The 115343-nt window shown below is 54.3% G+C and carries 98 protein-coding genes, 1 pseudogene and 1 riboswitch (1 of these 100 cut by a window edge); of the genes and pseudogenes, 16 read left to right on the forward strand and 83 right to left on the reverse strand.

What is annotated here, in order from left to right:
• The first annotated feature begins 139 nt into the window (after positions 1-139).
• Positions 140-937 (forward strand): DUF3298 and DUF4163 domain-containing protein, encoded by a 798-nt coding sequence (locus tag Q3F21_RS02680; protein WP_340249888.1) that lies wholly within the window; start codon positions 140-142, stop codon positions 935-937.
• 104 nt (positions 938-1041) lie between these two features.
• On the opposite strand, the gene spoIIR is transcribed toward Q3F21_RS02680, so the two are convergent.
• The 14 genes from spoIIR to Q3F21_RS02750 form a co-directional block, all read right to left on the reverse strand.
• Positions 1042-1764, reverse strand: a complete 723-nt coding sequence (gene spoIIR / locus Q3F21_RS02685; protein WP_340249890.1) for a stage II sporulation protein R — start codon at positions 1762-1764, stop codon at positions 1042-1044.
• Between the two features lie 297 nt (positions 1765-2061).
• A complete protein-coding gene (gene prmC, locus Q3F21_RS02690) occupies positions 2062-2961 on the reverse strand; it encodes a peptide chain release factor N(5)-glutamine methyltransferase (protein ID WP_340249892.1) in 900 nt (299 codons plus the stop codon).
• Complete coding sequence (prfA, locus tag Q3F21_RS02695) at positions 2945-4021, reverse strand: peptide chain release factor 1 (RefSeq protein WP_340249895.1); 1077 nt, start codon at positions 4019-4021, stop codon at positions 2945-2947. Before prfA ends, prmC begins: the two co-directional genes overlap by 17 nt.
• A 232-nt stretch (positions 4022-4253) precedes the next feature.
• Positions 4254-4751, reverse strand: a complete 498-nt coding sequence (locus Q3F21_RS02700; protein WP_340249897.1) for a sporulation protein — start codon at positions 4749-4751, stop codon at positions 4254-4256.
• Between the two features lie 84 nt (positions 4752-4835).
• Complete coding sequence (locus Q3F21_RS02705; protein ID WP_340249899.1) at positions 4836-5408, reverse strand: thymidine kinase; 573 nt, start codon at positions 5406-5408, stop codon at positions 4836-4838.
• A gap of 144 nt (positions 5409-5552) precedes the next feature.
• Entirely contained in the window at positions 5553-5753 is a 201-nt protein-coding gene (gene rpmE, locus Q3F21_RS02710) for a 50S ribosomal protein L31 (protein WP_204517947.1), read from the reverse strand.
• Between the two features lie 105 nt (positions 5754-5858).
• Entirely contained in the window at positions 5859-7130 is a 1272-nt protein-coding gene (locus tag Q3F21_RS02715; RefSeq protein ID WP_340249905.1) for a radical SAM protein, read from the reverse strand.
• 70 nt (positions 7131-7200) lie between these two features.
• Positions 7201-8097, reverse strand: coding sequence for a peptidoglycan DD-metalloendopeptidase family protein (locus tag Q3F21_RS02720; RefSeq protein WP_340249906.1), 897 nt, complete (start codon positions 8095-8097; stop codon positions 7201-7203).
• A gap of 104 nt (positions 8098-8201) precedes the next feature.
• Positions 8202-9479 carry a transcription termination factor Rho gene (rho, locus tag Q3F21_RS02725; protein WP_340249907.1) on the reverse strand — a complete coding sequence of 426 codons (1278 nt, stop codon included), beginning with the start codon at positions 9477-9479 and terminating at the stop codon, positions 8202-8204.
• Between the two features lie 51 nt (positions 9480-9530).
• Entirely contained in the window at positions 9531-10493 is a 963-nt protein-coding gene (glpX, locus tag Q3F21_RS02730; protein ID WP_340249909.1) for a class II fructose-bisphosphatase, read from the reverse strand.
• A 28-nt stretch (positions 10494-10521) separates the two neighbouring features.
• Positions 10522-11805, reverse strand: a complete 1284-nt coding sequence (locus tag Q3F21_RS02735; protein ID WP_340249910.1) for a UDP-N-acetylglucosamine 1-carboxyvinyltransferase — start codon at positions 11803-11805, stop codon at positions 10522-10524.
• A gap of 94 nt (positions 11806-11899) precedes the next feature.
• Positions 11900-12544 (reverse strand): fructose-6-phosphate aldolase, encoded by a 645-nt coding sequence (fsa, locus tag Q3F21_RS02740; RefSeq protein WP_340249911.1) that lies wholly within the window; start codon positions 12542-12544, stop codon positions 11900-11902.
• Between the two features lie 15 nt (positions 12545-12559).
• A complete protein-coding gene (gene fba / locus Q3F21_RS02745) occupies positions 12560-13414 on the reverse strand; it encodes a class II fructose-1,6-bisphosphate aldolase (RefSeq protein WP_340249913.1) in 855 nt (284 codons plus the stop codon).
• 101 nt (positions 13415-13515) lie between these two features.
• Complete coding sequence (locus tag Q3F21_RS02750; RefSeq protein WP_003388454.1) at positions 13516-13890, reverse strand: response regulator; 375 nt, start codon at positions 13888-13890, stop codon at positions 13516-13518.
• A gap of 159 nt (positions 13891-14049) precedes the next feature.
• Here Q3F21_RS02750 and Q3F21_RS02755 point away from each other — a divergent pair, with 159 nt between their 5' ends.
• Complete coding sequence (locus Q3F21_RS02755) at positions 14050-14847, forward strand: lipid II flippase Amj family protein (protein WP_340249916.1); 798 nt, start codon at positions 14050-14052, stop codon at positions 14845-14847.
• A gap of 110 nt (positions 14848-14957) precedes the next feature.
• On the opposite strand, the gene Q3F21_RS02760 is transcribed toward Q3F21_RS02755, so the two are convergent.
• The 19 genes from Q3F21_RS02760 to speE all read right to left on the reverse strand — a co-directional run bounded on the left by Q3F21_RS02760 (position 14958) and on the right by speE (position 39368).
• Positions 14958-16559, reverse strand: a complete 1602-nt coding sequence (locus tag Q3F21_RS02760) for a CTP synthase (RefSeq protein WP_340249918.1) — start codon at positions 16557-16559, stop codon at positions 14958-14960.
• A 213-nt stretch (positions 16560-16772) separates the two neighbouring features.
• Positions 16773-17327 carry a DNA-directed RNA polymerase subunit delta gene (rpoE, locus tag Q3F21_RS02765; protein ID WP_340249920.1) on the reverse strand — a complete coding sequence of 185 codons (555 nt, stop codon included), beginning with the start codon at positions 17325-17327 and terminating at the stop codon, positions 16773-16775.
• A gap of 313 nt (positions 17328-17640) precedes the next feature.
• Positions 17641-20892: a fused isobutyryl-CoA mutase/GTPase IcmF gene (gene icmF, locus Q3F21_RS02770; RefSeq protein ID WP_340249922.1), complete on the reverse strand. Its 3252-nt coding sequence runs from the start codon at positions 20890-20892 to the stop codon at positions 17641-17643.
• Between the two features lie 55 nt (positions 20893-20947).
• Positions 20948-21577: a TetR/AcrR family transcriptional regulator gene (locus tag Q3F21_RS02775; protein WP_340249924.1), complete on the reverse strand. Its 630-nt coding sequence runs from the start codon at positions 21575-21577 to the stop codon at positions 20948-20950.
• Positions 21578-21737: 160 nt separating this feature from the next.
• Positions 21738-22685: a methylmalonyl Co-A mutase-associated GTPase MeaB gene (meaB, locus tag Q3F21_RS02780; RefSeq protein ID WP_340249926.1), complete on the reverse strand. Its 948-nt coding sequence runs from the start codon at positions 22683-22685 to the stop codon at positions 21738-21740.
• A gap of 33 nt (positions 22686-22718) precedes the next feature.
• Entirely contained in the window at positions 22719-23861 is a 1143-nt protein-coding gene (locus Q3F21_RS02785; protein WP_340249928.1) for an acyl-CoA dehydrogenase, read from the reverse strand.
• A 28-nt stretch (positions 23862-23889) separates the two neighbouring features.
• The gene (locus Q3F21_RS02790; RefSeq protein ID WP_340249930.1) at positions 23890-25032 is read right to left on the reverse strand and encodes an acyl-CoA dehydrogenase; all 1143 of its coding nucleotides are present in this window, start codon (positions 25030-25032) and stop codon (positions 23890-23892) included.
• A gap of 32 nt (positions 25033-25064) precedes the next feature.
• Positions 25065-25916: a 3-hydroxybutyryl-CoA dehydrogenase gene (locus tag Q3F21_RS02795; protein WP_340249932.1), complete on the reverse strand. Its 852-nt coding sequence runs from the start codon at positions 25914-25916 to the stop codon at positions 25065-25067.
• Positions 25917-25934: 18 nt separating this feature from the next.
• Complete coding sequence (locus tag Q3F21_RS02800; RefSeq protein ID WP_340249934.1) at positions 25935-27113, reverse strand: acetyl-CoA C-acetyltransferase; 1179 nt, start codon at positions 27111-27113, stop codon at positions 25935-25937.
• 229 nt (positions 27114-27342) lie between these two features.
• Positions 27343-28551, reverse strand: coding sequence for a hypothetical protein (locus Q3F21_RS02805; RefSeq protein WP_340249937.1), 1209 nt, complete (start codon positions 28549-28551; stop codon positions 27343-27345).
• On the reverse strand, positions 28542-29087 hold the full coding sequence (locus tag Q3F21_RS02810) for a sigma-70 family RNA polymerase sigma factor (protein WP_340249939.1): 546 nt from the start codon (positions 29085-29087) through the stop codon (positions 28542-28544). Before Q3F21_RS02810 ends, Q3F21_RS02805 begins: the two co-directional genes overlap by 10 nt.
• A 122-nt stretch (positions 29088-29209) precedes the next feature.
• Positions 29210-31282 carry a heterodisulfide reductase-related iron-sulfur binding cluster gene (locus Q3F21_RS02815; protein WP_340249941.1) on the reverse strand — a complete coding sequence of 691 codons (2073 nt, stop codon included), beginning with the start codon at positions 31280-31282 and terminating at the stop codon, positions 29210-29212.
• A 495-nt stretch (positions 31283-31777) separates the two neighbouring features.
• Complete coding sequence (ablA, locus tag Q3F21_RS02820) at positions 31778-33130, reverse strand: lysine 2,3-aminomutase (protein WP_340249943.1); 1353 nt, start codon at positions 33128-33130, stop codon at positions 31778-31780.
• Positions 33131-33392: 262 nt separating this feature from the next.
• Positions 33393-34838: a sigma-54 interaction domain-containing protein gene (locus Q3F21_RS02825; protein ID WP_340249944.1), complete on the reverse strand. Its 1446-nt coding sequence runs from the start codon at positions 34836-34838 to the stop codon at positions 33393-33395.
• Positions 34839-34902: 64 nt separating this feature from the next.
• Positions 34903-35295 (reverse strand): hypothetical protein, encoded by a 393-nt coding sequence (locus Q3F21_RS02830; RefSeq protein ID WP_340249945.1) that lies wholly within the window; start codon positions 35293-35295, stop codon positions 34903-34905.
• A 107-nt stretch (positions 35296-35402) separates the two neighbouring features.
• Positions 35403-35816: a DUF1934 domain-containing protein gene (locus tag Q3F21_RS02835; protein ID WP_340249946.1), complete on the reverse strand. Its 414-nt coding sequence runs from the start codon at positions 35814-35816 to the stop codon at positions 35403-35405.
• 47 nt (positions 35817-35863) lie between these two features.
• Complete coding sequence (locus Q3F21_RS02840; protein WP_340249947.1) at positions 35864-37114, reverse strand: MFS transporter; 1251 nt, start codon at positions 37112-37114, stop codon at positions 35864-35866.
• A gap of 530 nt (positions 37115-37644) precedes the next feature.
• Positions 37645-38517: an agmatinase gene (gene speB / locus Q3F21_RS02845; protein WP_340249949.1), complete on the reverse strand. Its 873-nt coding sequence runs from the start codon at positions 38515-38517 to the stop codon at positions 37645-37647.
• A 17-nt stretch (positions 38518-38534) separates the two neighbouring features.
• Positions 38535-39368 carry a polyamine aminopropyltransferase gene (gene speE, locus Q3F21_RS02850; protein WP_340250088.1) on the reverse strand — a complete coding sequence of 278 codons (834 nt, stop codon included), beginning with the start codon at positions 39366-39368 and terminating at the stop codon, positions 38535-38537.
• A 303-nt stretch (positions 39369-39671) separates the two neighbouring features.
• Between speE and Q3F21_RS02855 the strand changes: the two genes are divergently transcribed.
• The gene (locus Q3F21_RS02855; protein ID WP_340249951.1) at positions 39672-41723 is read left to right on the forward strand and encodes a PBP1A family penicillin-binding protein; all 2052 of its coding nucleotides are present in this window, start codon (positions 39672-39674) and stop codon (positions 41721-41723) included.
• Between the two features lie 176 nt (positions 41724-41899).
• Here Q3F21_RS02855 and Q3F21_RS02860 read toward each other — a convergent pair whose 3' ends face one another.
• Positions 41900-42178, reverse strand: coding sequence for a hypothetical protein (locus Q3F21_RS02860; protein ID WP_340249953.1), 279 nt, complete (start codon positions 42176-42178; stop codon positions 41900-41902).
• 246 nt (positions 42179-42424) lie between these two features.
• Positions 42425-42922: a YwhD family protein gene (locus Q3F21_RS02865; protein ID WP_340249954.1), complete on the reverse strand. Its 498-nt coding sequence runs from the start codon at positions 42920-42922 to the stop codon at positions 42425-42427.
• Positions 42923-43106: 184 nt separating this feature from the next.
• Between Q3F21_RS02865 and Q3F21_RS02870 the strand changes: the two genes are divergently transcribed.
• Positions 43107-43406, forward strand: coding sequence for a hypothetical protein (locus Q3F21_RS02870; protein ID WP_340249955.1), 300 nt, complete (start codon positions 43107-43109; stop codon positions 43404-43406).
• A 98-nt stretch (positions 43407-43504) separates the two neighbouring features.
• Here the strand turns inward: Q3F21_RS02870 and Q3F21_RS02875 are convergent, their stop codons facing one another.
• The 14 genes from Q3F21_RS02875 to mnmH all read right to left on the reverse strand — a co-directional run bounded on the left by Q3F21_RS02875 (position 43505) and on the right by mnmH (position 63491).
• On the reverse strand, positions 43505-43819 hold the full coding sequence (locus Q3F21_RS02875; RefSeq protein ID WP_340249956.1) for a hypothetical protein: 315 nt from the start codon (positions 43817-43819) through the stop codon (positions 43505-43507).
• 33 nt (positions 43820-43852) lie between these two features.
• On the reverse strand, positions 43853-46465 hold the full coding sequence (locus tag Q3F21_RS02880; protein WP_340249957.1) for a lipase/acyltransferase domain-containing protein: 2613 nt from the start codon (positions 46463-46465) through the stop codon (positions 43853-43855).
• A gap of 76 nt (positions 46466-46541) precedes the next feature.
• Positions 46542-50360: an ABC transporter permease gene (locus Q3F21_RS02885; protein WP_340249958.1), complete on the reverse strand. Its 3819-nt coding sequence runs from the start codon at positions 50358-50360 to the stop codon at positions 46542-46544.
• Positions 50361-50565: 205 nt separating this feature from the next.
• Positions 50566-51459 carry an S-layer homology domain-containing protein gene (locus tag Q3F21_RS02890; RefSeq protein ID WP_340249959.1) on the reverse strand — a complete coding sequence of 298 codons (894 nt, stop codon included), beginning with the start codon at positions 51457-51459 and terminating at the stop codon, positions 50566-50568.
• A gap of 213 nt (positions 51460-51672) precedes the next feature.
• Complete coding sequence (locus tag Q3F21_RS02895) at positions 51673-52071, reverse strand: thioredoxin family protein (RefSeq protein WP_340249960.1); 399 nt, start codon at positions 52069-52071, stop codon at positions 51673-51675.
• A 234-nt stretch (positions 52072-52305) separates the two neighbouring features.
• Positions 52306-52830 carry a YwgA family protein gene (locus tag Q3F21_RS02900; RefSeq protein WP_340249961.1) on the reverse strand — a complete coding sequence of 175 codons (525 nt, stop codon included), beginning with the start codon at positions 52828-52830 and terminating at the stop codon, positions 52306-52308.
• On the reverse strand, positions 52823-54118 hold the full coding sequence (locus Q3F21_RS02905) for an HD domain-containing protein (RefSeq protein WP_340249962.1): 1296 nt from the start codon (positions 54116-54118) through the stop codon (positions 52823-52825). Before Q3F21_RS02905 ends, Q3F21_RS02900 begins: the two co-directional genes overlap by 8 nt.
• A 398-nt stretch (positions 54119-54516) precedes the next feature.
• Entirely contained in the window at positions 54517-57630 is a 3114-nt protein-coding gene (locus Q3F21_RS02910; RefSeq protein WP_340249963.1) for an efflux RND transporter permease subunit, read from the reverse strand.
• The gene (locus tag Q3F21_RS02915; RefSeq protein ID WP_340249964.1) at positions 57627-58859 is read right to left on the reverse strand and encodes an efflux RND transporter periplasmic adaptor subunit; all 1233 of its coding nucleotides are present in this window, start codon (positions 58857-58859) and stop codon (positions 57627-57629) included. The genes Q3F21_RS02910 and Q3F21_RS02915 overlap by 4 nt, the downstream gene beginning before the upstream one ends.
• 83 nt (positions 58860-58942) lie before the next feature.
• Positions 58943-59563, reverse strand: coding sequence for a TetR/AcrR family transcriptional regulator (locus Q3F21_RS02920; protein ID WP_340249965.1), 621 nt, complete (start codon positions 59561-59563; stop codon positions 58943-58945).
• 233 nt (positions 59564-59796) lie between these two features.
• Positions 59797-60753 carry an RluA family pseudouridine synthase gene (locus Q3F21_RS02925; RefSeq protein ID WP_340249966.1) on the reverse strand — a complete coding sequence of 319 codons (957 nt, stop codon included), beginning with the start codon at positions 60751-60753 and terminating at the stop codon, positions 59797-59799.
• 71 nt (positions 60754-60824) lie between these two features.
• A complete protein-coding gene (locus Q3F21_RS02930; RefSeq protein WP_340249967.1) occupies positions 60825-60995 on the reverse strand; it encodes a hypothetical protein in 171 nt (56 codons plus the stop codon).
• Between the two features lie 277 nt (positions 60996-61272).
• Positions 61273-62385: an aminopeptidase gene (locus tag Q3F21_RS02935; protein WP_340249968.1), complete on the reverse strand. Its 1113-nt coding sequence runs from the start codon at positions 62383-62385 to the stop codon at positions 61273-61275.
• A 38-nt stretch (positions 62386-62423) separates the two neighbouring features.
• A complete protein-coding gene (gene mnmH / locus Q3F21_RS02940; protein ID WP_340249969.1) occupies positions 62424-63491 on the reverse strand; it encodes a tRNA 2-selenouridine(34) synthase MnmH in 1068 nt (355 codons plus the stop codon).
• 88 nt (positions 63492-63579) lie between these two features.
• Here mnmH and selD point away from each other — a divergent pair.
• Positions 63580-64631: pseudogene (gene selD / locus Q3F21_RS02945) on the forward strand (selenide, water dikinase SelD).
• A 479-nt stretch (positions 64632-65110) separates the two neighbouring features.
• Positions 65111-66400 (forward strand): MDR family MFS transporter, encoded by a 1290-nt coding sequence (locus tag Q3F21_RS02950; RefSeq protein WP_340249970.1) that lies wholly within the window; start codon positions 65111-65113, stop codon positions 66398-66400.
• A gap of 368 nt (positions 66401-66768) precedes the next feature.
• Here the strand turns inward: Q3F21_RS02950 and Q3F21_RS02955 are convergent, their stop codons facing one another.
• From Q3F21_RS02955 to Q3F21_RS02970, 4 genes are all read right to left on the reverse strand, one after another.
• On the reverse strand, positions 66769-69810 hold the full coding sequence (locus tag Q3F21_RS02955; RefSeq protein WP_340249971.1) for a DUF4855 domain-containing protein: 3042 nt from the start codon (positions 69808-69810) through the stop codon (positions 66769-66771).
• Positions 69811-69912: 102 nt separating this feature from the next.
• Positions 69913-71073 (reverse strand): THUMP domain-containing class I SAM-dependent RNA methyltransferase, encoded by a 1161-nt coding sequence (locus Q3F21_RS02960; protein ID WP_340249972.1) that lies wholly within the window; start codon positions 71071-71073, stop codon positions 69913-69915.
• Positions 71074-71287: 214 nt separating this feature from the next.
• Positions 71288-72580 (reverse strand): (Fe-S)-binding protein, encoded by a 1293-nt coding sequence (locus Q3F21_RS02965; protein ID WP_340249973.1) that lies wholly within the window; start codon positions 72578-72580, stop codon positions 71288-71290.
• Positions 72577-73989, reverse strand: coding sequence for an FAD-binding oxidoreductase (locus Q3F21_RS02970; RefSeq protein ID WP_340249974.1), 1413 nt, complete (start codon positions 73987-73989; stop codon positions 72577-72579). The genes Q3F21_RS02965 and Q3F21_RS02970 overlap by 4 nt, the downstream gene beginning before the upstream one ends.
• Positions 73990-74347: 358 nt before the next feature.
• Between Q3F21_RS02970 and Q3F21_RS02975 the strand changes: the two genes are divergently transcribed.
• Together Q3F21_RS02975 and Q3F21_RS02980 are read left to right on the forward strand one after the other, a co-directional pair.
• A complete protein-coding gene (locus tag Q3F21_RS02975; RefSeq protein ID WP_340249975.1) occupies positions 74348-75067 on the forward strand; it encodes a FadR/GntR family transcriptional regulator in 720 nt (239 codons plus the stop codon).
• A 47-nt stretch (positions 75068-75114) separates the two neighbouring features.
• On the forward strand, positions 75115-75924 hold the full coding sequence (locus Q3F21_RS02980) for an Fpg/Nei family DNA glycosylase (protein WP_340249976.1): 810 nt from the start codon (positions 75115-75117) through the stop codon (positions 75922-75924).
• A gap of 8 nt (positions 75925-75932) precedes the next feature.
• On the opposite strand, the gene Q3F21_RS02985 is transcribed toward Q3F21_RS02980, so the two are convergent.
• Both Q3F21_RS02985 and Q3F21_RS02990 read right to left on the reverse strand, forming a co-directional pair.
• Positions 75933-76838: a GNAT family N-acetyltransferase gene (locus tag Q3F21_RS02985; protein WP_340249977.1), complete on the reverse strand. Its 906-nt coding sequence runs from the start codon at positions 76836-76838 to the stop codon at positions 75933-75935.
• 206 nt (positions 76839-77044) lie between these two features.
• Entirely contained in the window at positions 77045-77440 is a 396-nt protein-coding gene (locus Q3F21_RS02990) for a YkvA family protein (RefSeq protein ID WP_340249978.1), read from the reverse strand.
• Positions 77441-77649: 209 nt separating this feature from the next.
• Here Q3F21_RS02990 and Q3F21_RS02995 point away from each other — a divergent pair, with 209 nt between their 5' ends.
• Positions 77650-78294 (forward strand): thiamine diphosphokinase, encoded by a 645-nt coding sequence (locus tag Q3F21_RS02995; protein ID WP_340249979.1) that lies wholly within the window; start codon positions 77650-77652, stop codon positions 78292-78294.
• A gap of 524 nt (positions 78295-78818) precedes the next feature.
• Here Q3F21_RS02995 and Q3F21_RS03000 read toward each other — a convergent pair.
• The 6 genes from Q3F21_RS03000 to Q3F21_RS03025 all read right to left on the reverse strand — a co-directional run bounded on the left by Q3F21_RS03000 (position 78819) and on the right by Q3F21_RS03025 (position 86734).
• Positions 78819-79121, reverse strand: a complete 303-nt coding sequence (locus Q3F21_RS03000) for a hypothetical protein (protein WP_340249980.1) — start codon at positions 79119-79121, stop codon at positions 78819-78821.
• Between the two features lie 594 nt (positions 79122-79715).
• On the reverse strand, positions 79716-80429 hold the full coding sequence (locus tag Q3F21_RS03005) for a uracil-DNA glycosylase (protein ID WP_340249981.1): 714 nt from the start codon (positions 80427-80429) through the stop codon (positions 79716-79718).
• Between the two features lie 253 nt (positions 80430-80682).
• Positions 80683-82149, reverse strand: coding sequence for a sigma-54 interaction domain-containing protein (locus tag Q3F21_RS03010; RefSeq protein WP_340249982.1), 1467 nt, complete (start codon positions 82147-82149; stop codon positions 80683-80685).
• Between the two features lie 32 nt (positions 82150-82181).
• Positions 82182-83390, reverse strand: coding sequence for a trans-sulfuration enzyme family protein (locus Q3F21_RS03015; RefSeq protein ID WP_340249984.1), 1209 nt, complete (start codon positions 83388-83390; stop codon positions 82182-82184).
• An 870-nt stretch (positions 83391-84260) separates the two neighbouring features.
• Entirely contained in the window at positions 84261-85979 is a 1719-nt protein-coding gene (locus Q3F21_RS03020) for a GMC family oxidoreductase (protein WP_340249986.1), read from the reverse strand.
• Between the two features lie 14 nt (positions 85980-85993).
• Complete coding sequence (locus Q3F21_RS03025) at positions 85994-86734, reverse strand: gluconate 2-dehydrogenase subunit 3 family protein (protein ID WP_340249988.1); 741 nt, start codon at positions 86732-86734, stop codon at positions 85994-85996.
• Positions 86735-86891: 157 nt separating this feature from the next.
• Between Q3F21_RS03025 and Q3F21_RS03030 the strand changes: the two genes are divergently transcribed.
• On the forward strand, positions 86892-87599 hold the full coding sequence (locus tag Q3F21_RS03030; protein ID WP_340249990.1) for a hypothetical protein: 708 nt from the start codon (positions 86892-86894) through the stop codon (positions 87597-87599).
• A 190-nt stretch (positions 87600-87789) separates the two neighbouring features.
• Here the strand turns inward: Q3F21_RS03030 and Q3F21_RS03035 are convergent, their stop codons facing one another.
• From Q3F21_RS03035 to Q3F21_RS03055, 5 genes are all read right to left on the reverse strand, one after another.
• Positions 87790-88629, reverse strand: a complete 840-nt coding sequence (locus Q3F21_RS03035; protein WP_340249991.1) for an alpha/beta fold hydrolase — start codon at positions 88627-88629, stop codon at positions 87790-87792.
• A gap of 62 nt (positions 88630-88691) precedes the next feature.
• Entirely contained in the window at positions 88692-89480 is a 789-nt protein-coding gene (locus Q3F21_RS03040) for an energy-coupling factor transporter transmembrane component T family protein (RefSeq protein WP_340249992.1), read from the reverse strand.
• Positions 89461-90297 carry an energy-coupling factor ABC transporter ATP-binding protein gene (locus Q3F21_RS03045; RefSeq protein ID WP_340249993.1) on the reverse strand — a complete coding sequence of 279 codons (837 nt, stop codon included), beginning with the start codon at positions 90295-90297 and terminating at the stop codon, positions 89461-89463. The genes Q3F21_RS03040 and Q3F21_RS03045 overlap by 20 nt, the downstream gene beginning before the upstream one ends.
• Positions 90294-91142, reverse strand: coding sequence for an energy-coupling factor ABC transporter ATP-binding protein (locus Q3F21_RS03050; protein ID WP_340249994.1), 849 nt, complete (start codon positions 91140-91142; stop codon positions 90294-90296). Before Q3F21_RS03050 ends, Q3F21_RS03045 begins: the two co-directional genes overlap by 4 nt.
• Positions 91139-91744, reverse strand: a complete 606-nt coding sequence (locus tag Q3F21_RS03055) for a QueT transporter family protein (RefSeq protein ID WP_340249995.1) — start codon at positions 91742-91744, stop codon at positions 91139-91141. Before Q3F21_RS03055 ends, Q3F21_RS03050 begins: the two co-directional genes overlap by 4 nt.
• A gap of 222 nt (positions 91745-91966) precedes the next feature.
• Between Q3F21_RS03055 and Q3F21_RS03060 the strand changes: the two genes are divergently transcribed.
• Positions 91967-92098 (forward strand): hypothetical protein, encoded by a 132-nt coding sequence (locus Q3F21_RS03060; RefSeq protein ID WP_340249996.1) that lies wholly within the window; start codon positions 91967-91969, stop codon positions 92096-92098.
• A 527-nt stretch (positions 92099-92625) separates the two neighbouring features.
• On the opposite strand, the gene Q3F21_RS03065 is transcribed toward Q3F21_RS03060, so the two are convergent.
• Positions 92626-94293: a glutamine--tRNA ligase/YqeY domain fusion protein gene (locus Q3F21_RS03065; RefSeq protein WP_340249997.1), complete on the reverse strand. Its 1668-nt coding sequence runs from the start codon at positions 94291-94293 to the stop codon at positions 92626-92628.
• Positions 94294-94624: 331 nt separating this feature from the next.
• On the opposite strand from Q3F21_RS03065, the gene Q3F21_RS03070 reads away from it, so the two are divergent.
• The 3 genes from Q3F21_RS03070 (at position 94625) to Q3F21_RS03080 (ending at position 99357) form a co-directional block, all read left to right on the forward strand.
• A complete protein-coding gene (locus Q3F21_RS03070; RefSeq protein ID WP_340249998.1) occupies positions 94625-95074 on the forward strand; it encodes a hypothetical protein in 450 nt (149 codons plus the stop codon).
• A gap of 218 nt (positions 95075-95292) precedes the next feature.
• Positions 95293-95380, forward strand: a riboswitch (cyclic di-GMP riboswitch).
• A 142-nt stretch (positions 95381-95522) separates the two neighbouring features.
• Complete coding sequence (gene ggt / locus Q3F21_RS03075; protein WP_340249999.1) at positions 95523-97256, forward strand: gamma-glutamyltransferase; 1734 nt, start codon at positions 95523-95525, stop codon at positions 97254-97256.
• A gap of 106 nt (positions 97257-97362) precedes the next feature.
• Entirely contained in the window at positions 97363-99357 is a 1995-nt protein-coding gene (locus Q3F21_RS03080; RefSeq protein WP_340250000.1) for a methyl-accepting chemotaxis protein, read from the forward strand.
• 139 nt (positions 99358-99496) lie between these two features.
• Here Q3F21_RS03080 and Q3F21_RS03085 read toward each other — a convergent pair whose 3' ends face one another.
• The 14 genes from Q3F21_RS03085 to Q3F21_RS03150 form a co-directional block, all read right to left on the reverse strand.
• On the reverse strand, positions 99497-100654 hold the full coding sequence (locus tag Q3F21_RS03085) for a GNAT family N-acetyltransferase (RefSeq protein ID WP_340250001.1): 1158 nt from the start codon (positions 100652-100654) through the stop codon (positions 99497-99499).
• Entirely contained in the window at positions 100644-101996 is a 1353-nt protein-coding gene (locus Q3F21_RS03090) for a F390 synthetase-related protein (protein ID WP_340250002.1), read from the reverse strand. Before Q3F21_RS03090 ends, Q3F21_RS03085 begins: the two co-directional genes overlap by 11 nt.
• Positions 101987-102835 (reverse strand): MBL fold metallo-hydrolase, encoded by an 849-nt coding sequence (locus Q3F21_RS03095; RefSeq protein ID WP_340250003.1) that lies wholly within the window; start codon positions 102833-102835, stop codon positions 101987-101989. Before Q3F21_RS03095 ends, Q3F21_RS03090 begins: the two co-directional genes overlap by 10 nt.
• Positions 102810-103829: an NAD-dependent epimerase/dehydratase family protein gene (locus Q3F21_RS03100; protein WP_340250004.1), complete on the reverse strand. Its 1020-nt coding sequence runs from the start codon at positions 103827-103829 to the stop codon at positions 102810-102812. The genes Q3F21_RS03095 and Q3F21_RS03100 overlap by 26 nt, the downstream gene beginning before the upstream one ends.
• The gene (locus Q3F21_RS03105; protein ID WP_340250005.1) at positions 103826-105079 is read right to left on the reverse strand and encodes an ATP-grasp domain-containing protein; all 1254 of its coding nucleotides are present in this window, start codon (positions 105077-105079) and stop codon (positions 103826-103828) included. The genes Q3F21_RS03100 and Q3F21_RS03105 overlap by 4 nt, the downstream gene beginning before the upstream one ends.
• Entirely contained in the window at positions 105069-106064 is a 996-nt protein-coding gene (locus Q3F21_RS03110) for a beta-ketoacyl-ACP synthase III (protein ID WP_340250089.1), read from the reverse strand. The genes Q3F21_RS03105 and Q3F21_RS03110 overlap by 11 nt, the downstream gene beginning before the upstream one ends.
• Before the next feature lie 127 nt (positions 106065-106191).
• Positions 106192-106686 carry a hypothetical protein gene (locus Q3F21_RS03115; RefSeq protein WP_340250006.1) on the reverse strand — a complete coding sequence of 165 codons (495 nt, stop codon included), beginning with the start codon at positions 106684-106686 and terminating at the stop codon, positions 106192-106194.
• A 207-nt stretch (positions 106687-106893) separates the two neighbouring features.
• A complete protein-coding gene (locus Q3F21_RS03120) occupies positions 106894-107613 on the reverse strand; it encodes a glycerophosphodiester phosphodiesterase (RefSeq protein WP_340250007.1) in 720 nt (239 codons plus the stop codon).
• 106 nt (positions 107614-107719) lie between these two features.
• Complete coding sequence (locus Q3F21_RS03125; RefSeq protein WP_340250008.1) at positions 107720-109063, reverse strand: ABC transporter substrate-binding protein; 1344 nt, start codon at positions 109061-109063, stop codon at positions 107720-107722.
• A 168-nt stretch (positions 109064-109231) separates the two neighbouring features.
• Positions 109232-110059 carry a carbohydrate ABC transporter permease gene (locus Q3F21_RS03130; protein WP_340250009.1) on the reverse strand — a complete coding sequence of 276 codons (828 nt, stop codon included), beginning with the start codon at positions 110057-110059 and terminating at the stop codon, positions 109232-109234.
• 43 nt (positions 110060-110102) lie between these two features.
• On the reverse strand, positions 110103-111056 hold the full coding sequence (locus Q3F21_RS03135) for a carbohydrate ABC transporter permease (RefSeq protein ID WP_340250010.1): 954 nt from the start codon (positions 111054-111056) through the stop codon (positions 110103-110105).
• Positions 111056-112123, reverse strand: a complete 1068-nt coding sequence (locus tag Q3F21_RS03140; RefSeq protein WP_340250011.1) for an ABC transporter ATP-binding protein — start codon at positions 112121-112123, stop codon at positions 111056-111058. The genes Q3F21_RS03135 and Q3F21_RS03140 overlap by 1 nt, the downstream gene beginning before the upstream one ends.
• 3 nt (positions 112124-112126) lie before the next feature.
• Positions 112127-112783: an HAD-IA family hydrolase gene (locus Q3F21_RS03145; RefSeq protein WP_340250012.1), complete on the reverse strand. Its 657-nt coding sequence runs from the start codon at positions 112781-112783 to the stop codon at positions 112127-112129.
• The gene (locus tag Q3F21_RS03150) at positions 112761-113363 is read right to left on the reverse strand and encodes a glycerol-3-phosphate responsive antiterminator (RefSeq protein ID WP_340250013.1); all 603 of its coding nucleotides are present in this window, start codon (positions 113361-113363) and stop codon (positions 112761-112763) included. Before Q3F21_RS03150 ends, Q3F21_RS03145 begins: the two co-directional genes overlap by 23 nt.
• Before the next feature lie 237 nt (positions 113364-113600).
• Between Q3F21_RS03150 and Q3F21_RS03155 the strand changes: the two genes are divergently transcribed.
• Positions 113601-113732 (forward strand): hypothetical protein, encoded by a 132-nt coding sequence (locus Q3F21_RS03155; protein WP_340250014.1) that lies wholly within the window; start codon positions 113601-113603, stop codon positions 113730-113732.
• A 256-nt stretch (positions 113733-113988) separates the two neighbouring features.
• Positions 113989-114072 (forward strand): putative holin-like toxin, encoded by an 84-nt coding sequence (locus Q3F21_RS27380; protein WP_425341205.1) that lies wholly within the window; start codon positions 113989-113991, stop codon positions 114070-114072.
• Positions 114073-114363: 291 nt separating this feature from the next.
• Here the strand turns inward: Q3F21_RS27380 and Q3F21_RS03160 are convergent, their stop codons facing one another.
• Both Q3F21_RS03160 and Q3F21_RS03165 read right to left on the reverse strand, forming a co-directional pair.
• A complete protein-coding gene (locus Q3F21_RS03160; protein ID WP_340250015.1) occupies positions 114364-115086 on the reverse strand; it encodes a nucleoside phosphorylase in 723 nt (240 codons plus the stop codon).
• Between the two features lies 1 nt (position 115087).
• Positions 115088-115343: the end of a sulfite oxidase-like oxidoreductase gene (locus Q3F21_RS03165; protein ID WP_340250016.1), read on the reverse strand. Its footprint extends 407 nt past the window's final position; only the last 256 of its 663 coding nucleotides appear in the window; its start codon lies off the right edge, out of view; it ends in the stop codon at positions 115088-115090.

Consider the following 115343-nt stretch of genomic DNA (forward strand, 5'->3'; position numbering starts at 1 on the left):
GTGAATAACTTGTGAATAACTTGTGGAAACCAGCGGAAAACAATCCTGTTACTTTTTTTAACCTTGCCCTTGTTTCGTTGTAGTAGTATTAATTTAGCAAACAACCTCAATTGTTTTTCAGCGAAAGGATTGTGAGAGCATGAAGACCCCGTCCAAGTCCATCGTCACCAGCCTTGTTGGCGCAGCGTTACTGTTTGGCGCCGCTTCCGTCCCCGCATCGGCTGCCGCCGCTCCGGCAACAGCGCCTGCCAAAGCCACCCCAACGGCCGCGCCTGTGCAGAAAGCTCAGGCACAAGGAGTCGTTTTCACCTCGAAAACGATTCAAGCCAAAACGGCCGAATACGAAGCCAACATCTCCATTCCTGTCATCAGCGGACTGAAAGACAAGGCGTACGAGGCGAAGCTCAATGCAGAGCTGCAACAACTTGCCCGGAACTCTCTCAAAGAAACGCAAGACATGTCCAAGGAAGACGCCGCAAGCGCCAAAAAATACGGATACGAGCTGCGGCCACATGCTCTGGACATTACTTACAAAGTGCACACGAACGGCAAGCTCGTATCGTTCGCCGTACAAACTTACCGCTACACAGGAGGCGCTCACGGCATGACGGACGTTGCCTACTACAACATCGCCAATGTAGAAAAGACAAACGACCTTCAGCTATCCGATCTGTTCCACGCTGGATATGACTATCGCTATGTCCTGAACCACCTGATTGCCCAACAAATCAAGGCAGACCCGGATGTAAACGGGATCGCGGACCAATTTCCCGGCATTTCCGAGAACCAGTCGTTTTCCTTTGAAAATGGCAAGCTCGTCATTCATTTCGGCCAATACGAAATTGGACCCTATGCCATAGGGATGCCCGCTTTCACCATTCCTACCGGCAATGTCTTTCACTTGTACAAACCGGAGATTGCCGAATTGTTGAAATAAGTACTTGTCCTCGCGCAAAGCCGGATAGGTATTGCATGAGGAAGGAACTAGGCTTCCTATTAAAAAAGCCTGCTCCAAAAGGAACAGGCAGGAGAGGGGCATGGTTAAAAGAGGGAAGCCAGCTTGTCCCAGAGGTAAAAACGGACTTCCACTTTGGGCTGTTCAGGCCCAGTCTCCACGCTTTGCCCAGCGTCTTCCCGAGACCGCTCCTGTAAAGAGACACTTCCTGAAAAAGCTTGAACAGATGTGTTGTCGTCATCCTGACGATCTTCGACTTCGGCAGCCGCTTTTATTTGGACGGAATCGCTTGCTGTTTCGACTTGAGCGGAGGCGACGGCATCGCCGTTGGACATGTCGATAAAGCAGAGCGGCGGAAACAGCACACACCACCAATTTTGTCCCTGTGCGTCTCCGATGCGGACGCGCAGCGTTTCGTAGTCGCCAGCGGGGTACACGTACGTTCCGTACAGCTTGGTAGGAAACGGAACTTGTCCAAAGTCGACTTCCGCTTGATACGAAAATCCTCGTTCACGGATGGTGTTGTCCACCAGCGCCTGAAGCTGCGGCAATTTGCTTGCGACAGCCACTTTGGCCTCATCGTACGAGCGAATGTCTTTCACCCATACATTCATTTGCTCAACGACGGCATCGCGCACTTCCCGCTTTAGCCATTGGTCTTGTATGGAATCGCTGTTGGCGATAATACGCAGTCGGATAGACTCCTGAGGGATCGGTCCATTGTCCAGCACATTGGCGGATGTAAGCTGTCCCTCCCAGCTCATCATCAATGTCACAAAACTACACGCTACGAAAAAGAACCGTTTCATCTTTTTCCCCTTCTCCCTCTCATTTTTAACTGACATCTCTGCGTCTCTCTTTAGAAATCAGTATGGACAGGGAAGATGGAGAATATACGTATCGATTTGAAAGATTCAGACGCAAGGCAACCGATCGTTGCTTCCGGCCGAAGCCCCCCCTCATCTTGCGCCGGGGATAGCGTAGGGGCATTATTGGCGGAGCGGCCATCAAGCTCTTTTTCCATAAAAAAAGCAGCCGCAAGAGCCGCTTTCCCGATTTTTCTCCTATATCGTCCCTTGTTCACCGTTCCTTGTTCATCGTCCCTTTTACTTTTGCCCCGTTCTCATCCCGATGACGACGCGGTCGATTCCAGCCAAATCAGCGACGATCTCTACCTGATCAATGCCCCCTGAACCCTTCATCAGCGCTGCGATATCATGGGCCTGGTGTATCCCCACTTCAAACCCGACCAAAGCCTTCTGCTTCAGGAGGCTTGGCAGGGCAGCGCAAAGGCGGCGGTAGCAGTCCAGACCGTCATCTCCTCCATCAAGCGCAAGACGCGGCTCATACGCCTTCACTTCATCGTCAAGCTCATCTACGTCGCGGCTGGGGATATAAGGCGGGTTGGACACGAGAATGTCTACCTGCTCGCGGGCTTCCAGAAGAGGCTCTACCAAATCCCCTTGCAAAAAGCGAACCTTGGCGCCAAGCTGTTCCGCATTTTCGCGGGCGATAGCCGTGGCATCGGGGGAAAGATCCACCGTGCTTACCTGCCAATGCGGGCGTTCGCAAGCAATGGTGATACAGATCGCGCCGCTGCCCGTACCGATATCGGCTACGTGCAGCGACTGATTTGCCGGCCACGCCTGATCCGCCCGTTGCAGCAGCTGCTCCACGAGTATCTCCGTCTCCGGACGCGGGATCAACACACCAGGCCGTACATGAAAGGGGCGGCCGTAAAATTCCTGCGTCCCAAACATGTATTGAAGCGGCTCGCGGCGACTCCGCCGCTGGCAAAGGGCAGCAAGCCGCTCGCGCACTTTTGCGGGAATCGGCTCTCCCATGGAAATCAAAAATCTCGTCCGGTCCCATCCAAGGCAGTGCCGCACCAACAGTTCCGCCTCAAACGCCGGATCAGCCACGCCCTGCTCGCGCAAAAAGGAAGAAGCCCGCGAAAGGGCTTCTCGTATCGTCACAACATTAGACCAATCAAGCTGTGTGTGCATGGCTTTTCAACTGCTCCGTCTGTTCGTGCAGCATCAGGTTTTCGATCACTTCGTCGATCTCGCCTTCCAGGATCGCCTCCAGACGATGCAGGGTCAGGCCGATACGGTGATCGGTCACGCGGCTTTGCGGAAAGTTGTAGGTGCGAATCCGCTCGCTCCGGTCACCTGTTCCCACAAGGCTTTTGCGTGTGGCATCCTGCTCCGCCATCTGCTGCTGCATATGGTAGTCGTACAGGCGGGCCCGCAGCACGCGCAAAGCTTTATCCTTGTTGGAATGCTGCGATTTTTCGTCCTGACAGGACACCACGATGCCTGTCGGGATATGTGTAACACGAACAGCAGACTTGGTCGTATTGACGCTCTGTCCGCCCGCGCCGCTGGAACAGAAAGTATCGATGCGGATATCCTTTTCGTTGATTTCCACTTCGACGTCTTCCGCTTCCGGCAGAACCAGCACTGTGGACGTAGACGTATGAATCCGTCCGCCAGACTCGGTTGCCGGAATACGCTGCACGCGATGTGCGCCGCTTTCAAATTTCAGCTTGCTGTAGGCCCCACGGCCGCTGACGGAAAAGACGATTTCCTTGTAGCCGCCGATGTCAGTCGCGTTGGCTTCCAGAACTTCCACCTTGAAACCGTGACGCTCCGCATAACGTGTGTACATGCGGAACAGATCAGATGCGAACAGCGCCGCTTCGTCGCCGCCGGCCGCTCCGCGAATCTCCATAATGACGTTTTTGTCGTCATTCGGATCTTTTGGCAGCAACAGGATTTTCAGCCGCTGTTCCAGCTGTTCCTTGCGTTTGGCGAGTTCCGCGATTTCCATTTTCACCATCTCGCGCATCTCGTCATCCAGCTTTTCTTCCTGCATAGCCTTCGCGTCCTCATACTGAGTCACTACCGATTTGTATTCACGATAAACAGCCACAGTCTCCTCCAGTGAAGACTGTTCCTTGGACAGTTCCCGCAGCCGTTTGGTGTCACTGATGACATCGGGGTCGCATAGTAGATTGGTTACTTCTTCATAACGCTCTTCAACCGCAGACAAGCGCTCGAACACTGTCATTCACCCCATTACAAAAAAGTTAAGGAATCAATAAAATCATATGAAGTGGCATCCCGTCATTGTGTCGCAAGTCCCAACGCAGGAAGCGAGTCCAGTCGGTAAAAAAATAGAAAGGAACAGAATAATTATAGGGGGAAACCCCGAAAAAGTCAAAGCGGCACGTGAACTGGCGGCGTTTTTCCTGCTCATGAAAAAACAGCCCGGACAAGGCCGAGCCGTCAGACGATTATCGGTGATACCCGTCATTTGAAGTGACATGGAAATCGTAACGGGGTACTTTCTGCCGCAAGGCCGCAATCACTTCTTGTTCGATCGTTCGCGCCTGGTTGGCGGTCACATTCGGAACCAAATCCAGTGTCACATAGGCATTCCCGCCAACAAGGGTAATTCTGGCATCCTCAACGCCGGATACCGATCTGGCCATCGCCTCCATGTTGTCCATATCAACTTGTGTATTGCGAACATTCGGGTGGCCGACAATCAGATTGGGGTTTTGGTTGCGTCCCATCAGGGGATCGCGGTCCTCGATCGGCGGAGCCCCTCTGTCAATGATATCTCCGCTTCGGTCGCGTTTGATCGTCGCGTGCTGTTGCGGGTCGTAACTATTGGTCCCATAGCTGCTTTCTTGCGGCATCGTCCGGCCGCAGCCCGTCGCCAGAGCGAGCAACAAAGCCGCAGCTCCCAATGCGGCTGCCGCGCTTTTTCCATAGGGCAGGCGTCGCATAAAAAAGCCACCTCCTGTTTGTCATAGTGTGCGCAGCAGATTGACTCTCCATGCACAGACAACAGGAAGCGGCATCGCGCCTGTCTATTCCTTCGGCGGGTGGTAGTAATGACGGCGGCAGACGCTGCTGTAGGTCTCGTTTCCGCCGATCTCGATCGTCTCCCCGGTGTAAACCGGTTTGCCGTTTTTGTATTTCAGGATGTGCGTCGCTTTTTTATTGCAGTAGACACAGACCGTTTTAATTTCCTCGATCTTGTCCGCTTCGCTCAATAATTCGGCGCTGCCCGGGAATAGTTCGTTTTTAAAATTCTTCAATAAGCCATACACGATTACCGGGATATCCAGCTCATCCACGATTTTCACCAGCTGTTGAACATGCGCCGCGTGCAAAAACTGCCCTTCATCGACCAGAACACAGTCGGGATGGAGTTCTTCGCCAGCCACAACCGCGTAAATGTCGGTGTGGTCTCCAATCGAAATCGCTTCACGGCTAATGCCGACACGGGAAGCGACCTTTCCCACGCCGTAGCGGTCGTCGATGGCGGGCGTAAACACGAGCACTTTTTTCCCGGACTGCTCGTAATTATGTGCAACGGTCAATAATTGGATCGATTTGGATGCATTCATCGCTCCATAACGAAAATATAGTTGCGCCACGTCTTCTGTCTCCCTCTGCTATTCGTTAAACATTTCCGCTTCTATTGTACGGGGACATTCCGCCAAACGGGAAAAAATTTTTGATCATCGGAATGAAAAAACAAAACCAGGCAGATTGCTCTACCTGGTCGCTCCAATCTCCGATTAGGAAAGATTGTATTTGCGTTTGAAACGGTCCACACGGCCGCCAGCATCGACGAATTTTTGTTTGCCGGTGAAGAACGGGTGGCAGTTGGAGCAGATCTCCACGCGCAGCGCTTGCTTCACGGAACCGGATTCGAATTCGTTGCCGCATGCACATGTTACTTTCACTACATTGTAGTTAGGATGAATGCCTTGTTTCATCTCACATACACCTCTTTTCCGCCCTGGATCGTTTGCCGAAACAGAGTTATATAGAAAATACACATAGAAAATAGTAGCATGGCCAGCATCGAAAAGCAACTGGAATTACTTCCAACCCAGTCTTTTCCGCTTCTGCAAATCTTCCGGCGGAACATGCGTAAACGATCCGATGACGACATCCGGCAATTCCTCTTGATAAATCTCGATCGCTTGTTTCATCCCGAACACTTCGCCCTTGGCAGGCGGGATCATCTCCAGATAGCTCTCGGGGTCGATGTTCAGGTTGCGAAGCTGGATCAGCTTGATGCCTGTCCGGCGAATAAACTCGATCATCGCTTCCATTTCTTCTTCGCGGTCGAATACGCCGGGAAAGCAAAGGTAATTGATGGACGTATACACTCCTTTTGAAGAAGCGTACTCCGCAGAACGGGCTACATTTTCCAGCGTGTAGTTGCGCGGACGGTAATACGCGTTGTAATGCTCGTCAATCGCGCTGATGATGCTCACACGCATCAGGTCCAGCCCGGCGTCGACAATCCCCTTGATATGATCGGTCAAGCCCGCATTGGTGTTGATGTTGATGAAGCCCATGTCCGTTTTCTCCCGCACCCGGTGCATCGCCGGAACGATGATGGAAGCCATCGTGGAAGGCTCGCCTTCGCAGCCCTGTCCAAAGCTGATGATGCTCTCCGGCGTCTGCAAATGGTGCAGCATCACCTCGACCAGCTCGTCCTCTGTCGGCTTGAAGTTCATCCGTGTCTGCGGCGACGGAAATCCGCTGTCCTCGGGCTGCTCGGAGATACAGCCGTAGCAGCCGGCATTGCACGTATACGAGACCGGCAGACTGCCTTCCCAACGGTGAAAGAAGTTGTTGGAGGCTGTCAGGCATTCGTATTCCAGCGCACAATGCGACAGGTGGTGGAGAATCCGGTTGTGCGGAAACATCTCCAGCGTCTTTTCCACGCGCTGACGGAGCTCGTCCATCGGAAAATGCAGCGGATTCCACTGGTGCGGATCATCGCTCTGACGGCCGGCTACCCAGAAACGATCGTCTTTCCATACTACAGCCGTGTAGCCAAACAGCGGAAACTTGCTCGTTTTGTCAGTCTTCACGTATCCGGGCAGCAGCAGCCGTGTATAGCCTTGAGGGATCAGGGCTCCTACCGCCGTGTAGCCGTCGAGCTTCACCATCTCGCCTGTGTCCGGGTCCATCCCGACCGGAACGGTATCAGGCAGGCTGACGAGCGTAGCCCCCTCCGGAAGCGGGATCAATTCCTCTTCCAACACTTCCGTCAATATATCTCCATTGCGCGCCACCGCGAACATCTCCGGGTGGTCGAATACATTGCCTTTTTCATCTGCGTACACTAAAAACATGGTACAATCGCCTCGCTTTTTTCGCTCAGCCCATTGTAACGCAACGCTCAGACAATGTAAATGTGAACGGTTACCTGCTGAGGTATCGAAGCGGATTCATGGGGACGTCATCCTCCCTGACCTCAAAATGGAGGTGGTAGCCCGTCGAATCTCCCGTCCGCCCCATGTACCCGAGCATTTCTCCCCGCTCAACGCGCTGTCCTGGCTGCACAATGATTTTGCGCATGTGGGCGTAGTAAGTCTGCAAGCCTTCTCCGTGATCCAGAATGACGATGAAGCCGTAGCCGCCCCGATTTCCCCCCGCCTCGACCACGATTCCTTCTTTTGCCGCATAGATCGGCGTCTGGCCTTCACTCTCGTTCCACATGTCCAATCCTTTGTGCATCCTTCCCCAGCGCGTACCGAAACCGCTTGTTACAGTCGCATCCTTTACCGGCCAATCCATGGCCTGCGACCGGTTCCCCAGGCGGCTGGCAGTCGTAACGGCATTGCGCTTGCGCTTCCACTCTTTGGCAGTCAGCGAATTCTTGTCAGAGATCGGAACATAAATGGTTTGACCTATGTAGAGGTTGTCCGCCATCAACCGGAGCAGCGGATTTCGCTCCTGCAGCATTTGCTTGCTCACACTGTAGCGTTTGGCAATGCTGTCCAATGTCTCCCCTTTCCTGACGGAATGGGGAATCTCGTCTTCATTTAACATCAGCTTCATCCCAATCCCCATCAGATTCGGCTTGACCATCCTGTTTAGCTCCAACAGCTGTTTGAGCGTCAACCCGTAGCGTTCCGCTATTTCTGACATCGTGTCCCCGTATTTGACAGTGTAAGTCATCACTTCATTCCTGTTCGTAGAAGTCGGTTTGTTCAGGGAATCATAAGGGTTAAATGCTTGAAACAGGACCTGTTCGACTACTGCTTGCTTTACTTCGTCCCGACTCCCCCACCCGGCTGGCATCTGCTCGAAATCCATTGACATTCCTCCTCACGTCCATATTTCTGGCAGATTTTACCTCCGACCTCCACAGGCCATCTTTTATATGGTATGTCTCGTCCGAACAAAAAATGACGGCGAGTTTAGGAACCCGCCGTCACTGTGTTTTGCTTGCCACGCGTCTGTTTCGTTTCGATGCTTTGCAAAAACTCTTCGTTTGTTTTGGAGTCTGCCAGCTTCTTCAGGAAAGACTCTACATATTCCGATGTCTCGTTCATGCTCTTGCGAATCGCCCACAGCTTTTCCAATTCTTCCTTGGACAGCAGCAGCTCCTCGCGCCGCGTACCGGAACGGCGAATATCGATCGCCGGGAAAATGCGGCGTTCGGACAGCTTTCGGTCCAGATGCAGCTCCATATTGCCGGTTCCTTTGAACTCTTCGTAAATGACATCGTCCATGCGCGAGCCTGTCTCCACGAGCGCTGTCGCCAAAATCGTCAGGCTGCCGCCTTCCTCGATGTTGCGGGCCGAGCCGAAAAACCGCTTTGGACGGTGGAATGCTGCGGGATCAATCCCTCCCGAAAGCGTGCGTCCGCTTGGCGGAATGACCAGATTGTAGGCACGCGCAAGACGGGTGATCGAATCGAGCAAGATCACAACGTCTTTCTTGTGCTCGACAAGCCGCTTGGCTCTTTCCAGCACGAGCTCCGCTACCTTGATATGGTTTTCGGGAACTTCATCGAAGGTGGAAGCGATTACTTCTCCCTGTACAGAGCGCTGCATGTCGGTTACTTCCTCCGGGCGTTCATCGATCAAGAGAACGAACAGGTGGATGTCCGGACGATTTGCAGTGATGCTGTTCGCGATTTCCTTGAGAAGTATGGTTTTGCCGGCCTTGGGGGGCGCTACAATCAAACCGCGCTGGCCGAGACCAACAGGGGCGATGAGATCCATCAGGCGGGCGGAAACGCGTTCCGGCGACGTTTCCAATACGAGTTTGTTTTGAGGATATAACGGTGTCAAGGCGGGGAAATGAAGTCGTTCGGCTGCCAATTCGGGGTCCTCTCCGTTTACAGCCTCTACTTGCAATAGTCCGAAATAACGTTCATTTTCCTTGGGAGGTCGTACCTTACCAGATACCAGATCGCCCATCCTCAGATCGAATCTGCGAATCTGCGATTGGGAGATGTAAATGTCCTCCGAGCTCGGGAGATAGTTGATAGGGCGCAGGAATCCGTAGCCTTCCGGCAGGATTTCCAGCACCCCTTCCATAAACATCAGACCGTCTCTTTCCGCTCTGGCCCGAAGGATGGCAAAAATCAATTCCTTTTTCTTCAGCTGGGAATAATACGGGATTTGATATTCCTTGGCCAGCTTGTAGAGATCGGTCAGCTTCTTTTCTTCTAGTTCTGAAAGTAACATAATTCCACCACTCTTTATTTACTCTTCATCTATCTTCGTCCATTTGCTGCATTACAATACCAGACGAGGCTTGCGTTCCAAGCGGTGGGTTCCTTCGATGAAACGAATTGTTCCTGTCTTGGCCCGCATAACGACGGAATGAGTCGTAGCGCGAGTCCCCTGGATCCTGACCCCCTGCAGCAGTTCACCGTCGGTAACGCCTGTGGCAGCAAAGATGGCATCGTCTCCCTTTACCAGATCATCCATGTGCAGCACCTGATAAGGGTTGGCCAATCCCATCCGCTTGCAGCGTTCTACTTCCTCTGCGTTTTGCGGCAGCAGCTTGCCCTGGATTTCGCCGCCCATGCACTTGAGTGCGACAGCAGCCAGAACGCCCTCGGGAGCCCCTCCGGACCCGAACAGGATGTCCACGCCCGTGTCCTCAAAAGCCGTATTGATCGCGGCGGCCACGTCTCCGTCGGAAATCAGCCGGATGCGGGCACCTGCTTCGCGAATTTCATGGATGATTTTCTGGTGGCGATCGCGATCCAGCACAATTGCAACCAAGTCGCTGATGTCCTTGCCTTGCGCCTGGGCTACCGCCTTCAGGTTATCCCGGATCGGCGCGTTAATATCCACCTTGCCCACCGCTTTCGGGCCAACGGCGATTTTTTCCATGTACATGTCAGGAGCGTGAAGCAGGTTTCCTTTATCTGCAACGGCGATCACCGAAATGGCGCCCCACGTTCCTTTGGCGACGATATTGGTGCCTTCCAGCGGGTCAACGGCTACATCGACTGCCGGAGCGACTCCCTGGCCCAGCTTTTCACCGATATACAGCATCGGGGCTTCATCCATTTCGCCCTCTCCGATGACTACCGTTCCGTCCATCGGCACATTTTCAAATTCTTTGCGCATCGCGGTCGTGGCCGCATCGTCAGCCTCATCCTTTTTACCGAGGCCCATCCAACGCGCAGAGGCAAGCGCTGCCGCCTCCGTAACACGTACCAGTTCAAGCGTTAAACTACGTTCCATTCTGGAAGACTCCTCTCCTGGCAGTGAGTTACTGCTGTTGACGTTCCTTTTTTCCCAAATCAACTCGTTGAACATTGGCTCCCAGGCTTTGCAGCTTGCAGACAAGATTCTCATACCCGCGGTCGATATGCTCCAAACCTTCCACTTCTGTCGAGCCTTTCGTCGCCAAACCGGCGATGACTAAAGCCGCTCCTGCCCGCAGATCAGAAGCAACTACCTTGGCGCCGTTCAATTGACTGCCTCCCTCGATAATCGCCGATCGGCCCTCTATCTTCAGGTTGGCCCCCATGCGGCGCAGCTCGTCTACATGACGGAAGCGGGCGCTGTAGATATTGTCGGTCACAATGCTGGAGCCCGAAGCCAGGGTGAGCAGCGTCGTGATCGGCTGCTGCAAATCCGTCGGAAAACCGGGATACGGACTGGTTTTTACATCAATGGCGCGATATTGCCCGTTGCCGTTTACCTGGATACAATCGTCCATTTCCAGCACTTCCACGCCGATTTCACGCAGTTTGGCTGTGACAGACTCGATATGCTTCGGGATCACATTTTCCAGCGTGACGCTGCCGTTGGTCGCTGCAGCCGCTATCATATACGTTCCCGCCTCTATCCTGTCGGGGATGATCGTATGCCGGCAGCCGCGAAGTCGGTCGACACCCCGAATCCGGATGATATCAGTCCCGGCCCCCTTGATGTTGGCTCCCATGTTGTTGAGCAAGGTGGCCACGTCCACGATCTCCGGCTCCCGGGCTGCATTCTCGATAATCGTGACGCCCTCAGCCTTGGAGGCGGCCAGCATGATGTTGATCGTCGCTCCCACACTGACCAGGTCGAGGTAAATGCGGGCGCCCTTCAATCTGCCGTTCGGTGCCTGAATCGTCATGACCCCATTCTGGTTGGTCACTTTGGCTCCGAGTGCCTCAAACCCTTTTATGTGCAGGTCGACAGGACGCGGCCCCAGATCACAGCCTCCTGGCAATCCGACGCGGGCTTCCCCGAATTTGGCCAGCAGCGCTCCCCATAAATAGTAAGAAGCGCGCAATTTTTTCACGCGTCCGTTGGGCATCAGCATGGATCTCATCGGACGGCCGTCCACTTCCATCCAATCATCTTCGAACAACACATCGGCTCCCATTTCGCGCAGAAGCTCGTGATAGATTTCCACATCCTGAATATGCGGCAAGTTCTCAATCACAACCGGCCCGTCTGCCAGCAGCGCTGCAGGAACCAATGCAACGGCACTGTTTTTGGCCCCGCTAATGGTGACCGAGCCCTGAAGCGGGGTCCCCCCGTTGATGATCAGCTTTTCCATGTTTTGCTCTCCTCAGGCTTAATCGGGAAATGAGCACCTTCCCCGACGGAAAAGGTGCTCTTGTATTTATACGTAATACAACTGCAGTTGGGACTTACTTTTGCATTTTTGCCCAATCAGTCAAAAATTTCTCCAGACCGCTGTCAGTCAACGGATGCGAGATCAGCTGCTGGAATACCTTGTGCGGAATCGTCGCAAAATGGGCTCCGCGACGAGCGGCTTCCGTCACATGGACCGGATGGCGTACAGATGCGGCGATAATTTCTGTCTCGATACCGTGAACAGAGAAAATTTCCGCAATATCTTCAATCAGCTGCATGCCGTCATGACCGATATCGTCGAGACGTCCCAGGAACGGAGAAACATAGGTCGCCCCTGCACGTGCCGCGAGAAGCGCCTGATTGGCGGAAAAGACCAAAGTCACATTGGTGCGAATCTTCCGCTTGGCGAAATACTTGACTGCTTTTAAACCTTCCGCCGTCATCGGAACCTTGACGACGATGTTTTTGGACAAGGAAGCCAGCTTTTCGCCTTCCTCGATCATGCCTTTGGCATCAGTGCTGATGACCTCTGCACTGATAGGGCCGTCTACGATGTCGATAATCTCTTTTAAGGTTTCGATAAAGTCGCGGCCTTCCTTGGCTACGAGAGAAGGGTTGGTCGTGACGCCCGCCACAACGCCCCACTCGTGAATCTCGCGAATTTCACCGACGTTTGCCGTATCAATCAAAAAGCGCATGATGGACCTCCTTAGTTACGCGCGATTGCTGCTGCCGAACAGGCGCATTTTGCCTTTGACGACTTCCTTGATCGCTTCGCGAGCCGGACCGAGATATTTGCGCGGATCGATCTCGTTTGGCTTGGCTGCCAGCACCTTGCGTACTGTTTCCGTGCATGCGACTTGACTTTCTGTATTTACATTGATTTTTCCGACGCCGAGAGAAATCGATTTGACAATCGCTTCATCCGGAACACCGGAACCGCCGTGGAGAACGATCGGGGAACCGATGCTGTTTGCCACCCTTTCGATGATGTCAAAACGGATTTTCGGCTCGCCTTTGTACATGCCGTGGGCTGTTCCGACAGCAATAGCCAGATAGTCTACTTTGGTTTCTTCCCAGAAGCGGATCGCTTCCTCAGGATTTGCAAGAGTAGCGTCTTCTTCGTCAACAGACAAATCGTCTTCTACTCCGCCAATGGTACCGAGCTCGCCTTCAACAGAGACGCCAACCGCACGGGCAGCCTCCACAACCTGTTTCGTCAGGCGAATGTTGTCCTCGAACGAATGGTGAGATCCGTCGAACATCACGGAAGAAAAGCCGGCACGGATACATTTCATGACGATGTCAAAGTTGCTGCCGTGATCGAGGTGCAGCGCAACAGGAACGCCTGAGCGCTCTGCCGCTACTTTGGCGATCGCGACCGTGTAATCCAGTCCCATGTACTTGAGTGCGCCTTCAGACACGCCGAAAATGACCGGGGATTTCTCTTCCATAGCAGCTTCCGTAATCGCTTGCGTAAATTCCAGGTTATTGAGGTTGAACTGACCGACAGCATACTTATGCTTCTTGACGTCTTCGGTAAAAGCGGTCATAGGTACTAGTGGCATATGATAATCCTCCTTAGCAGACTCTGTAACGTGGCTTATTATACCACAGACATCTGCTTGTTAACAGGTACGCTTGTCTTGATACTATTATCCAGTCGGACTTAACAGGCCAACTGCTGATGAACAGCGAGACGAAGCTCGTCAATATCGAACGGCTTGGTGAAGTGTGTCAACGCCCCCAGCTGTGTCGCTTCTTTGATCATGTCCAGCTCGCCGTAGGCAGTCATCATAATGACCTTGATATCCTGATTGATTTTTTTGATGTGCTTTAAAATCTCGATGCCGTCCATCCCCGGGATTTTCATATCGAGAATGACCAGGTCCGGAGACTCCTTTTCGACGATTTCCAGCGCCATTTTTCCGTTGGCCGCCTGGAATGTTTTATAGCCTTCCTTGCCAAGAACCTCGTACAGCAGGATGCGTATGCCGTACTGATCATCGACAACCAACACTTTTTTATCCCGTTTATCCTGCATGTTTCGTCCATCCCCCTGCTTATAAGGCCGTAAACTTTACTAACCTTGATTCGCCTAAATTCAGGAAAATCCTGCTCCTGTCCTCGAAATTTTCCCGCTTGCCCGTATTCGAGTATAATAATTTTCAACCATTCGTATATGTGAGGAGACCCCGCTGTCATGAACATGGTCTGGATCATTTGCCTGTTTACCTTCGTTATCCATACATCCGAGACGCTCTCCTACGCGCTGCGGTACGCTGGCGTACAGACCGGGAGACTGGCCGTTGCGCTCTCCCTGACCGGAATTATCGTCCTCGTCTCGCGAACCTCCAACATGATTCAGGCCCCCTTCACCGGAGGGCTGATCGACCATGCCTCTGCCCAGAATGCGGATGTTCTTCCCTTTCTTCACATGATCATCGGCACCGCTTCATTGGGGACTTTGGCGGCTATTTTGCTGTTTCCGACACTTGTACAGCTTTCCAAACGGCTGATTGCCCATCTGGAGCTGTCAGGCTCGCTGCCCCAAATGCTGCGGACGACTGTTTCCATCCATAGTATCCGTCAGGTCAAGCATCACATACGCTTGCCGCGCCTGCCCGACCTCGCCCGCTTTCGGATCAGGGGCATTCCGTATCGGCTGCTTCTGTTAAACTGCGTCGTCACTGGCATTTACACCATCGGGGTGCTTGCCACTCTCTACGCATCGCTGCTTGTCCCCGAGTTCAAGGCGACCGTCATGTCGGCCTCCGGGACGATCAACGGCATCGCAACGATCATCCTGACCATTTTCATCGACCCTCAGGTGGGACTCTTGACAGACAAGGCGATGCAAGGGCAGGGCGAGATGTCCCATATCCGCGACATCTATTTGGGACTGATGATCTCCCGCTTTTTCGGCACTTTGCTGGCGCAGCTCCTGCTCGTTCCCGCCGCACACTGGGTCGCCTGGATCGCTCCCATGTTTCAGACGTAGTTGGCGGGTGAAACGGGTGCAGCCAAAATTTTCTCGGAACGTGCCGGGCTGCTTGAAGCACGCAAAAACGCACCAGCAAAAATCCGCCGGTGCGTTTTTCTTGTTTCTTCCTATCGCTTGTTGGTCAGAGACGCGTGGACAAAATCGCGGAACAACGGCTGCGGACGGTTCGGACGGGACGTGAACTCCGGATGGAATTGGGTCGCCAGGAACCAAGGGTGATCCGCTATTTCTACGATTTCCACCAAACGGCCGTCCGGAGTCGTACCGGAGAAGCGCATGCCGAGCTGTGCCAGCTGCTCGCGGTAATCGTTGTTTACCTCGTAGCGGTGGCGATGGCGCTCGTACACCATCGTGCTGTTGTACGCACGCTCGGCCAGGCTTCCTTCGAGGACTTTCGTCGGTCCTCGGCCCAGCCGCATGGTACCGCCTTTGTCTTCGATATTTTTTTGCTCCGGCAGCAGGTCGATAACCGGATATTTCGTGTCCGGATTGATTTCGGAGCTGTTGGCTCCGTCCATGCCAGCCACGTGGCGGGCAAATTCGATCACTGAGATTTGCATGCCCAGGCAAATTCCGAGGAACGGGACCTTGTTCTCGCGAGCGTAGCGGGTAGCGGTAATCTTCCCTTCGATACCGCGATCTCCGAAACCGCCCGGTACCAGAATGCCGTCTACATCGCCGAGCAATTCGTGCACGTTTTCCGGAGTGACTTCTTCCGCGCTGACCCATTTGATCTTGATCGCCGAGTCGTTGGCGAAGCCGGCATGGTGCAGAGCCTCTGCTACAGACAGGTAAGCGTCCGGCAATTCGACGTATTTGCCGACAATGGCAATACGGGTTGTCTTGGACAGGTTTTTAATCTTGGCCACGAGTGCTTTCCACTCGGTCATATCCGCCTCCTGGCAGGTGAGCCCGAGGTGACGGCAGACGTAGTCGTCAAGTCCTTGCGCTTGCAGCTGGAGCGGCACATCGTACAACGTTTCCGCGTCCACACACTCGATGACAGCGTTTTTGTCGATGTCGCAGAACAGCGCCAGCTTGTCTTTCATGTCCTGGGACAGCGGCTGCTCTGTACGGGTCACGATGACATTTGGCTGAATGCCCAGGCTGCGCAGTTCTTTTACGCTGTGCTGGGTCGGCTTTGTTTTCATTTCGCCAGCGGCCTTGATAAACGGAACCAGCGTCACGTGAACGTACATCACGTTTTCGCGTCCAATATCGCTCTTGATCTGGCGGATCGCTTCAAGGAACGGGAGGCTCTCGATATCGCCGACGGTTCCGCCGATCTCGGTAATGACTACGTCAGCCCCTGTTTCTTCTCCCGAGCGGAAAATGCGGTCCTTGATTTCGTTGGTGATGTGCGGAATGACCTGTACCGTTCCGCCCAAGTAATCGCCCCGGCGCTCCTTCGCGATTACCGTAGAGTAGATTTTTCCGGTAGTCATGTTGGAGTTGGCGCTCAGGTTGATGTCGATAAAGCGCTCGTAGTGGCCCAGATCGAGGTCCGTCTCCGCCCCGTCATCGGTCACAAATACCTCACCGTGCTGATACGGGCTCATTGTTCCTGGATCGACGTTGATGTATGGGTCACATTTTTGAATCGCAACCTTTAACCCTCTGTTTTTCAGGAGTCTGCCCAGAGAAGCCGCAGTAATCCCTTTTCCCAACGAGGATACGACCCCGCCTGTCACAAAAATGTACTTCGTCATCGTTTTACGTCCCCTCTTTCCCCTGTGTCCTGGATTAGTTGATATTGAGAATGCACGAATGAAGACGGCTCCCAAAAAAGAAAAAACAAAAGCGAGTCCTATCCCGAACAGATCGGGTAGGGGCACTTTTGTTTTGTAGTTTCCCATATAATATCCTTCTTCATGTGAAGCCCAAGGAGTATTTTATCTTGTCTTCCAAGCGTAAGTCAAGAATTATAAATCTTCATTTTCCTCGTCGAAGGTGTCGACAGGATCTTCGTCTGCCAATTCGTCGTCCTCTTCAAAAAGCTCTTCTTCCTCAATCTCCTCATCTTCGTCGAGCTCGGGATCAAGCTCTTCGTCGAGATCGTCCGCATCCTCTTCCACGAACTCTTCTTCTTCTTCGAAAATCGCAATCTCGTCCTCTTCGTATTCCTCGACCAGCTCTTCCTCCGCCTCGTAATCGTCGAAGTCGTCGTCGAGGATAACCTTTTTCTTTTTGCCGCCTTCCTGGGTCTCTTCGACAGTATCCGTCGGGTACCAGCGCTTCAGTCCCCAGTTGTTGTCGCCCAGGCAGACAAAACGGCCGTCAATATTCACTTCGGTATATACTTGAGCGATGATAGCCATTTTTTGCTCTTCGTTCATTCCGCGCAGCTCGGCCAGTTGATCCATCAAATCGCGAAAGTTGTGGGTTTGATTGGTTTCACGCAAAATTTCGTATGCGATATCGACCAAGGCCATTTCGTTTAGTTTTTCACGTTCCAGATGTGCAAGTATTTGACTCACCCAAGGCACGTCCTTTCATTTAGAAAACTTGGGCCACTGTCAAGCTTTCGTGAAGCCGACCGAGCCTTCATGATAACCGGTGCTAACTGATAACCAATTTCATGTCACAGTTAGCCAACAATAAATTGGCTATGATACAGTATTCCTTATTTTAGACGAAAATGCAAGGGATTCAAACGCCGGTTTTGGGCAAATCTCCCGTTGCACGGCAAATACTTGGAAAATGCGGGCAAAACCAAGGGGAAAGCACAGGAAGCGGCTGCCGCCTCGCGAGGGGACAACCGCTTCCACTATGTGTGAAAACCTTTGTCTTTTACATGTTGCGACGGTACTGCCCGCCCACTTCGTACAAAGCGGCGCTGATCTGTCCGAGCGATGCCACCTTCACGGTCTCCATCAGCTCGGCGAAAATATTTCCTCCGTTCATCGCCACTTCCTGCAATTTTTTCAAGGCGGCGGGAGCAACGTCGCGATTGCGCTCCTGGAAGGCACGCAGGTTTTGAATCTGCTGCTCCTTCTCCTCTTCCGTCGCCCGGGCCAGCTCGATTTCGTAGTCATCCTCCGAGGCATTCGGATTGAGGAAGGTGTTGACCCCGATAATCGGCAGCTCCCCGCTGTGCTTTTTCATTTCGTAGTACATCGACTCATCCTGGATTTTGCCGCGCTGATACTGCGTTTCCATCGCACCGAGAACGCCCCCGCGCGAATTCAGCCGCTCAAACTCCTGCAGCACCGCTTCTTCGACCAGATCGGTGAGCTCTTCGATGATGAACGAGCCCTGCAGCGGATTCTCGTTTTTCGCCAGCCCCATTTCCTTGTTGATGATCATCTGGATCGCCATCGCCCGTCGGACGGAATTTTCCGTCGGCGTCGTGATCGCTTCATCGTAGGCATTCGTGTGCAAGGAATTGCAGTTGTCGTAAATGGCGATCAGCGCCTGCAAGGTCGTGCGAATGTCGTTGAAGTCCATCTCCTGGGCGTGCAGGGAGCGGCCCGATGTCTGAATGTGGTACTTTAGCTTTTGGCTGCGCTCGTTGCCGCCGTAGCGGTTTTTCATCACCGTCGCCCAGATGCGGCGGGCGACCCGGCCGATCACCGTATACTCGGGATCGAGGCCGTTTGAGAAGAAAAACGACAGGTTCGGCGCAAAATCGTCGATATGCATACCGCGGCTGAGATAGTATTCCACATACGTAAAGCCGTTCGCCAGCGTAAATGCCAGCTGTGTGATCGGGTTGGCCCCCGCTTCGGCGATATGGTAGCCGGAAATGGAGACAGAGTAGTAATTGCGGACCCTATGATCGATGAAGTACTGCTGGATATCGCCCATCATCCGCAGGGCAAACTCGGTGGAAAAGATGCACGTGTTTTGCCCCTGATCCTCTTTCAAAATGTCGGCCTGGACTGTCCCGCGCACAGTGGAAAGGGTGTATGCCTTGATCTGTTCGAACTCCTCCTGCGTAGGCTGCCGCCCCTCGCGCTGAACGAACTTCTCCACCTGCTGGTCGATCGCCGTATTTATGAATTTGGCCAAAATCATCGGAGCCGGCCCGTTGATCGTCATCGACACAGACGTCGTCGGCGCGCACAAGTCAAAGCCCGCGTACAGCTTTTTCATGTCGTCCAGCGTACAGATGCTGACGCCGCTTGTGCCGATTTTCCCGTAGATGTCCGGCCGGTAATCGGGGTCTTCCCCGTAAAGCGTCACCGAGTCAAATGCGGTGCTGAGCCGCTTGGCCTCGTCATTTTGCGACAGGAAGTGGAAGCGGCGATTGGTCCGCTCCGGAGTTCCCTCGCCCGCAAACTGGCGCTTCGGGTCCTCCCCTTCCCGCTTGAACGGAAACACGCCTGCCGTATACGGATATTCGCCTGGCACGTTTTCCTTGAGCGACCATTTCAAAATTTCGCCCCAATCCTGGAAGTCCGGCAAGCTCACCTTGGATATGCGGGTACCGGACAGCGATTCCGTAAACAGCTTGGTCACGATCTCCTTGTCGCGCACTTTAGTGACGAACTGATCCTGTTTGTACATCTCTTTCAGCTTGGGCCATCTGTCGAGAATCTGCTTGCACTCGGGGTGCAGCTTGCTTTCAAAGTGGGCGATTTGTCTGTCCAGAACTTCAGCCACCTGCCGGGCATCCTCATCTCCGGAGGCGAGCAGCGTCTCCTTGGCCCCGCGAAGCTGGTACAGCTTGCGGGCGATGGCAGACTGCTCCTCGGTGAATTTCCGGTGGCCGCGAACCGTGTTGGCAATTTCCTGCAGGTAGTTGTTCCGCTCTGCCGGAATCAGCGACGGCTTGTGGGTTTTGACCGGAGTCGGATCGAGCTCGGAAACCTCCCAATCCACGCCCGTCTTCTCCACGATTTTGTGCATCAGGGCTGCAAACAGCACATTGGTGCCCGGATCGTTGAACTGGCTGGCGATCGTTCCGTATACGGGAATTTTTTCATCCGGCACTTCAAACAGCTGATGGTTTCGGCGGTATTGCTTGCGCACCTCGCGCAATGCGTCTTCAGAGCCTTTCCGCTCGAATTTGTTGATCGCGATCAGATCGGCAAAGTCGAGCATGTCGATTTTCTCCAGCTGAGATGGTGCACCGAACTCGCTGGTCATGACGTACATCGAGACATCGCACACGTCAGTTACCTGTGCGTCCCCTTGGCCGATTCCGCTCGTTTCCACGATGACGAGATCGAACCCTGCGCTGCGGACTACTCGGATTGCGTCCTTTACTGCAGCAGAGAGCTCGGAGCCGGATTGCCTCGTCGCCAGGCTGCGCATGTAGACGCGAGGTGTGTTGTTCGCGTTCATACGGATACGGTCGCCGAGCAAGGCCCCCCCTGTCTTTTGCTTGGAGGGGTCGACAGAGAGGATTGCCACTGTTTTATCTGCATACGTCCGCAGAAAACGGCGAACCAGCTCATCGGTCAGAGAGCTTTTGCCGGCACCGCCCGTACCGGTTATCCCGAGAACCGGCACTACTCGTTCTGGCTCGGTGAGACGCTCCTCGACAGGCGCGAACAGCTTCGGGTCTTGCACGGCGTACTCCGCCAACGAGATGAGGCGAGCGACAGCCTGATGATTTTGCCGCTGAAGCCCTTCCACTTCATTGGCAAGCTGCTTGACCGTAGGGAAATCGCACTCGCGGATCATGGCGTTGATCATCCCCTGCAGGCCGAGTTTGCGACCGTCATCGGGAGAAAAAATCTTGCACACACCGTACTCTTCCAGCTCCCGTATCTCGCGAGGGACGATGACGCCGCCCCCGCCGCCAAAGAGCCGAATATGCCCAGCGCCGCGTTCTTTTAAAGAATCGACAATATATTTAAAAAATTCAACGTGGCCGCCTTGATAGGAGCTGATGGCAATTCCCTGCACATCCTCCTGGATCGCGGCGGTCACAATATCATTCACGGATCGGTTATGCCCGAGGTGGATTACTTCCACCCCGGACGACTGCAAAATACGGCGCATAATATTAATCGATGCGTCGTGACCGTCATACAGGCTGGCTGCGGTGACAAAACGAACCTTGTTTTGCGGGCGATACACTTCTGTTTCCATCGCTTCACTCTCCCCGGAAAATCAAGTGACGCGCTCACCGAGCAGGTGCGAAAGACTACTCGGAAACGCTGATCTCGCGCAGAAGCAATGCCGTCTGTTTCTCCGTGTACTCCTCCAGCGTATAGTGGCGCTTTAGCGCCCAGCGGCGGAATACCCACATCTCTCCGAGCACCATGATGTTGTCTGCCATCAGTTTCACGTGTTTTTCATCGATGCCGATGGAGCCGTCGGCAATGCCTTTGCGCAGTATCTCTTCAAAGATTTGCGAGATTTCTTCCTCCCGCCTCAGCACGTAGCGAAGCGTTTCTTTCGGCAATGACTTGGACTCTTGATAAATCAAGAGGACGCGGTCGCTCATCTGATCCATCACGCGGAAAAAGCTGCGCAAGGCCAGCTTCAGGTTTTTCAGGCCCGTTCCGTTGAAGGTGATGGCCTCCCGCAGACGGCTTTCCACCTCTCCGTGGATCGCGTCGCATACCAGATACAGCACGTCTTCCTTTGATTCGATATATTCATACAGGGTGCCGATGCTGAAACCGGACGCCCGGGCGATTTCACGCGTCGTTGTTTTGTGGAACCCCTTGTTGATGAACAGGTCGACGGCAGCCTCAATAATCTGCTCGCGCCTTTTCTCGATCAGCTTGGGGTCCTTCACTAGCGACGGTATGTTTTTCTTCTTCTCCACGACATATCCACCTTTCCAACCGACTGAGCGTTTGGTCAGACAACATTTGGAAAAAGAAAGACCAAACGCGCTCTCTCTATGTTGATATCCACGTTATTATACGCCTGGAGAGCGCGGAAAGCCAATCTTTCTTTTTCCTGTCCGCAAGGTCCTTGTCTTTTCAGGATTTTTGCCCCCACCATTGAAGGATGATTCGTTCGGCGGCGCTGTACGGGTCGTCCGCGCGGGCAGCCACCCGCTCCAGCGCTTCAGCGTGCTGACCGCTCCGAATTCCGGCTTGCAGCCGTTGAAAGAGACGATCCCGGACGATATCCAGCACCTCGTCTCGGAGATGGCGCGAACGGCGGGTATCCGCCTCGCCGGACTGGCGCAGGAACTGCTGGTGGCGGTCTATCTCCTGCCACAAGTCAGCCATCCCCTGCCCGCTGGTGGAAACCGTCTTTACGATCGGCGGGCGCCAGGGAGCGTCGTGCTTGGCAAGGTCGAGCATTTGCTCCACTTCAATTTGCAGCTTTTCTGTACCCGGCAGATCCGCCTTGTTGATGACAAACAAGTCTGCAATCTCCATGATGCCTGCCTTGAACGCCTGCACAGAGTCTCCTCCGCCGGGATTGAGCACCACCGCTGTCGTATCGGCAATGCTCATCACGTCCAGCTCGGATTGGCCTACTCCGACCGTTTCGATCAGAACTACGTCACAGCCGTAGGCGTCGAGCACCCGCACAGCGTCCCGGGTATTGGCCGAAAGACCGCCGAGGCTGCCGCGCGTTCCCATGCTGCGGATGAAAACCCCTTTGTCCAACGCGTGATTTTGCATCCGCACGCGGTCGCCCAGCAGCGCCCCTCCGGTAAACGGACTGGTTGGATCGACGGCGACCACGCCGATCGTCATCTTCATCGAGCGCAGATAACCGATCAGGCAGTCGACCAGCGAGCTTTTGCCGGCCCCCGGAGAACCCGTGATGCCGATCAGCCTTGCTCTGCCGGTATGGGGAAAGAGCTCCTTCAAAATTTGGTTGCGCTCCGGATAGTCGTTTTCGATGCAGGTGATGGCCCGAGCTGCCCCGCGCACATCTCCCGCGAGAATCCGTCTAGTGATTTCGTGCATGAAACGCCCTCATCTCACCTGAGTACTGTCGCCCTACTCTTTCAGCAGGTAGTTGCTGATTACGACGCGCTGAATTTCGTTGGTTCCTTCGTAGATTTGCGTGATTTTCGCATCGCGCATGAAGCGTTCGACCGGGTACTCGCGGGTGTAGCCGTAGCCGCCAAATACTTGAACAGCCTCGGTTGTGACCTCCATGGCGATATCGCCGGCGAACAGTTTGGACATGGCCGACGCTTTTCCGTAAGGCAGGCCTTGATCCTCCAGCCAGGCAGCCTGATAGGTCAACAGGCGGGCCGCTTCGATCTTGGTCGCCATATCCGCCAGCTTGAACTGAATCGCCTGCAAAGCCGCGATCGGCTTGCCGAACTGGTTGCGCTCCCTGGCGTAGTCGCGGGCGTGTTCAAAGGCGCCCTGGGCGATTCCCAACGCCTGGGCAGCGATGCCGTTGCGTCCGCCGTCCAGCGTCATCATCGCGATCTTGAAGCCCTGCCCCTCTTCGCCCAGCCTGTTTTCAAGCGGCACCCGCACATCTTCGAAGTTGACAGCGAGCGTCGGCGAGGAACGAATCCCCAGTTTTTTTTCCTTTTTGCCCATCGTGAAGCCTTCCATACCTTTTTCGACGATAAAGGCGGTAATCCCTTTGTGCTTCAGCTCCGGCTGGGTCACGGCGAAGACGATGTAGATTTCCGCTTCCCCGGCGTTCGTAATGAAAATCTTGCTGCCGTTCAGCACGTAGTGATCGCCGTCACGAACGGCAGTGGTCCGCATTCCCGCGGAGTCGGAGCCGGACCCGGGTTCAGTCAGACAGTACGCGCCCATCTTCTTGCCTTCCGCCAGCGGACGCAAAAACCGCTGCTTTTGCTCCTCTGTGCCAAATTTGAAAAGCGGCCAGCTCGCCAGCGAAACGTGTGCCGACAGCGTAACGCCGATGGAAGCGTCTACCCGTGACAGCTCCTCTACGGCAATCACATAGCTGAGGTAATCGGCTCCGGCGCCGCCGTACTGCTCCGGCCACGGAATGCCGGCGAGTCCAAGCTCGGCCATTTGCTCAAAAATCGCCCGGTCAAACCGCTCTTCCTCATCCCGCTCTGCCGCTGTGGGAGCTACCTGCGTCTCGGCAAAATCGCGAATCATCTTGCGCAGCATCTCTTGTTCTTCGGTCAATTGAAAGTTCATGGATTCCACTCCCTCGCGTCTCATTGTACTAGTCGCACAGCAAATGCTTGGCGATCACGATGCGCTGAATCTCGTTGGTTCCCTCGTAAATTTGCGACACCTTGGCGTCGCGGAACAGCCTTTCAACCGGATACTCGCGGGTGTAGCCGTACCCGCCGAAAATCTGGACGGCCTCCACAGCGAGCTTCATGGCCGCATCGGAGGCAAATTTTTTCGCCATCGACGCCTCCATGCCGCAGAGAAGTCCCTTGCTGCGCAAATCGGCGGCTCGATACACGAGCAGTCTGGCCGCTTCGGCCGTCGTCGCCATATCGGCCAGCTTGAAGGCGATCGCTTGCTGCTGGATGATCGGCCGTCCGAATTGCTGGCGCTCCCTGGCGTACTGCGTGGCGTACTCCAGGGCAGCCTCGGCGACCCCCAAAGCCTGGGCGGCAATGCCGATCCGGCCCACATCGAGATTCGCCATCGCGATAGTGAAACCGTCTCCTTCTTTGCCCAGCAAGTTCTCCGCCGGAACGCGGGCGTTGTCAAATATCAGCTCGGTCGTACTCGATCCGTGCAGCCCCATTTTCTTTTCCTTTTTCCCGACCGCAAAGCCGGGAGTGTTTTTATCCACGATAAAGGCGGAGATTCCCCTCGTGCCCACGGAAGGGTCGGTGACGGCAAAGGCGATGTAGACATCGGCTTCTCCGCCGTTGGTGATAAATACCTTGTTGCCATTTAAAACAAAGGCGTCACCGTCCCGGACTGCCGAGGTTCGAATGCGGCCGGCGTCCGATCCCGCATGCGGCTCGGTCAGGGCAAATGCCCCGAGCATTTTGCCCGTTGCGAGCTGCGGCACGTACTTGCGCTTTTGCTCGTCAGTGCCGAAGTACAGGATCGGGTTCGTGCACACTGACGTATGCACGGACAAAATGACCCCGACTGTTGCGCTCACTTTGGAAATCTCATGAATCGCCAGAATATACGACTGAAAATCAGCCCCTGCACCGCCCCATTCTTCCGGAATGGGGATGCCCATCAACCCGATCTCCCCCATCTTTTTCACGATGTCGCGGGGGAACTTTTCCGTCTCTTCCATAACGGGAACGAATGGAGCAATTTCCTTCTGGGCAAAATCGCGTACCATGCGGCGCATCATGTCCTGTTCTTCGTTGAATCGAAAATCCATGTCAGTCCTGCCTTTCCCTCTTATGAGTACGCTCAGTTGTAAACGTAGAAGCCCCGACCGGATTTTTTGCCCAGCCAGCCTGCTTTCACATACTTGCGAAGCAGCGGGCATGGGCGGTATTTCGAGTCGCCGAAGCCTTCGTACAGTACCTCCATGATGTACAGACACGTATCAAGCCCGATAAAATCGGCAAGGGTGAGCGGCCCCATCGGGTGGTTCATCCCCAGCTTCATCACTTCATCGACAGCTTCAGGCGTCGCCACGCCCTCGTACACGCAATAGATCGCTTCATTGATCATCGGCATCAAGACGCGGTTGGAAACAAAGCCGGGAAAGTCGTTGACGCTCACAGGCACCTTGTCCATCTGTTTGGACAAATCCTCCGTCAGCTGGTACACCTCGTCCGCCGTCTGAAGTCCGCGAATAATCTCCACCAGCTTCATGACCGGCACGGGATTCATGAAGTGCATGCCAATCACTTTTTCGGGACGCTTGGTCACAGCCGCAATTTCCGTAATCGGCAGCGAAGAGGTGTTGGAGGCGAGAACCGTATGCGCCGGGCATACCTCATCCAGCTTTTTGAAGATTTCCGACTTCACAGCCATGTTTTCCGTCACGGCTTCCACCACAAAGTCCGCTTCCCGGCCGTCAGCCAGGTTGGCAGAAAGCTTGATACGGCTGAGAATCGCTGCTTTTTCCGCTTCGTCCATCCGTCCCTTTTCCACATTGCGGGACAGGTTTTTATTGATCGTCGAAAGGCCGCGCTCCACAAACTCCTGTTTGACGTCACTCAGAATCACCTGGAAGCCGGCCTGCGCCGATACCTGGGCGATTCCGCTGCCCATCTGTCCTGCTCCCACGACCATGATCGTTTGTACGTTCATATCCACGCCTCCGTTCGCCTATTCCACTTTTATCAAAATCGCGTCTCCCTGGGCTGCCCCGCTGCAGATCGCCGCGATTCCGAGTCCGCCGCCCCGCCGCCTGAGCTCGTAGGCAAGATGAAGGACAATTCTCGCGCCGCTGGCTCCGATCGGATGGCCGAAGGCGATGGCTCCACCGTTTACGTTTACCTTTTCCTCATCCCAGCCGACGATCTTTCCGCTGATCAACGTGACAGCGGCAAATGCTTCGTTGACTTCAAACAATTCAATCTCTTCCAGGCGGGTTCCCGTCTTTTCCAGCAGCTTCTGGATCGCCAGCCCCGGCGTCGTGGCGATGTAAGGGGCTTCGGCTCCCACCTGCGCGTGTCCGAGAATGGTCGCAAGCGGCTTGATCCCCGCCTCGGCTGCCCTCTCCTCAGACATCAGCACCATCGCCGCCGCGCCGTCGTTGATTCCCGGAGCGTTGCCCGCCGTGATGGTTCCGTCCTTTTTGTAAACGGGAGGCAGCTTCGCAAGACCTTCCAGCGTCGTATCGGGCCTCGGGGCCTCGTCACGGGTGACCGGGAGCGGCTCGCCCTTTCGCTGGGGAACGGGTACCGAAACGATCTCTTCGTCGAACAATCCGGCGCTCATCGCCTGCGCGGCCCGCTGCTGGCTGCGGTACGCCCAGCGGTCCTGCTCCTCGCGCGTAATACCGTACTCTTCCGCGACATTGCTGCCGTGAATCGCCATCGGCACCTGATCGAACGGACAGGTAAGGCCGTCGTGCATCATCAAATCCTGCACAGCGGCGTCCCCCATCCGCAGCCCGTATCTCGCTCCAGCCAGCGCGTAAGGGGCGTTGCTCATGCTTTCCATGCCGCCCGCCACGATCATCTGTCCGTCGCCTGCGCGGATAATCTGGTCGCCCATCGCAATCGCCCGCATGCCCGACGCGCATACCTTGTTGATCGTCTGGCTGGCTACGCTCCACGGCACACCGGCCTTGCGCGCAGCCTGGCGGGAAGGGACTTGCCCTGCTCCAGCCTGCACGACCATCCCCATAATCACCTCATCGGCCTGCTCCCCGGATACGCCGGATCGCTCCAGCGCTTCCTTGATCACGATCGCGCCCAGGTCTACTGCGGATACATCCTTCAGTGAACCGCCAAGCCTTCCAAACGGGGTACGCGCTCCACTCACAATCACCGTTTTCATCATCCGGTTCCTCCCTGTATGGTGACATCCAGAAAAACAAACTGAACGAGCGGTCGCTCATTTTCTTCTCTCTTCATTTTGCCCCCTTCACTCCGAATAGTCAATGAATATGCAACAGAAAAACTCGATTTTCGTCGAGCCCAAATTACGGAATCAGACGCGTTCCGGAAATTCATGTGGAGAGCGCAAAAAACAAGCCTGACCTATTCGCCGGCCAGGCCTGCTTTCGTCACTGGATCGGCATCCAGCTCACCTTCCAAATCCCCCGCTGGTTTTTGACCAACCGAAAAGGCTGCGCTTCCCGGCCGTCCGAAAACTGCATGTAGACAATCGCTTCTGCCAGGTACACGGGCTTTTGCCCGGGCGGGCTTTCCGGTCTCTGCTCCTTTGTCTCAAAGCCGGTCACGTGCGCCTTCAGATCGGCCAGCCGTTTTTGCATGTTATCCGCTCCGACCGGATCGTTTTTGACATCCTCCAAAAGCTGCTCCAAGGATGGTTTCGCGTCCTCTTCATGATCGGTGTAAAAGGCGTATTGCATTTGGAGATCCCCTTCTCCCTCGGCGAAGAAGTACAGCTTGAGGATGTCGACAGGCCCCAGTCCGTTCAATACTTCATCCTTCTTTGTTTCCATGAATTCAAAATACGTATCCTTCAGTTCGTGGCTGAGGTCAAAAGTTGACGGCGCCTGCTTCTCACTAATATTCTCGCTGCTGATTGTGCCGTTCGGCCGCATCATGTAAAAATGGATGTCGTTTTTCTCTCCCTGTACGTACTGGATCGAGTACAGATAGAGCTTTTTCTCTTTCCACCCGATGAATAAATTGAGGCCGACCTTTCTCGCTTTCAATCCTTGTTCATCCACTACGTATTCCGGTTCTTCCGGTACATATCCGTCTTGTTTAAAAAAACTGATGTTCCAAAATTCATCGGCGCCGCTTTCCAGATCGCCATTGTCATCGACGACGCTGTGGGTAGAATTGATACGCTTCCGTACCTCTTCCTGAGTCAGTCCAATGCGCAAAGCCTCTTTGATCTCCTGCACCTTTTGCCGTATTTCCTCGTCGCTGGGACCGCTCTGCTGTTGAGTGCCCGGCTGTCCGCTGCCTGGGGAAGGTTCCGGACCTGGTGTTTGTGTCGTCCCGGGCGGGAGTGTCGATGGAGAGGGCCCGGCCGGTACTGGCTCAGGAGCCGTCGTCGCCTGTCCGCCTGGAGACAGGCCGGCCGGTTGCCAGGATGAGGCTGCGAATAGCAGGATGGCGGCCAACACTGCTGCTCCAGCTGTATACAGGTAGCGTTCGCCGAACTTTCGTCTGGTTTTTTGGCTGCTGCGCACCTCGCCTAAAATGCGTTCCTCCAGTTCGGAGGTATCGTCTATCTTCCGCAGGATCGTTTGCTCAGCTGTCTGCTTGAATTCCCGCAGTCGTTTTTCTAGCTCCATTCCAATCCCTCCTTTTCCAGCTGTTCCCTCAGCTTTTGACGCGCCCGGTGCAAACGGGTATGGATCGCGCCCGCGGAAATATCGAGGATTTCGGCTATCTCCTCAATCGTCAGCTCTTCATAGTAGTGGAGCACAATCATCTGCCGATGGGTGTACGGCAAGCTCATCACCAGCTTGGCGAAGCGAATGCGCATGTCGCTTTGCAGCACGGCCGATTCCGCATCCCCGACCACCTCCGCATCTACCTCCGGGCAATAGAACAGATGGCGAAAAGACCAGGACCGCAAATATTTTTTTGATTCATTGACAGCGATTTTGTACACCCACGTCTGCATGGAGCTTTCCTCGCGAAAGGAAGAGAGGTTCTTGTACGCTTTGAGAAAGACCTCCTGGGTAATGTCTTCCGCCAGATTTCGGTCTTTGACAATTAAGTAAACCAGCCGCATCACCTTTTTTACATAGCCGCGAATCAAACTTTCAAATACAGCTTCTTTCGTTTTTTCCAACCGAATGTCGGACTGTTCCAGCTTTCTCACTCCCCTCTCCCTTATTGATCCGGCTGCCGATGATTTCTTACATCGAACATACAGGTTTTCGAAAAAAAATCTCCTTGGCCCCTGTTTGAAGGGACAAGGAGATTGCAGGCCTCGCCGATCCGCTAGATGGCATCCGCGAGAATTTCCGCGACATCGCGTGTCTTTACTTGCTCTTCCAGCTCTTTCATTTTGACGCCGTCGTTCATCATCGTCAGGCAGTATGGACAAGCGCTGGCGATGGCTGTCGGCTTGACCTCGAGGGCCTGCTCGGTGCGGGCTACGTTTACCCGCGTTCCTTCGTGCTCCTCCATCCACATCAGGCCGCCGCCGGCGCCGCAGCACATGCTGTCGCAGCCGCTGCGCTTCATCTCGGCGATTTCCACGCCCGGAATGGCCTCCAGTATTTGGCGGGGCCTGTCGTAAATCTCGTTGTAGCGGCCCAGATAACAGGAGTCGTGGTAGGTAATCCGCTCCTTGACTTCCTTCGTCGGCTTGAGGCGGCCTTCGCGCACCCATTCGGCCAGCAGCTCGGAATGATGGTACACCTCGGCGTTTAGGCCAAATTCCGGATACTCGTTTTTAAACGTGTTGAACGCATGCGGATCGCAGGTGACGATCTTTTTCACGCCGTACACCTCAAACAGCGCGATGTTTTCCTGCGCCAGCTGCTGGAACAAAAACTCATTTCCGATGCGGCGAGCCGTATCGCCGGAGTTTTTCTCCTCATTGCCGAGGATGGCAAACTTTACGCCTGCCTCATGCATCAGCTTCACGAACGCCTGGGAAATTTTTTGGCTGCGAATGTCGAAAGAGCCCATCGAGCCTACCCAGAACAGGTATTCAAAGTCTTCCGTGTTTTGCACGGTCGGGACTTCATACTGCCCGTTCAGGCCTTCGATCCACTTCATCCGGTCCTTGCGGTTGATTCCCCACGGATTGCCCTGGCGCTCGATGTTGTTCAAGGCGCGCTGAGCCTCTTGCGGCATGCTGCCCTCGGTCATGACCAGGTAGCGCCGCATGTCGATGATTTTATCCACGTGCTCGTTCATCACCGGGCATTGGTCCTCGCAGTTGCGGCAGGTGGTACAAGCCCACAGCTCCTGCTCGGTAATGACGTCGCCGATCAAATTTTTGTCGTAAATCGCGGCAGCTGTCCCCTCCGCGGCTGCTGCTGTTTCGTTGGCCTGGAACGCCAGCTGGTTTGCCGCCGTACCCGCAAACGCGAAGCTGGGCATCCACGGTGTGCGGGAGGTTACGGCTGCCCCTTTTTCCGTCAGGTGGTCGCGCATCTTGGTGATCAGGTCCATCGGGGAGAGCATTTTGCCCGTGCCGGAGGCGGGACACATATTGGTGCAGCGGCCGCACTCCACACAGGCGTACAAATCGATCAGCTGCGTCTGGGTAAAGTCTTCGATTTTGCCGACGCCGAATACTTCCTGCGTTTCGTCCTCGAAGTCGATGCTCGACAGCTTGCCCGCCGGCCCCAGCTTTTTAAACCAGACGTTGATCGGGGCAAAAATCAGGTGGGCGTGCTTGGACTGCGGCACGTAAACGGCAAAGGCGAGCAGGATCAGCAGGTGCATCCACCAGAAGACGTAGAACAGGGCGGCAGCGGCCGTCTTCGGGATGCCCGCAAATATCACCGCAATGGCGGATGAGATTGGAGCAAAGCCGGACGCTTCATGGCCGAGCCACAGCTGCTCAAAGGCGAGCGACAGCAAAACGGTAGCCATCAGCGTGGAGATGAACAGAAGCACCAGACCCGACTTGAAGCCGCGTTTCAAGCGCTTCAATTTTTCGATATAGCGGCGGTAGAAGGCGTAGCCGACCGCTGCCAGAATCAAAAACGCCGTGATTTCCTGCATTAGGGAAAAGTACTTGTGAGCGCTGCCAAACGGAAGCTCAAAGCCTTTGACCAGCCCTTTGACGATCAGCTCGATCGCCCCGAACTGCAGGATAATAAAGCCGTAAAACATGACGACGTGCATCACGCCGCTCTTCTTGTCCTTGAGCAGCTTCTTGTGAAAGACGACGTTCTCCAGCATCAGGTTGATGCGTGCGCCAAAGTCGTCCTTCACATCCGGCTTTTTCCCCAGCTTGATAAAGAGATACCGGCTGTACACCACATGGCATGCGAGGTACAAACCGTATGCGAGCACCAGAAAAAACGCGATGAGATTGATTAGAGCCAGCACGGTTCTCAGCTCCCCCTTTTTCGTGTTCGACTGTTGTTTTCTATCTTATCAGAACTGACAGAAAAAATGAATGACCATTCACTCATTATTTTTGTCTTTCCTGAAACTTGTCCAGACTGAGCGTTCGTTCAGGATAGCGTATGCACTGATCTTAACACATATGCTCCTGTCTCGTCACCTCCCTTTCTTCTGACGAGACGTTCCAGATGATGGGCGGGGGCAAAGAAAAATAGCCTCGGAGCAAGCGTGCTTGACGGCTTCGCTTTTCCGAGGCGATCTTTGGGGCAAGAGCGGGTCGGTCACTCCCTTTCCGCTCTCAGCTTTGTTTCATCAGTGTCCTGCTTTCGGCTCCCATACTTGTTTCGTCGTCGCGCTTGGCTTCAGTCTCCCGGCGCTTGTTTCTCTGCTGCGGCCCGCTTTAGTCTCCCGACGGTTGTTTCTCCGTCACGGCCGGGTTTTAGTCTCCCGACGCTTGCTTCTCCGTCACGGCTCGCTTTAGTCTCCCGACGCTTGTTTCTCTGCCCCGGCCTGTTTTTTCTCGCGCTGCTCCTGCCGCACGTCGGCCAGCGACTTGACCTTGGTCGCCTTGATCCGCTTGTTGCGAGCCAGACCCGTCGGCTCCAGATTGTCGGCTTCGTCCTTCATCAGCGCCGCAATGCCGACTGCCTTTCCTTTGGCGGCCGCGCAATATTCGCAGTTCGCCTCGTCGTGGGCGTGATACGTCTTCGGCTCCGGATAGGAGGTGATCACACCTTCAAAGTTGCGGAGCACGACTTTGTCAGCCGACTGCGAAACGATGTAGTTCGGCATGACCGGAATTTTGCCGCCGCCGTGCGGAGCGTCCACGACAAAGGTCGGAACGGCATAGCCGGACGTATGGCCGCGCAGATGCTCGATGATCTCGATCCCTTTGCTGACCGGCGCGCGGAAGTGGCCGATCCCCTCAGACAGGTCGCACTGATAGATGTAGTAGGGACGAACACGGATTTTGACCAGATCGTGCACGAGCTTTTTCATCGTGTTCGGACAGTCGTTGATTCCGGCCAGGATAACCGCCTGATTGCCCAGCGGCACGCCCGCGTTCGCCAGCATTTCACAGGCCTGCTTGGCTTCCGGGGTAATCTCCTTGGGGTGGTTGAAGTGCGTATTCAGCCACACCGGATGGTATTTTTTCAAGATGTTGCACAGGTTTTCCGTGATGCGCTGCGGGAATACGACCGGAGCGCGCGTACCGATGCGAATGATCTCCACATGCGGGATTGCCCGCAAATTGCTGATGATGTATTCCAGGATGCGGTCGTTGATCAAGAGGCCGTCTCCGCCGGAGAGCAGCACGTCCCGCACTTCCGGTGTGTTGCGGATGTAGTCGATACAGGCGTCGAGCTGCTTCTTGGGAACACCCATGCCGATCTGGCCGGAGAACCGGCGGCGCGTACAGTAGCGGCAGTACATGGAGCACTGGTTGGTTACGAGAAACAGCACCCGGTCGGGGTAGCGGTGAGTCAGCCCCGGCACCGGCGAATCAGTGTCCTCGTGAAGCGGGTCTTCCATGTCGTATTTCGTCCGGACCATCTCGGAGGAAAGCGGAACGGACTGCATCCGTACCGGATCCTTTGGATCGTCGGGGTCCATCAGCATGGCGTAGTAAGGGGTAATGTTGAGCGGAATGGTCTGGCTGGAGATGCGAACCCCTTCTTCTTCCTCCGGTGTCAGATTAATCACTTGCTTCAATTCGTCCACGGTGCGAATGGTGTGCGTCAATTGCCACATCCAGTCGTTCCATTGTTCCTCCGCAACATCCTTCCACAATTCAATCTGGCGCCAGTCGCGCTTGGTGGCTACCGTCATGTCTGTCATCCCCTCTCATCGCGTGTCGATCACACGTGTTTCGCTCGACAGGAAAGAGATGCAACACTCGTGCCAATCAAATCAAAAGATTCGGAAAATATGAAATACGCCCTGGTATTGGACAAGAAACATGCGCTAGCCAATGCATTGCTGACGCTAATCAGACCTTTTCTTTGATATCCAAACGGCATGTACAGGTCAGCAGCCATTTTCAAGCCATTTTATTGATTTCAACTGCCGAAAATTCGGCACAAAGACCATTCTACTGATTCGTCCCGCTTCGTTGGGACAGTTTGTACTGCAGCGTTTGACGCGGAATCCCGAGCAGCTTGGCTGCCCGCAGAACGTTCCCCTCCGTCTCCCGCATCGCCTGCCCGATCATTTGCTCTTCCACGTCGCGGAGCACCTCTGGCAGGGAAAGTTGGCCGTTTATAGGCACTAGGCCCATGCTTCCGGTACTTTTTTCGCCGTGGAGAAGTGCGGCCCCGGACATCCTTTCGAGAAGATGGGGCGGCAGATGCTCCGCTTCGATCACGTAACCTTCCACCATGTTCATCGCCGCTTCGATCACATGCTCCAGCTCGCGCACATTCCCGGGCCAGTCGTATCCGGAAAACAGGGTGGATACTTCTTCGCTTATTCCCTGCACCCGCATCTGAAACTTCTGATTGTATTTCGCCAGAAAATGACGGACGAGAAGGGGGACATCCTCTCTACGCTCACGGAGCGGCGGCAGTTCGAATGACACGACATTGATCCGGTAATACAGGTCCGTCCGCATCGCTCCCTTGCCAACGAGCGCCAGCGGAGGCTCATTCACTGCCGCAATGACTCTCGCATCTACCCGGGTTGAATGGCTGCTGCCGATCCTGCGAATCTCCCCGTCCTGCAACGCGCGCAGCAGCTTCGCCTGCAAATCGAGCGGCATGCTGTTCAGCTCATCCAGAAACAGCGTTCCTCCGTCAGCCAGCTCAAACAGTCCCGGTCTGTCGTCTGCCCCGGTAAAGCTGCCTTTCGTCGTCCCGAAGAGGAGGCTCTCCAGCAGCGTGGCTGGCAGCGCGGCACAGTTTTGGGCGATAAACGGCTTGCCGCTCCGTGCAGACGCCTGATGAATCGACTGCACGAACAGCTCCTTCCCTGTCCCTGTCTCGCCATAGATCAGCACGGGGGACGAGGTTCTCGCCGCGCGCCTGGCCCGGTCGATCAGCTGCTTCATCCGCTCGTTGCAGGTGAGAATGTCGGCGAAATGAAAGGAGAGCCCGTCTCCAGTGCCATTTTGAACCCGCTTTGCCTTTTTCGACTTGTTGATTTTTGCCTGGAGGTCGAGCAATTTTTCCGAAAGCTCCTTGAGCTTCCCGATATCCTTGGCAACCTCCACCGCCCCCACCAGACGCTTTCCTACCCGGACCGGGAGCGTTGTGTTGATCGTCTCCACTCTCACGCCCCGCCAGTTGGTGTACGCCTGAGGCTTGTTGAAAATCGGCTCCCCGTTTGCAATCACCGTCAGCAGCGTGCTGGAGTGCCGGTCGAGGGACGGAAAGACCTCAAGCAGCGGCTTGCCTAGCACCTCGTCTGGCGTCAGCCCGTCCAGCTTTGCGGCGACGTGGTTGTAAAAAATCGAGATGCCATTGGCATCGACGACATGAATGCCTTCATCAATGGCGCCCAAAATGGCCTGGAGCATTTCTACCGTTTCCGACATTGGCATCCGTGCACATGCCTCCTTTCACACAAGTGCCAAAAAATCATCACTATGCCGAATATTCAGCACTTTATCGCTGTCGTTCGATCTGGGCGGCAACAAAAATCGTATAGAGCACATGTCCAATCGTCCAGATGATAAACGCGGCAAATGACATCGGTGTGCCGCTGAACAGACTGAAGGGCAGGTAGGCCACCGTAAACGCAAGTGCCCAGTACAGCAGAAATTTAATTGTAGCGCTCCGATCGCGGGGATAGAAATACGCCATGAAAAACACGACGACCACGCTGATCAAAAGGTGTATCAATAACTCCACGACGGATGGAAGACCGGCCATTCCCGGCACATAGCCGACATCGATCAACACGGCAAACGTGGATGTCCCGAACAATCCGTCGCACAAAGCCAGAAATGCTGCAAGAATCAGGCCGCCGATGAATCCGTTGACCAAGACAAAGGTCATTGCTGTTTCCTCCTCTGGCGCAAGCTATCCTTATTGTACAGGAAGAAAGACCGCTCATGAAAGGGCGGTCTTCGTCATCTGCGGCTGCCGATCAGGCGTCTTTTCCGTTACCAGCCTATTTGCAGGGCAATTTCGTGGTCCCCCGCATACTGCTCGTTCAACCAGAGCTGGTAGGAGATTTGGATGAGGGACGGTCGTCCATTCACATCGTTTCGCTTCAGCTTGTGCACATTTACTTCCATCGAGAATATCCCGTGCGGACTGCGGTACGTCGTGCGGTCCGTTACTCCCTTTTGAAACCGCTGCTTCGTCTGTATCGCTCCCTGCCTCAAGAGGGAGATGCTTTCCTGTGAAAATTTCCAGACGGTGCTGACTTCTCCGGCACCCTCCAGCTGTTCTTTATAGGTAAGGTACCAGTCGCTTCCTTTTTGCGTGCAGCGACCAGAATATTGATGGGTATCTTCTTGCCATTCGTCGTACAGTTTATGTCTGGATGTCAGTTCAACGCTCACTTCTTGCATGTGCAGACAAATCCTCGCTTTCCGGACAGCTTTTCCCTCGTCCCATTCTACGCTCCGCGCTCTTTTGTTGCAACCATCGCTTCCTCCTGCGGCAGCTTCAGCAGGTGGGGCATGGATGCGCCTACTCCAACCGCCGCCAGCAGCAGAAGTCCCGCGAGCACGAGGTAGCCGACGCCAGCTCCCGTACTGTCGATTATGAAGGTGAACAGCCCGATCAAGATTAGACGCATCGCCATCCCCGCGGAGTTGAAGAAGCTCATGACTCTGCCCATCACCTGTTTGGGCACTACATTCATGTAAAGCGTCTGGCGCACGAGCCGCACCGAGGCATTGCACCAGCCGAAGAATACGGAGGCGGCCACAAAACCCCACCCCTGATCAACGACCACCATCGCGACCGTTGCAATCGCAAACAGCAGGGTGTTCCCTACCATGGCTGACAGCTGACCCGCTTTTTTGACCATGACGGCGACAAGGAAGCCTGCCGCCACAGCGCCTATCGCATACGTCACTTCGCCCAGCGAAAAAATGTTCACTTCCGCCTTCAAGGACTGATTCACGTAGACAGGAGCAAGCAGGTTGCTGGCCATGACCGCAATAAACGGCATCATGGCAGAAAGGCCGAAGACGAGAAAGCCCCGGTTTGAGCGGATGTACTCCCAGCTTTGGTACAGCTGGCCGGCCCAGGAAACGCCGCTGTTCTTCTTCGCCTCTGACTCCAGGGTGAAGGTATAGGACATCGTCGACATCAGCAGGTAGGCGATCAAATAGGTGAGTGCGTTAATCAGCAGGACGATGTGAAGGCCGAACAGGTTCAGCAAAAACCCGGCGAAGGCGCCAGCCAGGACGGTAGCCGTCTGCCCCTCCACCTCCAGCAGGCTGTTGATGTCGTTGTAGTGTCTGGGCGGAAAGCTTTCCTGCACGAGCGCCGCCTGCGCGGGATAGTGAATTTGATACATCAGGGTTGTCACCAGATAGACGGTGATCAGCATCCACTCTGCATAGGGGCCGAAAAATCCCCAAAGTGCGAGGATGCCCAGGACGGCAAAACCGATGGCGTGCTCTGCCAGCATCATCCGTTTTCGGGACAGCCGATCGATCAACGTGCCGATATACGGGCCGACAAAGAACATGAGTACAGCGGATGTGAACATGGTCGTGCCCAGCAGCTCGGCGGAACCGGTGGATTCGACCAGGTACCAGGCGATTCCGATCATGGTCATTCCTTGGCCAAATCCGGAAAACAGATTGGAAAAGAACAGTTTTTTGAATTCCCGGTTGCTGAATACCTCTTTCATGGCTGAACAGCCCCTTTTTTTCTTCGATCCTCTTTTTTATCATAATAGCTAGAATATTCTATTTTGTAAATAAAAATGTTTATTATGTGGACTGGTTTTGCTGAAAAGATTCTTTATTCCGGCTTTGGGGGAGGAGATGAAAGAGGAGAAAAACGCTACAGGTTCGGTGGGACACCTGCTGGGGGTTTGACTGGACGACTTCATTCCAAAAGTGGAACCGCGTCCAAAAGCAGCTTTTTCAGGGAGCATCTCAGAGTTGGACGCTAAAGGCGTGTTCCACTTTTGGAACGAAGTCTTGGTTGGCGTCCCAAAGACCCTCGCGTTTTTCTCCTCTTTCATCTCTACAGCTGCTTCGTTTATTAGGACTATTTTTCGCAAAACCACAGAAGAAGGGCATTGGTTCCTTACGTTTTATAATCAAACTGATAATCGAAAACGCCTCCGGCAAAAAACCGAAGGCGTCTCTTTGTTGACATCATGGATGAACCACATCCATATGTTGTGGCTTTGTTGTGATTCGTAGCAAAACTTTATTTTACGAAGCCCAGAATCAATTCACGCACGATTTTGGATGCGACGATTTGGGTCATTTCGCTGTGGTCGTAGACCGGTGCTACCTCGACCAGGTCGCAGCCGATGACGTTGGCTCCGTTTTTGGCCATGTAGTGGATGGTGTCGAGCAGCTCGCGGGAGGTGATGCCGCCTGCTTCTGTCGTTCCGGTGCCCGGCGCATGGGCAGGGTCCAGCACGTCGATGTCGATGGTCAGGTAAATCGGGCGGTTGCCGATAGTTGGCAGCGCTTGTTTCACCGGCTCCAGGACATCGTATTTGTACAGGTGCATGTTTTCCTTGGCCCACTCGAATTCTTCCTTCATGCCGCTGCGGATGCCGAAGGAATAAACGTTTTTCCCGCCGATGAGGTCGCACGCCTTTTTGATCGGCGTGGAGTGGGAATACGGATAGCCCTCGTAGTGATCGCGCAGGTCGGTATGGGCGTCGAAATGGAAAATGACCAGATCGGACTTGTACTTTTCGTAAACGGCTTGAATCACCGGCCAGGAGACCAGGTGCTCGCCGCCGAGTCCAATCGGCATTTTGCCGTCTGCCAGCACTTTGCCGACAAACTCGCGAATCGCGTCGAGGCTTCCCTCTACATTTCCGAAAGGCAGCGGAATATCGCCCGCATCAAAGTACTTTACGTCTTCCAGCAGCCTGTCCAGGTACGGGCTGTACTCTTCGAGGCCGATGGAGACCTCGCGAATCCGGCCTGGGCCAAAACGGGAGCCCGGACGGAAGCTTACCGTCCAGTCCATCGGCATCCCGTAGATGACTGCCTGGCTTTCCTCGTAATTGGCGTGGCTGCGGATAAACACATTGCCCGAGTATGCTTCGTCAAAACGCATAAATTCCGCCTCCATCCTTAGTCGCGAGTCAGCTCAGCCACGAAGTTGGGCAGCTTGAAAACAGCGTGGTGAATCTCCGCATTGTAGTATTTGGTGCCCAGATCCTTGATCTTGCTTGCGTCCACTTCCAGCGGATCATGCTGTTTGGAGCCGATCGTAAAGCTCCACAGACCGGATGGATAAGTCGGGATGCTGCACGTATACAGACGGGTCACAGGGAAAATGGAGCTGATATCTTTAAATACACGCTTGATCAGGTCGCGGTTGAACCATGGGGACTCTGTCTGGGCCACCATGATGCCGTCCGGTTTCAACGCGTCGTAAATGCCTTGGTAAAAGCCTTTTTCAAACAAGCCTACTGCAGGGCCAACCGGTTCGGTCGAGTCGACCATAATGACGTCATATTCGCCCTTGTGGTCGTGAATGTGCTTGATCCCGTCAATTACTTGCACGTCGACACGCGGATTTCCGCTCAGTTCGCTGGCGATTTGCGGGAAATACTTTTTGCTTGATTCAATCACGCCGCCGTCGATTTCAGCCAACACGGCTTTTTCCACGGAAGGATGCTTGACGATTTCACGGATTGCTCCGCCGTCTCCTCCGCCTACGACCAGAACCTTTTTCGGGTTCGGGTGAGTATTGAGGGCAACATGAGAGATCATCTCGTGATAGACGAACTCATCCACGTCAGTAGTCATGACCATGCCGTCGAGGACCAGCATACGTCCGAATTGCTTCGTGTTAATGATATCCAGCTGTTGAAAATCGGTTTTTTCGCTGTATAAGGTCTCGGAAATTTTTGTCGTAATACCGTGATTTTCCGTTTGTTTTTCGGTGTACCACAGTTCCATGTTCATGATTATGTACCCTCCTTCTAATAACCGCATTGGTTGAAAAAAGCGACCAAAGCCGGGCCAGAGGCCGTTCCTGCCGTGATGGTCTGCGACAGAAGCGAATGTTTCATAATTCGTATCTGCCAAGAAAATTATAGTAGCTGGCCCCCAAAATGCAAGATATTTTTCAAAAACGTGATACGCAGGCCGAAAGCCAAGTTTATCCAGGTCTGTTTTTTCCCATACTAGACAGGAAAAACGATTCGTTCGTTTAGTATGCCCCGAAGAGCAAAATATTTTGGGAGGAAAGGACGAGATGTCATGGAAGTGACGCGGGAAGCTCCGCTGATACGATACCTTCGCTTGGCAAAGAAATTCGTAAAATTTCTCATACTCAGCCTATTGTGCTGCTCGTTTGCCGCCTTGATGCTCATTCTCTACCTCCGTTCGCAGCCGCTGCCGGAGGTGTTTATCAATCAGACCACCACGATTTACGCGGAAAACGGCGAAGTCCTCGATACGCTTCACCGCGGGCAGAACAGGATCGTCGTCCCGCTCAAGGAAATGGCCCCCTCGCTCGTCCAGGCTACGGTAGCCATCGAAGACCGCTCTTTTCACGATCATTACGGAATCGACTGGAAACGTCTGGCACGCGCTGCCTACGTGGATGTCATCCACATGGAAAAGGTGCAGGGGGCAAGCACGATCACACAGCAGCTGGCGCGAAACCTGTACTTGACGCTGGACAAGACCTGGGAAAGAAAAATCAAGGAGGCGCTCCTCGCCATCCAGCTCGAGCTCAATTACAGCAAAGACGAGATTCTGGAAATGTACATGAACCAGATTTACTACGGCCATTCCGCTTACGGCGCCCAGGCGGCGGCCCAGACGTATTTTGGCAAAAACGCCAAGGACCTGACGTTAGCCGAAAGCTCCATGCTGGCCGGGATTCCGAAAGGTCCTTCCTACTACTCGCCTTTTGTCGACTTTGAAAAGGCCAAGGCCCGGCAAAAACTGATCCTGCAGGCGATGCAGCGTTCCGGTTACATCACGGCGGAGCAGGCGGAGAAAGCTTACGCCGAACCGATCAGGCTGAAGGACCGGACCCGGGAAAAAGCCGTCGAACAAGCCCCTTACTTCCTCGATTACCTGGGAAGTCTCGTCAAAAACAGGTACGGAATCGATGAGGAAACCTTTAATCACGGAGGCTTAAAAATTTACACCACGCTTGATCCCGCCATGCAGAAAAAAGCGGAGGAAATCATCGCCGCCACCTTGCCCAAGGACAACCCGGACTTGCAGGTAGGCCTTGTGGCCATGGATCCGAAAAACGGCCATGTGAAAGCAATGGTCGGCGGAAGAGATTATCAAAAAAGCCAGTACAATCGTGTGCTTGGGCAGCGTCAGCCAGGCTCTTCCTTTAAACCGATCCTCTATCTGGCTGCCCTGCAAAACGGGTTCACGCCGCTGACGATGATGAAAAGCGAACCGACCGTTTTCACCTACGACCGGGTCAAGCAGTATATCCCCCGCAATTTCGGGGAGCGCTACGCCCATGACTTTATCAGCATGAGGGAAGCCATCAAAACGTCTGACAATATTTACGCCGTCAAAACGATTGACCATCTGACAGCGCAAAAGGTGGTCGAGCAGGCAAAAAGCCTGGGTATTACCAGCCCCCTTCAGGCTGTTCCCTCGCTCGCTTTAGGCACCTCACTGGTGTCGCCTTTCGAGCTGAACGCGGCATACGCGACATTTGCCAACAGAGGGGAATATGTAAAGCCGATTGCGATTACACGCATCGAAGACAGTCAAGGAAACATCATCGCGGAAGAAAAAACGGAGAAAACCCAGGTTGCTGATCCAGTAGCCTCCGCCCTGCTTGCCAACATGATGCAAAGCGTTTTTGAACGGGGCGGTACCGGTTACCGCGTCGCCACTATTCTCAATCGGCCGGTAGCGGGAAAGACAGGCTCGACCGATTATGACGCGTGGTTGAGCGGATTTACTCCGCAGCTGGTCAGCACAGTCTGGGTAGGGTACGACCAGAATCGCAAGGTAGATGATGTGAAGGAAGGCTACCTCTCCAAAAAGATCTGGGCCGAATTTATGGAAAAAGCGCTGCAGGACCAACCGCCGGCACTGTTCGAAATGCCGGCCGGGGTCGTCTCCGTCTACATTGATCCGGGGTCAGGCAAATTGGCTACAGAGCATTGTCCCGACCCGCAGCTTTATTACTTTGCCAAAGGGACGGAGCCGCAAGAGTTTTGTACGGACCACCTTCCGCCAAACGAGTCGCCTACCCCGCTCCCCCCTCCCGATTCCCCTTCCTTCTGGCAGCGAATGGGGAGTTGGTGGAGTCCGTCGCAATGACGACGCACAAAACCGTTTTTCAGGGAAAAGGGCCAAGCCTCATGCAGAATATATCTGCGAGGGTTTGGCCCTTTTTGTACAGATGTTTCTTGTACAACTGTTTCTTGTACAACTAACTGTTTCTTGCACAACTGCTTTTTTTAGAGCTTGCTGGACCGTTGGCTTTGTATAGATGCTTACTGCATCGTTGGCCGGTCGGCTTCGCCTGGTCGGGTCGTCTGTTCGCCGCCACCTACCACGCCGTTTCCATCCGTAAACAGATGGTCGTTGTAAATGGTGATCATTCCGGCTTTTTCGAGTTGATCCAGTACCTCAAACAGGCTCTCCCGTTTACCGGCCGGCAATCGACCGATAAAGGTATTGATCTGCTGAGGAGAAACATGCGAGCGAAAATGGACGCCGCCATGTCGTACAAAGTGATCGTGCTCACCTTGTGTCCGGGTATGATCGGTCAACCGAAACGCCCCCTTGCTTCGACAATTTGGCCGTGCGTCATTAGTCTGTTACAATTGTCCCACGCAAATGCCCTGTAAATATTGTGTGGGCGCTTTCAAAAAGACAAACAGGGAAAGAGTGACGGCTCTCTCCCTGTTTGCTAACCTAGTGTACATGTATACAGCTATGAAATTAAGTTTACCTGACTTCAATATTACTAACAATTGATTTCCTCATTTGTTCACATACCGTTCAAGATTTCCAACTCAGGCCAATCCTTCCTGCAATTCAGCGGAAGAATTTTTCCACATTTGTTCATTGTTCTCGATCAGCAGCTTTTTCAATGCCGCTTTTTCCTTCTCGTTCAATTCCGATACCATAATCCGCCGTTTCATGGAATAGTCCATCCGGTTCACGTGGTCAGCCAGGATTTTGTAGCCGCGGCGAGCTTCCCGATCAATTTCCATATAGCATGCCGTTACACCAGCGTAATACGGACCTGCTTCGTTGCGGTCCACCGTCACCCATACGACCCAATAAGGCTTTCCGTTCGGAACCTCTTCCTTGTTGGCAGTCCATTTGATGCCTTTTTCAACGACGCTTTTGGCATGGAGCGCTCCCATGTCGATGTAAGCTTCATCCCCGTCGATAATTACTGACGATACCGCTGACAAATCAAGTACGCCCTGGCCGTAGCCGCCGTGCACATCGGTCTTGCCGCTGACGATCGTGAATCCGCCCTTTTTGCTGTCAAAAACATCCATTGCGTAACACCTCTTTTGCTCTCAGACTCTTGAGGATATTCTACCCTGAAACCACGCTGCGCGCAATTTGTCCGCTTGCCCTGCTTTGCTGCCAGCACGTGCCGAGGATGAATGAGGTGTTCATACATAGTACTCGTGAGGGACACAATAAGCTTATTCATCTTGCTCGAAGGAGAATGCCGCGATGACGGATGTAAACCATACTCATTCCCACGATAGCCCGAGAGAACGCGACATTGAATTGAATAGACAGCGCCAGCTTCAGGAGCCTTATCCTGCTGCGGCAAAGGCAGTAGATCAGATTGTTGCCGAAAAACGCGCTGAATCTCCTCCTGTTTCAGGCACTTCAGGAGCTTCGGAAGAACTTAGGGGAGAGGGCGACGGGCTGGAAACGGACATTCCCTCCAATTACCAAGCGAGCTTTGGCCGACTGCCAAAAAGCCTTTCCAGTTTTTCCATGAAAAGAGATCCGGGGAGGCTGTAACCTCGCGGATGGGAATTCCGAACAACAGGCTGCCGGAAAGGCGGCCTGGCTTGTCCTTTTCTTGCTTGTCCTTCTCTGGTTATGCCTCTTTTGTTCTCTTATTTATTAGCTTCTGGGTGATTGCGGAGCGACTTCACTATTTTTTGGACCAGCCAAATCAACAGCTGTACGTTCCAGGCGGTGTTGAGAGCCATCAGAAGGCTAAATTCCCATCCAAAAACAATCAACCCTGTTTCGGGAAGAACCATTTCGTAAAGCAAAAACGAAAGCGGTACGGTCACCAACATGTTCATATACGCTCTCGTTTTGAAAATCATCGTCAAAAAAACGCAAATGGCGAGCAATAACAGCGGTATTCCCGTTGACCAGGCCATAATAATCGGCATCAAGACGAGGTACATCATCAAGCTCATTTCCATTCTCTCCTTAAGCTTTGCCCCATGTTTTTATGTTCCACGCTTAAAGGCATCCTCGTCGTTTTTCGCGTCTTCTTCCTGTTCAAACTCTTCATTCTCTTTTTTATCAGGAAAATGTCCATCCTCTTCTGACGAGTATTTGTCTATCAAGAAGGGAGAAATGTGCTCGCCGTTGCTCAATTGCACACGATCTGCGAAAACAAGCGGTTCCAGATCAAGCACATCAATCACAACGACATTTCCGTGATACTCTACGCGAAGGTTCTCCCAGTCTTCTTTTTTATCCGCAGAGATTGTCATGGTCTGTCCCGACTTCGTAAAGGCAATCTCCGGAAACTGTCCATCCTCGCGAGAGATAATATAATACAAATATTCCGGCTTCTGAGGCGTTTTTCTCAGACCGTTCTGAATTTTATCTACTCCTTTTAACAACTGGATGACTTGTTCGATCACGAACGGGTTTTTCGGCAGAGCGGCATGTGCCGCTGCTGCGTAATACTTTTTTGTGATATCGCTCTGGCTATATTCGGCGCTTGCATATGGCACGGTCCCATCTCCTTTCCCACTGTCAAAAAAAGGCGTTAACATATCTCTGCCTGTATGGTATTCATAGCCGAGCAAAGTCTTTTGTCCGGTTCCGATAATCGAGTACTGCTGAACCCTCAAGGTCTTTTTGTCCCATTTATTGTGAAGTGCCTCCGCCTGGCGAACCAATGGGGTATAGGCAATCCTGACCCGGCTGTCAGTCACCATATCTTGGTATTGAAAGCTATAGACAGGGTCTCTTTTTAAAACGGTCGCCTTGTCAAAGTAAGTCGGCGACGGCAGCAGCTCATAAACGGCAGGAGCGTATTCCGCAATCACCTTCCCAGTCCCTTCATGGAGCAATGGCACCCCAAAGTCATATCCAAATTGAATGGCTTGATACGCACGAGGCGAGCCCAAAAAAGGCGTGCCCATGTAAATGATTCGTTTTACCTTGGGCTGGTAGGATACATTCGAAAGCAGGGTTTCTCTTGTCAACAGGCCTCCCATGCTGTGGGCGACCAATTGAACCTGTCTCGCCCCCGTTGTATTCAAAGCCTCGTCGATTTTTTCTTTCAAATACTTGGCATTGTCCTTGTTGCTGTAGCGCCAATCATAGGGCATGGCAAACATGGTGGAGTTTTTTTCGTATCCTTCCGATTCCAGTCGCTTGACCATGCTTGCGTACTGCTCAGCCTCATGCTTCACTTTATCGAGAGGCAAGTAGGACAAATATTCGATAGCGCGAAAGCCCCCGTCTTCTTTCTCCGGGTAAATCGCAAATCCTCGGTTTAGAGACTCTACCTCCACGCTGTTTTTCGCCACTGGCTTCAAGGCAAGAAATCGGCGGTGGCGCGGATCGCGAATTCCAAGTGCGATATTGCTCAAGTCGAGCCAAGCTTCAGAGGTTACTCTCTTTTCTTCTGCTTGCAGCCTTGATCCGCCGATCCCGGGAATCAGAATGACGGGAATCGTACTGCTGGTCACTTGCAACCGGTAGGAGTGATTCTTGAAACCGGAAGTGCGGCTCGCAGAGACCTTTACATAGTACGTGCCGGGGTCGCCGTTATAGACGATTTCCTCGTCCTTGTTCTTCGGTCTGTCTGAAAATGCGACCTGCTTGTTATCGCTGTCATACAGGTACAAGTCGAGATCCATACCCTCGGGGATATCCCAAAGCTTAGCCACAATGGTTGAAGCCAGGCCTACCGTAATCTTGTAATAGTCAACGTCACTGGGATCATGAAGATTGGCGATAATCTCGCCCTCATCTACAGGATGGGCCTCTTTTATGGTGTTATTTGGCTCGTACTCGTCCGGCTTGCCTTCCCGGCCGTTGTGAAAATCGGCCCGCAGCAGGTAGTAATTCGATCGGTCAAAGGAATCATTATTCCCCTTAATTTGCACGTAATACCATTTGTTTTTCTCCACAGCGATCTCTTCGACCTTTTGATCGGCCTGACCCGGTTTGGTGGAGCTTCCGATCTCTCTTTTCTCATCATCAAAGACGTACAAATGATAGTTGGCCTGATCTGGCACCTGACCCAATGAAAACGTAAGCGTTCCGTCACTGGCAGGCCTGATCTTCCACGTGTCTATGTCTCCGCTCTTCTGGATTCGCCCATGGGCGTTTTTGCCCGCAAACATCCAGTCCGCTTTGGCAAAAGTATCGTTTGGTTCCACCTCAAAGGTAGCGGGCATTTTCCGCAATGCGGATTCACCCGGTTTTTTCTTTCCCGCAAAACGGCGTTGGAAGTCTCGATCCGCCTTCTCCAATTCCGACTGATCATGCGGTTCCTCCCCGTCCCCTTCTCCCTCTTCCGGATTTGCCGGCTCTACAGGCATGTCAGCTTCCTCAGGTTCATCCGTCTTGTCCGTTTCAACAGCCTCTTCCGGCAGTTCCGCTGTTTGGGGCGTCCCGTATCCGGCTTGCCCCGGCCCTGACTCAACGCTGTCGCTCTCCCGCGGCGGATAAGCCAGGGCAGAACCTTTGGCTGTCCCGGTCTCTTCCTTTCGGTCAGCGGCTTGCTTTTCATAGGCTATTCCCGCTGGAACAATGCCGAAAAGCAAAAGGACAAACACGACCAAAACGCTGGTGATCCTGATTCGCTTCTTCACATAAAAACCCCCTAGCTTGTTCTTCTTCCACCGTAGAAAAAGACAGATAGGGGGTGCAAATATATTTAACTTGCCGCTATCTGGTAGTGTGATTGCGGATTCCCTGGCGCTCCCAGGCATTTGCTGTCACGGCAAACGGCACACGGTAATCAGCCGGCTCATGGCCTTGACCATTCTGCTTGCTTGGGAACGCAAACCCCTTCGCGACACCGAAGCGGAACTGCACGGAGAAATAAACGGCATAAGCGGCATCCTTTTTGAATCCCTTTTGCTTGTCTCCCATCAAGGGAGTATCCACGCCCATTTCCCGCACTCCCAATTTGGGCACGGAATAGGAGGGCCCTTGCCATAAAATCGGCGTTGTCTTGTTCAGCGAAAGGGTCGATTGAAGTGTCGTGTTCCTAAGCCCTGTCTCGGAGATCCAGGATTTCGCCGCCGTGATGTCGGGATACAGTCCGCTGACTGGATGGCGATGGCGAGGCTCCAGGATGACATGGGTCAGCATTCGTTCGCCGGCGTAAAAGTCATCCGGTTTATTCGCTGGATAGCGGTCGCGCGCGGTGTATTCCTGCCAATCGCTTGTGTGACGGAGCACTCCTTTGGCGTTCGGTTCAAACACGCCAAATTGACGCTCGCCGCCTTTTACCGTTATGGTGTAGCGTCCTGTCATGGCTTGATTTACGGTGCTGGACCTGCAGGTTTCCTCACCTTCCGCTCCCTTGCTTTTTGAACAAATGTCGTATGAGAGAATAAACTGGACATTGTAATCCATCGTGATCACGAAGCTGTTGATTTCCGCTTTGTACTTCATCGCGTTCAGCACCTGTCTCCAGGTCGTTTCTGTCGAAACGATCGTGCCCGCGTACGTATAGTCCCCGCCCATTGACGAGCTGCTCACCTTCCATTCCTGCGGCGTACCGGGACCGGATACTTTGAGATCGAGCATCGCCGGATTGTACACCGCCAGGCTTTTTGCGTCGGCGATGTACTCAGGACTGACACTCACGCTGGCGTTCTTGATCCCCTCGCCGCTGGCCGCCTGCAGCAGCTGCGACTTGTATGTGGCGATATTTTGGTTGATTTCCCGTTTCACTTGATCAAACCCTTGATTGATCTTCGTTTGGTCGATAACGACGCGAATCTTTGTCGGCTCCCTCTCCCAGACCCCATCCACATGGACCTCAAGATTTTGCAGCTCGCGTCCATTGCTGTCAAAGATATGGAGTCCGATTTCACCGCCGTCAAAGTCTCCGCCTCCAACTGGCGGTGGCGGTATCTCCGGTTCCTTTGGTTCATCTGGATCGTCGGGATCACCCGGTTCCCCTATAACCCTAACGGGCCACTGAGCGCGGTTATCCGGCCAGACCGTTTCGTTTTCCGGCTTGTCTCTATCCGGATTGATATTGGCGATAAAATACTGCGATTTTTGCGGGTATTTGGTTGGAACGGTAATCTTGCGCACCTCTCCGGGTTTGAACTTGTTCACGTCAAGCATCGTGGCTTTGTCCGAGCTTTCCCAACGGACGGCCAGCTTCGTGTCATGTTCCAGCTTCCCGGCATTTTTTACATCAAAGGTAATCGTTGCTTCGGTTCCCGGTTCCTGCGGATCTCCAGGGGTGATGGCAAAGCTGCTCTTGATGATGAAAAGGTTCTCCCCTTCTGGCTTCGGTACACCGGTTCCTTCGCCGATCTGCACAAAGAAAAAGCCGTCGCAATCCGCTACTGTACGGTCCTGGGCGAAAAATTCGACCTTGTAAAATCCGGGAAGAGGGAAATAATGATCCGTATCCGGGTCCATGGGGAAAATGATTGTCTGTTCGATTTTTGCGTGATTCGAATTGGGAAGCCATTTTCCATCGCGCTTTCTCTCCCAGGATTTATTTTTCGGATCGAAATAGTAGAGAATAAAGTCGATTTTATCCTCAGCTCGGAGTGTGAAAGCGTGCCACGGGTCAACCCATTGTTCGGGCTTCATCTCTATTGTTTCGCCTCGTCCGACTGGCTTGCTCCAGACGGTATTATCATCGTATTTTCCGCCCGTTATCTTCGCTGTCAGAATATAGCATCGTCTGTCGGACAAGATCGGGAAGGTCATTTCCACGACACAATCCCTATCTGAGATAAAGACCAGCGTGACCTCATCCCCTGCGTCAATCGTTTCCGGCAAAATCAACCGAAACCTTTCATTTGTCTGCAGCTTTCCAGACAGCGGCTTGTTGCTGTCCCCATCCTTTATAAACCAGGAGCCGGCGACATCGGCGGAAAGATCTGTATGGGTATCGTACCCGTCTCCCGTAGCGGTCAGATTGGAGAAATACATGCTTTTCAAGCCGTTGTAGACACTCTCCCCTGCCGGCGGATAGACACTTGGAGGTTCGCCATAGGCTTTAAACCCGATTCTCTTTTGCTCGTCGATCGTACAACTCGTGTCCTTCACTTTGATCGTGACCGTCCATTCGCATTCCGGGCGCTTTTCAAAGTTTGTTCGTTTCAGTTCTAAGGAAAGCTTGTACGTCTTCCCGCGTTCAAGAGGAATGTCGTAGCTCCTGCCCGGACCTCTGTAAGGCAACGAAACATGGTTAGATATATATGGATGTATCCGGCCATCGTCTCCTTCGCCCAATGGGATTTCTTTCTCATTGCCATTTGGCGGCGTAACGATCCATGTGGTATGAAACGGTTGCGTATCACCGCCGCTGTCTTTGTATGTAGCGACAAAATTCAGCGATTCTCCGGGCATAACTTCAATGACCCCGTCTCTTGAAATCACATCTCCATTTACACGGACAATAGGGCAGCTGTCGTATTTGTCGTTTGAGGAAAAAGCTTGAAATTGCTTGTCCCAACATAAGGTGCCGTCGTCGCTTGCGTATGACACTTTAAAGGAGCCCGATGAAGGAGCGTACATGACGCCAACTTTCCTGTTGTTTCCGTAGCCTGATGGCATCGGAACGCCATTGTAGGTAAAGGTTCCGGGTTTCGACGCGGTGAAGACTACGCGAGCATCTTTTTCAACGCGTTCCGAATCCCCGCCGCTCGGAACACTCTGGCGTTCCGTATCGTTATTCTCTCCTTCGATGCGTATGTCCATGGTTGTTTTTTTGCAGCCTGTAGGCGGTGGCGGGTCTGGTTCTTTTCCTCCATCGCCATTACCCGGAGGCGGTAGAGGTTCACCAACAACAAAAGGTGCTGCATAAGCAACACCTTGTCCGTCTACTGCGGGAGCATTTTTCGTATTTCTTGCATGTGAATCTGTGAAAAGGATTCGTGCTTCATAGTTTCCAGCTTTAGTAGGCACCCATGTTTTCTGCGGGAAGGTTACAGATTGCCCGCTGCCATTTCCCGCTCCACTGATCGGGTAATCTGTAATCGCCTCATGAAATGCTTTTTCGGTCTGTCCAGTATCCAGATTGTAAATGTAGTAGTTTAAGACTTTTAGTCCGCGGTTGTAGATACTGTAGTCTTTTCCTTGGGCAGTTATCGTAACCGTTTGCCCGACTTCATATTTTGTCTTGTCGGTTTTGATGCTTCCATCGGGGCGCTGGGTTGTGGTGAAGCTGGTGACACCGACGTAGACTCCCTTCTCATGACTCTGGGCTTTACGGTAACTGTGTGGGTTTCCCCTCCCCCCGGACATTTCTGCGACTTTGGCAAGGAGGTATCCAGTATACTCCCGGCCTCCCCCTTCAGTTATGCTTCCACCATAAAGTCCGTTGCTGCTAGTCATGAAGGATGGGTTGCCGTTAAAGAGTCTCGCCCAGTCTCGTGCTTCGGCCAGATCGACAATCGGATATCCGTTATCGACTTTTGTCGATGCCTTTGAATAGTTGGCTACTTTGCCGGATCCGTTGGTAGCTCCGGAATACTGTACGTCTGCTATAGTTAGAGACATCATGTCGCTAAATCCAAAACCGTTAATCTCGCTCTCAACACTATCTTTGATACTATAGTGCTCGTCGATCCACCCAGCGGTTCTACCATAAGTATTTGGTGTATACGTTGTAGCCCCCACTGAAGGAGTGCAAAGAAAAATGTTAAACGCGTTTACAAAAACAGTAAGGGCTATTATCGCCCTATTACAGAACCTTTTTCTCATCTTTTCACCTTGTACTTACACGTTCAAATATAGGGAAATTTTGGTACCTATAGCGGACTAATGATTTAGACTCTCCCTTAAACTTGACCGTAAGTTCAGCAAATTCTATTTGACTTGAACTGAGTGAAAAATTTCCTGAATCTATCGTCTTTACATCCCTATTCTTAAATTGCACAGCAAGACGGGTATCATAGCCCTTGAGAGACGGTAAAGTTCCTCGGAAGGTTCCAGCGGAACTACTCAATGATTGATGAAATTGTGTAGCAATTATTTCTGCTTCCTGAATACCTAAGAATTCCCTGTGTAAAGAAAGTAGTGTAAGTGCCTGCTCCCCACGACTTAGAGTTCCAAGTGAGTCATAACGAGTTGTAGAAACAGCATTCGGGAGTTCCCCATTCTTTGCCTGAATCCAACCAGAATCTACGGCAGATGTAATGTAGTACTGAGGAACATGCCTGTGTAATCGAAACAAACTCTTCCAGGCATTGACCATCAATTTGCTAGCCTCCTCCCGATTCAAAACTTTATTCGGATCAGTCTCAACACCCTCAAGAATTCCATTTCGCTTTGCACGTTCATAGTAAACTTTCGCCCAATGATTAGAAGGTAATTCTTGAACAGGGTCACCTGAAGTTAACCCTTTGACATTCACTAACCCAGCAACCAAATCCGCCTGCGTTACCGGCTGATCAGGCCGGAAATTCCCATCCGGAAAAAGCCACATCAATTTATTTTTCACAACATAATCAATCGCTTCACGATGTGGGTGATTCTGGTAATCGGTTTGTTTGTCCGTTATTCGAGCAGCATGAACTGCTGGTATATACGCTTCCGTTCCTCCACCGATAGCCAAGACTATAACAACCGAACTGGTCAGAAATTTATAGAATCGACTCACGACGCATCCTCCTATTGCCATCTCCTCACATGACGGGGGTGCCGCATTCGTATACCTGAAATAGTCAGTGCTTATAAACATCCCGCAATCCTCGCATCTAAAGACCCGTTGGGCAATCGTTCTTTAAAAGCTCGTGAAGATAAGGCACTTCCCAAATTATTTATGTTTAATTTCTTCTCACCAATCCATTTAACCTCCCATTTGTGGGATAAATTACCTATAACCATTCACGCCCATTCGATTCCGAACAAACCGATCAAGCACCTCCCCAGAAACATCCCCCTCCAGCTTGTCCACTACCTGCCCATCCTTTACGATAAACACCGTAGGCGTCACCTCCGCGCCCAGCTTTTCCGCCTCATCCAGTTCTTTCGGATTATTGATGTCGAGCCTGTCTACTTTCCAATCCGTTATACTCTTTACAGCTTCATCGAACTTAGGGGCGAATGTCGTGCAGTATCCGCAGCTGTCGCTGTACACGTATACGATCCTCGGCTGCTCCGCTCCCATCGTGGCGGACATGAGCGCTGCCGCGAACATGCACCCGAGCACAAGGGGTATCCCCCACAGCCAGCGCCTTTTTTTCCCGTGCCGCTTGTATCCTGTCTTCATGAGAGTTCCTCCCGAACAAGCTTTTATCGTGTGCTGCCAACACTGTAATGGCGATATGCATTTGTCAAAGAACAGTGAGTCCATTATGCCGTTCTTTCCTGGGACAAAAAAAGCCGGCCATCTGACCGGCCGGCTCTCGAAAGCTTCAGCAGCAAGCGGCCAAACGCCGCTGTGCGAAAACAATCTTCTTTTATGAAAAACGGGATGATTGCATTTTTCTCCAACACAAAAAAACTATACCAATGGGGTACGATCGGCTCTCGTCAGCTCGCGCAGCTCCTCGATAAAAGCCAGCCCCTTTTGGATTTCCTCTTCCGTGTAGCGCTGTTTGCTTTTGAAAGCAAAAATCTTCGCTTTCATTTCTTCATAGGGAAGATGGTTGAAGTAAAGGATGGTCGAGACGAGCTCCAGAAAACGGGAGTTCTCCTCGTTCATCCGCCGGATGGCTTGTTCACCCACACCGAAATCGACTTCGTGAAAACGCAAAAAATCGCGCCCGGTTTCATTCAACGTGTACCGATACATGTGGATAGCGCCTTTGGTTTCGACCTGCTCGTCCAAAAGCCCCATGTTGCACAGCTCGTCCACCCGCAAGGTCAGCTCCTCCGAGTAAGGCCCGTACATGTGAAATTCAAACCGCTCATCAAAATCCATATCCAGATGTTTCGCTATGTACACCATCTTTTGCAGCTTTTTGCGACCGCTCACTTCGCCCACGGTCTCGATTAAACGTATGATTTTGGCGTGACGCCTAAGCATCCTCCATCACTCCCAGACGATCTCGTATCTTTCCGGAGAGCTCCTCCGGCAATGCCAATACCTTATCCATAGGAAAATACAGCTTGTAGTCAAACCGGCGTTTGCCGCTGATCGCCTGCACGATCTCCGACTTCTCCGACAGCTCGGTCAGCTCTCCCGAAGGCATCACCAGCATGATCGGAATGCGCTCCTCGTCTTCGCCAGCACGGTAAAAATCATACGGAAGATCGGATGTCGTGTCTACTTCCAAATAATAGTCCGGATCAATGTCCGCAGACTGGAACAGCTGTTTCAGGTCTGCCAGCAAGCGGAAATCTCTTGGGTTATATTCGACGTATTTAAACAGATTCCTGTCGAGAAAACGGGCGCATAAATCTTTCAGAACGGCGTCGTTTTCATTGCGCCAGAGCTGCATGTAAAAGAGAATGACCGACTCGTCCAAGGACAAGTAGTCCGCAAGCTGCACTTGCTCGGTTAAAAACGGCAGCAGAAGGGTCGGCTCCTGGCGGAAGGGGAACCCTTGCAAAAACAGCTCCTTTGCCCGCTGGAAAATTTTTCTGAGCACGACTTCCGCACTGCGCGTGACAGGATGGAAGTAAACCTGCCAGTACATCTGGTAGCGGGACATGATGTAGTCCTCGACGGCGTGCATGCCGCTGTACTTAAAGACGATGCCGTCTTCGCCCGGACGCATGACGCGGAGAATCCGCTCGATCTCGAAATTGCCGTAGTTCACGCCCGTGTAGTACGCGTCGCGCAGCAAATAGTCCATGCGGTCGGCGTCGATCTGGCTGGAAATCAGGCTGACGATCAGCTTGTTGTCGTAGGTTTTGGCGATGACCTCCGCCACCTGCTTCGGAAAATCCTCGCCCATGCGCTTCAGGATCCGGTTGATCTGGGTATCCCCCTGCAGGATCGCCCGTGTCCAATCCTCGTGATGATAACGGAATACTTTTTCAAAGGAATGGGAAAACGGCCCGTGCCCCACATCGTGGAGCAAGGCAGCGCACAGACAGAGCAGCTTTTCTTCATAGGACATGCGAATTCTTCCCTCGAACGTCTCCAGTATGCGGCGCATGATCTCATAGACGCCAAGGGAGTGGTTGAAGCGGCTGTGCTCGCCGCCATGAAACGTAAAAAAGCTCGTGCCCAATTGCCGGATGCGGCGCAAGCGCTGGAACTCGGCCGAATTGATCAAATCCCAGATCAGCTTGTCCCGTACGTGCACATAGCTATGCACCGGGTCTTTAAATACTTTTTCTTCATCTAAAAGCTGGGGCTGTTTCAATCTGACCACTCTCCCTTCCGGCTCCACAAATTCCTGATGTATCAGGTCTCGTTCAAAAAGTCCGGGAAATGCAAGCCGTGAAGTTCAAGGTACGGCAGACCCGAGCAACAGAGCGTAGATGAGACTGCCTCTTGAGAAGCAGAAGAATAAGCAATGCGGAAACTCGCAGCTTGCGTTTCGCGGACTTTTTGAACATCTTCTATCGGGATTATATCACATGCGTCGGGATGAAAATAACAGGCTTTTCCATTGCATTTGTCCGCTGCTATCCCCTGCGACGGTGCGGATGATCGGGAGAAGTGCCCGTTTCGAAGCAGAAACGGACCCCCGCCCCAAAGGAGCAGAAGCCCGCCGCAAGCTTGCAAACAAATGCCTATGCTCGTGTTCGATACCGCCGCTTACCCTTCCAGCTCCGCCTCCGGTCCGTACAGATCAGGCCGCTTGGCCGTCAGCCTGGCTTTCCGCTTGGCCTTCCGTTCCGCCAAGACGGTATAGAAGGACGGAACGACGATCAGCGTCAGCAGCGTCGAAAAGATCAATCCGAAAATGATAGTGACAGCCAGCGGCCGGAACAGAACGTCACCGAACAGAGCGAGCGGCGTCAGGCCCGCTACCGCTGTAAGCGACGTCAACAGAATCGGGCGCAGCCTCGCCTCTCCGGCCTGGATCACGGCCTGCTTCAGCTCCGCTCCGGCATGCCGCGCTTCTTCGATAAACTCGATCAGCACAATGCCGTTTCGCACCACGATCCCCGAGAGCGAAATCGCCCCCATCATCGTCATGAAGCCGAGCGGCGTCTGCGTGACGAACAGCCCGATCAAGCTTCCGGCAAAGGCCAGGTACACCGTACTGAGAACCAGTACGGGAATGCTGAGCGAATAGAACTGCATCGCGATCAAAATCAGGATGAGGAAAAAGACGATGACCGACAGTTTCCCCATGTCGATAAAGATATCTGTCTGCTCTGATGTCTCGCCGCCGATTTCCCAGCGATACCCCTCGGGGAATGAAATGGACTCGAGCAGCGGCTTGATCTCCGCCATGACCTCTGTCGCCGTACGGTCTCGCAAGTCGCTCGTAATCGTGACAGCGCGCGAGAGATTCCGGTGCGGGATTTTCTGCGTGCTGAAAGTGGGCTTGACCTCTGCCAGCTGGGACAGCGGGATTTGCTCGCCTGTCGCATTGGTTACGGTCAGGCGCTGGAAAAGGACAGTTGGGTCGGCCGCTCCTTTTTGCATAAACAGCTTGATGTCAAGCAAATCCGTTCCCGTATCGAACTGGCTGACAGTGATGCCTTCGCTGGCGAGACGGAGCGTCTGCGACAAGTCGTTGTAATTCACCAGCTTTTCCTTCATCAGCTCCTGGTTCACTACAAACTCCAGGGTGTACCGTTCGATTCCGAAATCGTCCTGAATGTCATACGTGCCTTCCAGCCTGGCGATCCGGTCCTTGATTTCCCCGGCTAACGACCGCAGCGTAGGGATGTCTTCCCCATATACCCGAATCACGACAGGCTTGCCGACTGGGGGGCCTGCTTCCAGCTGTTTCGGCAGGATGCTCGCTTCCGGGTAGAGCTTTTTAAACTCCTCGCGCCAAGGCTCCAGCATATCCTCAATCTTCACCTTCGACTTGTCAAAACGGACGACCAATTGCCCAAGCGTGATGCCTTCGCCGACTTCGGTATCGCCGCTGAACATTTTGGGAGCGCTGCCTCCCGCGTAAGCGGCGACCGACTCGATCCCGGGCTGCTTTCCGATCCAATCCGACACTCCCCGTACGACCCGGTCCGTCTCCTCCACACTGGTGCCGACCGGCAGGCGGACGTTGACGAGAAATTGCGGCCTCTCGTCGTTGGGGAAAAGCTGGATGGGTGTCAGCGGGATCAACCCGTATGCGCTGGTGCCGATCAGGACGCCGGCCATGCCCGCGAGCACGGGGCGTTTTAAGATTCGCGGCATCAGCTTGCCCGAGTACCAGTGTGTCAGCTGGAAGATTTGCTTGCCGAGCAGTCCCGGGGGCTTTCGGTATCCTTCGACCCCGCCTTTCCGGCGATGTTCGTACCACTGCCGGAATATGGGGATAATCGTCAGCGACATGATCATCGAAGCGAGCATCGTCAAGGAAATGATCACGGGTACGGGCCGGATAAACTGTCCGACGTTTCCGCTCATGAACATCAGCGGACCGAAGGAAGCGATCGTCGCAAGCGTTGCCGTGACGATCGAGATCGACACCTCTTTTGCCCCTTTGACCGCTGCCGGGAGCGGCTTTTCTCCCAGAGTGGACAGTCTCCGTTCGATGTTGTCATTGACGACCACGGCATCATCCACGAGAATCCCCAGCACGATGATCAGCGAGACAATCGAAATCATATTCAGCGTAATGCCCATGGAGGGCAGGAACAACAACCCCGATGCGAGCGAGATCGGGATCGCCAGGGCTACCACAAAAGAAGTGATCAGGTTCAATCCCAGTGTACATACCAAAAGTACAGCCAAAACAGCGATGAGCATCTCTCGAGACAGATCGCCGAACAGCTCATCCACGCGCTCCTTTTGCGAGTAAATGGAGTGCTTCTGTGCCCATGCGGGAAGCGACTTCTCCAGCGTGTTCACCATCTCGTCCACGCGCTTTTGCAGGGACGGAACATCGCTGCCTGTTTCGGCGTTGATGCTGATCGATACGGAAGGCTTGCCGTTGAAATAGGAGTACGATTCGATCTGCTCTGTAGTGAGCGTGGCGCTTCCGACGTCTTTCAGATAAATCGGGTAGCCCTGCTGTGTCCGGGAGACGATGACGTCGTTCAAAGCCTCCACATCCTGGCTTTCCGCCAGCTTGAGCTGGTACGTGCGGCTATCGGCGGTCAAGTCGCCGAGCGGAATCCGTTCGTTTTCCTTTTTGACCGCCATCAGCACCTGGCCCCAGGTGAGCCCATACTGGCTCAGCCTTTGCGTATCCACCTGAATCTGGATTTCCTCGTCCGGCAAGCCTTTGATGGTGACGTCTGCCACATTGGGAATCGTCCGGAGCTGATCTTTCCACGACTTCAGGGTGGACCTGAGGCTGTACAGCTCTTCGCGGGTGTCAGCCGTGATCGCCAGCGTCTGGACGAAGGTGCGGTTCAAGTCGTCATTGATGATCGGCTGCTTGGCATCGTCCGGCAAATCAGCCTCGGCATCCTTTACCTTTTTGCGCAGTTCGTCCCACTTTTGCTTGGGATCGACATCCCCGTCCGTCTCCACGATAATGCTGGAAAACCCCAGGCCGGAGACAGAGGAAACGTATTTCAGACCTTGCAGCTCGTTGATTTTTTCCTCCAGCTTCTTGGTGACCGTCTGCTCCACCTTCTCCGGCGAAGCCCCCGGGTAGATCGTGGTAACGGTGGCAAGATTGACGATGATGTCGGGCTGCTCCTGCTTGGGCAGTTGAAAAAAGCTGAGAGAGCCGATCAGGACGACCATTGTAAAAAACAAAAGCGTGATTTTTCGTTTGCGGACGATGTATTCAATCACTGTGGCTGTCCTCCTGCCGCCTCGATCGGGTCGCCGTCAAACAATTGGTCTACTCCTTTGACGACGAGTCGATCCCCTTCCTTCAGCCCGCTCGTGATCTCCAATCTGTTGCTGTTGATCTCGCCGATGGTCACCGGGGTTTTCACCGCTTTCCCGCCGTTTTCGACGAAGACGTGGGCCTCGCCCTGCCCGCGGCTGATCACCGCTTCGACCGGTACGTACAGGCCCGCTTTCCCTTGCACCGTTTTGGTCGCCTTCACGACCTGACCGGCGAACCAGTCGTGCTTTTCATTTTTCACCTGCACCTCTACGCCGATGGTTCCGGTGCTTTGGTTGGCAGCCGGGTGTATTTTGACCACCTTGCCCTCCCGCTTTTGCCCGTACAGCTCAAGCGAAATGGTCTCTCCCTCCGTCCAGGCAAAAATCTCCCGGTCCGGCACCGGCAGCACTACCTTCAATGTATCGATCTGTCCGATCCGGTAGACAGGGCTCCCTACGCCGGCCAAGGAGCCCGCCGATCCGAGCTTGGCGATGATCGTGCCGTCGATCGGAGCGCGCAGCTGGGTCTTGGCCAGCGTTTTGGCAGCCAGTTCTTTGCCGATTACGGCCTGATGGTAGCTCGCCTGGCTCAGTGTCTTGTCCTCTGCGCGCGCTCCCTGCGTGACCAGCGACAGGGATTGCTGGGCGTTTTGCAAATCCGTCAGGGCAACGTTCACGCGATTTTGCGCGGTTTCGTACTCGCTCTGGGAAATGGCTTTTTCCCAGTACAGCGCTTCGATCCGCTTGAAGTCATCCTGCGCCTGCTGATGCGCGATCGTCGCCTTTTCCACGACCAGGCGCGCCTGCCTAACCTCCTGCTCCCGCGCTCCGTTCGTTACCTTTTCCAAAGTGGCTCCCGTTTGCTGAACGGTGGCGCTTGCGGAAGCGACCTGAAGCGAATAGTCGCTGCCGTCCAGGCGGGCCAGGATGTCGCCCTTTTTGACAGCGTCACCCTCGTTCTTGGAAAGCTCGGTGATCCGTCCCGCCACCTCAAACGAGACGAGCGCTTCCTCCAGCGGCTGCAGCGTGCCGGAAAGCTCGGTTATCTTAACGGCCTGCTCCTGTTTTACCACGGCAAGCCCTACCTTTTTGACTTCGGACACAGCTTCCGCTGCAGGCTCCTGACTGCTGCAGGCCGTCGTTGCCAATAGTCCGGCGATTGCGAGAAAAGACAGCCATTGTTTTCTCATGTGACCCTCCACTCCATTCCCCTTTATGTCCGCTCATCAACATGTGCTACTGTTTTGCCCGTCGCAGCAAAATGGGGGCAATTTCATTGGCTGCCAATGCCGCGCAGCAAAATGTCCGCGGAGCTTTCCGTCATTGTCGGCATATCGATGTCGCAGTCCACCTTCACCCAATGCCTTGCCAAAAACGAGTGGAAGAAGGCCGAGACAAACATATGGGCCGCCGTACGAAAGTCTCCTTCGGGAAGAAGTCCCGCCTCGTGCATCTCCTGCAGCTTTTCGCTCAGCATCTCATCGGCGATCTGCGGCATGCGGCTGAGCAGATTGAACACCTCGGGATGATTCTGCGATTCGATCAAGGAAATAATCAGTACTTCCTTTCGCTCCACAAGCGCGTTGTAATAGGTCTCGCCGTAGTGCATGAGCATTGATTTGACGTCATGGCCGCAGGCGTGAATCGCCTTTTCCAGCGCGGGGCGAATCTCTGTCATCTCCTCCAAAAGCTCGATGAGGATTCGCTCCTTGTTTTTGAAATGGCGGAAAATGGTCACTTCATTCACGCCGGCCAGCTCGGAAATTTTGCGTGTGGTCGCGCCCTTGTAGCCTTTCTGGGCCATGAGCTGGCGAGCCGCATTCAATATCCGCTCCCTCGTTTCCTGTTCGTCTCCTTTCCCAGTCTGATTTTTCTCGTGCTCTCCGTTATCCATTTCGTTACCCCCATATCATGCAAGTACTTGCTTTTACATGGCAGTATTTAGCAAACCCATTATAGCGGAGCTTTTCATGCATGTAAATACTTGCATGCGTTCCCCCATCAAGAAACTTGATTTCACTAAGCTTTTGCCCGAATGCCCTTACTTGTACTTATATAAAAAGGCGATTTTCCCATTTCCTGCACAATAAAAAAAGCTGCTGACTAGATTCGTCAACAGCTTCCAAGCTATCTATCTGACAAGTCGTATTCGCTTTCTATCAATCGAGCCATGTCTTCGGGGAGCGGCGCTGCGCAAACAATTTCCTCCCCGGTAATCGGATGGGGAAAGGAAAGCCTGCTGGCGTGGAGGGCCTGACGCTTCAAGAGATCGCGTCTGCCGCCGTACATGCCGTCTCCCGCGAGCGGATGCCCGATATGCCTGAAGTGAACGCGGATTTGATGTGTCCTCCCGGTCTCCAGCCATACCCGGACCAACGTGGTTTCCGCTGAAGAAGCCGCCCGCTCGTAGTGAGTGACAGCCGCCTCCCCCCGATCCGTTACCAGGCGGCGGGCAGGATGCCGAGGGTCCCGCCCGATCGGAGCGCTGATCGTTCCAGCCGGGTTTTCCAGGCAGCCGCAGAGTACAGCCAGGTACTCGCGATGCAAGCTCCCGTCTCGGAGCAGCCGGTCTGCCAGCTGATGTCCGTAGCTGGTCTTGCCCACCAGGATGGCTCCAGAGGTCTCTTTGTCCAATCTATGTACCGGATGGACCCGATCCGGCTCGCCTTTTCCGCGCAAATACTCGGCAAGAGCATGCACCAGCGTGCCTTTTTGATCTTGCTTGACGGGGTGCACCATCATGCCCGCAGGCTTGTTTGCGACCAGCAGATGCTCATCCTCGTACAAGATCTCCACAGGTAAGACAGCGTCAAAATGCTGTCCCTGCTGTCGCTCGCCTGCTTGCCGCGGTGAAGCATCCGGCGCAGGCTGATCCATTACCCTGATCGACACCTTGTCCCCCGCTTTCACCGCCCTTTTCAGGAAAGGAGGCCTACGGTTCAGGAGCAGCCCTTTGCTCCTGGTCAGCCGCTGCAGCATTCTCCCCGAGACGTGGAGCCTTTCTTTGACGATTCGCTCGACGGTAAGCCCCGCGTCCTCTTCTGCCACCTCATATTCCAGCCAGCCTTTTTTGCTCAATCCCATCTCCTGCTTTCGTTTGCGTTTCCTCCTATTGTAGCGAAAGATGATGAGTATACGCCAGTTGGCTGCTGCGTTTAAAAGCGGAACACTACATCGCCTAAGCACCGGTCAAAATCGCTCGCCGCCTTCACCTGCCCCATTTCCAGGCATTGTGTGACAAATCCCTCTTCTGCATGGTACTCCCGTCCAATCAGGTTTCCGCCAAAATACATATGCAAACGATGTTTCCAAAGCAACCGGGTCATGGTAAACACCCCTTTTTAAACTTATTTGTATATTAAGTATATTAAAATAGCGTTACTTTGTAAACATTTTTGTTTAAAAAACTCCACAGCAAAACCGAATTTGTCATTCATCTGCGGTCATAAAATAGACTGCGGACACGCAAAAAACCCCTTGCCTTCATAGCGAGGCAAGGGGTTTTAAACAGGCGTTCCGCTACGACAACCATTTTCCGGGAAGTTTCAAGGGTTACAAATAAGGATTTTGAGATGGCCTATCGCTCACTTCTACTCCGGACGGTTACCCTTTCAAATTCTCCGGGTTCAGCGCCTGCAGCTCCGGCAGCACAAACAGTCCGTCTTTGCGAATCAGCACGTCGTCAAACCAGATTTCTCCCCCGCCGTACTCCGGACGCTGGATGTTGACCATGTCCCAATGCACCTGGCTGCGGTTGCCGTTGTCCGCATTTTCATAGGCGCGGCCGGGAGTGAAGTGAAAGCTTCCGGCGATCTTTTCGTCAAACAGGATATCGTTCATCGGGGAGAGGATGTAAGGATTTACGCCGATGGCAAACTCGCCGATATAACGCGCACCTTCGTCGCTGTCCAATATTTCGCACAGGCGCTGCGTGTTGTTGGCGGTTGCCTCCGTGATTTTCCCGTTCTCAAAGGTCAGCTTGACGTTTTCAAAACGGGTCCCCATATACGACGTCGCTGTATTGAAGGAAATCGTTCCGTTAACCGAGTCACGCACAGGGGCCGTATAAATCTCCCCGTCCGGAATATTGAACTCCCCTGCGCAGATGATGGCGGGAATTCCCTTGATCGAAAAAGTCAAGTCCGTCCCCGGTCCGGTCAATCTCACCTTGTCTGTTCTCTCCATCCGCTCTTTGAGCGGCAGGAAGGCTTCATGCATTTTTTGGTAATCGACGGAACAGACGTCAAAGTAAAAATTCTCAAACGCTTCCGTCGACATATTGGCGCTCTGGGCCATGGCCGGCGTCGGATAGTTGAGCAGTGTCCAGCGCACGTTGGATACGACGTAATCATTGAGCGGCTGCACCACTTTATGATGGGCGCGGCGGCGTTCTACAGGCACATCAGCGGATTCGCTGTCATTCGCCGGGCTGTTGATCACGATATAGGCGTGGATGTCTTTGAATTTGGGCTCATTCCATTTGAGCATGTACGACGCTCGTTCCTCATCCGTTCCCATCATCAGCTCCCGCTCGATAGACGGATCAATGATCTGGACAAACGGATACGCTCCCTTGGCATAAGCCTGTTTGACCAATTCCTTTGCCAGTGCGTGTCCTTCTCCCCGAATCTCTACCAGCAAGCATTCCTTCTCCCGCAAACGAACAGAGTGATTCAGCAGGTTTCCCGCCAGCTTGACTATGCGTGGGTCCAGCATGCAATCTCCTCCCGCAACAAAATTTGGTAAAAATAATTTTACCGAACTGACAGAACTTTTTCAATTAGCAAGCGAATGTTTTTTCCTGCCGTTTCCAGATCGGCAGCATCCACGCGCTCGTAGATTTCTTTCACGTAATCCGCTTGTTTGTTTTGGTAGCGGGGATCGTAGTAATGAACCAGAAGCGACGCGATCGCTTGGCGATAATCCCCGGCCTGCAGGGCCTGCTTCAGCAGCTTTGCCTGCTCTGTAGGGATGCGGCGGGCGATCTTGCTAAAGGCGGCTTCTATTTTTTCCGCAAAATCCGGTCTCCAGGAAAAGGGAGACGCGTACTCGTCATAGAGACGCTGTACCCGAGTCTCCAGCGGCGCTGTCAACAGAATGTGGACGGCCTGCTCTTTGGCCTGGAGCAAAAAAGGCGGGAGCAGCGCATTGCCGATCCGCCGGCTTTCCGCTTCCATGACAAAGTACGGGGCGTCTTTCCATCTCCGGAGGGTTTCAAACAAGCGGGCGTCAAACATCTTCTGATTGGCCGGCTTTCCTTTGCCGATGTGCCCGAATACCGAGCCGCGGTGGCCAGCCATTCGCTCCAGGTCGAGCACAGGCAAGCCGGATGCTTCCAAATGGCGCAGCAGCCTTGTTTTCCCCACGCCTGTCATGCCGTGCAAAAGAAACACCGGCTGCTTCAGCTCATACGGCTCGATGGCGCCAACCACATGCTTGCGGTACGCGCGGTAGCCCCCGATCAGCCGCCGCACCGGCACGCCGGCGAACGTGGAAAACGTCGCCATGGCTCTGCTGCGCATCCCGCCTCGCCAGCAAAAAATCACAGGCGGCTCGCCTGTCTCTTCTCCTCTCTTCCGAATGGCTTCCATCAGCGCTTCCATTTTGGGAGAGACGATTTGCATGCCGAGCCACTGGGCGGCTGCTTGTCCCTCTCGCTTGTAGGTGGTTCCGACCTGGGCTCGTTCACTATCGCTAAACAGCGGAATATTGGCCGCTCCCGGTATCGTGTCGCGGGCAAATTCACCGGGGGAGCGGACATCGATCAGGTTGGCGTATCCTTGATGCAGCATTTCTTCTACGGTTATATCTTGCAATGTCATGTCACCCTTGCTTTTGGTATCCCGAATGTATCAGCTTTTTCGTTTTCTCTATCTTATCATTATTCCTCACCGGTCAGGAGGTCATAACATGTCTGGAACCATCAAGCTTACTTCTCTCACGCAAAAGGGTGGCTGCGGCTGCAAGATCAGTCCCGACGCCCTTTCATCCGTGCTCAAGCATCTGCCCAAGCCTGCGGAGCGCGATCCGCGGCTGCTGGTCGGCGTGGAGACTTCGGACGATGCCGGCGTCTACCAGTTGACTGACGATCTGGCTATCGTGCAAACGCTCGATTTTTTCACGCCAATCGTGGACGATCCGTACTGGTTCGGCCAGATCGCTGCCGCCAATGCAATCAGCGACGTTTTTGCCATGGGCGGGAACCGTTGACGGTCATGAACATCGTCGGCTTTCCTATCCACAAGCTGGATCCCTCCATTCTGACAGACATTTTGCGCGGTGCCGCCGAGAAGGTGGCGGAGGCGGGCGCCGTGCTGGTGGGAGGCCATTCCATTGACGATCAGGAGCCAAAATTCGGTCTGGCGGTGACCGGCACCATCCACCCCTCCCGTGTCCTTACAAATGCGGGGGCCAAACCGGGTGACGTGCTGATCTTGACCAAGCCGATCGGCGTGGGGATCCAAACGACCGCCATCAAGCGCGAGGCGCTTTCCCCGGAAAAGACGGAGCTGGTCATGCAGATCATGGCTACGCTGAACAAGCGGGCAGCCGAATGCATGCAGGAATTTCCCGTGCACGCCTGCACGGATGTCACCGGCTTTGGACTCTTGGGCCATGCGCTGGAGATGGCGGAAGGTAGCAAGGTCGGCCTCCGCATCCGCCAGTCTCAGGTGCCGGTCTTGCCCGGTACCCGCGAGCTGGCCGAGCAAGGAATCGTCCCCGGCGGCAGCAAATCGAATTTCCGCTGGGTATCCGACCGCGTCCGTTTCCCGGAAGCAATGGACGAAATCGACCGGCTGATTCTCTGCGACGCCGTTACCTCCGGAGGCTTGCTGATCAGCCTGCCTGCCGCCGAGGGCGAGCGGCTGCTGCAAACGCTGCATGCCAATGGAGTGGAATGGGCCCGCATTATCGCAGAAGTCGTGGAGGAGCATCCGGGTACGATCGGGGTTCACCCGTAGAGCAAAAAAAAATTTCTTGCATTTTTTCCCGCCGGTGGAGTATTCTAGTCAACAAGAGTCAATCTGGCAAAAAATTTTTAAAAGACGGGAGTGTTGGTTCATGTTGCTTTCTGTAGTTTCTACGATTTAGATGGGGACCTTGTCCAGGGGTCCTCACCCCTGACAAACCCTATCTGAATGCAAGAAGCTGCAGGATGCCTGAACCCGCTTCCGTCTTTTCTGATATGGGACTTTCGATGCGGAATGAAGACTGTTTTTTGTCGATTCCGCGTACGGGATACGTGCCCCCCTGTTTTCGCGTACCCCCGGAACCGTCCCTGCATCCCGAATCCAGACCGAAGAGCGCAAGCGGAAGAGGTTTTCACACTTCTTTCGTTTGCGCTTTTTTGATTCATGGAAGCCGAACGTTTGTTGTCCATGACATAGCGGGCACCTGCAGATTGAAACAAGCTTTTTTGAGAGATTGGAGGAACCCCGTCATGTACTGGCGTTCGTGGGACTTAAACCTGAAGGTCCGCCTGTTCGGCGAGTTGATTACCCATACGTTTTTCTGGATGTACTTTCCCTTTATGGCCCTTTATTTCAGCGATGTCTTCGGCAAGGACGTAGCCGGTCTGCTGCTGATGGTCCCTCCCTTGCTCGGCATCGTTGCCAACCTGGCGGGCGGGTATCTGGCAGACCGGATCGGACGGCGAAAGACCATGCTGATCGCCATCTTTTCATCATCCGTCATGTTTGGCCTGTTTGCTTTTTCGTCATCCCCCTGGATGACGTACGTGGCCTTTATCGGCATTGGCATGGCCGGTTCGATGTATTGGCCCGCCAGCTCTGCCATGGTAGCCGACCTGACGACGGAAGACGAGCGCCGCGTAGTCTTCGCCACCTTTTATACGGCGATGAACATCGGGGTTGTGGCCGGTCCGGTGCTCGGGTCCATCTTCTTTGTCCATTACCGCTTGGAACTGCTGCTCGTCTGTACCATCGTGGAGTTTGTCTACGGGATATTGATCTTCTTTTTGATCCGGGAGACGCTGCCTTCTCTCGTCGGCAAGGCAGAAGGCGCGGCGCCAAAGCGCTTTTCTTTGAAAGAGCAGCTCCAGAGCTATGCGGTTATTTTTACAGACAAACCGTTCGCCATTTACATTCTGGCTGGCGTTTTGGTAGCCATCGCCTTCATGCAGCTGGACCTGTACATGGCGCTGTACGTAAAGGAGCACGTGCCCAATCAGCCGCTGGTCTGGTGGGAAAATTGGTCCTTCTCCATCGGGGGGACCTCCGCTTTTGGCTGGCTGATGGGGCTGAACGGCCTTTTGGTCGTGCTGTTTACCCTGCCCGTTACCCGCTGGTTCGAGCACTGGAGCGATCGGAACAGCCTGATCCTCTCCTCCGTCCTGTACGGCTTCGGCCTGTTCCTGATGGCGTTTACGAGCAACATCTGGCTGTTGTTCGGCTGTATGTCCGTACTGACTCTGGGCGAATTGATGCGCACGCCGGTCGTGCAGAGCTTTATCAGCAAATACGCGCCCGAGGATGCGCGGGGTCAGTACATGGGAGCTTCATCGCTGCAATTTTCCATCGGCCGGTTTATCGCGCCGCTCACGATCGGGCTGTCCGAGTGGCTGGCTCCGCTCGGCGTCTTTTCGATCATCCTGGGCATTTCCCTGCTGAGCGCCTTGCTGTATGTGTATATGTTCCGGTTGATACCGGGGGATGGCGGTTTAGACAATGGCCCGGGTTATGAGGGGCAAAAGGCGGGTAAGACGGAGTAGGAGCAAAATATTCTATTTCAGATGTGTCCCGTACCGAAGCTAGAGGTGTAGTTCACTGAAATGGGATTGCTGACACGTCGAAATTTTTAGGAGACCCGGCATTAAAGGAGCTTTTCCAAAAAGAACTTGGAATTCCTCAAGACATTGGAAGCCAGTTGATTGAACGCTTGGAAGTCGAGAAACATACATTCGCTTACAACTATTTCGTTGAAAGCTTTCGTTCGTTTTAACTTTCGTTTTACTTACTTTCGTTCGCAAAAAGCAGGGGGCCTCCCCTGCCTTTTTGCTTTCTTGAGATCGTCTTTTCATTAATAAGCGAAAAGGTCTGCTTCCCTTCGGAGGCAGACCTTTTGCGGCTTTGCCGATTCTTACTTGTTCACAGGAATTTCTTCCGGCAGGTAATACTCGTCCTGCTCAAACTTTCCTCGCATCCACTTGTACGTATCGTCATAGATGGCGCGGATGACAGGATCGTTGCTGTTCGCGGCCATAAGCAACGTTTTCGATCCAAAATAATAGGCGTGAATATTGTTCTTGTCCATTCCGGCTTTGCGCGTCGCGATCAACTGGTTGTAGTACAGCTGGTAAAACTTCGGATCGCGGTACATCCGGTCGTCCCCTTCGATCTCGACGTCCATGCCGTACTTTTGCGTCACTTCCACCGTTCCCTGGATACGCTCCAGCGGAACCGGCTTGTCGGTGTAGTAGGTCGGCTGCAGGAACGCATGGTCAAAATACAGGGACTTCCACTCGCTGAGACCGGGCGATCCGAAATAAGGAATCCAGTAGTATCGCAGCGAGTCGTTGTGAACCATGCTGCCCATGTCGCGGATCAGCTGCCGTTCCTTCGGCGCGCCGTCTTCCACCAGCTCGTGGAACCAGTAGATGCCGTCGAGTCTCAGGTACTGGAAGCCTGCCTGATCCCAGCGTTTCTTCAGTTCGCCGTAGTACCATTCCACCGCCTGCTTGCGGTTTTGGTACGCCTGCTCCTCGCCCACCTGCTTGGCGTTAAACGAGAGCGACCCTTTTTTCGGATCGAGCACCCCAAAGTCGGTCTGCGCCGAAGTGGGGTACGGCAGCGCCAACACGACATTTTCCACGGCCGTCGATGCATACAGCGTTCCCCGCAAGCGGTTGAACTCCCGCATCGCGCTGTTCAGCGCGTCGAGCTGCTGGTTGGAGCGGAACAGATCATCCAAATACTCCTTCCACCTGTCCTTGGTGGCCGGCATGGTCTGGTACGGCAGTAAGAGGATCGTGTCAAACATCTGATCCCGCATGTAGCCGTCCTTGGTTCGGTAACCGACCATCGGGAGGAATTCTTCTATCGTCCATGTTCCCCGTGCGCCGTGTTCACCCGTATAAGCCAGAAGCATGTTCTCCACCCGGCGAGGCAACGGTTTCGCGACCTGAGGATCGGTCTGATTGGCAAATGGCAGCATCACCGGCGGCGCTGCGCTGCCCTTGCCGTCCCTGCCCCATACCTCGAGCTGTCTGGCGAAAGCAAACACCTTTACCGGGAAGGACACCCGCACATACCGGGTTTCCACCTGCGGCAGCGTGACAGCCAGCGTGCGCTCGACCACGCCTTCCTCCGCCTGCGGTACGTCATGCTTTGCTTTTCCGGCAAAATACCACGCTTTCCCGTCCGGCGACACTTCCACATCCATCCACTCCGGAATGGTGATCCCTGATGTTCTTTGATGCTTGAGGGTCAGCGTTACTCTCTCCAGCTGCTTGGCTTCCGGCAGAACGACCGTCACCTTTCGGCCGAATTGGCGATTGTAGCCCGTCCACGTTTCCGAAGGCGTGACCAAGCCGCCGACAGGGCCGGGATATTGTTTTTCTACCTCCTGGAAGAAGGCATCTGCCATCCCGAACGTTTTTACCGATGTAAAGCTGCCTGGGGCGAGATTGACCAGCTCATCCTCCTTGGCAGAGGGCTGATTGTCATCGCTGTGGGCGTTTTGGCTGTCGGTATCTTTGCTGTCAGTATCCTTACTTCCGGTATCTTTATTGCCGTTATCTTTGTTGCCGGTTTCTTTGGTGCCGGTTTCTTTACTGCCTGTATCCTTGTTGTCAGTTTCTTTACTTCCGGTATCTCCGTTGCTGGCAACTTTGCTGCCGGTATTCTGGCTGCCTGCTTCCTTGCCGCTGCCCGGCTGCGATCCATCCGCTTCATTTTTTGTGCCGTTATCCGCCTTTTGGGGCTGATTGTCGCCCGCAGGCTGAGCTGCTGCCTTTTCGGTTGCGCTTGCTTGATCTTTCTTTTCCGCATCAGGCGTTCCCGGTTTCTCTGATGCCTGCCCGATCTGGGATTCTGCCTGCTTTTCGTTCGCACCCGCTTTTTTCGCGGCGTTGTCAGATGCCTTGGCGTCAGCCGCTTGCTTTCCTTCCGCCGTTTCTTTCGCATCCTGTCCTTTTGCCTCATTCTCCTTCGGCTCAACAGGAGCATTCGTTATTTCCACGGGAATCGTAACGGATTGAAAACCGACGTTTACCGTCAACGTGCCTTTCCCCGCAGAGGGACCGGCGACGAAGGTGCCGTCTGGCAAGATCGTCCCAAGCCCCGGGTGGTCAAACGCAAAGACAGGGGTAAACGGCAGAGCTCCTCCGCTGGGGCGTGTAACCTCTACCCGTTCGCTGGTGCCTGCCATCACCGTCAGCTTTGTCTTGCTCACGGCAAAATCGACTTTTTCCGCCAGCTTGTAGCGGGCATTCCAGACTCGTTCCGCGGTGACGGCGGCGTCTCCTCGCGTCACCTTTCCCTGCGGACGAAAAGCTCCATCGGCCCCCTTCATCCAGCCCTGGGCGGCTACCGCGGCTACCGCTTCCTTGGCGTAGTCGGCGATTTCGTCCTGGTCGGCATAGGTCTCCTGCTGACCCACCTGCTTCGGGCCGCTGCCCGCCTTCCAGAGCCTGTCCAAAATCACGGCCAGCTCCTGCCGGGTCAAGGGATCTTCTGCCCCAAGCGTTCCGTCGCTGCGCCCGTTCAGCACGCCGAGGTCTGACAATGCGTAAATGTACGGCGCATACGGGCTGTCCATGGACACGTCTTTGTACTTCTCTTCTTTCGGCAGCTTCGGCTGTACGCCCATCACCTTTGCCATCAGGATAAATACGTCTTGTCTGGAAATAGGCTCCTGCGGAAGAAACTGATTGTCTTTTTTCCCGCTGATCAGCTGAAGCGACGCCAGATGATTGACCGCTTCGCGGGCATAGCTGTTGGTTAGATCGGAAAAGACAATCGCTTGTCCGTCTGGCAATAGCTCCGTTTCAGTCTTTTTGTCCTGCTCAGGAGCGGCGCCTGCCGGAACAGTCGGTCCCGTGGCGGCTGCCGCCGAGGTAGCTATCAATGAAACTGCCAGGAGGGCAGCCATCATCCTCCCTGCAGATCGTCTTACACCCATGTTTTCTCCTCCATTGTGCCTATCTTTCTACTTGCGCTTGTCCAACTCCACTTTCGTTCAAACAGAGAGTTCCCCGGTTCCTTTTGGACAAGCCTTCACGAATCAATCTGCCGGGGTTTCGATTTTGTTTGGACGGGGCGGCCGCGGTCCAAAGAACTGATAGTAATCGACCTTGATGTTTCCGTTGTACAGCTTCCGCTTCTTGCTCGCCTTGCGTCCGAAATGCTCCTCAAACTGCTCGTCCGATGTCAGCATATAAATAGACCACGTATCCAAGCTCCGCAGAGCCTCAGCCATTTCCCGGTACAGGCTGGCCGCCTGCTTCCAGTCGCCCAGCCGTTCCCCATACGGCGGGTTGCAGATCAGGTAGCCGTATTTTCGCTTGGAGCGGACATTGCGGACGTCCATCTGTTGAAAATGGATGTGCTCATCGACGGCTGCTTCCGCCGCATTCCGCCTGGCCACCCGCAAAATATCCTCGTCGATATCCGTTCCGATAATCTCCAGCGGTTGGTCGTACCGGGCCAGATCATGCGTCTCGGCCCGCGCTTCCCGCCATGCCGCCTTCGGTATCGTCGGCCAGCTTTCCGAGACGAATTCCCGGTTCATTCCCGGCGCGATATTTTGTCCGATCAATGCCGCTTCGATCGGAATCGTCCCCGAGCCGCACATCGGGTCCATCAATATCCGGTCCGGCTTCCAGCGAGACAGCAGAATCATCGCCGCCGCCATCGTCTCCTTTAGTGGAGCCGCTCCGATCAAACTCCGGTATCCGCGCTTGTGGAGCCCCGGCCCCGTCGTGTCAATCGTCAGGGTGGCGGTGTCCTTCAAGAGCGCCACTTCGATTTTGTACAGCGGCCCCTTTTCCTCAAACCAGTCCTGCTTGTACGTCTTTTTCAGACTTTCCACGACTGCCTTTTTGACGATCGCCTGGCAGTCCGGTACGCTGAACAGCGTCGATTTCACCGATTTTCCCTCCACGGGGAAGGCAGCATCTGCCGGTATCCAATCGGACCAGGGAAGCGCTTTTGTCTTCTCAAACAGCTCATCAAACGTCGTCGCCTGAAACTCCCCTATCTTTAGACGCACGCGATCCGCCGTTCGTAACCACAAATTTGCCCGGGGAATCGCGGAAATATCTGCTGCAAACTCAACTTTTCCATTTTCCACTCTGACATCCTGATAGCCCAGTGCCTTTACTTCGTCGGCCACCACTGATTCCAGGCCAAATGTCGCCGTTGCGATCAAATCCACTTTTTGCATTCCGTAATCTCCTGTCCGTGCTTAGATGGGAGGGTCTTTCCCCCTATACTATATTACCCGATTCTGCTGGTGTATTGGCAATCTTCTATAGGGGCAATCGAAAAAGTCCCGCCCAAAGGGAGACGGGACTGCGATCCTCTAGCCTCGATTGGCTCCATAAATGGTATCGGCCCTCCGAGGGGAGTCGGCAAATCTTTTTTTCACCGTTGCAGCGTTACAGCGCCCGGGCCAGCAAATCTGTGATGTGGACCGCTTCCATCTTTCCTTCCAGCCCGGCTCGGATGATGCCTTTTTTCATCTGGAGAAGACAGCCTGGATTCGATGTGACGATGATGTGAGCCTTTGTCTCCTTTACGTGCTCCATCTTGCCGTCGAGAATTTGCATCGACATGTCGAAGTTGGTGATGTTGTAGATTCCCGCGGAGCCGCAGCAGCTGTCCGCGCCGGTCATCTCAGCCAGCTCCAGGCCGGGGATGCTCCGCAGCAGCTGGCGCGGCTGGTTGCGAACGCCTTGCCCATGAGCCAGGTGGCAGGAATCCTGATAAGTGACGCGGACATGGAGCGGCTTGGTAAAGGTCAGGGGCGGCAACTCGGCCAGAAGCTCGCTTACGTCTCTCACCTTGGCGACAAACGCCATGGCCCGCTCCTTCCACTCAGGATCGTCGTGGAACCAGTGATGGTACTCCTTCAACGCGGCGCCGCAACCGCCCGCGTTGTTGACGACGAAATCCACGCTGACTTGCTCGAACGCTTCTATGTTGTGCTTGGCAAGCTCGATCGCCCCGTCCTTTTCCCCGGCGTGCGCGTGCAGCGCCCCGCAGCAGACCTGGTTTTCCACGAAGACGACCTCGCAGCCCGCTTTGGTCAAAAGCCTGGCCGTCGCCTGGTTCGTCTCGAAAAACATCACGTCCATGATGCAGCCCGTAAACATTCCGATCTTCAGGGCGGCCTTTCCTTCCGCCTTCATTACTTTTTCCCGCTGCTTGCGCTCCCTCGGGGAGGCGATTTTATCGACCGCTTGCTGCATCTCCGCCAGCTCCCGCGGGAGGATGTTGATTAGGCCGGTCTTGTTGGCCAGCGTTTGCAGTCCAGCGCTTTGAGCTGCCCACAGCGCCGTACCCAAGGCTTGCATCCGCTCCGGGTAGGGGAATACCTTGTCGAACACGAGCTGGCGAAGGAATGGGGGTTTGGCTTCGCTCTTCTTGTTGTCCTCGGCCACTTCCCGCGCCATTTCAACGAGACTGCCGTAAGGGACCCCCGCCGGACAAGCCGTTTCGCACGCTCGACAGCCCAGACAGGCGTACATGTTCTTCTCGAATTCCTGATCTACGGACAGCTGGCTGTTGGCCACTCCCTTCATCAGGGCGATGCGCCCACGCGGACTGTGCGATTCCAGGCCCGTTTCCCGGTAGGTCGGGCAGGCAGGCAGGCAAAAACCGCAGTGCATGCAGTTCATGATCTCGTCCATGTTGAACTTCGACAGAAGCTCCCGACTGGTCTTGCTCATCGTTTCACCACCACTCTGCGCCGGCCGCTGCTCGCGAACATTTTCCCGGGATTCATGATGTTGTTCGGGTCAAAAGCGGCTTTGATCCGCTTCATCAGCTCGATGCCGCCCTCTCCTACCTTCAGGTCGAGGTAATTCATCTTGGCCATCCCTACGCCGTGCTCTCCCGTTATCGTGCCGCCCAGGCGGATCGCGGCGTGGAAAATTTCTTCAAACGCTTGCTCCACCCGATGGATCTCTTCCTTGTCCCGCTCGTCGGTCATACAGGTGGGATGCAGGTTGCCGTCTCCCGCGTGGCCGAAGGTGCAAATCCGCACCTTGTACTTTTCAGCGATGCGCTCTACTTCCTCGACCATCTCAGCCAATCGGGAGCGCGGGACTGTCGCGTCTTCGAGAATGGTGGTGGGGCGCAGCCTGGACAGGGCAGCCAGAGCCGAACGACGCGCCGCCAGCAGCTTGGCTCCTTCCTCCGCCGTTTTAGCCAAATGGACCTGCGCCGCTCCCTGCTCTCTGGCGATTTCCGCGATCCGTTCCATATCGCGGACGACCAGTTCCTCCGGCCCATCCTGCTCGATCAAGAGCATCGACTTCATCTCCAGAGGCAGGCCCAGCTTGGCAAAGTCGTCGACAACCTTCATCGTGGACTGGTCGAGAAACTCGATCGTGGCCGGAATAATTTTGGAAGCGATCACCGTTTCCACTGTCCTGGCTGCGTTGACGAGGTTGGTATAGTAGGCGACCAGCGTTCGTTTCGTCTCGGGAAGGGGAAGCAGCTTTACGGTGATCTCCGTAATCACGCCAAGCGTTCCCTCCGAGCCGACCATCAGCCTCGTCATGTCATAGCCGGCCACGTCCTTCATGTTTTTTCCGCCGCAGCGAAGCACTTCCCCCGACGGCAGGACGTATTCGAGCCCCAGTATGTAATCCTTGGTGACTCCGTATTTCAGCCCTCTCATCCCGCCTGCGCACTGGGCCATGTTTCCGCCGACAGTAGAAATGCGCATGCTGCCCGGGTCAGGCGGATAAAACAGCCCCTCCGCTTCGACCGCCTGGTGCAGGTCGGCAGTCACTACCCCGGGTCCGAGCGTTGCCGTCAGGTTTTGTTTGTCGATTTCGTAAATTCGGTTAAATCTGTTCATGTTCATGACGATGCCGCCCTCGACAGGAATCGTTCCCCCAGCGAGGTTCGTCCCCGAGCCGCGGGGCACGATCGGAATGCCGTGAGCATTCGCCAGCTTCAGCACAGCCGACACCTCTTCTACGCTGCCCGGCATCACTACGGCATCCGGCATAGCTTGATGAATGGGCGTGGCGTCATAGGAATACGCGTACAGCTCATTTGGCGTGTCCAGCAAATACTTCTCTCCCACAATCGCTGACAGTTCGTCCCGGATTGCTTTCTCCAGCATATGTAATCCCCCGTCTTTTTAGTGATCAGGTCATCAGATAACTTTCAAAAAAATGATAGCACTACTTCTGTTTGAACAACAAGTCCCTTTTCCCCTTATCGGCAGGGTACGGGTTTCGTTCAACCCTTTTTCAATAGCCAACAACGCTGCTGTACGATACAATCCATCATATATGCATAAATAGTGTATTTATTTGAAAAAATCAATATATATATATATTTCCGTTCTTTGTTTTCTTCCAGATATCAGGTCATCCTATGTTTAGAATTCTCCAATCGCAAAACATCGATTTTGTTTCATTACTCGGGCAGGCTGTATAGTAAAATGAATTCAGCACAAGGTAAAGGATGGAAGTACATTGCCAATTCAGCAAATATCAAGCAAAAAGATATATGAAGTCATCACTGACGAGCTTAAGCAGATGATCCTGGAAGGGCAGGTAAAGCCCGGGGACAAACTCGATTCTGTCCAGACGCTGGCGGAGAAATTCCAAGTCGGACGCTCTGCGGTCAGAGAGGCATTGAGCGCCCTGCAAGCGATGGGTCTGGTGGAGATAAAGCAAGGCGAAGGCACCTTTATCCGCAAGTTTGAAACCTCCAGCCTGACCGCCCCCCTCTCTACCATCCTGATGGGCACCGATGATATCCTGGAATTGCTGGAAGTCCGCAAAATTCTGGAAGTCGGCAGCGCCGGTCTGGCTGCGCGAAAATGGGAGGAAGACGACCTGAATGCGCTCAAGCAGGCATTGGACGACATGCGGGCAGGCGCTGATTCGGAAGAAGCGAGCGAGCAGGCCGACATCGACTTTCATCAGGCGATTGCGCAGGCGAGTCACAACCGTCTGTTGATCGACATGATGAAAACGATCTCCGGAGCCATGACAAAGAGCATGCGAAACACCCGCAAAATGTGGCTGTTTGGGGAAAAATCGAGCACGGAAAGACTATACGAGGAACACGCGCTGATCTACAAGGCGATCCGCGAGCGCGACGCCTTGATGGCGCAGCAAAGGATGCTCCACCATCTGCTGAAAGTGGAAGACGTGCTGCTGAACCGCCTGGAGCTGGGCGACGAGTAGCGCCGCACTGGGGATGGAATGAGCGGACGACTGGGGGGACATAATCAATGCCGGAACTGCCGGAAATGGAGACCTATCGCAGACTGCTTCAGCAGCGTTTGGCCGGGCAGGCGAATACAGGTGTCAGCATTCAGCGCGAAAAAACGATCAATATGCCGGCCGCTGCCTTTGAAGACCAGCTGATCGGCAATACGTTCACGGCTATCGAGCGCAGGGGAAAGCACGTATTGTTCCGGCTTCAATCAGGCTCCGTACTGTTGCTGCATCTCATGCTGGGCGGGTTTCTGTACTGGGGCACCGAAGAGGACAAGCTCGAACGAACGGCACAAGTGACGATCTCGGTGGGGAGCCACCTTCTCTACTTTCACGGGCTGCGCCTGGGGTATTTGCATCTGCTGTCGCGGGAAGAAGCGGAACACCGGTTGGCCGCGCTCGGTCCCGAGCCGCTCGACCCTTTGCTCACCGCCGAGAGCTTTGCCCGCTTGATGCAGAAAAAGCGCGGCGTTTTGAAAGCCGCGCTGGTCGATCAGCATGTGCTTGCCGGCATCGGCAACTGTTACGCCGACGAGCTTTGCCATCACGCAGGGCTCCTGCCGCTCCGCCGCATTCCTTCCCTCCGCCCGGAAGAAGGGACGAAGCTGTTTCACTCCATGCAGGCAGTCCTCCGCGACGCCGTGGAGCGCGGAGGCTACATGGAGACGCCGCTTTTTCGCGGAGACCGTCTGACCGGCGGCTACAATGACCACTGCCGGGTGTACGATCGGGGAGGCGAGCCCTGCCCGCGCTGCGGCCATGCGATTACGCGGGACGAGTGGTCATCCCGCAAGGTGTTCTACTGCACGGGCTGCCAGCAGTAAGCAGCTTTTCAGCTTTTCCCCTCCATTTGGCGGACCATGAACACCTGCTCGGTCCCCGACGAGGCAAAACCGGCTTGCTCCAGCACGCGCAGAACCGTTTCCTGGGAGGCTGGGAAATTAAAGGTTCCCCTGCGGCACGTATAGTCGAACGGCGCATAGACATGTGCCAGCGCAAACCGGACAATCTCCTCCGCATCCTCGCGATCCGGCTGGTACGCGCATTGTCGCAAGGTGATGGAGGCGAGCTTTCCCTCCTCGTCCCAGGTCCGTTTATACAAGGCGTAGGCGACCGTCTGGCCCGTGTCATCCTCGACAAACGCCGCTTCGCCATCGCGAAGGCCTTGCCACTGATTCTGCCAGGGGGTGCTTGCCGGGTAAAAGGAAAGCGACGCGGCTTCTTGCGGAACGCCCCTGCGTATCCGGTAAGGGAACGATGCCGGATCTCCAAACGGATGCTCGATGGCAAACGCTTCGTTATGCTGCCAGAACAAGAGCTTGTCGATCACTTCATAGCCGAGCTGCCGGTAGAGCGAAATCGCCTTGTCGTTTTGACTGACCGCCTCCAAAGTCGCCAGCTGCACCTCCGCTTCCCGGTACAATGCAAGTGTCGCTTCCATCAAGCTTTTGGCCACACCCTGACGCCGGTACTCTGTCGCCACTCCGGTGCCGCCGTTCCACGCCACCTTCTTTCCGCCAACCGTCCTGACACCGCTTGCCACAAGTCCCACCGGTGCTCCGTTTGCAAAGGCAACGACTGAAAGCGAAGCCGTATAGCCTTCCGTTCCCAGCCTTTGCATCAGGCTCTCCACCGTCATGGCGACAGGGAAGTAGTACCCCTCGAATCCCCTGTTCCAGGCTTCTGTAATTTCGGATAGCGTACACTCCGGAAAACGTTTGATTGTAATCGTGGACACGGGTAATCACCCTCCGTCTTTTTAGTAAAAAGCTCGACTTCGACCATCCTTTGAAGAGATTCTGAATGGATGCAGGAAACAAGGAGCAGGAACGGTCTTCTTTCGATAAAAAAATTTTAATTGATAAATTTCAAAAATTCAATCATGTAGTTTGTTTGCGAGTAGACATGCAACCGCGAGCTAGGACGAGCAGGCAGCCGCTCCGCCTACTCGTCCTTCTTGTTCTTCAGCTTCTCGTCGATCTCGGCAAGGTCGACCAGCACTTCCGGTCCAAACCAGTCCGTCAGCTTGCCTCGGGCCTTTCCTTTAACATCGTCATCGATATACACAGCGACCATCAGCAGGGCCCCGATCAGAGTCGTCAGGTCATCTCCATATCCCACGACCGGCGTGATATCCGGCACCACATCCAGCGGAGTGATGAAGTAACCCAGCGCCCCTAAAATGACCGTTTTCGCCCACGCCGGCGTTTTTGGATTTTGCAGGGCGTAATAGAGCAGCAGCGCTACGTAAACCACTTTGCCCCCCGCTTTTTTGGCGAACTTCTTCACTTTGTCCCAAAAGGATTCTTCTGAGTACACCTTCGGATATTGATCGGACATGCTCCCGCCTCCCCTCGTCATTTCTCTTGCTGGTAAAAGTATCGTAGTCCTTTTCCGGCATAGAAAGCAAGCGGGAAGCGTTGCCTGCCGGACCTGTCTCTTGGCCGCCCTGCATGGTAAGATAAAGAATGATGCTGTCAAGCTTGGCCGGTCAACTGGCAGATTCCTTTCCTTTGACAGCCGCGAATTCACGTAAATGAGGGAACATCATGGAGAAATCGTCCAAAATCATACTGTTTGCAGGGGGAAATCTGGGCAGTTGGGCTTTGGAAGAAATACACGAAGACGACTTTTTGGTCGGAGTCGACCGCGGTGCGCTATTTTTGATCCAAAACGGGCGGCGGCCCCATCTTTCCATTGGCGACTTTGACTCGGTCACATCCGATGAACAGGAGGTTATTCGCCAAAACAGCGAGGAGATGCGTTCCTGCGACCCGGTCATGAAGGATTTGACCGATACGGAAATGGGATTGCTCTGGGCACTGGAGCAGCATCCGGCTGAGATCGTCCTGGTCGGGGCGCTTGGCTCCCGATTCGACCACACGCTTGCCAATGTGCAGCTGCTGTCAAAGGGACTGAAAGCTGGCATCCTTTGCCGAATCGTGGACGAAAAAAACCAGATCATGCTCGTCACTAACCGGACTGTTCTTCGGAGAAGCGGGTTTTCTCACGTCTCCCTGCTGCCTCTCACGGAGACAGTCAGCGGGATTACCCTCTCCGGCTTTCAGTATCCGCTGGACAAAGCGACACTTCGCATGGGCGACACGCTTGGCATAAGCAATGTGCTGATTGCGGAAACGGGGACGGTTTCAATCGAGGACGGCTGCCTGATCGTGATTCAGAGCATGGACTAGGAATGAAATCTCCCTGACTGCTTGAGATCCGGGCTTCTTAAAAGGGGCTGCGGGGGAGAGAAGCCTGTTTCCATTCTCCGCTCCGGTCTTCGTCCTGCAAGGAAGCAGAGACTGTCCGCTCCGCAGTAATCCCGAGGGAATCGCAAAACGGCGCGCAACTCCGAAGTGAATTCATAGGTTGCGATTCTGTTTCCTCGGGATCACTGCGCAGCTGGGCTGGACTTCGCTAGTCGCTCCGACTGGAAACAGGCTTCTCTGGCGAGCGGGTCTGCTTCTGCGAGCTTTTAAAGCATGCGGGAGGTTTCAGGATGCCAGAGGCTCGTGGCAAGCCTTAAAAGCAGACAAGAATGCCTTCGCTAATAAATGTAAGCCCTCTTCGCAAGCAAAACTCTATCAAAACCGTTCGGGCGCATGTCCGAGCGGTTTTTTTGATGCAAACCGACAGCTGTAGAGATGAAAAAGGAGAAAACGGCGATGGTCTTTGGGACGCCCCCCAGGCGGAATGGAAAAAGCAAAACACGCCTTTAGCGTCCAACTCTGATACGCTTCCTCGAGTCCGCTGCTTTTGGACGCGGTTTTGCTTTTGGAATGCAGCCGGACAGCCCAGCTACCGCGCAGTGTCCCACCGAACCTGGAGCCGTTTTCTCCTTTTTCATCTCCTCCACCAAAGCCTGTTCCACCACCAACACAGGAAAGCGGCTGCGGTGGGGAGAAGCCTGTTTCCAGTCTCCGCTCCGGTCTTCGTCCTGCATAGAAGTAGAGACTGTCCGCTCCGCAATGATCCCGAGGGAATCGCAAAACGGCGCGCAGCTCCGAAGTGAATTCATAGGTTGCGATTCTGTTTCCTCGGGATCACTGCGCAGCTGGGTTGGACTTCGCTAGTCGCTCCGACTGGAAACAGGCTTCTCTGGCGAGCGGGTCTGCTTCTGCGAGCTTTGAAAGCATGCGGGAGATTTCAGGATGCCAGAAGGCTCATGGCAAACCTTAAACTCTGTAAGCTGCCAGCAATACCTTCGCTAATAAACAAAGACACTCTCCGCAAGCAAAACTCTCTCAAACCGTTCAGGCGTATGCCCAAACGGCTTTTTGATGCAAACCGACAGCTGTAGAGATGAAAAAGGAGAAAACGGCGATGGTCTTTGGGACACCTCCCAGGCGGAATGGAAAAAGCAAAACACGCTTTTAGCGTCCAACTCTGATACGCTTCCTCGAGTCCGCTGCTTTTGGACGCGGTTTTGCTTTTGGAATGCAGCCGGACAGTCCAACCTCCTCGCAGTGTCCCACCGAACCTGAGCCGTTTTCTCCTTTTTCATCTCCTCCACCAAAGCCTGTCCATCCACCAATAAGAAAGCGGCTCCGGTGAGGAGAAGCCCGTTTCCAGTCTCCGCTCCGGTATACGTCCTGAACGAAAGTATGAAAGCTTATGAACGAGCCGCAGCCGTCCCGCCGACCTCCAGCTCCGCCTGCAACGGAAGCTGCCAATCAATCTCCTTCATCCCTTGCGAGCGCAAAAACTGATTAGCCCGCGAAAACGGCCTGCTGCCAAAAAATCCGCGATTGGCCGAAAACGGGCTCGGATGCGGCGAAGCGATGATGTGGTGCTTGCGCGTGTCGATAAAAGACGCCTTTTCCTGCGCATGCCGTCCCCACAGGATAAAGACCAGCGGCGTTTCCCGGTCGTTCAGTTCGGCAATCACGCGATCGGTGAACATTTCCCAGCCTCGTCCTTTATGGGAGTTCGGATTTCCGCCCCGTACCGTCAATACCGTGTTGAGCAGGAGCACCCCTTGTTTGGCCCAACTCACCAAGTACCCGTGCTGCGGAATTGCGCAGCCCAAATCGCTTTGAAGTTCCTTGTAAATATTTTGCAAGGAAGGCGGCGGCGTCACTCCCGGCTTGACAGAAAAGCTGAGCCCATGCGCCTGACCGGGACCGTGATACGGGTCCTGACCGAGAATGACGACCTTGGCTTCCCGGTATGGTGTAAAATGGAGCGCATTGAATATATCGTACATGTCAGGATAGATCGTCTGGTTCTGGTATTCTGTTTTCAGAAATTCACGAAGCTGGATATAATACGACTTTTCAAACTCATCCACCAACATCTCCGCCCAATCGTTACGCAAAATAGACATGTTATGCACCTGACCTTTTCTCGTAGAGCTTTCTTCTATCATACCTTCTTCTATATTGCCAGAAAAGAGACCGGGAAAAATCATCCCGGCACGAAAAAGGCATCTTTTCTCCATGATCAAGCATTATGGCAAAAAGCAGCGCTCCCCAAAGGACGCTGCTTTTTAGTATTGCAGTTTTTTCTTCTCGCGGTTTCGCTTGTGAAACAGAGCAGGAATATATCATTTCCCAATCTAGCGTTTTTCTTCCCCGCGATCAGATCAGCCGATGCTTCTCCAGCTTCCTGTATAGCGTGGACAGGCTGATTTCCAATTCCTCGGCAATCCTCGCCTTGTCTCCTCCCCATCTGGGCGAGCGAAAATACCGCTCCAAAATATCCCGCTCATACCTGGCCACCATATCCTCCAGGCTTACACAGGCCGCCTCGCCCCTCGTCTGCCCGAGCGATCCCGGCAATTCCGGCTGATCCAAATATTCGGGCAGATCATCGGGCCTAATTACCGTATCTTCGGCCATATTGACCATGTATTCGATCGCGTTCTCCAGTTGTCTGATGTTTCCCGGCCAATCATAGCTGTACAGACGCTCCAGCAAAAGCGGATCGATTTCTACCCTTCCTTTTTGCAAAAGGGCGCCATACTTGTTCAAAAAATGCCGAATGTAAAGCGGGATATCCTCCCGCCGCTCCCGCAGGGGCTGCAAGCGGAGCGGAATGACGTTCAACCGATAGTACAAATCCTCGCGAAAGGAGCCTTCCCGGACCATGCCCTCCAGATCGCGGTGAGTAGCTGCGACGACTCGCACGTCCACGGCGACAGGCTTGATGCCGCCTACCCGGTCCACTGTTCGCTCCTGCAGCACGCGAAGCAGCTTGGGCTGCAAGGAAAGAGGAATATCCCCGACCTCGTCCAAAAAGATCGTACCCTTGTGCGCCAGCTCGAATTTTCCCGGCTTGCCCTCGCGTCTCGAACCGGTAAAGGCTCCGCCCTCGTAGCCGAACAGTTCGCTCTCCAGGAGCGTTTCCGGGATCGCCGCGCAGTTTACGGCGATAAACGGATGAGCGGCACGGTTGCCCTCGCTGTGAATCGCGCGAGCCAACAGCTCCTTGCCCGTCCCGCTTTCGCCGCGGATCAGCACCGTAGATATGCTGTCTTTTACTTTTTTCGCCTTGCCGATGACGCTCTGCAACCCGGTTTCCGCACCGATCAGCTGGGCAAAATAGACCGCCTGGCCCCAGTCTCTTGGCAGCTCCTCCTGGATATGGCAGCCTTGTCTGCGCTCTTCCTCCAGCTCCAGCAGCTTGTGCTCGATCAAAGCGCTGGTATGGTGCAAAAACGTCATCAGCTTTTCCGAGTGCTGCAGCATCTTCTCTTTTTGTTCGGGCAAAAAGCCGATAATGCCGATCACGCCGACCGTTTTTTCCCGTTTGTGCACAGGAAACCCGATCGTCGCCAGCTCCCGGCACTGCAGCAGAAACTTGCAGTTCATGCATTGGGATTCGTTCTTTTTCATGTCGTAAATGATCCCCGGCTGCCCGGTTTGCAAAATCATCCGAAAAAACGAACCCTCCGGGGCTGGCAAACCGATCAGATCCCGATAATAGCCGGTGCCGCTGACCCGGATGCCCTGTTCATCGAGAATGGTGACATCCAGCCCCAGCACCTCGGCAATATTTTCCGCGTACCCCTGAATAAATGTCCGGATGCGTGAAAATTCCGTCATGCCCGACCTCCCTGCCATTTCCCCGTAAATCGCTATACGCCGGCAGACATGTGATTCACAAGCGGCCGCAGGGCCTGCTCCAGATCGTCGATAATGTCCGACACGTCCTCCAGCCCCGTCGACAACCGGATCAGCCCCTCCGTTATATGAAAGGCTGCCCGTTCCTGGGGCGGAATGGAGAAATGCGTCATCGACGCCGGATGCTGAACCAGCGTCTCAGGATCTCCCAAGCTAAACGATATCATAGCCAGGCGCAGTCCGTTAATGAAAGTTTTGGCTGCTTCATATCCGCCCTTTACCTCAAACGAAACGATCCCGCCCATCCCGCTCATCTGCCTTTTGGCCAGTTCGTGCTGCGGATGCGAAGCGAGACCCGGATAATACACCCGCTCGATCGCCGGATGCGTATCCAGAAACCGGGCTATCGCTTCTGCGCTCTCGCAGTGCTGGCGAATCCGCAAGCCCAGTGTCTTGAGCCCGCGCTGGATCAAAAAAGCATCCCAGGCGTTCAGATTTTGTCCCAGATCGCCCATAATGTTTTTCCGGATAAATTGAACCGCGTCGCGCTTGCCGACGATAAAGCCGGCGATCACGTCCCCGTGGCCGTTCAAGTACTTAGTCGCGCTGTGTACGACCACATCGGCCCCCAGGTCCAACGGCTTTTGCAGGTACGGCGTCATGAACGTATTGTCGACGATGACCGTTAGCCCGCGCTCTTGGGCTGCTCGGGACAGCTCCCGGATATCGAGGATGGTCAGGCATGGATTGGAGGGCGTCTCCAGATAAAGGACCCGCGTGTTCGGTTTGATCGCCTGTTTCACAGCAGCAAGGCTGGTGCAATCGACAAAGTCGACCTCGATCCCGTAGCGAGGGGCAAGCGAAGTCAAAAATTTATGGCTGCCGCCGTACACATCCTTGGTGCAAACGACGTGCTCACCCTGTTTCAAAAATGCGAGCAACGCTCCCGAGATCGCCGCCATGCCGCTGCTGACCCCCAAAGCTGCTTCACCGTTCTCCAACGCGGCGATTTTCGTCTCCAGAGAAGCAATCGTCGGGTTCCCGTAGCGGCCATAGTACGTTCCTTCCTTGTCTCCGGCTACGACTGCCGCGGCGGCATCCGCGTCCGAGAACGCATAGGCCACTGCCGGCACCACTGCCGCAGCCACAGCCCCCGTCTTTTCGCAAGGCTGGTGACCGGCATGGATCAACGCTGTATCCATCTTCCATTTTTTTGCATCCACGATCTTTCTTCCCCTCACATGTTTGTTTCCCTTTTACTTTTGCAAGGATTGTGCCAATTCAGGAATTGTTGCTCGTGAGTAGCCCTTCGCCCCCCAATCCCCCGATTTTCCGCATGAACACGGTCCTTTCCCCTGCAAGGAGAAGAAAGCAAACGATTTCCTACATAAAGTCTCCAAGGTTCTACACCGTTTTTTTCTCATGTTTGCCAAAGATTTTAGCAGAAGTGACAATGCAGAATAGGGAGGGGGAATGGGGAGTGGGGAGTGTGGAATGAAGCATGAAAAGTGAAAAATGAAAAGTGTAAAAGCTTTAGGGTTTTTGGGTTTTTGGATTTTAGAGACTTTAGAGACTTTAGGATTTTGTACTTGTCACTTGAAATATTCGCATCTTGACGTGCTAGAATGCTCAGTATTTGAGTATTTACGCATTTGAATACTTAAGCACTTGAGGGCTTGGCACGAGCTTGGGGCATTGTGTCCTCTCATGCTGGCATTCATACTGACTCCTCCGACTTTGCTATCATCAAACCGCCAAAAGACAACAGCTGTAGAGATGAAAACGGAGAAAAACGCGAAGGTCTTTGGGACACCTGCCCAGGCTCCATTCCAAAAGCGGAACACGCTTTTAGCGTCCAACCTCTGAGATGCCCCCCTGAAACCGCTGCTTTTGGACGCGGCTTGCGCTTTTGGAATGGAGCCGGACAGTCAATCCCGAGCAAGTGTCCCACCGAACCTGGAGCGTTTTTCTCCGTTTTCATCTCCTCCCCCCAAGTCCGACCTAACGGCTTTTACAAAACAAAAAAGCAGGGAAGCATCCAAAGACGCTTCCCACTGCAAAAAGCCTGTCCACCCGAAAGAAAGCACAAATAACTAAACCAACAGCCCCCCGCTGCCTTTCGCGTACTTCGCAATCCCCTCTGCCGCCCGATAAGCAAGCGCCCCCACCGTATCTGTCGGGTTGTACCCGCTGTTGTGCGGAAAAGCCGACGCCCCGACGACAAACAGGTTTTCCACATCCCACATCTGCAAGTAGTTGTTCACCGCCGAAGTGTCAGGCGAAGCCCCCATGATGACACCGCCCGTATTGTGAGTGGACTGATACGGCGTAATGTCGTAGGGCCCCAGCTCCCGTCTGACATCGATGTGGGTCGCTCCCATCTCCTTCAAAATCTGCCCGCATTTGTCCGCCGTAAACGCAGCCAGCTGGCGGTCCTGCTCCTCGAAATCAAAGGTAATGCGCATCAGCGGATCGCCGAACACGTCCCGGTATGTCGGATCGAGATCGAGGAAGTGGTGCCGGAAGGGCATGGACGCCCCATGGGCGCCGACCCCGAGTGCCCGGTTGAAATACTTGAGCGACGCTGCCTTGTACTCCCTGCCCCAGTTCGGTGTACCCGAAGGCACCGGATTGTTGGCGATCGGGCGCTGCCCTGTCTGCGAAAAGCTGATGCTCGCGCCGTGCAGGAATTTCAGATCGGAGTGATCGAAGTTGTCGCCGTTGTAATCGTCCAGCGTCATGCCGAGAGCGCCTGCGCCTGCGTACAGATTAAATTCCTTGTCTTCAAAGAAGCCTGTCGCTCCCCCGCGAATGACCTGGTACGAATAATTTTTTCCGATGACTCCTTTGCCGGTGGCCGGGTCGTACGGACGGCCCAGCTTGGACAAAAGCAGAAGACGGGCGTTATTGAACACGTAGCTGGTCAATACGACAATATCGGCCGGCTGCTCGAATTCCTCTCCGGTCGTCACATCGGTGTACAGAACGCCTGTCGCTTTGTACCCGGTATGTAAAATTCGTCGCACATAAGAATGGGTCCGGATCTCAAACTTGCCCGTCTTTTTCGCTATCGGAATGACCGTTACGACCGGATCGGCTTTGGCGCCGTACTCACAGCCGAACCGCTCGCAGTACCCGCAATACTGGCAGGCAGCCCGGGATACGCCATCCGGATTGGTGTACTGCTGCGACAGGTTGGCAGATGGCATCATGTAAGGGTGCAGATTCAGTTTTTTGGCCGCTTCGGCAAACAGCTTCATCGCCGGCGTCTGCTTCATCGGCGGCGTGGGATAGGGGCTGGACCGCTTGCCAGCGAGTGGATTTTCCTCGCCGGAAATGCCCGCCGTCTTTTCAAACCGGTCGTAGTACGGCTCCATCTCCTCATAGGTGATGCCCCAATCCTGAATCGTCATGCCTTCGGGAATTTTCTTCTCGCCGTACCGCTCGATGGTCTTCGTGCGAATCTCGAAATCATACGGAAAAAAACGGAAGGTCTGTCCATTCCAGTGAACGCCGGCTCCGCCCAATCCCGTCCCCATCAAAAAGGAACCGTAGCTCCGCATCGGCAGCGCCCTAATCCGCGTATTGCTTCGGAAGGTGATCGTTTCCTTGGACAAATCCTGCATCAGCTCGTAGCGAAGGGCGTAACGCAGTTCATCGTGGACCATGAAATAGTCCTCGGTTTTCCGCTCTTTCCCACGCTCCAAACCTACTACGGTCATACCTTGCTTCGTCAACTCCGAGGCGATGATCCCTCCGCCCCAACCAACTCCGACAATCACGACATCTACTTTGGGCAGTCTTCTGGGCATGTCCTATCCCCCTCCTATCCGTGCTGATGGTCTCGCAAGCTTTTGGGTTCCATTTTGACAAATTGGTCCTGCTCGATGACCTGGGTGTAAGCCATTTGGTTCCCCGGGTATTTTTTCAGCCTCCAGCCATCCATGTTTTTGTTGCCGCCGTAGAGCGGGTCGGCGTAGATTCCTTCCATCGTGCTGGCACGCAGCATTTTGAAGAAGCCGCTGGCCGAGATGGTGGTCAGCTTCACTTCGTCGGCTTCAAAGGCTTTCAAAACGGCATCCTGCTGATCTGCCGGCAATTCGTAAAAACGCTTCCCGTATTTCGCCGTACTATAGTTGTTCATTTCCTGAATCCCGATATCAAAAATTTCCCGGCGTTTCAACCGTCCTTGGTACCCTTGCGTAACTTCCCCCGGGTAAAAGGGGCCTTGCATGTAATCACGGGCATTGAATCCCCAATCCCCTGCCAGTTGGTGGTCAATAAAATAGGCTGCACCCAGGGTTCTCGCTCCCGGGCCGTTCTCATCCTCGGGGAAAATTCTTTCCGTAGCCGCGTCAATCACCCGAAATTGCTCCGGGGAGAAATACATCAGAGCCTGATTGAAGTCGGCAGGCGCAGGAGCTGCTGCAGGTGGGGGCGGGGTCTGTGTCCTGAGCAAGCTCCCCGCCACACCGCCTACTACCAGACCGCCCAGAACCAAGCCGGAGTTTTTCAAGAATTTCCTTCTTGAAACGGCTTGTTCTTGTTCTTCGTTTGTCTGTGCCAAAGCTACCACCTCCTGAATGTATATCTTTTATGTGTGCAATTCTTCGGCAAAATAACCATTTTTTCCAAATAAATTTCCAATGGCCGGCATCAATAAATAGGCAATAATCGGCAAATCATATCGGTAGCTGGTAAACACATAACTGGAGGGATTATGGATGCGGATACGTAGAATGATCAGCGGGATCGCTGCCGTTTGCCTTTTGGCCGCATGCGCCAACCAAGCGACACCGGGTCAAGGAGGACAAAATCAGGGAACCGCGAATCAGGGAGCACAAACCCATTCCATGCATCAGCAGGCTGCTCCCGGACACGATCACACTACCGTCATTCCCAGTGTGGACCGGGACAAGAAGCTGACCACCAATCAGCATGGCGCAACAAACAGCGGCATGGGGACAGCGACTTACAGCAGAATAGGCAGCTCCGGCCTGGATGACGGAGGACCTTCGAGCAATCTGGAGTCTCGCCTGGCAGCAGCGGGAGTCAACGGAGTAAACGTTTTGGTCGTTCACGATTGCGTCTTCCTCGCTCCCGCAGACGGAAAAACCCTTTCCACCAACTCCATGGACGAGACGCAGAACCATCTGCTAAGCCCCTATGAAGGAAGCTCCTACCGCGGACCTCAGCGTCCGACTGACAAAATCGGCACGATGGGCGCAAGCGCTCATACACATACGCTGTCAAAAGCCAAGGATCAGATCGAACGGATTTACGGGGGCGGAGTAGAGATTCGCACGGTCACCAATCCGCAAGCGATCTCCGCCATGGAGCGGATCAAACAAGAAACAAAAGCGGGAAAAGGACACGCGAACATCGCAAAAGACATGGCCCTTCTGTTCCGCTCCGCTTCCAAACAGCCGTAACCTGACTTGATTGAAGAAAACTCGGCTCCTCAAGCGATTGAACGGCATTGGGACTTAAAGAGCGCTGGTTTTGCTCTGTGGGCCGGTCGCTCTGTGCGCCGGTCGATCGATTTTGCCGTGTTTATCTTTCCGAGCGCGCAAAGGAAAAAGGGACAAGCCGGTCTGGTAATCCAGTCAGCCTGTCCCTTTTCTAACGGACAAACGATATGATTCCCTCCACTGTCTCCCGTGGATGGGTGAGCATCAACAAATGCTGCGCATGTGGGATTTTTTGGCAAATGGCATGTGGAACCTTTTGCCTGTATTCGGCAGCCGCCGTCTGAAAAAAGCGCTGCTGCGTCTCGCCGGACAGCGTCATTTCGTCTGCCAGCAGCAGCAATACCGGGCATTTCAGCGCGGCAAACAAGGCTTCCTTGTCAAAAGTGGCATATGCCTGAAAGTAGCCGTCAAACGCTTCCCGCGGAAGCCGGTAGCCGTAAGCTCCGTCTTCCTTTCGCTCCAGCTCGCTCTCAGGCAAGGACGAGGGAATGCCGTCCTTGCCGTAGCGGACGGCATAGTACTCTCCCGCCGCTGCTATCGCAGGAAACCGGGTTTCAGCCAGCCTGTCCACAGTAGACGCTCTGTCAAAGCCAGGCAGCTCCCGCAAGCTGTAGAAACCGCCATCCAGCAAGATCAAGTGTGCGACTCGCTCCGGGAAGGCTGCCGCAAACATTTGCGCCGGGACGGCTGAGAAGGAGGCGGCAGCGATCGCCGCTTGTCCGACCTCCTCCGCATCCAGCAGAGCGCGGATATCCTCCACGATCTGCTCGAACGTATAAGGCCCTTGTTTGACCGATTCCCCATGTCCGCGCAGATCGACCGCAATCACCCGGTAGCGCTTTGCCAGCTCCGGAAGGATATTGTCGAATAATCGGCTGGTGTTTCGAATGGCATGAAGCAGCAGAAGCGCGGGCGCCTCTGTTCTCCCCGCAACCGTATACGCCAGCACCAGTCCGTTTTTCTCCAGACGCTTTCTTTTTTGCTCGGCCATGGCTCCTCCTGTTTTTCCGTCGTTATTTCACCCCGGCGCTAACTTCCATACGTTTACGAAAATCAAATCCTTCCGGGAATCAGCACGCCCATATGTTCAGGATGCATACGCGCGAAGTAGAGCAACACGGCAACCACGACAAGGCCGCAGGCGAGTGTGACGAGCTCCCTCGGCTTCCATTTTGGCATCCGGTAAAAGCGATGCTGGCTGTTTCGCATCCGAAACCCTTTGGCGTCCAATGCATTGGCGATCAACTGCACGCGCTTGAGCGAGCTGAAAATGAGCGGCACCAGGACGAAACCGTACTTTCGCAGCCTCTCCGGAACGCTTCCTTCACTGAGCTGCAGCCCCCGCACCATCTGGGCTTCCCGGATCGTCGCCAGGTCGTGCTTGACGAGGGGAATAAAGCGAAAAATCAGCGACAGCAAATAACTGACGGAAAAAGGGACGCCGATCCCCTTCAGTCCCATGGCCATTTCCCGGGGGCTGGTCGAAAACAGATAATACATCGATAACAGCGCCACATTTGCCAGCCTCAGCCCCATGCCCAATGCCCACAGAATGCCCACATCCGTCACTTGGATCGGATAGTTGACCAACGGGATCCTGCTGCTCCAGTACGGATGGCCGACACTGGTAAACGGCAGCCACGTGATCGCGGCAAACACGGCTCCGACTCCCCCAATCAACAGATAGCCCCTCAGCATCGAACGGCTCCACCCCAGCTTGGCGATCAGCAAGGCGTTAATCAGCAGAACGACGATGAGAAAACGCGGGTCCTGGAACAGAAAAGGCAGTGTCCCGAGCAGGACAAAAGACAGCAGCACAAAACTAGGGTGTGCGTGTTTCATACGGAATTCTCTCCTCTGCTACTCGTGCCTTTGCCTGCTCCAGCGTGAGGGGAACAGGCTCGTTCCAGCCTGCGGCCACTCCGAAGCGATAGACGGACGGCGCCTCCACTTGGGCTTTTTGCAATACATCCGAGCAGGCAAAGACCTCGCCCGGCGTCCCGTCGCGAAGCAGCGTCCCCTGATGCATGACCAGCACGCGCAAGGCGTATTCCGCGACCAGCTTCATATCATGAGTGACGACGATGATCGTATGGCCGTCCCGGTGCAGCTTTTGCAATAGCTGCATGATTTCCCGCACGCCGCGGTAGTCCAGCCCGGTCGTCGGTTCGTCCAGCACGATCGCTTCCGGCTTCATCGCCAAAATCGAGGCCACCGCGATCTTTTGCCTCGTCCCTTTGCTCGAAAAGTACGGTTCAGCTGTGCGCATATGCTCCAGTCCCACTGCCCGAAGAGCTTCCGTCACCCGCTTCTCGACCTCTGCCTGCGGCAGCCCCATGTTTTTCGGACCGAAGGCGACTTCCTCGAAAACGGTTGATTGAAAAATCTGATGATCGGGATTTTGGTAGCAATACGTTACGATGCGGGACAGCTCTGCGACCGAAAGCTCCCGCGTATCTCTTCCTTTGACAGTGACCGTACCGCTTGTCGGCTTGTACAGACCGTTGCAATGCTTGGCCAGCGTCGTTTTCCCGGAACCATTTCCGCCGATGATGGCGATGAACTCGCCTCGCTCCACGCTTAGGGAGACATTCTTGATGGCCTGCTTGCCAGCTTCGTAGCCAAACGAAATGTTGTCAAAACGGATCAAGCCGCTCATGCCTCTTCCCTCCTGCCGCTGCCTGTGCGGGCTTCGCGGTACCACTCGGCCAGCTCATCGACATGAAGCGGCACCCCGTCTTTCCTCTCGGCGATGACGCCTGCCCGGCACATTTGCAGGTACAGCTGGATGACATCGGGGACGAGAATGCCGCGTTTCTCCAACTCCTCCACTTTGCCAAAAAACGGACGCACGGGCAGATCGAGTTCAATCCGCCCGTCCGCAAGCAGCAGAATCCGATCGCAAAATTGCGCCAGCTCCTCTGTCGCATGGGAGGAGACGACAATTGTGATTTCCTGCTCCCGCTTCAGCCGGGAAAGCAGCTGAAACACTTCCCGGGCGCCTTTTGGGTCCAGCTCGGAGGTCGGCTCATCCAAAAGCAAAATACGCGGATGGTTCGCCAATGCCGAAGCGATCGCCACCCGCTGTTTTTCTCCTCCGGACAATTCAAAGGGCGAACGGAGCGTAAAACCGTCCAGGCCCACCAGCTTGAGAACTTCTTCCATCCGCTGCTCGATTTCCTCATCCGGACGGCCGCTATTCTCCAAACTAAAAGCGATCTCTTCCTCCACCGTAAGGCCGATAAACTGCGTCTCCGGGTCCTGGAACACGATGCCCAGCTCCCCAAAGGCCCGGCGTTCCCCGGCAAACTGCCCGGAATAATTGCGCGGTATAAGCCCGGCCAACGCTAAAAGAAGGGTTGTTTTGCCCGCGGCAGAGGGGCCGACGATTCCCACCACTTCACCCGGGTAGAGGGAAAGATTGATGTCGGATAAGGCAGGCTTGGACCCATCCTCGTACCGCCAATGTACGTTTTCCAAACTGAGAAGCGGCTGGCCTGTCACGGACGAAGACCGCCTTCTTCAACGGGAAGCAGTCCATTGCCATGCGCTCGTCCCCGGTACAAGCCTGCTCTCTTCACAAACGGATACAGCAGCTTTAACAGGACCGGCCCCAGTATTGCCGTCGATACTGCCTGGTTCAAAAAGACGGTCGGAATGAATATGGTAGCGACGGCCATCGGCGTAAATCCAAGCGCCACATTGATCAAAATCGAGCATGCCACTACCGCGGAAGCGATCAATACAACAAATATGTAATATTGCAGAATGCTGCGCCCTGTTTTCAAGGCGGGGTGACTGACAGCCAAATAACCGATAAAGCCGCCTAAAAAGTTGCCGATAAAGCCGACGGCGACTGCATGCGGCGGGGTGCCTCCCGTGAGCAGATCGCTGGCCGCATTTCCAAATGCGAGACCCAGGCAGCCGGGGATGCCAAACAAAATGCCGAACACAGGCTGCAGGGCATTTGCCGGGCGCAGCGGTACGGACGGAATTAATTTTACGTTAGCCAGCATAATCAGGGCGACCGCGTACAACGCTGCCGTGACGACGATCAGAACAAAATCGACAGTCGTCCACTTTCGCCGAAAGAGAGACGTTCCCATCTCCAGTAACCTCCTTTATCTATGAAAACGGTTTACATGATCATGATGCTAGTTTACCCCTCCGGACCGACTCTCGCAATGGCGGAACGGGTTTATAGATGGACTTGCGTACAGCAAATCTCTTTATTCCCTTTAGTCTGTTTTGATCAGAACGTCTTATGGATACCGGAGGTAGCAATTGTATTTTTAGAATGGGCGTTGTTCGGGCTTTGGGTGGAGGAGATGAAACAGGAGAAAAACGCTCCAGCTTCGGTGGGACACTTGCAGGGGGTAGTCCTGTCCGGCTTCGTTCCAAAAGTGGAACCGCGTCCAAAAGCAGCGGATTCTGGAGACTTCTCAGAGGTTGGACGCTAAAAGCGTGTTCCACTTCTGGAACGAAGCCTGGGTATGTGTCCCAAAGACCTTCGCGTTTTTCTCCTGTTTCATCTCTACAGCTTTTGACTGCATTCGATCGTTCTTTAAAAGACTGAAATGCCCTTGTCTACTGCAAAACAAGACGGTTGTCACTGTTTGGAGAGTCTTTGCAACAGATAACAGACGCATCAAAAAGTGAACGCTTTGCTTCCCTGAGATTGCTTAAAAAAGCCGCTACGACAGAGAAGCGTATTTCCAGGCGGAGCGACTAGCGAAGTCCAGCCCAGCGGAACAACGATTCGCGGGAAACAGGAGCGTAACCTTGAGTAAACTTCGGAGCTGCTGCTGCTTTTACGCTCCCCCGCGAATCGTTGTGGAGCGGACAGTCTCAGCTCCCTTGCGGACGCAGACCGGAGCGCAGTCTGGAAATATGCTTCTCTCACTGCAGCCACTTCCCTAATCCCTAATGAAAAAAGCTGTTGACGACTCACTGAGACGTCAACAGCTTTCCAGCATTCCATTCTCTGTTATCCTTGCTGCTTCGGCAGTTCAAACGAGCTCTTCAAGGAAACAATCCGGTTGAACACCAGCTTGTCCTTCGTCGTATATTTCGGGTCCACATTAAAGTACCCATGGCGGAAAAATTGATATTTATCTTGGGGCTTTGTCTCTTTCATGTTGGGCTCCACGTAACCGCTCAAGATCTCCAGCGAGTTTGGATTGATATTGTCGAGGAACGTGGTGCCTTCCTCCTGATCGTCCAAAATCAGCGGTTCATACAGCCGGAATTCCGCGGGAAGCGCATGTTTGGCGTCTACCCAGTGAATCGTGCCCTTTACCTTGCGGCCGGTAAATCCGCTGCCGCTCTTCGTTTCAGGGTCGTACGTGCAGTGGATTTCGACGACGTTGCCTTGCTCGTCCTTGACCACGTCTGTGCACTTGATAAAATACGCGTGCTTGAGCCGCACTTCATTTCCCGGGAACAGGCGGAAATACTTGCTCGGCGGGTTCTCCATGAAGTCGTCCTGCTCAATGTAGATTTCGCGGGAAAACGGAATTTGTCTGGTCCCCATTTCCGGATTTTCCGGGTTGATCTCCGCATCCAGCAGCTCGACCTGATCCTCCGGATAGTTGGTGATGACCACTTTCAGCGGGCGCAGCACCGCCATCGTTCGCGGCGCTTTCAGCTTCAGGTCTTCGCGGATGAAGTGCTCCAGCATTTTTTCATCCACTGTGCTGTTGCTTCTGGCCACGCCGACTTCCCGGGCAAATGTCCGGATGGACTCAGGGGTAAAGCCTCGGCGGCGGAGGCCTGAAATGGTAGGCATGCGCGGATCGTCCCATCCGTCAACCACCTGTTCGTCGACCAGCAGCTTCAGCTTCCGTTTGCTCATCACCGTATTGGTCAGATTCAACCGGGCAAATTCGTATTGTCTCGGCACGTTTTCCATCTCACATTCGCGGACGACCCAATCGTAAAGCGGGCGATGGTCCTCGAATTCAAGCGAACAGAGCGAGTGGGTTACACCCTCGATGGCGTCCTCTAGCGGGTGGGCGAAATCGTACATCGGGTAGATGCACCATTTGTCTCCCGTGTTGTGGTGGGTAGCATGCGAGATCCGGTACAAAATCGGGTCGCGCAGGTTCATATTGGGGGAGCTCATGTCGATTTTGGAGCGCAGCACTTTTTCGCCGTCCTTGAACTCGCCGTTGCGCATCCGCTGGAACAAATCCAGGTTTTCTTCCACCGACCGGTCGCGGTAAGGGCTGTTTGTACCCGGCTCCGTCAAGGTTCCTCTGGTCTGGCGGATTTCTTCCGGCGACAGATCGCATACGTAGGCCAGTCCTTTTTTGATCAACAGGATGGCGCGGTTGTACATTTCCTCAAAGTAATCGGATGCAAAGAACAGTCCGTCCCATTCAAAGCCAAGCCATTTTACATCTTCCTTGATCGCTGCCACGTACTCCGTGTCTTCCTTTACCGGATTGGTGTCGTCGAAACGCAGGTTGGCTCTGCCTTTGAATTCCTTTGCCAGTTCAAAGTTCAGGCAAATCGCTTTGGCATGTCCGATGTGAAGATATCCGTTTGGCTCCGGAGGGAAGCGGGTCACGATTTCCTCGACCCGGCCCTCTTGCAGGTCTTCCAGGACAATGTTTCGGATAAAGTTGGATGATGATGCCGATTTATTTTCCAATGAAATTCAACCTTTCCCTTCACCTTTACATTCCATAATACTGATTCCCCGGCGATAGTTCAACAAATTCGCCCGGCTTCCGGTATTGTTGCGGGCTCGTTTATGGCCGCGAGGTTGCGAAGCGATACGTTGGTCGCCCGTACCTCCGCCCCGCAGCTTTGACGGCTCTTCCCGGTTGATTTTTGCGCGGCCCTTCAGGAGGCGTTACCTCTCTATAAGCAGGCGAACCCGCATGAGAGTTCACAGGATGTATATAAATTGAAGTTGTTTCCAATAGATTCCCCTTTTATCCTACGGGTAGCAGCATATTTTTTTCCAGGGGTGATTTGTTGTGAGCGTCATCGACAAAATCAATACGCAATCCTCCTATTTTACATTGGCAGAGGTTGCGGAAGGCGTGTTTGCCGCCGACTCTGCCCTGTATCTCCCCGCAGACCGCGTGCTTTTGGCCGGAGACCTGCTCTTTGTGCAAAATCATCCCAGCATGCAGACCGGAAACATTTCTCACTGGCTCTCTATTTTGCAGGAATGGAGAGACCTGCCCATTTCGGCAGCAATCGCCGGTCACGGTCCGGTCGGCGATCATCAAACTGTGGAGAGCTGTCTTCGTTATTTAGAAGCATTGGGGGCCCAGGCCAACCATCTGGCCGACAGCGGTTGCACCCCTGAATCCAGAGAAGCTGTCGTCATTCCCGAGCCGTATGCGGCCTGGAATAATCCCAGCCTCTTTGCCCACAACCTTCAACAGCTTGTCCAGCAGCTCACGGCTGCTTCGGAATAAAAGAGAGAAGCGATAGTCGGAATTGACATTTGTTTGAAAATAACAACTATATTTTTTTACTAAAGTCCTAGTTCAATAATACCGAATATAGGTAATGAATAGATATTTTTTGCACCTATGGAATCTGATTCAATCGTATGAATGTTTTTCCATATGCAACAAATTCCATATGTATTGTTTTTCACGCCCATAGCTCAACCATCTTGACTTCCCATTGATATCGATAATGGCAAACCCGGGGAAATCCGGCGACGCAAAGCTACAGGGGCTACCTCCAGCGAACGGATAAGCCAGCCAGCTACCGAAATATTGATGTAGGACCAAAGGCCAATGATCCTATATCATTGGCCTTTTTGTGTTGTTCATGCAAAGGAGGTGATACCATCTCGACCTGACCGGCCTGTTGATCCTTTCATGCTTCGATCATACACAACAAGGAGGATGGAAAGTGAAAAAGTCAATCTGGAAGAAACTCTCTGTACTTGCACTGACAGCGACAATCGGTCTGTCCGGCTTTACCACCGCCGCAGTGGAAGCAGCGAATCGTCCCACGACGATGTCGCCAAACGGCATGGTGACAGCACCCCACTATCTGGCTACAGCCGCGGCTCTCAAAACGCTGGAGGAAGGCGGAAACGCAGTCGATGCCGCCATTGCTGCCGCGTCCACTCTGGCCGTTGTTTACCCGCACTATACAACGATCGGCGGCGACAACTTCTGGCTGATCTACAACGCGAAAACAAAAGAAGTACGCGCGCTGAACGGCAGCGGTCGAGCCGGTGAAAAGGTAACGATTGATTATTATAAAAACAAGGGCTACAAAAAAATTCCATCCCGCGGCTACGAGTCGGCCACTACAGTCCCTGGCGTCGTTTCCGGCTGGTGGGAGGCGTACAACTATGCTCACAAGGAAATGGCTGGCAACAGCAAGCTGAAATGGGACAGGCTGCTGGAGCCGGCGATCAGTTATGCCGAAAATGGCTATCCGGTGTCCCCCAACCAGGTGTACTGGACCAAGTACGCTACTGATCCGACCGACAACGAACTGAAAAACCTGCAGCGCTTTGAAGGGTACCGCAAAACCTTCCTGAAACCGAACGGCGAGCCGTACCAAGCCGGAGAAATCCTCAAGCAGCAGGATCTGGCGAAAACGTTGAAAGTCATCGCCAAAAAAGGGGCAGACGGTTTTTACAAAGGCGAAGTTGCCCAAAAAATCGTCAAAGACATGCAGGCAAACGGCGGTTTGCTTACCCTGAAGGACTTTGAAAAACACACGTCCACCTGGGCAGATCCGATCACCGTGGACTACCGCGGGTACCAGGCTTACAATGTCCCGCCCAATTCTCAAGGCATGGCCTCATTGTCTATCCTGAACATCTTAAACAACTTTGACTTGAAGAGCATGGGCGAAGGCACGCCGGATTACTACCACACCATCGTCGAAGCGACGAAGCAAGCGTTTGCCGACCGTGACAAATGGCTGACCGACCCTGAATTTGTCGACATTCCTGTGGACGAGCTGCTGTCCAAGCAACACGGGAAAGACCTTGCTGCCCGCATCGACCTGAAGAAAGCCGCCAAAGCCGTAGAACCGCTCGATCCCAAAGGCGATACCACCTGGCTCGGCGTAGTCGACAAATACGGCAATGCCGTTTCCATGATCCAAAGCCACTACTTCGACTGGGGCTCCGGCATCGTTGCCAAGGATACCGGCGTACTTTTGCAAAACCGTGGAAGCTATTTCTCCCTGGACCCGAATCATGTCAATCACCTGGAACCAGGCAAGCGCACCTTCCACACGATCAACCCGGCTATGCTGCTCAAAGACAACAAGCCTTACCTCTTATACGGCACACAGGGCGGCGAAGGCCAGCCTCAGACACAGGCCGCTCTCGTCACACGAATTATCGACTTCGGCTTTACGATTCAGGATGCGATTGAAGCACCCAGATGGCTGCATGGCCGCAACTGGGGCTCGTCCTCCAATAATCTGAAAGTGGAAAGCCGCATTCCCCAGGACGTCCTCGATGAGCTGGTAAAACGCGGTCATCCGGTTGAAAAGCTGGAAGCCGCCTATACCGATGCGATGGGTCAATCCGGAGCGATTCTGATTGATCCGGCAAGCAACATCAAGTTTGGGGGTGCAGACCCGCGGGGTGAAGGGGCTGCCATGGGCTATTGATTTTCCGCTGTGCAGACTGCTGTGGTTATCACAGCAGTCTGCTTTCTCAGCTTTTTTCTCGCCCCTTCCACTTTCCCAGCATGAACTATGAAAGGATGCTGCAACGATGCGTCTGTTCAGCAAGCTTCGGAATAAAATCATTATCTGGTTTTTGCTTGTGGCCGTTTTCCCCTTGATCATCTGCTCCTATCTGGTGCTCAGCGAAAGCACGCAGATTCTGGTTGACAAGCAAAAGGATTCCTTTGTTCACTTGACTGAGTCGACCGCAACCGCCATGGACCAGTGGTTAGACAGAAGGCTGTCGGAAGTGATGGTTCTGGCCCGATCTTCCGACATTCAATCCTTGGACAGCGAGGCAAAAAACAAGTTCATCCGGAAATTTACCAATGAAATCAAGATTTTTGACGGAAACACCTTTATTTCTCCAGACGGTAAGGTAACGGCCGACACGTTTGAAAAAAGCGTGGGCATCGACCTGTCGGAACGCCCGTTCTTCAAGCAAGGGATGGAAGGAAAAACCAGCTACTCTGACATGCTGGTCGCCAAAACGACAGGAAAACGGTCGATTGTCGTCGCTACGCCCGTCGTCAGCAACGGCGGAGAAAAACTCGGCGTCTTGACCGGGCTGGTGAACGTAGACTCGTTTACCTCAACCTTTTTGGACAATCTGAGCCTGGGTAAAGGCGGTTATCCGATTTTGGTGGATAACAAGGGGCTGATCCAGGTCCACTCCAATCCAGACCTGATCGGCAAAGCGATCGAGGAAGCTGCCCTGCCCGAAGGCTTGAGCAGCATTCTGAAAAATGACGCACCCGAAGCGGGCTCCTTTACATATCGGGATGGAGGCCAGGAATACGTCGTTACGTACGCTCCCATTCCGAGGACTCATTACGGTCTGTTTTTCCACATTCCGATCGAGTCCATCACCTCCGAGGTAACGGCACTGACACTCAATATGATGCTGATCGTGGTTGTCGTAGCAGCCATCGTTATCGCTGCCGCCTTCTTTGTGTCGCGTCAAATCAGCCGCCCAATCGTAGAAGTAGCCGCCGTGGCCAGCCGAATTTCCGACGGCGACCTGGCAGTGGATCCATTGGCCATCAGAAGCCGTGACGAGGTGGGGCAGCTCTCCGAGTCGGTCAACCATATGGTGGGCAATCTGCGTGCCATCATCGAGCAGGTAAATACGGCAGCAGAAGAGCTCGCCTCCTCGGCGGAAGAGCTGTCCGCCAACGCCGAGCAGACGAGCAAGGCAACGGAACAGATCGCCTCTTCGATTCAGGAGGTAGCATTCGGGGCGGAGCAACAGGTCCAAAGCGTAGCGGAAAGTGTGGGGGCGATCAATGAAGTCTCCGAAGGCATTCAGCAAATTGCGCTAAATGCGCAAATTGCAGCCGACTCCGCCGTGACCGCTTCGGAAATCGCCGTCGACGGCAACAAGGCGATCGACACTGTGATGAATCAGATGCAGCTGATCCACAACACGGTAAATGAGAACGCCAGCATCGTCAAACGCCTTGGGGACAGCTCTCAGGAAATCGGCCAGATCGTCCAGGTGATTACCGATATCGCCCAGCAAACAAATCTTTTGTCGCTCAACGCCGCTATCGAAGCCGCGAGAGCCGGCGAGCAGGGCAGGGGCTTTGCCGTGGTCGCTGACGAGGTACGCAAGCTGGCCGAGGAATCGGCAAAATCGGCGCAACAGATTGAACAGCTGATCACAGCGATACAGACGGAGTCCAATACCGCTGTCATCTCGATGGAAAAGGGAACAAAAGAAGTAGCGCTGGGCATTGAGGTCGTAAACGAGGCGGGTAGCTCATTCGTTCAGATCAGCGAATCCGTTGCCGAGGTCGCCAGCAAAATCCAGGAGGTTCAGGCCTACTCTCAGCAAATGACGGCATGCACAGAACAAGCTGTCCATTTGATCGAACAAATTTCCAGGGTGGCGGAAAACTCGGCTGACGGTACGCAAAACGTTTCCGCCGCAACCGAAGAGCAGCTGGCTGCTGTCGAGCAGGTCACTTCTTCGGCTGAATCGCTCGCGCGGGTAGCCGAGAATTTGCAGGACCAGGTCCGGAAATTTACCCTGTATCGGTAAGCCGCGATGTCCGGTCTGCTCATCCAGCCCGCTCGATACTCAGTTGGCTCTTAAAATGAAAACAGCACGGTGCCGGGATATATCCTCGGGTACCGTGCTGTTTTTGTTCCGGGCCGCTTCCCGGAAAGCCCATCTTGCGTCACCACTTGTACTTCCTCGCCATGTCGATGACGACCCGATCGAGGACTGCGGCCAACGCTTTCCAAATCAGCTGCCGCCAGCCAGGCAGATGCCGGACATAAACAGCTGTGAACTCTGCTGTGCCCTCTGCCCCGCGATCCGCTTTGAACGCCCCGACTCCCGCGCTTTGATGGAGCAATAGTCCCCGGCTTTCCGCTTCTGACACCAGCAGGCTGGACAGCATCCGGTACAGTCCCAGCTTTTTCGGGAGGGCCGTATCGTATCCGAACAGGGGGGTGGTCATCATCCCGTTTCTGTGGAAATAGCCGAGAATCCCGTCAAGGCGGCCCTCCCGCTCCAGGCCGATCAAGGTAAGAATCCGCCTGTGCAAAGCCAGCCGAACGAAGGCCGGGGTCAACTGCGGATTCAGATGGGAGTACTTATCCACATAGAGCGCCTGGTACAGCTCCACGATCCTCTCCGCATGCTCGTCTCCAAGCTCCTCATGACGGAGAATCCGGCAGCCGCTTTTCTTCATCATATCCCGATCCCGCTTTAGCGTGTTTCGGACGCGCCAGCCCTTTTGTCCAGCCTGCTTTGGGTCAAACAAGTAAACAAAACGGCTGGGCACAAGCCCGTATCCGGCCCGCTCCAGCCCGGCACACACCTCGGGACAGACGGCAGGACTCACGGAGCGGAACGCCACAATGTGGCGCGGAAACCTCCTGGTCAGAAAGCGGGTGATTTCCCCGATCTGTTCTGCCGTCAACGGGTGATACAGATTGGTCGACAGAAGCCAATTGTTCACGAATACAATCCGGTTTACCCGGCTAAGCCGCATGATGGCCCCCGCTCCGGACAACAGCGGCCCGCCGAGAGACGCCAGCAGCGGGGAGGCGACCAGCTTGATTTCTTCGCGGGCATAGCTGATGTAGTGGGTATAGGGAGAGCAAACGTATGAATTGTCGTACTCCTCGTCGTTCACGGTCACAGGCAGCACGAGATCGTCGATGACAAGCGCCCCCATCCGCGTTTGGACATTGGAAATGTACGCCGCCACTGAGTCGAGAATCAGCGGCTCCAGGAAGGCCCGGGCATATTCCCCGTCCTTCAACCGCTCCCACGGAAGCTCCGCCAAATCGGCTTTCTCGTAAAGACGGACGCGATTAGCGCTCATCAGGCTGGAACATCCTTTCCACTCGCCTCAGCTTCCTCCCTCTTTCCGGAGGCTGATAGGGCGCAAACGCGATGGCGGGCGGCACATATCCCTGCCGCTCAGCCTCCCGCCGCAGCTTCCGACGGACCTCCTCTTCCGCATCCTCCCGTCGGTACGCTGGCGAAATGACAAGCGACACTTCCACCTGCTCAGGGCTTTTCTGGCGCACGATGTACTCCTCTATACCCGGAGAGGCCGTCATCACTGCCCGGCGGACAAAATCGGGGAAAAAGGGCCCCAGCTTTTCGCCGCTGCCAGCAGAACAAGCGGCGTCTTGGGCAGATGGAAAATAAAAGACGTCATCAGCCCGTCCCTCGATTTGTTCAAGAGCGAGAAACACTGAGCCGCAGGGGCAGGGGGTTTTCCGCTCTGTCAAAACATCGTTCAGCCGGTAGCGGATCATCGGCTGCGTGTACCGGGAAAAATCGGTGATGATCGGATGAAACCGGGTTTTCGTCTCGTCCAGATACTCCTTTTCCATCACCAGGATGTCTTCGTTCACATGCAAAGTGCCGTGCTCACAGGTAGCGGCCAGAAAGCCCTCCGTGCACTGGTAGATTTGATGAACCGGCCCGCCGAATGCCTGCCGAATCACCTCTTCGTCTATCGGATCGAGCACCTCTGCGACGGAAATCACCTTGTCCGGCCGGATTTCAAAGGAGCCTTCCTGCTTGGCAACGGCCAGCAAGCGGAGCATGGACGGGGGCGCCACAAGTATCGTCGGCTGATATTCCTGCAGACGGGCAACGTGCTCCTCCGGCGAAATGAGCAGATCAAAGAAGGCGAACTGCAGCCGCTTCCGTTTTACCGATGTGTACAGATTGCTGTTGGCCCGCAAAAAAAAGGCGACTCGCTGCTTCTCCCACAAAGGCCCGGGCAATGCCTTCGCCAGCACCGCACCGGCCCATCTGACCCGCTCCTTGGGCCCGACCAGGAAAATGCCGCGGCTGCCGCTCGTTCCCGAGGACAGGCCAACCGTCACCTCTCCGATTTTCAGGGTAAAATCGCGCGTCTCCTCGGCTTCCTCCGCGACCCGAAGCGCTTCGTCCCGCTTGATCCCGGCTGTATTCAACCGGTCAAAATGCTCCATCATCTCCCGCTTTTCAATCGGGGCCATCGTTCTCCACTCATCCAACTGGACGGAACCGAGCCGCTCGCGGTAAAACGGCGAACGAGGCAAAACGTAGCGCAGCAGCTTTTGGACCTGCTTTTCCTGCCAACCGGCGAGCTCCTGCCGGGTATGAAAGCGCGCGGCCAGGCGCTTCGTCTGGATGTACTGCCCGAGTGTCCCGATCAACTCCATGAGAATTCCCCCTTGCTCAGCTCCAGCACCTCCGGACAATGCGTGGGCAGAATGTACAGCTCCGGTCTGCTCCGATGAAGTTCATGAAGCCGACGGAGGTTCTGCAAATAAGCAGCAGAGTGCGCTTTTATGAGATGGGCGACCGGATGTGGCGGCCGATGCTCCCGGTACGCCCGGCTGGACCAGGCCGCATCGGCGCAAAGCAAGATGTCCCGCCCCTGTGCGTCGCGCAGGAAGACGCCGAACTGGCCCTTTGCATGGCCGTTCAAATCGACTGCCAAAAGGCTTTTGTCCGCAAACGGGTCGTACGCTTCCTCAAAGGGGCGGTACTCCCGTGATAAGCGTACCTTTGGGCCATCGTCTATAAAAACGGCGCGCTCTTCGAAATCCTCGGGCATCAGTTCAGGCAGAAAGCCCTTCTTGACGGCGGCGAGCCCGCGCAGTCCCCTGACATCCTCATAGGCTGAACGGAAACAATACAGCCGGGCACTCGGAAAATCCCGCAACCCGGCGATATGATCAGCGTGAAAATGCGAGATGAGGATGCCTTTGACCATTTCCGGTCCGATTCCCTTGCTCGCCAGCTGTTCCTTCAGACTCTGGCTCCGCTCTGAAAAAACGGGCGTAGCCTTGGCATAGAGAGAATAGGGAAACCTCGCGGCAGCCGCGTAAAAATGAGGGGCGTACCCGGTGTCAAAGAGCAGCAATCCCTCGTTTGGATGATGAATGAATCCCGCCACCGCGTGGAAGTGGATCGACCTGAGTCGCCCCCCGCCAAGCGAGATGGCCTCCAGCTGCCGGCAATAGCCCGTATCAAGCAAGGTCAGTGTTACGTTCATGCTCTTGTCGCCACCAATTCGCAAAGATATCGATTCCTTCCCTCAGGCTCACCCGCGGCTCGTACCCCAGCTCTTCCCGAGCCTTCGTAATGTCTAGCGTCTGGCTCTTTGCCAAGACCCCAACGGTGTAACGCGTCAGCATCGGCTCTCTGTATGCGAGCAGCGTTCGGGACAACAGCTCCAGCACGGACGCTATGCCGTACGCTTGCCTGTAGGAGACGGCCTTTTTGCGCAGCGGCATGTCCAGCTTGGCAAAGACGGATTCCAGGACATCGATGAGCATCACTGGCTCTCCATTCGTAATGTTGTACACGCTGCCCAGCGTTTTTTCGGGAGAATCCATGCACAAAAGCAGCGCATCCACCACGTTGTCCACATAAGTCAGGTCGATGACGGCCTGTCCTCCGTCAATCATGGGCACAAACCGGTTTTTATTGGCCCGTATCAGCCTGGGCAAAATGGCGTTGTCTCCCGGCCCAAACAAGGCTCTCGGGCGAATCGTAACTGTCGCCAGCCCCCGTTCAAACGCATTGTCCACTTCCCGCTCTGCCAGGTACTTCGTCTCCGCGTACGCATTGGCAAAGCGCTGCGGCAGCGGATCGGACTCCCTGATGCCCAGCTTGTCTTCAAAAGCGAAATACAAGCTCGGGGTCGAGACGTGCACCAACCGCTCCACGTTGTGCATCAGACAGCCTTCAACCACATGGCGGGTGCCCTCCACATTGACCGCATACATGTCGCGGTACTTGCCCCACGGAGACGAAAACGCCGCCGCGTGGATCACGATCTGCTTTCCGTAACAGACATCCCGAACGGCTCCCTGATCGGCGATGTCGGCGCAGACAAAGCGGATTCCCGCCTTTTGCAGCTGCTCGCCTATTCGTTTGTTCCGGCCCAAAACCGTTACCTGCTCGCCCTGCTCCTGAAGCCTGCGGGCCAGCCTCTGTCCCAAAAATCCGGTGCCGCCCGTCACCAGTACGTGTCTGTTTTTCATCCTTCACCATTCCATTCGATATCGCTTGTGGAGCATTCGACCATGCTCATTCCGGTCTTCCTCTTCAGAGCCGCCAGGGTCCACAGCAGCCGCAGCTGCTCAAGCGCCGGGAGAGGGTCGCCCCAGCGAAACACGACGTCGCGCGACCGAAAAAATTCCCCCAGCCACCGCTTGCCCTCCCGCCAGCTGCGGATCGAAGGCAGCCCGTAGACGAGCATCGCCATGGACAGCGCGGCCGCCGCACTCCCGGAAGGCACAAGCACTGGCTTTGCCTCTATACACTTATCCTGTTCTCCGTCATTCTCCCTTTCAGCATGCTCGCCTCCCGCTTTGCCTCCCGCGAAAAACGCATCCGCCGCCTCTTTTTTTCCCCTGAACAGGTGGATGCCGCTGGTCAGGCGCGGGTTGCATTCGATCGGGTACAGCTCTCCCGCCTGTGTCTCGATGAAATCAAAGGCGATCTGCCCGGTAAAACGGCGAAGCCTGACCATCGTTTCCACAAATCTTCGCACTCCGGGGTGGTTTGCAAAGCTGAATGAAATCGACGCTCCCCGTCCAGCCGTAAACGTCGTGGCGTAGTCGGCGTACAAGCTGAGGCGGCCTTCTCTGGCTACCGCATAGCTGCACAGCTGCCTGCCCTCCACGTACTCCTGCACCAGCCATGTTTCTCCCTCTTTTATGGAAGGGAGTTCATACGGCAAAAACCAATCCTTCTTTGACAATGTGCGGCGCAAGATATGAACACGGGCAGAAAACCGGGAAAAGGCCGGCTTCAACACGACGCTTTTTCCCGGTTCGACAGCATGGAGAGCCTCCCGCAGCTCGCGAGCCGAGCTCGCCGCGCTCGTCCGCGGAACGGAAAATCCCGCTTGCTCCGCCAGTCTGACAAACGCTCCCTTATCGTGCCAGATACGAAGCTCTTCAAGGCTCTCGACGAGCACCTCCACATGATGGCGGAGGCGTTCCCTGCCCTTTGCGACGAAAAAAACCTCCTCGCATGTCGGGATAAGCAGGTCCGCTTTTTCCCTTTCCGCAATGCGGCAGAGCTCTTCGATATATTCGTTCTCCTGCAGTCGGGGCGGCCGCACCCGGTAGGAACGGGCTACTGCCCGGGAGACCCGGCACAGGTGAGCAGGCAAGCTCTCAGCCACTACCACGCGGTGTCCCGCCTGATCAAACAGCCGCGCCAGTTCCAGGGTAGCCGGCGCTCTCCCCCCCGTCAGCAGAATCGTTTTCTTCTCAGTATTCAAGCAATACGCCTCCCAGGGACAACCCTGCCGACGTACCGAGCAGAAGCAGCATATCCCCGCGAGCCGCCTTCTTCTCCTGGATCGCTTCGTGCAGCGCCATAGGAATAGAAGCGGCGATCACATTTCCGTGATTTTCGATTATATTGATCATCTGGCCCGGCAGCAGTCCCAGCTTTTGCCCCATGATGCGCATCGCCATTCCGCTTGCCTGATGCGGAACCACCGCCTTGATTTCGGAGAGGGACGCGCTTGAGCTGGACAACAGTCTCTGGATAAAGCCTTCGAGCAGCTGTGATGTCATCCGGAACAGCTTTCGTCCGTCCATGTCAAACATAAAGTCGTTCTCGTTTCCCTTTCCATACTCGCTCGGATGAATCAGGGTCCCTCCGCCGCGAATCTCGGAGTAATGCGCGCCTTTGCTGTACGTCTCCATCCGGGAGCAGAGAATCCGGGAAGAAGAACCGTCTGGCGCAAGCCCGATGACAGCCGCAGCGGCTCCGTCGCCAAACAGGATACTGCTCTCTTTTTGTTCCCAATTCAATCCCACTGAAGCAATTTCAGTCGAGACTATCAAGACTCGCCTGTACACGCCAGCAGCGATCGCCGCCGACATTACATCCAGAGCCGTGACAAAGCTGAGGCATGTCGAGTTGATATCAAAGCAAGGGATGCCGGAGTCTGACTCTCCCATTTCTTCCTGAAGCAGCGCGGCCGTGCAAGGAATTTCCTGCTGGGCTGTCCCGCTGGCGCATACCAGACAGTCGATATCGCGAAAAGCAAGTCCCGCATTGTTCAGTGCCTGGGCAGCGGCGGCCGCGCCCATTTGCGTGGCGGTCTCATCTGTCACAAAATGCCGGACCCGTACGCCCGACTTCTTTTCCACCCATCCGGCCGGCAACCCCAGCTTGCGGTCCAGCTCCTCTGCCGTCACCTGTCGCTCAGGCAAATATTTGCCCGTTCCCATAATCCTGACACGTCTCTCCATCATTCGTATGTCTCTCCTTGATGCCGCCTCTTTTTTCATTCGCACCATCATTTTACCAGATGATTGCAAACGCTCCGAATAAATTTGCGGCGCTGAACAGGAAAAAAGGATGGGGCAGTCCCCCATCCTACGGCAGTCCCAGCTCCTTCCAGTTCAGAGAATCCCAGTGCCGATCTATTTTCAGCGTATCGTTTTCCATAACCACCGTTGCTTGTCCGTTCACCTGGTACTCCGTTGTCTGATTCGACTCGCGGATAGTTGCCGCATATACCATCGTATATTCGACATTCAAAGCTTTGTTGTCATCCGTTGGTGCCAGCTTGCCAATTTTGATATCCTTAATCTGGATGATACGGCCTCTTTTTGCCTCTTCAACGGTTATGCCCGCATCTCTGTTATTCCAGAATTTTTTGTAGTCGTTCTCTGTCAACCATTTTTTTACCCGTTCGTTAATGAGCGGATGGAGTTCTTCCTTATCCCCAAGTGAAAATTCCTCCTGATTCAGCTCGTACTTGGCCTTGTTGTACGCTGTAATGATCTCAAGCACTTCCTGTTCAGACGGTGCCTGGCTGCATCCACAGAGAAGCAAAACAGAAAGAATAACAGCGGTGAAAAGCTTCATCGAATTCCCTCCTTAAATAAAGTGCTTTTTATAATTTTTTCCAACCCCCCCCTTATATGTATTCGTTTCAGTTTGCATTTTGTTTCATTCCCCAGGCAAATTCAGGTGATTTCCCGGAAACAGGAAAACCGGAAGGGGCCTCTCCCTTCCGGTCCATGCGTGTGCCGCAATCTTTCTATTCGTTTTTTCCCAGTTGCCTATCTGGCATTAGCAAACAGCCAGCATCCGATCCGGGTGGTTGGTGCAGATCTGCACGTTCGGATACGTCTTCACGATATGGCGGATCGTTTGCGGTTCATCCACCGTCCAGGCGATCACCTCGAAGCCTTGCTCAATGGCGGAGGCTGCAAGCTCCGGCGTCAGGTACGGATAGGCCATCGACAAAATATGGGCACCGGCTTCGCGGAGCTGCTCCAGCATCAGGACGGGGTTTCCGAGGACGATCAAGCCAGTCTTCACCTCGGCATCGAGCTGGCGGACATGGCGAATCTCTTCATGGTCAAACGATGTCATGTAGACGTCCCGTTTCATGCCGTGCTTCTCCAGCAAAGCCAGCACGCTTTCAGCCAAACCTGGATACATGCCGGGGGCTGTCTTCAATTCAATATTGAGGGTGCATCGTCCTTTTACCGCTTGCAATACCTCATCCAGCGAGGGCATTTTCTCGCCCGCGAACCGCGCGTCAAACCAGCTGCCCGCATCGAGTGTCCGCAATTCCTCGAAGGTGTGGTCCTTTACAAGTCCGCTTCCGTTTGTCGTGCGCTCCAGCGTAAAGTCGTGGCACAGTACAGGCACGCCATCCCTGGACAGCTGCACGTCTATTTCCATCGCCTTGATTGCCGGTTCCGCCAGTGCCAAGCGGATTGCCGTCATCGTGTTTTCCGGCGCTTTTCCCGACCAGCCGCGGTGTGCCATACAGACGTTCATCATGTTCCCTCCGTTTATCCCGGCTGCGGTTTGCGCGAGCCCAGACCAATTTTCTTTTCCTCTGCGAAAGCTGATGCTGTCCGCTGTGCTTCAAGCTGTGTTCCTGTTACTTTTTCAACAGCTTTTGCCCTTTTTCCATCGCTTTTCCAATCGCTTCGTCTACAGTCGCCTGACCCAATACTGCGCGCTGGATTTCCGTCATGATCACTTCCTGCAATTCCTTGTAGCCCGGCACCATCGGACGCGGCTTGGCGTACTCGAGCTGCTTCACCGCCACCTGGAAGTTTGGTTCCTTCTCGTACGCTTTTTTCATTTCTTCCGATTCGACCGCTGCTTTTGTCACCGGCATGTACCCTGTTTCCAGCGACCACGGAATCGTTTGCTTCGTATCCGTCATCCATTCGATGAACTCCCATGCGGCCTTTTTCTCCTCGTCCGAGGACTTCGCCAGCATCACCAGATTGGCTCCGCCTGTCGGGGCGCCGTAGCTCTTGTTGGCTGGCAGGAACGCGGTACCCAGGTCAAATTTGGCTGCTTCCTTCAGCCCGCGCAAATCTCCGGTGGAGGTAAAAATCATGCCTACCTGCTGATTGAGGAAATCCTGCTTGGCTACATCCCACGCATTGTACTTTTCGCCCGGAGGAGCCTTCATGATGCCCTCTTTCAGCATGCTCGTCCAAAATTCCAGCGGCGCCTTTCCGGCCTCTTCATTGATCAGCAGGCTTTTGCCGTCTTCGCTCAAAATGTTGCCGCCGCTCTGGAAGACCAGCGCTTCGTAGAACCAGATGTCGATCGGGGTAGAGAAGCCGTATGTCTTGGTCTTGTCCCCTTCCTTTTTGGTCAGGGCCTTGGAGAATTCGCGCAGCTCCTCCCAGCTTTTCGGACCGTTCGGATCAAGTCCGGCCGCTTTCAGCATGTCGCGGTTGAGGTACAACAGCGGTGTGGAGCGGTTGAACGGGATCGCGTACAGCTTGTCTTTCCAGTAGGAGTTGCCCATCAGGCCGGGAATGTATTTTTCTTCGGCGCCGTTCGTGTAAGGCGACAATTCCTGCAGCACCTTCGCGTCCGCGAACGCGCCGATGGAGCCTACCTCCACCATCGTGACGTCAGGCTGATTTCCGGCAGAAACAGAGGCCAGCACCTTGGCGTGGTTCTCGTAATAGCTGCCCTGATAAGACGGCTTTACGACGATATGCTTGTGGGTCTGGTTGAACTCTTTTACCATGCTCTCGATCATTTCCCCGTTGCGGCCGCCGAGCGCGTACCAGAAGTCGATCTCGACCGGCTTGCCTGCATCAGCTGTCTGTTGCTGCGCTCCGGTTGCGGCGCCGCCCGTCCCGCTGGTACCGCTTGTCTGCTGGGTGGCGGCCTGTTGATTGCCGCCGCAGCCGGCCAGGATAGCCGTTATGCTCATTACGCATGCCAGTAAAGATACACGAACTTTTTTCACCACTAGTGCCTCCTTTAAAGTGCGGGGCTTTGCCCCCGTTTCCTGGGTAGGTAAAATTTCATGGCATTGCTGTCCTGCCCCTTTGCCGGAATGTGCAAAGGCTCTTGTCAAAGCAGGCTCTTCCCTTGGGAAGGTTCATTGTTCATTGTTCATTGTCACTGTCCCTTTTCACTTGGACTGATACACAAACGCGCTGATGATGTGCCGCTGGGCGAAGAAGAAGATCACCAGGATCGGGAGTACGAGAATCATGTTGCCCGCCATGATCACGTTCCACAGCTTGCCGCCCTCCGCCGCCTTCAGCATGGAGATCCCGATCGGCAGCGTCCGCACCTCGTTGCTGTTGGTCATGATCAGCGGCCAGAAATAGTCGTTCCAGTGATAGATGAAGCTGAACAGGCCAAAGGTAACGAGGACCGGCTTTGCCATCGGCACCATGATCGTCCACATGATTTTCCACTCGGATGCGTTGTCGAGCCGCGCCGCTTCGATCACCTCATCCGGCACCTGCATGAAGGACTGGCGCAGCAGGAAGATGCCGAAAGCGCTGGCCCCGTAGGGAAGGATCAACGCCCACAAGGTGTTTACCAATCCCCAGTGGCTCATTTCCACGTACACCGGCAAAAAAATCACCTGCGCCGGAATCATCAGGGCGATCAGCGTCAATCCGAATAAAGCTTCTCTCCCGCGAAAGCGATAGCGGGCAAACGCGTACGCCGCCGGCACTCCCGTCAGAAGCTGCAGCACCAGTATCCCGGCGGCCACGAGAAAGCTGTTCCAGACGTAGGTCAGAAATGGCCCGGAGCTCCAGGCAATTTCGAAGTTTTGAAACTGCCACGATTCCGGCCACCAGGTCGGCGGAAATTGGTACACCTCCGGCATGGTCTTGAAAGCCGTCAGGAACATCCAGAGAAACGGAAACACGAAGATCAGGGCCACAGCCGCAAGCAGCAGCCATTCCACCGTTTTCCACGCCGTCAAACCGGCTTGTCGCATGTTGTCTCCTCCTTCCTCTCAATTTTGGCTCGTTTTATACTTTTTAGCGGTAGTGAACACGTTTTTCCATGATCCGGAAATGCAAAATCGTCAGCAATCCAACGAGGCCGAGCAGGATGACGGAGGCTGCCGACGCGACGCCGCCGTTGTAAAAATCCATGCCTTGCTCGTAGATGTAGAAGACGAGCATGTTGGTGCTGTTGACCGGTCCGCCCTGCGTCATGATGTAGATCGTGTCAAACACCTGAAACGAAGAGATCGTATTGATCACCAGCAAAAAGAACAGCGTGGGCGAAAGCATCGGGATCGTGATGCGGGTCAGTGTCCGCCACCACGGCGAGCGGTCCAGGGAAGCGGCCTCGTATATGTCCCGGGGAATGCTTTGCAGTCCGGCGATAAACACGAGCGTATTGTAGCCGACGCCTTTCCAGACGCTGACGATGATTAGGGACAGCAAGGCGCTTTTTGTGTCCGCCAGCCAGGTGTAGCCGGGCAGGCCGATAAACTCCAGAAGCGCATTGAGCAGACCGTACTGCGGGTCCATCAGCCACATCCAGAGCATCGCCACCGACACCAGTGAGATGATATGCGGACTGAAGACCGCCGCCTGCACCAGCCCGAAAATCTTGGCTTTGCGGTTCAGCCAGAGCGCCAGGAAAAAGGAGAGCCCAATGCCCAGCGCAACGGTGGAAATCGTGTAGGCGAGCGTCGTTCCGAGCACCTGGCGAAAATCCGTATCCTGAAAGAGCGCCGTAAAGTTGGCCAGACCCACCCACTCGATCTCGTCCAAATTCAGCAGCGACCAGTCGTGAAACGAGAGGTAGATCACATAGGCGATCGGAAAGAAGAAGAAGACGCCGAAAAAGGCCAATGCTGGTGTGACATACAGATAGGGACGGATCGTTTCAAACAGATTCAGCCTTGCTTTGGTTGCTTCCGTTTGTACCAGAGCATGACCGGAAGCTGTCATTTCGTGTGCGGCTGCTGCTTTTCGCATCAGACCACCCCACCGGCCATGATTTGCTGTCTGACTCCGTTTTCCGCGCGTGCCACCCGTTTCCCGGTCGTTCGGTCAAACACGTAGATACTCGACAGCGGCACCGTTGCATGGACGGCCGATCCCGCATCCAGAAGCGATTCGGTATCCGTCTTGACCACGACCCGTCCTTTGTCCGTCTCGACGTGATACAGCGTATCGGATCCGAGAATCTCTCTGGAGAGAATATGTCCGCGCATATCCATTGCGTCGGCGTGAGCGACAGAGGAGACCCCTGCGTGACGGAGCAGCGCCTTTTCCGGGCGAAATCCCCAGACCTGGTCTTCGCGCCCTGCCGCCGGAACGATATTCATCGCGGGAGAGCCGATAAACTGGGCCACGAACAGATTGTCCGGTTCCCGATACAGATCCATCGGCGCCGCCACCTGCATGATCTGCCCTTCGTTCATCACGACGATCTGGTCGCCCATCGTCATCGCTTCCACCTGGTCGTGCGTCACGTAGATAAACGTGCTGCCGAGCTGCTTGTGAAGGCTGGTCAGCTCTACCCGCATCTGGTTTCGCAGCTTGGCGTCGAGATTGGACAGCGGTTCGTCCATCAGGAAAACCTGCGGCTTTTTGACCATCGCTCTGGCAAGTGCGACGCGCTGACGCTGGCCGCCGGAAAGCTGCGAAGGCTTCCGCTTCAAATAAGGAGCAAGTCCCACGACCTCGGCGATTTCCTCAACCAGCACCTGGCATTCCTTCTTGGAATAGCCGCGATTCCGAAGCCCGTAAGAGATGTTGTCGCAGACGCTCATCGTCGGATAGAGCGCGTAATTTTGGAAGACCATGGCCACATCCCGTTTTCCCGGCGGCAGATGGTTGACCGGCTGTTCCCCGATCAAAATCTCTCCTCCCGTCGCCTGCTCTAGTCCGGCAATCATCCGCAGCGTCGTCGATTTGCCGCATCCTGACGGACCGACCAGCACGGTAAAGGAGCCATCCGGAATCACCAGATCGAGACTCTTGACCACTTTCTGGCCATTGAACTCCTTCGTCACCTGTTTCAACACCACTTTTGCCACCTGTCATTCCCCTCCCTGTGCCTTCACAGCCAGCATCTCTTCGGCAAAGCTGCGAAAATCGGCATATCGGTAGTCCGGCGATACGTAGTTCCATTCTTCTGCACCGTACCATTCCAGCACCACTGATTTGACGCCCGCCCCTACAGCAGCCAGGACGTCATATCGGCTGTCGCCAATCATCAGCGCCTGCTCCGGCTGCATTCCCAGCAAGGACAGCGCTTTTTCAACCGGCTCGGCGGACGGCTTGCCACGCGAAACATCGTCTACGCTGACAACAGCCTCGAACAGCTCGGATAAGCCCGCCAGTTCCAGCCCGGCAACCGCAAACTCGCGTTGTTTATTCGTCACGACAGCGAGACGGAAGCCCGCTTTTTTCAACCGTTCCAAATCCTCGCGAACATGGGGAAATAGGCGGACATGCTCCGCATGATGGTCGCGGATATACGAGAAGTAGCTGTCCATTACCGCTTTGCGGTCGTACTCCTCCCCGGCTGCGGCGGCCAGAAAATCATCAAAGGACTCCCCGAACCGCCCCACCAGATCTTTCCTCGTAAAAACGCCCGGGGCGAAGCGTTCCGCCGTGTGAGCTACCGCGTCAATGACCGCTTCTCTGCTGTCCAGCAAGGTACCGTCCAGATCAAACAACAGGCATGGATACATCGGCAAGACACTCCTTCCATAGTGAATAGCTGCCCACAGAAACGGCTGCGGCCCCGTATTGCAATGCGGTCTCCATTTGTTCACGTTTGCGGATCAGCCCGCCCGCTATAATCGGCGTGCCCTTCAGCTCCTGCGCGTACTCCGCGATGAATTCCGGGAGCAGCGCCGGCATGAGCTCTACGGCATCGGGCTGCGTTTCCTTGACCGATAAAAGGCCGGACTTGAGCGCGTCGCTATCTACCAGAAAGAGCCGCTGAATCGTCAAAAGCTTTTCTTTTTTCGCCAGCTTGATCAGCGTGTTGCGGGTGGTCACGATCCCGTCCGGCTTGACGTAGTGGGCGACAAACGCGACGCCTTCCCGGTCGTAGCTGATACCTCCGATCCGTTCCAGATGCAGAAAGACCGGAACATCGTGACTTTTGAAGAAGTCGACGTAGCGCTTGATGACGCCGATGTTTCCCGTAGACAGGACGACCGCGCCGACCTCGGCTTCCGCCGCCTTTTCGAGATATTTGGGCTCTTTCACCGACGCGATCATTTTTTGCCGGGCCAGACGCTCGTAAAATTCCGCTTGATTCATTTCGGTTCCCCTCCTTTTTGCAAAACGAAAAACCCCGCGACAAGACAATTGCCAAAGACTTTATGGGAAAGTGCTTGGTAATGAATGTCGGGGGTTTCTCCAGGGCTCCAACCGAACGGTCTATTCACTTGTTATTTAGAATGATAACGGGGTTTCGTTAAGAGAACGTGAATGTACGGTTAATGTTGTGAAAGGAGTCTGTTAAGAAAAGTGGTAGGTCCGACTTTGGGGGAGGAGATGAAACAGAAGAAAAAAGCTCCAGGCTCGGTGGGACACTGCGTGGGGGCTTCACTGTCCGGCTCCATTTCAAAAGCGGGACTGCGTCCAAAAGCGGATTATTCAGGAAGCATCTCAGAGGTTGGACGCTAAATGCGTGTCCCGCTTTTTCCATTCCGCCTGGGATGTGTCCCAAAGGCCTTCGCTTTTTTCTTCTGTTTCATCTCTCAAGCTTTTGTTTTTTACGTTCTTTTTTGAGTGAATTTGAGAAGGGTGATACATTAAGCTGCCAATAAAAAAGTGCATCCACATCGGATGCACAGGTGTTATAATCTTCCATGTACAATAGAATCGGCTCCTCAAGGGTGGTCGGCTCACTCCTATTCCATAATGGAAGGGGGTGAGAGATGTGACAGTATTCGAAGCGATCTCGCTGATGCTTGCTTTCGGCTTATTAATCGTAGCTATACTGTCCTTCCACAAAAAGAAGTAGATCACCCTTGAGTTTGGCAACCCGGTGATCTACTTCCCGCAAGTTTGAGCCGCCCCTGAAAAGGGGACGACTATTGTACTGCCGTCGGTGTAGCAGCACCGGCGGTCTTTTATTTAGTATATGCAATAGGTGCGAAAGAACAACGTCAGCTTCTGTTACCTCTAATATTACCACAAACTCATTATATAATATAAAAATAATTGTTTGCACTTGATTGAACCAATCTTTATGTAAACCGCCTGTTTCATTTGTGCAAACAAGATACCAAAGCTATTCTTATTACCTAACTACCTACTCCACCGCCACAATCGCATCCAGCGCGATGCGCGCCTCGGCTTCGATCGCCTTCCGGGTAAAGTCTGTGTGCGGGTCGTACGTCTCCAGCAGGTCGGCGTCGGCGTATCCGTCGATCGCCAGGATCGAGCCGGCCTTCATGCCGCGCAGCGAAGAGATGACGAACAGCGCGGTGTTCTCCATTTCCACGGCCAGTACGCCTGCCTTTTGGTAGAGCTTGTGGGGGAACTCCACCACGCCGCTGTAAAACACATCGAGCGTCAGCGTGATGCCTTCCGCGACGTGAAGACCGGTATTTTGCTTTTCCGCGGCTGCGACCAGAGCATCTACCACTCGGCGGTTGGCTACAGCGGGAAAGCCGGGAGGAACGAGCTGGCTGGTCAGTCCGTCCTGGCGCACCGCCGCCGAGCTGATCACCAGACTGCCTGGCTCGATCTCTTTCTGATAAGAGCCGGCGGTGCCGACGCGGATGATCACCTTCACTCCGCCCTTGGCGAGCTCTTCAAAACAGACCGCCGCTCCCGGCGAGCCGACGCCGTGACTGGCGACCGCTACTTCTGTGCCGTTCCACTTCCCTTTGTAGCTGTGGTATTCGCGATTTTCCGCGATCAGGGTGCTCCCCTCCAGCAGCTCGGCGATGCGGGCGGCCCGCTTCGGGTCTCCGCAAACAATCGCTCGCTTCGGCAACTGTTCCGGATTGATTTTCAAATTAGGCAGCATCTCAATCAAACTCCTTTTTCTCCCATTCGTCTTCCGGGATCGGCAGCGCTTCGCCGGAGAACCGCTCTTCGCGGAACGGGTCTCCGTTCAGATGAAAGCCGTTCTGTTCCCAAAAGCCGGGTCTGTTTTCCTTGGTAAATTCAATCCCCCGCAGCCATTTCACGCTTTTCCAAAAGTAGAGGTGGGGCACGATCATGCGCAGCGGCCATCCGTGCTTGTCCGTCAACGGCTCTCCGTCAAAGGAATGGGCCAGCAGG

It is taken from the genome of Brevibacillus borstelensis, from assembly GCF_037834415.1.
GTDB lineage: Bacteria > Bacillota > Bacilli > Brevibacillales > Brevibacillaceae > Brevibacillus > Brevibacillus borstelensis_A.

Excerpts from the sequence above, each read along its gene's own strand:
- Q3F21_RS02680 (WP_340249888.1), top strand. The coding sequence starts at position 140 with ATGAAGACCCCGTCCAAGTCCATCGTCACCAGCCTTGTTGGCGCAGCG.
- spoIIR (WP_340249890.1), bottom strand. The coding sequence starts at position 1,764 with ATGAAACGGTTCTTTTTCGTAGCGTGTAGTTTTGTGACATTGATGATG.
- prmC (WP_340249892.1), bottom strand. The coding sequence starts at position 2,961 with ATGCACACACAGCTTGATTGGTCTAATGTTGTGACGATACGAGAAGCC.
- Q3F21_RS02700 (WP_340249897.1), bottom strand. The coding sequence starts at position 4,751 with ATGCGACGCCTGCCCTATGGAAAAAGCGCGGCAGCCGCATTGGGAGCT.
- rpmE (WP_204517947.1), bottom strand. The coding sequence starts at position 5,753 with ATGAAACAAGGCATTCATCCTAACTACAATGTAGTGAAAGTAACATGT.
- Q3F21_RS02715 (WP_340249905.1), bottom strand. The coding sequence starts at position 7,130 with ATGTTTTTAGTGTACGCAGATGAAAAAGGCAATGTATTCGACCACCCG.
- Q3F21_RS02720 (WP_340249906.1), bottom strand. The coding sequence starts at position 8,097 with ATGGATTTCGAGCAGATGCCAGCCGGGTGGGGGAGTCGGGACGAAGTA.
- rho (WP_340249907.1), bottom strand. The coding sequence starts at position 9,479 with ATGTTACTTTCAGAACTAGAAGAAAAGAAGCTGACCGATCTCTACAAG.
- glpX (WP_340249909.1), bottom strand. The coding sequence starts at position 10,493 with ATGGAACGTAGTTTAACGCTTGAACTGGTACGTGTTACGGAGGCGGCA.
- Q3F21_RS02735 (WP_340249910.1), bottom strand. The coding sequence starts at position 11,805 with ATGGAAAAGCTGATCATCAACGGGGGGACCCCGCTTCAGGGCTCGGTC.
- fsa (WP_340249911.1), bottom strand. The coding sequence starts at position 12,544 with ATGCGCTTTTTGATTGATACGGCAAACGTCGGTGAAATTCGCGAGATT.
- fba (WP_340249913.1), bottom strand. The coding sequence starts at position 13,414 with ATGCCACTAGTACCTATGACCGCTTTTACCGAAGACGTCAAGAAGCAT.
- Q3F21_RS02750 (WP_003388454.1), bottom strand. The coding sequence starts at position 13,890 with ATGCAGGATAAACGGGATAAAAAAGTGTTGGTTGTCGATGATCAGTAC.
- Q3F21_RS02755 (WP_340249916.1), top strand. The coding sequence starts at position 14,050 with ATGAACATGGTCTGGATCATTTGCCTGTTTACCTTCGTTATCCATACA.
- Q3F21_RS02760 (WP_340249918.1), bottom strand. The coding sequence starts at position 16,559 with ATGACGAAGTACATTTTTGTGACAGGCGGGGTCGTATCCTCGTTGGGA.
- icmF (WP_340249922.1), bottom strand. The coding sequence starts at position 20,892 with ATGGAAACAGAAGTGTATCGCCCGCAAAACAAGGTTCGTTTTGTCACC.
- meaB (WP_340249926.1), bottom strand. The coding sequence starts at position 22,685 with ATGCACGAAATCACTAGACGGATTCTCGCGGGAGATGTGCGCGGGGCA.
- Q3F21_RS02785 (WP_340249928.1), bottom strand. The coding sequence starts at position 23,861 with ATGAACTTTCAATTGACCGAAGAACAAGAGATGCTGCGCAAGATGATT.
- Q3F21_RS02790 (WP_340249930.1), bottom strand. The coding sequence starts at position 25,032 with ATGGATTTTCGATTCAACGAAGAACAGGACATGATGCGCCGCATGGTA.
- Q3F21_RS02795 (WP_340249932.1), bottom strand. The coding sequence starts at position 25,916 with ATGAACGTACAAACGATCATGGTCGTGGGAGCAGGACAGATGGGCAGC.
- Q3F21_RS02800 (WP_340249934.1), bottom strand. The coding sequence starts at position 27,113 with ATGAAAACGGTGATTGTGAGTGGAGCGCGTACCCCGTTTGGAAGGCTT.
- Q3F21_RS02805 (WP_340249937.1), bottom strand. The coding sequence starts at position 28,551 with ATGGAGCTAGAAAAACGACTGCGGGAATTCAAGCAGACAGCTGAGCAA.
- ablA (WP_340249943.1), bottom strand. The coding sequence starts at position 33,130 with ATGACGGTAGCCACCAAGCGCGACTGGCGCCAGATTGAATTGTGGAAG.
- Q3F21_RS02825 (WP_340249944.1), bottom strand. The coding sequence starts at position 34,838 with ATGCCAATGTCGGAAACGGTAGAAATGCTCCAGGCCATTTTGGGCGCC.
- Q3F21_RS02830 (WP_340249945.1), bottom strand. The coding sequence starts at position 35,295 with ATGACCTTTGTCTTGGTCAACGGATTCATCGGCGGCCTGATTCTTGCA.
- Q3F21_RS02835 (WP_340249946.1), bottom strand. The coding sequence starts at position 35,816 with ATGCAAGAAGTGAGCGTTGAACTGACATCCAGACATAAACTGTACGAC.
- Q3F21_RS02840 (WP_340249947.1), bottom strand. The coding sequence starts at position 37,114 with ATGAAAGAGGTATTCAGCAACCGGGAATTCAAAAAACTGTTCTTTTCC.
- speB (WP_340249949.1), bottom strand. The coding sequence starts at position 38,517 with ATGCGTTTTGACGAAGCATACTCGGGCAATGTGTTTATCCGCAGCCAC.
- speE (WP_340250088.1), bottom strand. The coding sequence starts at position 39,368 with ATGGAACTGTGGTACACCGAAAAACAAACGGAAAATCACGGTATTACG.
- Q3F21_RS02855 (WP_340249951.1), top strand. The coding sequence starts at position 39,672 with ATGGAAGTGACGCGGGAAGCTCCGCTGATACGATACCTTCGCTTGGCA.
- Q3F21_RS02865 (WP_340249954.1), bottom strand. The coding sequence starts at position 42,922 with ATGGATGTTTTTGACAGCAAAAAGGGCGGATTCACGATCGTCAGCGGC.
- Q3F21_RS02870 (WP_340249955.1), top strand. The coding sequence starts at position 43,107 with ATGACGGATGTAAACCATACTCATTCCCACGATAGCCCGAGAGAACGC.
- Q3F21_RS02875 (WP_340249956.1), bottom strand. The coding sequence starts at position 43,819 with ATGAGCTTGATGATGTACCTCGTCTTGATGCCGATTATTATGGCCTGG.
- Q3F21_RS02885 (WP_340249958.1), bottom strand. The coding sequence starts at position 50,360 with ATGATGTCTCTAACTATAGCAGACGTACAGTATTCCGGAGCTACCAAC.
- Q3F21_RS02895 (WP_340249960.1), bottom strand. The coding sequence starts at position 52,071 with ATGAAGACAGGATACAAGCGGCACGGGAAAAAAAGGCGCTGGCTGTGG.
- Q3F21_RS02900 (WP_340249961.1), bottom strand. The coding sequence starts at position 52,830 with ATGCTTAGGCGTCACGCCAAAATCATACGTTTAATCGAGACCGTGGGC.
- Q3F21_RS02915 (WP_340249964.1), bottom strand. The coding sequence starts at position 58,859 with ATGAGAAAACAATGGCTGTCTTTTCTCGCAATCGCCGGACTATTGGCA.
- Q3F21_RS02920 (WP_340249965.1), bottom strand. The coding sequence starts at position 59,563 with ATGGATAACGGAGAGCACGAGAAAAATCAGACTGGGAAAGGAGACGAA.
- Q3F21_RS02925 (WP_340249966.1), bottom strand. The coding sequence starts at position 60,753 with ATGGGATTGAGCAAAAAAGGCTGGCTGGAATATGAGGTGGCAGAAGAG.
- Q3F21_RS02930 (WP_340249967.1), bottom strand. The coding sequence starts at position 60,995 with ATGACCCGGTTGCTTTGGAAACATCGTTTGCATATGTATTTTGGCGGA.
- Q3F21_RS02935 (WP_340249968.1), bottom strand. The coding sequence starts at position 62,385 with ATGCTGGACCCACGCATAGTCAAGCTGGCGGGAAACCTGCTGAATCAC.
- mnmH (WP_340249969.1), bottom strand. The coding sequence starts at position 63,491 with ATGACATTGCAAGATATAACCGTAGAAGAAATGCTGCATCAAGGATAC.
- Q3F21_RS02950 (WP_340249970.1), top strand. The coding sequence starts at position 65,111 with ATGTACTGGCGTTCGTGGGACTTAAACCTGAAGGTCCGCCTGTTCGGC.
- Q3F21_RS02955 (WP_340249971.1), bottom strand. The coding sequence starts at position 69,810 with ATGGGTGTAAGACGATCTGCAGGGAGGATGATGGCTGCCCTCCTGGCA.
- Q3F21_RS02960 (WP_340249972.1), bottom strand. The coding sequence starts at position 71,073 with ATGCAAAAAGTGGATTTGATCGCAACGGCGACATTTGGCCTGGAATCA.
- Q3F21_RS02965 (WP_340249973.1), bottom strand. The coding sequence starts at position 72,580 with ATGAGCAAGACCAGTCGGGAGCTTCTGTCGAAGTTCAACATGGACGAG.
- Q3F21_RS02970 (WP_340249974.1), bottom strand. The coding sequence starts at position 73,989 with ATGCTGGAGAAAGCAATCCGGGACGAACTGTCAGCGATTGTGGGAGAG.
- Q3F21_RS02980 (WP_340249976.1), top strand. The coding sequence starts at position 75,115 with ATGCCGGAACTGCCGGAAATGGAGACCTATCGCAGACTGCTTCAGCAG.
- Q3F21_RS02990 (WP_340249978.1), bottom strand. The coding sequence starts at position 77,440 with ATGTCCGATCAATATCCGAAGGTGTACTCAGAAGAATCCTTTTGGGAC.
- Q3F21_RS02995 (WP_340249979.1), top strand. The coding sequence starts at position 77,650 with ATGGAGAAATCGTCCAAAATCATACTGTTTGCAGGGGGAAATCTGGGC.
- Q3F21_RS03000 (WP_340249980.1), bottom strand. The coding sequence starts at position 79,121 with ATGAATTCACTTCGGAGCTGCGCGCCGTTTTGCGATTCCCTCGGGATC.
- Q3F21_RS03005 (WP_340249981.1), bottom strand. The coding sequence starts at position 80,429 with ATGTCTATTTTGCGTAACGATTGGGCGGAGATGTTGGTGGATGAGTTT.
- Q3F21_RS03010 (WP_340249982.1), bottom strand. The coding sequence starts at position 82,149 with ATGACGGAATTTTCACGCATCCGGACATTTATTCAGGGGTACGCGGAA.
- Q3F21_RS03020 (WP_340249986.1), bottom strand. The coding sequence starts at position 85,979 with ATGCCCAGAAGACTGCCCAAAGTAGATGTCGTGATTGTCGGAGTTGGT.
- Q3F21_RS03030 (WP_340249990.1), top strand. The coding sequence starts at position 86,892 with ATGCGGATACGTAGAATGATCAGCGGGATCGCTGCCGTTTGCCTTTTG.
- Q3F21_RS03035 (WP_340249991.1), bottom strand. The coding sequence starts at position 88,629 with ATGGCCGAGCAAAAAAGAAAGCGTCTGGAGAAAAACGGACTGGTGCTG.
- Q3F21_RS03040 (WP_340249992.1), bottom strand. The coding sequence starts at position 89,480 with ATGAAACACGCACACCCTAGTTTTGTGCTGCTGTCTTTTGTCCTGCTC.
- Q3F21_RS03045 (WP_340249993.1), bottom strand. The coding sequence starts at position 90,297 with ATGAGCGGCTTGATCCGTTTTGACAACATTTCGTTTGGCTACGAAGCT.
- Q3F21_RS03055 (WP_340249995.1), bottom strand. The coding sequence starts at position 91,744 with ATGGGAACGTCTCTCTTTCGGCGAAAGTGGACGACTGTCGATTTTGTT.
- Q3F21_RS03060 (WP_340249996.1), top strand. The coding sequence starts at position 91,967 with ATGAAACAGGAGAAAAACGCTCCAGCTTCGGTGGGACACTTGCAGGGG.
- Q3F21_RS03080 (WP_340250000.1), top strand. The coding sequence starts at position 97,363 with ATGCGTCTGTTCAGCAAGCTTCGGAATAAAATCATTATCTGGTTTTTG.
- Q3F21_RS03085 (WP_340250001.1), bottom strand. The coding sequence starts at position 100,654 with ATGAGCGCTAATCGCGTCCGTCTTTACGAGAAAGCCGATTTGGCGGAG.
- Q3F21_RS03090 (WP_340250002.1), bottom strand. The coding sequence starts at position 101,996 with ATGGAGTTGATCGGGACACTCGGGCAGTACATCCAGACGAAGCGCCTG.
- Q3F21_RS03095 (WP_340250003.1), bottom strand. The coding sequence starts at position 102,835 with ATGAACGTAACACTGACCTTGCTTGATACGGGCTATTGCCGGCAGCTG.
- Q3F21_RS03100 (WP_340250004.1), bottom strand. The coding sequence starts at position 103,829 with ATGAAAAACAGACACGTACTGGTGACGGGCGGCACCGGATTTTTGGGA.
- Q3F21_RS03110 (WP_340250089.1), bottom strand. The coding sequence starts at position 106,064 with ATGGAGAGACGTGTCAGGATTATGGGAACGGGCAAATATTTGCCTGAG.
- Q3F21_RS03115 (WP_340250006.1), bottom strand. The coding sequence starts at position 106,686 with ATGAAGCTTTTCACCGCTGTTATTCTTTCTGTTTTGCTTCTCTGTGGA.
- Q3F21_RS03120 (WP_340250007.1), bottom strand. The coding sequence starts at position 107,613 with ATGAACGTCTGTATGGCACACCGCGGCTGGTCGGGAAAAGCGCCGGAA.
- Q3F21_RS03130 (WP_340250009.1), bottom strand. The coding sequence starts at position 110,059 with ATGCGACAAGCCGGTTTGACGGCGTGGAAAACGGTGGAATGGCTGCTG.
- Q3F21_RS03135 (WP_340250010.1), bottom strand. The coding sequence starts at position 111,056 with ATGCGAAAAGCAGCAGCCGCACACGAAATGACAGCTTCCGGTCATGCT.
- Q3F21_RS03145 (WP_340250012.1), bottom strand. The coding sequence starts at position 112,783 with ATGTATCCATGCCTGTTGTTTGATCTGGACGGTACCTTGCTGGACAGC.
- Q3F21_RS03150 (WP_340250013.1), bottom strand. The coding sequence starts at position 113,363 with ATGAATCAAGCGGAATTTTACGAGCGTCTGGCCCGGCAAAAAATGATC.
- Q3F21_RS03155 (WP_340250014.1), top strand. The coding sequence starts at position 113,601 with ATGAAACAGAAGAAAAAAGCTCCAGGCTCGGTGGGACACTGCGTGGGG.
- Q3F21_RS03160 (WP_340250015.1), bottom strand. The coding sequence starts at position 115,086 with ATGCTGCCTAATTTGAAAATCAATCCGGAACAGTTGCCGAAGCGAGCG.